This window comes from Sulfurimonas autotrophica DSM 16294 (assembly GCF_000147355.1).
Classification (GTDB): domain Bacteria; phylum Campylobacterota; class Campylobacteria; order Campylobacterales; family Sulfurimonadaceae; genus Sulfurimonas; species Sulfurimonas autotrophica.
This window is the reverse complement of the sequence record NC_014506.1, coordinates 1,438,709-1,554,051: the sequence shown is the minus strand read 5'-3', so window position 1 is coordinate 1,554,051 and position 115,343 is coordinate 1,438,709. Positions and strand designations below refer to the sequence as shown.

Here is a 115,343-nt window from a genome sequence, read left to right as displayed (position 1 = left end):
GGCTGAAATATTTTGTATGCTCATCTGTTTCCCACTATGTTTTTTATAAAAGTTTTGAAGATGAATCGCAACATATTTTTGAGACTGAAAATTTCATCAGGTGAGCGTAAAAAGTCGCCGTCTATACGATATATGACACCGTTTACGCCTCTGAAATCTTTGTTGACTCCATTACCGATTCTAAAAGAGTATTTATAATATTTCATAGTCTCATCAAGCACTTTTTGATTGTACTTTCCAAATGGATACACAAAACTTTCAACTTTCGTACCAAGCTTTTGTTCTATCAACTCTTTTGACTTGAGGAGTTCTTTTTCTAAGTCTACATCATTCTCAAGCAGATTTTTGTGTGAATAAGAGTGTGAAACAACCTGCACAAAGCTGCTTTGACTCATCTCTTGAAGCTCTTTATAGGTGCAGAACGTTGCATTTTTATACTCTTTGAATAAATCATTATGTTCAAATCCAAGTCTTAGAGCATCATCTTTGTCTGTATCATCAAGTATATATTTTGGAGTGACGGCTAAAAGCGCTTTGAGATTGTATTTTTTTAAAAGAGGGTAGATAAATTTGTAAAAATCATAATATCCGTCATCAAAAACGAGACATATTGGCTTTTTAGGAAGTTCGTCAAGCGTAGGAAAGAGAGTAGTGAAATTTTTACTGATGTATGCTAAATGCTGTTCAAAAATTTCCAAATCATTGCTGCATCTATCACTGCCGACATGATGGTACATCATACTAATCAACAACTTCTATTCCTTTGAGTCTTTTTTTCATATTTATTTTTCTTTTTAAAGCATGTGAATATTTGAGTGCTATATTTATACATTTTTGTTTATCTTCATGGATAAGTTCTGCATACTCTTTGACAATGGTTGTCAAGTCTTCATCAAGCAGCCAAAGTTTTGCAAAGTTTTTCAGTCTCTCATCCAAAGAAAGCTCTTTGAATTTCATTCTGTTGATATCTACAATTTTAAAAGTGTAATCAGTTTCATCTCTTTTGATGAGAATATTTCCCGGAGAGTAATCATTATGATAAATTTTATGTTCATGTAACTCATATGTAAATTTTGCAAATTCACGAAAGATATTTTTTCTATCGACTAAGTCTTTGTTGACAATAGGTTCTTTAATTGTAAAATCATAATCAAATTTTTTCGCTACAAAATAACTGTCTGCTAAAAGCCCTTGTGTAAAAAATTCGATATATCCGATAGGCGTAGGCGTAAACTTGCCTATTTTTACGGAGTTGTCATAAGATTTTTTGGCTTTTGTATCTCGAAAGTAAGTATAAAATAATCTTCTTATTATATTAGGAACTTTAAATGATTTAACAACAGTTTCAACATCATTATAAGAGATTATTTTTAATTCATTGCGTGCTTTGTGGATGGAGTTTTGATTTTGATTAAAATATTTTCGTATATTGAGTAAAAAATCTTTGAACGTTTTTTCATAAATAGGATTTATTTTGTATTTCATATATCTCTCATAAATAATCTTGTATAATAAGTCATATATTATACATAAAAAGGCATTAGCTTGAAGTTAAACTTTAGAAGAGGCAGCGCGTTTGCATCTCAAAAAGCACGAGAATATTTAAAAGATAAAAATCCTCAGGATATAACAAATATAACAGTCATCCGCCATGCAGCTATCGGGGACTTTATGAATATACGTCCTTTTTTGATTGAATTACGCGAATTTTTTCCAAATGCCAAAGTGACTTTAAGTGTTTTAAAGCATTATATGTACGGCATACCTTATGATTTAATAGATGAGGTACATGTAATGAGCAGATATAAAGAAGATAATTCCAAGACTGGTTTTTTTACCAGAGTAAAAGAGGCAAAAACACTGCCCCCTCAAGATATAATCTTTGACTTGACGGACAGTACTATAAGTTTATTTTTAGTAGCTCTTTCAAAATCAAAATTAAAAGTCGGATATCCGTATAGAGCATTAAGAAGAACTTTTTTTGATGTAGCGACATTAAGAAGTGATTTTGTCGTTGAAGCTGTCTCTGTTTTGCATATGCTCAATATTTTAGGAGCAAAAACAAGAACAAATTTAGAGTATGGGTTGAATGAAAAATACCCAAAAAGAGAGGAAAAACGCATTATATATTTTGCCGGAGCCTCTACGGAAAATAAATGCTGGGAAAAAGATAAATTTAGACAACTGATAGAAAAAATGTCCCAAGAATATAAAAATTATGAGCATGTTATTTTGCAGGGTATCGGAGAAAATGAAAAGTTCTTAGAAATTTATGAACCGTTGGCTCCTATAAAGAATGTTGCTTTGCAAGAGACAATGAGTATAGAAGATGTCATGCAGTTTTTGTCCGATAGCAGGTGTTTAGTCTCTAATGATACAGGTATCAGGAATATTGGAATTGCCTTGCAAACGCCTACTGTGGGGATATTTTTTCAGATTCCGCCTTTTAGGTACTGGCCAAGAGAAGCAAAACATGATTGCGTTTTCAATATAGAATACAGCTCTCCTACTGTTGATGATGTGTATGCTTCTACAAAAAAATTAGTCGATAATTTATATGAAAAATAAAAATATATTAGAACTCTGTTTGGCACACGGTTTAGGCGGTTTGGAGTTGTTCGTAGCGAGTTGTTATGAAAACTTTTCTTCTAAGGCTACATGTAAAGTAGTTGTCGCACCGGGGACAAAACTTGATAATTACCTTGAAAATATTGATAAGTTTCATATACAAAGAAATAAACTTTTTCCTTTTATACCGGCATTGCAACTGGCAAAATATATAGATGAAAATGATATAGATATAGTTCATTTTCACTGGACAAGAGATATTATAACTGCTGTGTTAGCAAAAGTTTTGAGTAAGAAAAAACCAAAACTGGTGCAAAGCAGACATATGAGAATGACAAGATTTAAAGATGATTTTTATCATAAATGGCTGTACAAAAATATAGATATGATGCATGCTGTGACATTACAGGTAAAAGAGCAGCTTGAAAAGTTTATTCCCTCAGAGATACGACCAAAAATTGGGATGGTGTATCTTGGTGTAAAAGCTTCAAAAATAGATGAAGTAAAAGTGGCTGAGTTGAAAAAACAATACAATTTGAAAGATGAATTTATTGTCGGTATAGTAGGCAGAATAGAAGAAGGAAAAGGGCAATATAAGGTTATAGAAGCTTTATACGCTTTAAAAGATTTAGATATAAAAGTGCTCATTGTAGGTTCAGCAATGGATGAAGAATATCTTAAGACATTACAAGACAAAGTTTCTGATTTGGGCTTAAAAGATAAAGTGATTTTTACCGGTTTTACCAAAGATGTAGATGAATATATGCAATGTTTTGATGTCAACATACTAGCAACAGAAAATGAAACCTTTGGACTTGTTGTAGTTGAAGCGATGGTAAATAGAGTTCCGATGATTGCCACAAATAAAGGAGGTCCTCTTGAAATTATCGAAGATGGTGCTGATGGATTGCTATTTGACGGAAGTATAAATGATTTGGCAGAGAAAATAGAACTGCTTTATAAAAATAAAGATTTGAAAGAGAGTATTTCAAAAGCCGGTTATTTAAAAGCTAGAGAAAAATTTGACTGGGATAAGCAGCTTGATAAACTTTATAAGGCAATGATATGAAAAAATTTACATTGATGCAGAAGTTTAGGAATAAAATAAGAGTGAAAGGTAACGTAGACCTAAACATATCTTCAAGTGCCAAAATTGCTAATTGCGATATATCTATAAATGGAAAAAACAATAAATTAGTTATTCACGATGGAGTTACAATAAGATATACACAAATAGAAATTTTAGGTGATAATTGCTCTATCTATATTGGGAAAAATTGTATTGTAGGTCATGGTTGTTATCTCTCAGCAAAGGAAAGTAAACGTTTACTAATAAAAGATGAATGCATGTTGTCTAGAAATGTTAAAATTATGACATCTGACGGGCATTATATATATCAAAATAATGACATTATTAATCATGGACTTGATATAACTATTGAGCATAATGTATGGTTAGCAGATAATGTCACCATTTTAAAAGGTGTAAATGTTGGCGAAAATTCTGTCATTGCTATTAATTCTACAGTAACTAAAAATGTTCCTGCTGCTGTTATAGTTGCAGGAAACCCTGCAAAAGTTGTTAAAGAAGATATAGCATGGCGATAAAAACTAAGTATAGTTTTTCATAAAAGAAGAAGAGGAGTAATATTATTTTAAAAAAATATACTAAAGATGATATGCAAGATATCAAAAAAATTGCTGTAATTATGTTTGGATTATTTGGAGATGTACTTATAAGGACACCTATACTTAAAGCTTTAAAAGAGATATACCCTGATGCTAAAATAACGGCTATCGTAGACCCTGTGGGAGTTTACCTTTTAGAAGATAATGTCTATGTTGATGATCTCATTATAATTAATAGATCTATTAATAAATTGCAAAAAAAAATAAAGGAAATGCAAGCTACTTTTGAAATTAGAAAGCAACAATTTGATTTGATAGTAAATTTATATAATGGTGGCTCTTCGCCTTGGATGGTTTTATTTTCAAATGCAAAATATAAATTAGGTTTTTGTCAACAAAAAAGAAAATATATTTATAATGTAAATAATGATTGTCTAAAAGATAGATTGAAAGATGAGCAGTCGTTATATTCATATATGATTTCTATTATTGAACCATTGAGTTCAAAAAAACACTCTTTACGACCTGTTTTTTTTACGACAAAAGTTAATGATTTAAAAATGAAAGAATATTTAAAAGAATTCAATGTAGATGTAGAAAATGTATATTTGCTAAATCTTGGAGCCAGCAAAGAAGAAAAATTATTAGATATGAATAAATATCTTGAATTAGTAAAATATATCTATAAAACATATAACTTTATTCCAGCTATTATTTTAAATCCTACTCAGGAATATCTTCAAGAAAAATTTATTGAAGACTTTTTAAAATTGAGTAAATTACCATATATTAAACTAGATTCTTTATCAATAAGTGAAATTGCTTCATTAATAAAATTAACAAAATTTATTATTACTCCAGATACAGGAATAATGCATTTATCAATGGCAATGAATACATATATTTATGCGATATTTACATATACGCATCCAATTTTTGTTGATCCAAATGATGATAAATTTATCTCTGTTTATGACAAATTTAATGATGGTAAGCTGTATCAGCAGCAGAATATTTCAAGTACAATATTAGAAAAAAATATAAAGTTATTATTTTCTAAGCTTTAATCTATACGTTTATTTATATATTTGCACTCTGCATTTTAGAAAGTTTGGTAATTAGTAATATTATGTTTTTTTAAGAATAACAAAAATTTGCGCTAGTGCATTGTTATGACTTTGATCTATAGGAAGTCTGAAAATGTGTGATAAATAGTTAGACATACGGTTTCTAATTCCGAATATTTTAAAAATTGATGAAAATTTTCTTATTATATTTGTACATTTATAAGCATTTTTTCTTGTATAAATACTATGATGTAATAAATTTCTTTGATAGTCATTATCTTGTAGTTCTATTTTTATTAATTGACTATTTGGTAAGGCACTAACTAAGTCTAAAATATTAAAAGACCTATTTGACCAACTTTGATTTTTAGATATTGTAAAAGTAGACTTGTGATCATCATTAAATAAACTCGGGAAATATCCTTGCTCATATAAGTCTTCATCAGGAACTGTAAATATCCGATGTGGAATGTCCCCTATAAACTAGACAGTTATCAACCCAATAAGAAACAAATATAATTAGAAGATGTCTATACTTTTCGACATATCTTAAGGTAATTTCAGCATTGCCGTGCCAAAGAATCGAGAGAAGACTAAAACCGATTAAAAGGGCAATGGTAACGCTTAGAAGATTTTCTTTATATAAGGCAAGTTTCTCTTTCCAGTTCCCTTCTAAAATCCAAAGAATGATTACCAAAATCTCAAAAAAATTCGTTGTGGCTTTTGATATAGGAAAACTAAAAGCATAAGCGATAAGTGCATAGTTTATATATTTTGAGTAATCTGTTTGTTTTATCATACTCTCAGTTGTTTTCTGTAAGTTTACTCAAATAAGATTAAAAACGCTATAATTATATAAAATATTTTAAGATAGTAGGTGGCTTGTGCAAAATAAGAATCCTTTTATTTCCATAGTTGTTCCTTGTTATAATGAAGAAGATGTTATAGATATATTTTTAGAAAAAATATTCATTGTGTTAAAAGAACTTGACAGGTCGTATGAAATTGTTTTTGTCAATGACGGAAGTCGAGATAAAACTTTGGAAATTTTAAAGCAAAAAGCGAAAGAGTATGATGAGGTTCGTGTCATAAGTCTTTCACGCAACTTTGGAAAAGAGGCGGCGCTCAGTGCAGGGCTTGATATGGCAGACGGGGAGGTTGTTGTTCCTATAGACGTTGATTTGCAAGACCCTCCCGAGCTTATTTTAGATTTTGTAAAAAAATATGAAGAGGGGTATGATGTTGTTGTGGGCAAGCGGGTTGACAGAACAACTGACTCTTTTGCAAAACGTATAAGTGCCGAGTTTTTTTACAAGATTCATAATAAAATTTCAGATATAGAAATACCGCACAATGTCGGTGATTACAGGCTGATGTCCAGACGTGTTGTAGATGAGCTGAAACAATTGCCTGAAAGCCAGCGTTTTATGAAAGGGCTTTTTGCATGGCTTGGGTTTAAAACGGCTGTTGTTGAGTATAAAAGAGACTCACGGGCAGCGGGAGAGACAAGTTTTAATGGCTGGAAATTATGGAATTTCGCACTTGATGGAATTACAAGCTTTTCTACTGCTCCGCTGCGTGTGTGGTTCTATATTGGCTTGGTTATCGCATTTATTTCTTTTATTTACGGTTCTTGGATTATTTTAAAAACACTTATTTTCGGTGTGGACTCTCCAGGGTATGCTTCTATGATTACGGTCGTACTTTTTTTAGGCGGTATTCAATTAATGGGCATAGGCATTCTCGGCGAATACATCGGACGTATCTATATAGAATCAAAAAACAGACCTGTTTACATCATTGAAGATGAATATTAAAAGCCATATTCTCCAGCTGGCAAAATATGGTTTTTTTGGAGTGATCGCAACACTTGTGCACCTTTTTAGTGCATGGGCTATTATATACTTTTTTGCTGCTTCTGTTTTTGTATCAAATACATTAGCATTTTTTACGGCTTTTATATTTTCATATATTTTTCAGACGCTTTATGTTTTTAGCACAAGTTTTCATTTTAAAAAGTTTATCAAATTCTTTTTGGTGCAGTATGGGACGTTTCTTTTCTCTTATCTGCTTTCCGATATTTTTCCCATTCAAAACGGTTATTTACATACGCTTCTTATTGTTGCTATAATGCCGCTAATAACTTTTGTCATTCATAAATTTTGGACATTTAAATAGGAGTATTTTTGCATTTAGAAAAAAAATTCATAGTTCTTCAGATTTTGCTTTTGAGTTTGGGGCTTTTACTCTCACTTTTTTATGCACAGCATCAAATCCTCACAGGTGATCAGACGCAGATGCTCTACAAAGGCTATATGGGTGCATACAAACATATATGGATAAATTACGGCAATGCGGCAAGTGCCGTGGGAAATGTTCCGGGTAGTATGATTTCGTATGTTGTGGCACTGCCTGTAATGCTTTATGATTCACCGATGTCGCCAATGCTGTTTTTGATATTTTTGCATCTTGGGTCATATTTTTTTTTAGATAATGTTTTAAAAGATATCTATAAAACAGATGTCCGTCTGATATTTTTGGTACTTTACTGGCTCAACCCCTGGTTTTTATTTGAAAATATTTTGTATAACCCGTCCTATCTTTTTTTCTTCTCGGCCCTGCATATTTGGAGTGCTTACAAACAGCGTGAAAAAAGCTCCTTTGTCTACTCCCTGTTACATGTAACGGCCATAGGTCTGGCGCTGCAGTTTCACTACTCATGGATTATACTCTCACTTATTTCACTCTATCTGCTGTATAGAAAAATGGTAAAAGTGAACTGGTACGGCGTGTTTTTCGGGGCTCTTATTGTGGGGATTTCTTTGATTCCCTATTTGCAGGCTGTCATGCAAAACAGTGCAATAGCACATCATTCAGACGATACGGGTAGATATATCGGCTGGGGCGGAGTACATGTATATCCTGTGCTGAAATCTTTTATTTACTGGCTGCGATACGGCTCTTTTTTCTTTCCCAACAAATTGATTACGAGTGCGCATTTTGATTGGCTGGGTGCTTCTCATGGTGTGCAGATGATATTTGTTTACGTATATAAGGCAATAGTCTTTTCTATTGGTGTTGTGAGTATATATTTTTCCTATAAAGCGAATATGTATTTTTATACTTTAGTCAAAGGAAAACTTTTTACCAGAAATGCACTAATTGAAACAAAACAGGAGTGGCTGCTTTTGTATGTTTTTGGAGCTTTAATCGGGGTATTTATCAGCTCAATTTTATCACCGATAATTTTTAGCTACTGGCACTTAATCATTGTGTTTCCTTTTGCGCTTATGCCTGTGGTTATTTATCTCAAAGATTATGCACAGGCATATATGCCAAAATTATTGATTGGGATAGTGCTTTATTTTGTATTTATAAATATAATGGGAGCGATAGACAGTCGAAAATATTCAATTAACACTGATTATATACAAGATACGAAAACTTATATAAAAAAGGAAGTTATAAGTAATTAGTCTAGGTTACAGAAAAAAATTTAGTTTTTTTCTAAGTCACGCTTTAGCGTTTGAAAACCTAGGTTCCGATAAAGTTAACTTTGACTTGTTATACAATTGATAGTGATTTTTGCCACATCTTGCGGCAAGAGAGTTTCCATATCAACAGTTTTGTTTTGCTCTCCCAAAGCGCCGTAAACTTCCATATTTGTTTTGTTGAAAAGTGCCAAGACTTTGGCACCTGAGGCAGCTGCCAGGTGCATAGGTCCTGTGTCTGCACTGACATATAAATCACAAGTTTTAAAAAATGCTCCAAGAACTCTAAGGTTTTTATTGGAATATTCTAACACCTTTTCATTGAGTTTTTGGGGAATATCTGGTGAAAGTATATCTACTATAATTGTGTTAGGGTTGATTTTTAAAAGTTCGTCTATCCATTGGCTCCACCATACATCACTTATTTTTTTATCAAAACGGGCATTTCTAAAAATGGCTATGACTTTTTTATCAGCAGATATATTGTTTACATGTAACAGAGTTTGCAAATCATTCTTGGCTTCATTTATTTCATCTTGAGTGAGCTTAATATCTAAGTTTGGTTTTTGCTGCGGCACTTCTATATTGAAAAATCGTAAAAATTCCAGCGGTTCCAGCCCCATATGTATATGAGTAGGTCGTCCGCGTTCTTGGATATGTGTGAAATCTGCCCAGAGTTTATCACTTGAAAAACTGGCCTTGTATTTTGCTTTGACAAGTGCCGTGACAATCTGGGCACTGGTAGAACCGCCCGAAATATTTAAGGCAACATCATACTTTTTTGCCCTTGTTTTGTGAATGTATGCAAACATTTCAAGCGGATGTAAAAGCAGTTTTCTTGGAATATCTATGACTTTATCGACATTTGGCATAGGCTCGAGGATTTTACCGGCAAGCTTCATGCCTACAATGATGTCTATTTTGGCATTTGGAATATTTTTTTGCAGTTCATTAATAAGCGGCGTTAAAAAGATCAAGTTTCCTATGCGGTAATTGGGTCTTATGATAAGAATGTTTTTGATTTCATTGACATCTATATATTTTTGATGTGCAGACTTACGTGTAAAAAAAGAAAGTACACCGTTTATGAGACTTGAGAGTTTTTTTCTCACTATTACATGTAAAGGATATTTCATAGGAATCTTTGTTGTTTTTATGAAATTATAGCAAAATAGCCTAAGTCACGCTTGAGTCTTAAGAAACCTTGATAAATTTTTCGGAACCCAGACTTCAGTCTGAGCTGAATTGTTTGTAAGCCTAAAGGCAAGGTTAAAACCTTGCTTGAGAATAAACTTTAAATAAATTAACATATATATAGAATATATAGTGTAAAATGTCACAATAATTTAATGGAGCACATTTGAAAGAGATTGTTAAAAGATTTTGGCCTTACATCAAAGAGTATAAATTATACTATATGCTTGTCATTTTTGGCGGTATTTTGATTCTTATATCAACTGTGGCAACAGCGCAGATTATGAAGCCGATGATGGATGATATGTTCATTGACAAAAAGAAAGAGATGCTCTATATCATTCCTCTTGGTTTAATTGCTATTTATGTGACTAAGGCATTTGGTAAGTACATACAGACTGTTTTTATGGAGTATATCGGGCAGAGTATCGTTACTCGTTTTCGTGAAATTCTTTTAGACAAAATGATAAATCTTGATATGGCATTTTTATATACAAATAGAAGCGGAGAACTGATTTCGCGTGTAACAAATGACATCAGCCGTATACAGTTTTTTGTCTCAAACATGCTGCCTGATATGTTTCGGGATCTACTGACAGTTATTGCGTTGGTCGGATATATTGTTTATTTAAACCCGCTTTTGTCTTTTTATACACTTATCGTCGTCCCTTTGATTATCTATCCTCTGATGCTTATTGCAAAGAAACTAAAAAAATATTCACACCGTTCACAAAGTAAAAATGCCGATTTGGTTTCACGCCTTACAGAGGTTTTTAACAACAGCGAAATTATTAAGGCAAATGCAACGGAAAAATTTGAAATCTCACGCTTCAGCGTAGAAAATTGGAACTTTTTTAAGATTAATATGAAAGCGATTTATGTAGGCGCACTCGTATCGCCGATTATGGAAATTATCGCTGTTATGGGGCTGGCGGCTGTTGTGTATGTCGGCGGTAAAGAGGTGTTTGATGACAAAATGACCGTTGGAGAGTTTACTGCCTTTATAACTGCTGTGGGACTTGTGTTTGAGCCTATACGAAAACTTGGCGGAACCTATTCAAAAATTCAAGATGCTCTTGCGGCAAGTGAGCGTGTTTTTGAAGTGATAGACAGAGAAAATGCTATAAAAGACGGTCCAAAAGAGCTGCAGGAAGACATAAAAAGCATAGAGTATAAAAATGTGGTGCTTAAATATGAAAATACCAATATTTTAGACGGCATAAATCTTGCAATTCATCAAGGCGAGCATATTGCTCTTGTGGGTGACAGCGGCGGCGGAAAATCTACTTTTATGAATATGCTTTTACGTTTTTATGACCCCGACAGCGGAGAGATTTTAATCAACGGCAGCAACATCAAAAAGTTTACGCAAAAATCGCTTAAGCATCATATAGCACTTGTTTCACAGCGTATTTATATTTTTCAAGATACGTTGGCGGCAAATGTTGCTTATGGTGAAGATACTATAGATGAAGATAAAGTCATAGAGGCACTGAAACTGGCTGATGCTTATGATTTTGTTATGAACCTCGAAGATGGAATTCATACCATGATGAGCGAAGCGGGAGCCAATCTTTCAGGCGGGCAGAGACAGCGCATCGCTATAGCCAGAGCCATTTACAAGCATGCTTCACTGCTTCTTTTTGATGAAGCAACATCAGCGCTTGATAATGAGAGTGAAAAACGTATACAAAAAGCACTTGATGCCTACACAAAAGATAAAATCACAATCACAATCGCGCACAGACTCTCTACAATTGAGGATGCCGATAAAATATTGGTACTGCAAAAAGGGGCCATAGTGGCAAGCGGTACACATACAGAGCTTTTAGAGTGTTCGGGAGTTTATCAAAGATTGGCTGGAGAGCTAAAATTATAAAGAAGTAAGATAAAGTTGTCTTGTTTTTCGGAACCTGGGTTTTAACCTAGGCTATACGTCTTTAAAGCCTAAAGGTAAGGTTAAAACCTTGCTTCCGAAGAGAAAGTAAGGTTAAAGAAAAAAATTTAGTTTTTTAAGTCACGCTTTAGCGTTTGAAAACCTAGGTTCCGAAGAGCAGGCAAGATTACAGAAAAAATTTAGGCTTTTTGGCGTTTTTTTATTATAAGTTTATTATTTTATCCATTCTTCAACACTTTTTAGAGATAATCCAAAGAAATATTTAGCATTAGGAACAAATTACATGGCATTAGATTTCGCAAAATTTACAAAATACTCAAAACCGGGACCTCGTTATACGTCTTACCCGACAGCATTGGAGTTTAATGATGCATTCGGATATGATGAATATGTGAAAAAATTAGAAACACAAGACTCTTCACGTCCTTTGAGCCTCTATTTTCACCTGCCATTTTGTAAAAATGCCTGTTATTTTTGCGGATGTAATGTTGTATTTACTTCTAAAGAAGATAAAATGATTCGTTATATGGATTATTTAAAACGTGAGCTTAAAATTCTGTCTAAGCATTTGGATATGAACCGTGAAGTGATTCAAATGCACTTTGGCGGGGGAACACCTACATTTTTTTCCGCTGCCCAGTTAGATGAAATTATAAGTGAAATTAAATCATATTTTCCAAATTTTGTGCCGGATGCCGAAATTTCTTGTGAAATTGACCCGCGTCACATCAATGAAGACCAAATGAAAGTCATGAGCGAGCATGGATTTAACCGTGTAAGTTTCGGTTTGCAGGATTTTAATGAAAAAGTGCAGATTGCTGTGCATCGGGTTCAGCCTTATAACATTACAAAAGATGCTATGGATTTGGCACGAAAATACAATATGCATTCGGTCAATGTTGATTTAATTTACGGGCTGCCTTTTCAAACACTTGATACCTTTAAAGAGACGCTTTCTTTGGCGCTTACTTTAAACCCGGACAGATTTGCGGTATTTAATTATGCCCATGTGCCTTGGTTGAAAAAGACAATGAGAAAGATTGATGAGACAACACTGCCTCGTCCTGATGAAAAGCTCCAAATTATGCAATATACAATTGATTTTTTAACAGAGAATGGTTATAAAATGATCGGTATGGATCACTTTGCAAAATCTGAAGATGAACTTTTTAAAGCCATAGACAAGGGTGAGCTGCACAGAAACTTCCAAGGCTATACAACAAAAGGCGGTGCAGATTTAATAGGTGTGGGACTCACTTCAATCGGTGAAGGCGTTGATTATTATGCACAGAATTTTAAAGATATGCCATCGTATGAAGAAGCGATAGATGCCGGAAAACTTCCATTTGAACGTGGCGTTGCATTAAGTGAAGATGATCAGATACGCCAGCATGTCATTATGGAACTGATGAGTAACTTTAAACTCGACATCAAACGCTTTGAAGCTATATATGGACTGGAATTTAAAAAATATTTTGAAGATGCTATTTTGGACTTAAAACCTTTTGTGGAAGAAGAGTTGATAATCATGAATGATGAGTGCATAGCATGTTCACAAACGGGAACACTGCTGATTAGAAATATAGCGATGCCTTTTGATGCCTATATGAAACGCCATGCAAGCAGCGATAAAACATTTTCAAAGACGGTGTAAGAATGAGTAAAAGAGTAGAAGATATTTTCAGTTTTGATGCAATAGCTGATGATTGTATAAAGTGTGGGAAGTGTATTCCTGTATGTACAATTCATAATGTCAATGCTGATGAGGTTACTTCTCCACGTGGATTTATAGACCTTTTAGGGGCTTATAAACGTGGGAATCTGGAACTTGACAAGACGGCAAAAGGTATTTTTGAGTCATGTTTTTTATGTACTGCCTGTGTGGAAGTGTGCCCAAAATCACTGCCGACAGATATGATAATAGAGCAGGTGCGCAGTGATATAGCACAAAAATTCGGCATCGCCTGGTATAAAAAAGCATTTTTTCTGTTGCTTCGCCACAGATGGCTCAATGATATTGCTTTTAAGCTCGGTTATACCTTCCAAACCTGCGGGTTTAAGATAAAAAGCGATATAGATTCAATGACATCGCGTTTTAATCTGCCAATGATAAAATCAGACAGATTGATGCCGAGTTTGACAAAAACATCCTTTTTAAATTCTCATCCTGAAAATATCAATAACGGTGGGAAGAGAAAAGTAGCTGTATTTATAGGCTGTCTTGGAAATTACAACTATAAAAATGTCGGAGATTCTCTGCTAGAGATACTTAAAGCACTTGAAATTGATGCATTTTTGGCAAAAAGTCAAAAGTGCTGTTCTGCTCCTGCCTATTTTACAGGAGATTTTGATACGGTTGATTACAATGCCAAGTTCAATATCGAATATTTTGAAAAATTTGCTGATGATGTTGAGGCTATTATAGTGCCTGAGGCTACATGCAGCGCAATGCTTAAAATTGATTATGAACACTACTTCCATGACCAGCCGGAATGGAAAGCCCGTGCAAAAGCTGTGATGAGCAAAGTTTTTATGGCAACAGAGTGGCTGCAGCACCATACTCATTTGGAACATCTGCTCGCATCAAAGAAAAAGGCTTCTCCTATTGTTACTTACCATGACCCATGTCATGCAAAAAAAATGCAGGGAATTCATGAAGAACCGAGAAATCTCATTCGTCAAAATTATAAAATTGTTGAGATGAGCGACCCTAATTTATGCTGTGGATTCGGTGGTGTTACTATGCAGACGGAAAAATACCACTTTGCCAAAGCAGCCGGTGTGCCTAAAGCTGCCATGATTAAAGAAACAAAAGCGGAGATTGTCAGTGCAGAGTGTAGTGCCTGCCGTATGCAAATAAACAACTCTATGCACAATGCAGGCGTTGAGACTGTCTTTAAAAATCCGATTGAACTTATAGCAGAAGCACTCAAGAGTTAATATGCATCATTTTGTATGGAATATTGACCCTGTTTTAATTTCATTTGGACCACTTCAGGTACATTGGTACGGGCTTTTATTTGCAGCGGCAATACTTTCAGGCTTAGAGTTTATGAAATGGGTGTATCGTCTGGAAAATAAAGACGAAAGCACAATTGAGCCGCTCTTTTTATATGCCATTATCGGTATTGTTGTCGGTGCAAGACTCGGGCACTGCCTTTTTTACGACCCTGATTATTATTTGGCGCATCCTATGAGAATTTTTGCAGTGTGGGAAGGCGGACTTGCTTCACATGGCGGCGGTTTGGGTGTGCTTCTTGCTCTGTACCTTGGATGTAAAAAATATAAAATAGATTTTTTATGGCTTGTTGACCGTCTTGTTGTTCCCACGGCACTTTTTGGCTTTTTTGTTCGTATGGGAAATTTTATGAACTCTGAAATTATTGGTAAGCCGAGTGATTTGCCTTGGGCTGTTGTCTTTTCGAGAGTGGATTCACTGCCGAGACATCCTGCACAGCTTTATGAAGCATTTTCTTACCTCGCCATTTTTTTTCTTCTGACATATATATATATAAAAAATTACAAACAGCTTCAAAAAGGCTTCTTATTCGGATTTTTTCTTGTTTTAGTATTTAGTGCAAGGTTTTTGATTGAATTTGTAAAAGTAAAGCAGGCAGACTATTCACTTGGTATTGGCCTCAGTACGGGGCAGCTCCTGAGCATTCCGTTTTTACTTGTGGGCATTGTTTTTATGATTTACAGCTATAAAAAAAGCAAAAATTCACTATCTGTCTAAGTGGTGTTTTTTTCTATCTTCGTGTACTGATAATTTCCATAAATAATTAACCAAAAAGTATCCAATCAGAGAACCGAAAATTGAATAGATGGCAGTTCCAAAATAGAGAGGAACAAAAATATTGTCTAAGTTGTTTGAAAACCACTCCATTGTCATTTGTACTGGTTCAGGTTGTATGCCGAGTAAAAATGAACCGGTCAAATACTCCATATAGTACATCGGCGGCATAGTAAAGGGATTACTCAGCCAGCACATAGCAAGTGCTACAGGGACATTAAACTTTACAAAGGGAACAAAAAGTAAAACTGCTGCCATCTGCATAGGCATAGGAATAAAGGCAATAAAGAGCCCTATTAATACACCGCGGGAAATCATTTTACGATTTGTGGAGAGGTATTCTATGGGAATTTTATACTTTTTTATAAAGTCTCTTAATTTTTTATGTTTGGAAGTCTTTTTGAGTGTTTTTCTTATCATTTTTATACTTATATAGTTTATTTTATTTGTATAAAAATTATATCCATATTTTATTTAATTTCTGCTCTAGGTTTGTCAAAATAATAACCTTGTGACTTATTGACACCTAATTCTACAAGTTTATCTTGTATAGCTTTTGTCTCGACGTATTCACCAATGGTTTTGATGTTCATCTCTTTTGCAAAGGCGACAATTACGGACGTGAGAATTTCAGAACGCTTATCTTCAACAATTGTGCGGATGATACTACCGTCTATTTTTATAAAATCAGCTTGAAGTTTCATAAGGTACTCAAAGTTTGAATACCCGGTTCCAAAATCATCTATAGCAATTTTACAGCCATATTTTTTTACTTCATGTATAAACTTTTCGATTTCATCAAAATCTTCTATACTTTCACTCTCTACAATTTCAAAAATGACTCTATTGCCGATATTATATTCTTCTAACATGTTAAAAATAAAAGATTTTATGTCTTTGTCTAAAATATCTTCAATAGTTAGATTCACAGAAAATTCATAAGTATTGTCTTTAAAGGCATCAAAGCTTTTTTTAACAACAATTTTTGTCAGTTTTTTATAGAGTTTTGCTTTTTTGGCGATTTCTAAGAAATGCCATGGGGTAATTATATTGCCTTGTCTGTCCACTAGTCGTATCAGTGATTCATACTTATTTATTGTATTTGTGCTGTTATCCATAATGGGTTGAAAATACATGACTATTCTATCTTCCAAAATAGCATCTTTTATCTCTTGTATCCATTTTAAATTATTTTCATATTCTTCATTTAAGGAAGCTTCATCACTATAAAAGATGATGTTTTTTGACTCTTTTTTGGCAAGTTTAAGTGCCATATTTGCTGTTGGAAGAAGAAGCTCTGTTTCTTCAAAAGAGACCCCGACTGTAATATTTAAATAAATGTCTTGACCATCAATATGTAAGGGATGTTGGTGTATACCATGAATGAGAAGTTCTACATTATGTTTGATCGCATCATGGTTTGTTTCTTTAGAAAGAAGAACGAATTCATCACCGTTGAGTCTAAAGAATTTGCACTCAGGATTCTTTTTAAGGTTTTCTAATAAAAATTTACTAAACTCAACAAGAACTTTATCTCCAAATTTTTCTCCATAGAGGTCATTGATTTGACTAAAGGTATCTATATTTATTAGTAGCAAGGAGAAATGTTTTTCTTCTTTTTTTGCTTCAATAAGGGCACGTCTGTTTGGAAGTCCCGTTAAAGCATCTGTGTAAAACATCTTTGTTAACTCATCTTGTGTGTATTCCATTAATTCGTTATGCTTGTCTTTAAGTTTTTGTTTTGTAGAAATATCTGTTTTGCGTATAAAATATTTAAGTAGAATATATATGCCACTGAGTGCAGCGGTTATATTGAGGAAAAAGAAAATTTCCTGCGCAAAAGGTGGTATGGTATGGTGATATGTCTTTATAAGAATTGGATCCAGAATTACAGATAAGACGACTAAAGCTATAAAAGCATAAAGCCAGTCGAGCGAATTTTCTTTTTTATCATGTACAAGAGAAGCGACAGGCGCAAAAAATGCCCATATCATAACGTAGCTTCCTTGCGCAAAACCGCCTAATGACCACATGAGAAAAAAAGGAAGAAAGAGAACTAAAAACATTTGTACTTTTTGAACTACTAAAAGATTACCATTTCTTTTATAGCACCAAATGTTTAAAAAAGATACAAGTGCATAAAAAAGAGGAATAGCTGCCGGTATATATTGCCCAAAAATGGCATAAATAAGTGCCCATATAAGGCTAACAGGCCCGATTATCATCGGTACAATAAGAATTGAAGCTTCTTTTAACTCATTTGCACTTACTTCATTGGTATTGGAGTTGAGCAGTTTATGTAAGTAATTTTTATAAGCTTGAATCATTGGGCTACTTTTTCTCTAATTATATCACAAAAATATCACAAATATTGCTTAATCAAGTATTAAATTTTATTATCTAATTTATAAAAAAAATGTGATACAAAAATTATAAAATATGCTAAAATTACATATATGAATTAAGGGAAGAAGATGTCATTTGAAAAGCTGGGAATTTTTAAGCCGTTGCTTGATGCTATAAACGATTTGGGCTATAAAGAGCCAACACTTGTTCAAACAAGAGCTATTCCCTTGGTGCTGGGAAAAAAAGATGTTTTTGCTACAGCTCAAACCGGGACAGGTAAGACGGCTGCTTTTGCATTGCCGATACTGCAAAAAATGCGTAAGCATGTTGAAAGCAAAGGTGTACGTGCCATAATACTTTCTCCTACAAGAGAATTGAGTATACAAATCTATGAGGATATTACTGCGTACTCCAAGTATATGGATATAAAAACAACAATTTTAGTTGGTGGTAAAGATTTACAAAAGCAACGCGAGGCCTTGAAAAAAGGGACGGAGATTGTTATAGCCACACCGGGACGATTACTTGAACATATAGAAAATGGATTAAGCCTTAAAGATGTAGAAGTGTTTGTACTTGATGAGGCCGACAGAATGTTAGATATGGGATTTACCAAAGATATTCGAAAAATTCATCCGCTGCTGCCAAAAAGACATCAAACACTTCTTTTTTCCGCTACATTTAGTGATAAGGTACGAAAACTTTCTAAGCTTATTTTAACGAAGCCTGCATTTATCGAAACAGCGAAGAAAAATACAACAGTTGATACTATTAATCAAGTGGCATATCTTGTAGATACTGTAAGAAAAGCCGAGCTTTTGGCTTACTTGATAGGTTCAAGAAATTTTCCTCAGGTTTTGGTTTTTACCAGAACTAAAGTCAGTGCTGATGCACTGAGCGAAGAGTTGAAAAAAGACGGATTAAAATGCGGCGTGATTCACGGCGACAGAACAAAAGCAAACCGTCTTAAAACGCTTAACCAGTTTAAAGAGGGAAAAATTAGGGTTTTAGTGGCAACAGACATTGCTTCACGCGGGCTAGACATAGAAGAACTGCCGTATGTGATCAACTATGAACTACCGTCAATCCCGGAAGATTATGTGCATCGGGTAGGAAGAACAGGGCGTGCAGGACGTGAGGGTGAAGCGATTTCACTTATAGATATTTATGAAAAGTATGACATAAAAGATATAGAAAAGCTTATAGGTCAAAAAATACCGCAAGAAACTGTTGAAGGTTTTGAACCTGATCCCAATATTCGTAGAAAAGATGTGGATGAAGTCAAACTCAAAGCTGAGCATAAAAAACCTGACAATAAAAAAGTGCGTCAATATAATAAAAATACGACAGGTATGGTTTCAAAGAAAAAGAGAAAAACGACCAAACGGGATGCAAAATAATGAGCAAAGCACAAACAAAATATTTAAAAGATTACAAGAAACCTGCGTATGCAATAAAAACGGTAGATTTAACGTTTGAGTTGTTTGAAGAAGAGACTATTGTAACAAATAGCATGCAGATAACAAAAGCAGATACGAATGAAAAAGATTTAAAGCTTGATGCGGTCAGTTTGGAGCTCTTGGAAGTCTCTTTAAACGGCTTGAAACTACAGGAGAGTCGTTATATTATAGAAGAAGAGAATCTCACTATTATAAATGTTCCGACCGAATTTGAAATAAAAATAAAAAACAAAATATACCCGCAAAATAATACAGAACTCGAAGGCTTGTATAAATCAGGTGATATTTTCTGTACACAAAATGAGCCTGAGGGCTTTAGAAGTATAACGCCTTATCTTGACCGTCCTGATATTATGAGTGTTTTTACAACGACGGTTGTCGCAGACAAGAAAAAATATCCGATTTTGCTTAGTAACGGCAATAAAATAAAGTGTCATGAGAGTTTTGATGAACGCCACGGGGTAACATGGCATGATCCGCACCCGAAACCTTCGTATCTTTTTGCTCTTGTTGCAGGTGATTTAGGCAGTATAAGTGATGAGTTTGTCACAATGAGCGGTAATAAAATCGTTTTAAATATTTACTGTGATTTAGGCAATGAAAACAAGTGCCATCATGCAATGCGTTCACTCAAAGAGGCAATGAAGTGGGATGAAAAAAAATACGGCCGCGAATATGATTTGGAAATTTACAATATTGTGGCGGTAGACAGTTTCAACATGGGAGCTATGGAAAACAAAGGGCTTAATATCTTTAACTCAGCCTATGTTTTGGCAGATATGGATACTGCAACGGATGCAAATTTTATGGGGATTGAGAGTGTAATAGCCCATGAATATTTTCATAACTGGACAGGAAACCGTATTACATGTAGAGACTGGTTCCAATTGACACTCAAAGAGGGACTGACAGTATTTCGTGACCAATGCTTTTCAGCAGATATGAATTCAGCTGAGGTGCAGCGCATAGAAGATGTAAAAGCACTCAGAGAGCGGCAGTTTGTAGAAGATGCTTCCCCAACGCGTCATCCGATTCAGCCGGAGTCTTATATATCTATGAATAATTTTTATACGGCGACTGTGTATGAAAAAGGGGCTGAAGTTATACGCATGGTGCATACGTTTTTGGGTGAGAAAAAGTATGCAAAGGCGACTGATTTGTACTTTGAAACTTTTGACGGACAGGCAGTGACGACAGATGATTTTTTATGGGCAATGAGTAAGGGCGGAGATATTAACCTTGAAGCTTTCAAGACTTGGTACCATCAAAGCGGAACGCCTCGTCTTAAAGTCGAAGAGTCTTTTGCTAACGGAACATATAAACTCTCTTTAACGCAAATAATTCCGGATACACTTGAGGATAGAAAACAAAAGCCTTATTACTATCCATTGAAAATGGGACTGCTTGATGAAGAGGGTAAAGAAGTTTTGGTAAAAACACTCATAGTTTCAAAAGAGCATGAAACATTCGTCTTTGAAAATTTTGAGACGAAACCTGTGCTCTCAATCAATCGGGATTTTTCTGCACCGATTATCATAGAGCAAAAAAAGAGTGAATATGACTTTTTGATGCAATACGATACAAACAGTTTTACGCAGTATGAAGCGACGCAAAACTTTGCATTACAGACGATAAACAAGCTGATATCTTCAGATGAAATTGACAAAGCATTTGTACAGGCTTATGGCTATTTACTGGATTTAGACGTTGATTTATCTTACAAGGCACTGCTTTTGGAATTACCTTCGGTTTCTGCAATTATGCAGCTTCAGGAAAAAATTGATTTTGATGTAATATATACGGCACAAGACAAATTACTCAAAATAATAGCCCAAAAATTCAAAAATAAACTTTTGGATATTTACAAGAAAAATCATTTCCCTGCATCAATGAGCTTAGATGCAGAATATATAGCAAAGCGGGCTATTAAAAACAGAGTGTTGAAAATTCTCTTTGCACTTAAAAGTGATGAGGTCGCACAGCTGGCTCAAAAGCAGTATGAAGAGTCTTTGACAATGACAGACAGAATTGTAGCCTTGGATGTATTGGAGAACTTACATGTAAACTATGCGGAAGTTGCATTACAAGATTTTTATAACAAATATAAAGATGAAACACTTGTTATGAATAAGTATTTTGCTATTCTGGCATCTTCAAGCAGATATGATGTGTTAGAACGTGTTGAAAAACTGCAAAGAGATAAAGTATATGATGAAAAAGTTCCAAATCTTGTGCGCTCTTTAGTCGGCTCATTCGCAAGAAACCATAAATATTTTCATGCTAAAGACGGAAGCGGGTATAAATTTTTGGCCGATAAAATCATAGCGATAGATAAAATTAATCCGCAAATGGCTTCAGGTCTCTGCGGAGCGTTTAAAGTTTGTAATAAAATGAATAATCATAATCAAAATTTGATGAAAAAAGAGCTCTCGCGTGTAATTTCTACACAGGGGCTTTCAAAAAATAGTTTTGAAATTATAGATAAAATATTAAAATAAGCTTAATTTTTATAACTAATAAGTTCTAGAAGGCCTGAAAATAGGCAAGTTGTAAGGGTTTATTTTTTTAACTTATTCTGTTTATAATAAAATATAATAACTACTTGTGATAACATTGTGATATCATTTTGATAAAGTTACTAAGAACTTAAATATAGAGGAAAATTATATGGCAAGATTAGTTGTATTAGGTGGTGGTGTTGCTGGTCATACAACGGCAACATTCGCTGCAAAATGGTTAGGCTCGGAGCATGAGGTTGTAGTTGTTACGCCAAATGCAAAATGGAACTGGATTCCATCAAACATATGGGTTGGTGTCGGTGAAATGACAAAAGAAGATGTGACATTTGATTTGGCGCCTGTTTATGCAAAAGCCGGTATTGATTATCATCAGGCAAAAGCAGTCTCTTTAAATCCAGAAGGTTCTGGATCAAGTGACAAGCCTTTTGTTACTATAGAGTATACAAGCGCTGATAAAGCGGGACAAACTGAAAATATAGAGTATGATTATATTGTTAATGCAACAGGACCGAAATTAAATTTCGGAGCAACTCCAGGGTTAGGCGAAGGCTCAAATTTAGGTGAGCATACAGTTTCTGTTTGTACTGCTGACCATGCTGTGCATGCTTCAGAAAAATTAAATGAAGCAATTGAGAAAATGAAAGGCGGAACTCGTCAAAAATTTTTAATAGGTACAGGTCACGGTATGTGTACATGTCAGGGTGCTGCATTTGAGTATATTTTCAATATAGAACATGAGTTAAAAAAAGCCGGTGTTCGTGATATGGCAGATATGAAATGGATTTCAAATGAATCTTTTTTAGGTGATTTTGGTATGGGTGGACTTCATATGAAAGTTGGCGGATATGTAGTATCTTCAAAACTTTTTGCAGAGTCACTTTTTGCTGAGCGTAGTATTGACTGGTTAATAGGTGCGCATGTGAATAAAGTAGAATCTGGCAAAGTTCATTATGAATTACTTGATGGGAGTATGGGTGAAGAAGAATTTGATTTTTCAATGCTTATACCACCATTTGCTGGTGTAGGACTAAAAGCTTATGACAAAGCAGGTGAAGATATAACAGGCACTGTATTCGCTCCAAACGGTTTTATGAAAGTTGATGCTGATTATACTCCTAAACCTTATGCAGAGTGGAAAGCAAGTGACTGGCCAAGAACATACCAAAATCCTACATATAAAAATATGTTTGCTGCAGGTATTGCTTTTGCACCACCGCATTTTATTTCGAAACCGATGAAATCTCCAAATGGAACACCAATTAATCCTACACCTCCAAGAACAGGTATGCCTTCAGGTATCATCGGTAAAGCAGTTGCACATTCCGTATGTGACTTGATGACAAAAGGTGAAAATGCTCATTTACATGAGGCTTCTATGGCTGAAATGGGTGCTGCTTGTGTTGCAAGTGCTGGTAAAGGTGTCTTTGACGGTACGGCTGCTGCTATGACTGTTTATCCTGTTGTTCCAGATTTTGAGAAGTATCCTGGAACAGGTCGTGATACAGATTATACATTTGGTGAAATTGGTCTTGCGGGACATTGGATTAAACATATTTTACATCACTTGTTTATGTACAAAGCAAAACTTAACCCAGGCTGGACATTAATCCCAGAATAAAAAAAGGAGACAATATGAGCGAAAAAAAATTAGTAGAAGAAGAAGTAAATTTTCAAAAAGAGCAGTTTAGTTTAACAATGATACCAGGTAAATTTGCTCGTTCAATGAGAACATGTGTTATTTGGCAATTTATTAGATTTGTCATAATTAATGTAAAAATGATTATTGTAGTTGGTAAAAGTCACTAGATAATTATTTATAGTTGCGAGAGTTTTTCTTTCGCAGCACCTCTATCTCTCATCCAAAAAGGTTTTTCATGGTACGTACTATTATTCAATACCCAACGCCTTTAAGTGTAGAGTATGCCACGGATGTAAGAATTTTTGATGAAACGTTATTTGCCTTGATAGAAGATCTCAAAGATACTATCAATGAAAATAATTTGGATGCTTTAAGTGCTTATCAAATTGGAAGTTACTATAATGTAGTTATTGTAAAAGATGATTCTGGAGAGTTTATCGAGATGATTAATCCGAGATTAATCAGTCACAGTGGTACAATTATAACAGATGAACAAACAGCATATTATCCGGATAAAAGTGCCGAGATTCAGAGATATGATAAAATAAGTGTTGTCTATCAAGACAGAAACGGCAATGACAAATCCATGCAGGCAAGTGGAGAATTTTCCATAAGAATTCAAAGGAAAATAGACTATACATTTGGGGCTACATTTGTTCAAAAAATGTCCAAAGAGGAAAAAGAAAAATTTGAAAAAAATTTGGAAAATGGTATAAACAGTGAAAATGCTGATTATTGCCCTACAATATTTCACAGAGATAAGATTTTAAAACTTATAAATATGGTCATGCTTCTTATGCTTTTGCCTTTGGTGGCATCTTTTTTTATTGAAAATAAGCAGACTTTACAAAGTTTGTGGATGTATCAACTTTATACAGTATATGGAGTGATTTGTTTAAACGTAGTTTACTTTTTTTATGCACAGTATGAAGGAAAACTGCATATTGCATGTGATAGCTGTCAGCTAGGCAATATTGTTGCAACTACCGTCATATCTTTAGTGAAGTTGGCGGTTATTGTAACTGCATCATATTTTTTGTTACATGTAATATAAAGAGAGTCAGTATATGGAAGAGCGTATTGCACATTTAAAGGCTGAAAAAAATGTATTTACTGTTTCAAAAGCAGATATACTAAACCAATGGATATCGTATGCATCTGTTAAAGAAATACTGATTTTACATAAGATAAATGAAAAAGATTTTATAGAAAAATATGCCAGCGGTGTTTTTGATTACTTTATGGGTGTTATAGCAGGCAGCAGAGATATTGGAGACTGCCCTGTTATGCAGGAGTTTTTGGCATATTTGAAGTTTCGTGAAATCAGTGCGGATGAGTTGTTTGAAATATGCAGTAACTTTCGTCGTTCTATGATAGAGTTTACCTATGATGCTAAGGTAAATTCAAAAGAGATATTTGAAGATATCTCTTATATATTTGACAAAAATTTTAAAGGTATTTTGAAATATTATACAGACAGTATTTTTCAAAAGCTTATAGATGCAAGACAAGAAGCTTTACGTGCTGCTCAAGCAAAAGAGTATTTTCTCTCCAATATGTCACATGAAATACGCACACCACTTAATGCTATTTTAGGTTTCGTTAATCTTTTAATGGATGAAGATATTTCTAACAAACATAGAAATTATTTAGATATTATATTAAACAGCGGTGAAAATTTATTGAGCATTATCAATGATATTTTGGATTTTTCAAAACTCAGAAGCGGTGAGTTTAATATTGAGGCAAAAGTTTTTTCTCTACATGAAGAATTAAGTCATACAATGGAGTTATTTGTAGCAAGTGCCAATTCTAAAGATATTACTATCACCTCATTTATAGATCCCAGGATTCCAAAAGAGTTATTTGGTGATGTGCTTAGAATCAAGCAGATAGTCTCTAATTTTTTAAGTAATGCTATTAAATTTACACCTGTTGGCGGTGTCATCAAGGTAGAAGCGAGTTGTCATAATCAGCAGCTTACAATCAGTGTAAACGATAACGGTGTAGGTATAAATAAAGAAGATTTACAAAATATATTTGTTGCTTTTACACAGGCACGCTCAAGTGAACATGACAATAAAGAGGGAAGTGGACTAGGACTTTGTATTTCACATCAGCTTGCAGAATTAATGCACGGAAAAGTACATGTAAACTCAAAAGTGGGAGAGGGGAGTACATTTTGGCTGGACATTCCGGTAGAAGTTCAAAATGATGAATGCCAGATTTTTAATGATATAAGTGATTTTCAAAAATTAAAAATGGTTGTTTATGCAAAAGATAAAGTTTTAGACTTTAGACATGAATCATTTATAAAATATGCCGAAATTTTTACGATGGACATTAGTGTTGTTGACACACTCGATTGTGAATTTGATATATGTATATTTGTGCATGAAAAGTGTAGTGTACAAATGAAAAAAGAGATTATTAATTCAGAAAAGAAATACATAGCATTGATGAGTAGAGAATATGATACATACGAACAATACAATCATATTCATGCAATGTGCTTCCCTCTGTATTGTTCTAAAATCCATAGAATATTTAATGAATTGCTTAACCCGGAATTGTCATTAACACATGATAAAAAAATATCCAATAAATTCAAAGGGCATATTTTAGTAGCCGAAGACAATGAAGCGAATCAGGAACTTATAAAAATTATTCTTAGTAAATATGGGTTAACATTTGATTTGGCTGTTAATGGGCAAGAAGCAGTTGCCCTGTATAAACGTAATACATATGATTTAATACTTATGGATGAACAGATGCCTGTTATGAACGGTACAGATGCCGTAGCAAAAATCATAAAATATGAAGAGGCAGAGGGCTTAAGTCATACACCTATTTCGGCACTGACTGCCAATGTGTTAAAGGGAAATAAAGAAAAAGATCTCCTCAATGGGTTTGACACATTCTTGGGAAAACCTTTGGTCTTAAAAGAGTTGGAACGTGTGTTTATAGCTTACTTGAAATTAGATTCATATAGCGTAACATATGAAGATAAAACTGATGTATCTTTAATAAATAAAAAAGAGATTATCGGTCTGGACTCTAAAAAACTAATGAAAGAGTTGATGTTGAATGAGAATGAACTTATTATGCTTTTGACCTTATTTATAAAAAAAATGAAAAGTACAATGACAGATCTTGCGCAAGCTATTAAAGTAAGGGATTATAAAAAAATAGCTCTTTTATCTCACAATATCAAAGGATCAAGCGGAAATTTTAGAATTGAACTTTTACAAAAAAATGCAAATGAAATTGAGAAGAGGGCAAAACTTGAGAATGTAGATTATCCTTATGAAAAAACATTCCAAGAGATAGAAAAAAAGATTGCCTCAATCAAAGTAAACTAATTTACTCTTCTATATAATAACCAATTCCTGAGGCATTTTTTATAATATCTGTTTCAAGTTTATTTCTAAGGCGCCAGACTAGAGTTCTTACACTGTTTTCAGTAGCACCGTGCTCTTCCCAGACATAATTCATTGCCTGCTCAAACGATACAACTAGTCCAAGTTGGGCAACGAGAAGTCGCAAAAATGCATTTTCTTTTTTTGTAAGTTTTATCTTCTTTCCTTTGTAGAAAGTCTCACATATACTAATATCGAGATGATAATCACCACCGCCAAAAGGTACAATAGGCTTATCAGATGAACGTTTGGAATAGAGCAGTTTTTCTAGATTTAGTTTATCTACTTTGAGTGAATCAATATTCTCTTTTCTTTCATTTTCCTGCTGGTATTTAAACAAAGCCATTTGTATAGTTGCATGTAAAGAACCCGGATCAAAAGGCTTTACTATATACCCATAAGGTTCAGTCAGTTTTGCCTGGGCAATAATGTCGTCATCACTGTATGATGTTAAATAAATAAAAGGAATGTCATACTCTTCTTTTATAGTTTTTGCAAGTTCAATACCATCATTGCTTTCTTGTAAAGAGATGTCAATAATAATAACATCTGGATTATGCGTAGCTATTTTATTTTTTGCTTGGGAAGTGTTATCGCACATTGCTACTACACTATATCCATGCTTTTGTAAAGACATATTTAAATTTAGTGATGTGATTTCATCATCTTCAACAATTATTACTCTGTGTTTTTCCATATGCTTTTCCTGTATTAAAAAAAAGTGACTAATTTGTGATAAATTAAGTCTATATTATAATATAACATTTTATTATTTACAACTAAATCTATGCATTCTTGATAAATTGTTACAAAATGACACTTTAATTATGATATAGTTCTCTCAAAGGATGTAAAAGTGGCATATTATGTGTATATTTTACAATGTAGTGACAACAGCCTATACACGGGGATAACTACAGATTTAGAGCGACGAGTATATGAACATAACAACTCAGACAAAGGCGCAAAATATACTAAAGTTAGAAGACCGGTAATATTAGTATATAATGAAAAATGTGAAAATAGAAGTATCGCATCAAAGCGTGAATATGAAATAAAAAAATTAACACGAGCAAAAAAGTTAAATATTATTGATAATTAATATATGTACTTTTGTGTAAATTTAGCTATTATTCTAAAAAATTAAATAGAGGGGAGAATAAATGAAATTTGAATTAAAAGATGATTACATAGAACTTTTTAAATTATTAAAAGTGCTGGATCTTGTTGACAGTGGCGCACAGGCAAAAATGATTGTAGCTGAAGGCTATGTTTTGAGAAATGGTGAAGTTGAGCTGAGAAAACGGGCTAAAATTATCGCTGGCGATGTTTTGATAGTTGGTGATGATGTTACGATAGAGGTACTTAGTATAAACTTCTAGAGTAAAAAAGAACTTAGCAGTCCGATAAGGCCACCAAAAACTCCACCCCAGACAACCAGCCAGTCAAGATGTTCACGTATCATTTTTTGCACGATTTCTTTGACCATTTGAGGGGTCAGTTCATTGAGTCTTGCATCTATGACTTTTTCGATTGATTTTATCATATCATCATTCAATGATGAACTTTGCAGGTGTTGCTGCAGGGTGTCATTAAATGCATTTGAGCGGACTATTTTAATGACTGCTGATTTGAGTTTACATGTAAAAGGGTCTTTTAAAGCACTTAGAGCACTCTCTCCGCCAAACATACCAAGCATTCCGCCAAAAGAGGACTCCATTACTGTCTTGCTTAAGGCATCAAAGGCAGGTGTAAAATCAGTTTCTTCAATTATAGGTTCCAAATCTATCTTTTTTTCTTCATTGACAAAAAACTTTTCTAACTGCTCTTTTGTGAAAAACTCATTCATAATAAGGTTTTTAATAGCACTTTTAAATGTTTCAAATCTCTCTACAATGACACCAGATCCATATAAAAAAGGTACTTTTTCAAAAAGCATATGAATTGCGAGTTGATTTGTCAAGGCACCTGAGAGTGCAAACAGACCTGTATATAAAAAGAACTCTTTATACACAGGAACCGCAAAAGAAATTCCAACAAGAAGCAGTGCAATCAGGTTTGTAATAAAACTTTTATTTAATTTCATACTCTCTCTCCTTTTTAAATGTGAAATTATATACTAAAAGTGTATGATTAGGAAAAATATTTAATGGATTAAATTATGAAACAAGAAACATATGAACTTTTTAAAAATGAAAGTGTAAATACAATAGTAAATGAAATTGACAAAGAACTCAAAACAAGAAATGAATCTCCCTTCTGGAGTGATAAAATTGTACCTTTTTCGCGTGCTATACTCTCAGTTTTAGTACCTTTGCGCGATAATGATTTACTTTTTACGCCTGAAGGGAAATATATTGACATCCTGACTCCTGAAATTTTTTTACAATGGAGTGATTTTTTAAGTCTCAAAACATTGGCTTTTACACTTGCAGACTCTAATGAGGCAAAAAAATTATTAAGAACCAAACTTGATGATGAAAAATGTGAAAATTATATGCCAATTGATTTAAGTGATTTAGGTACATATTTGAGTAGATATACGGTGAATTTGGAAAATGAAGGTTTGGATTTTCCTATAGCAAATTATAACTTGCATCAAGGGGTAAGTAATGTAATAAAATCTCTTCTTTAGTAGAAGATAAGATACAAAAAACCCCACAGCAAAAAAATTATAAATCCTAACACTCCAAATGTAAGTACAATTCTCAGTGTTAGAAAAAAAAGAAATTTTAAAATCGTCGTCACTCTGTTCATTTTTTGTAAGGAACAGTCTTTACATGTAAGCCTTTTGTAGCATATTCCATGCCGCCTTTTAAGTTAATGACCTTATATCCAAATTCTTTTGCCAGCCATGGAGCAACCATAGAAGTTCTGCTGCCTGTATGGCAGATAAGGGCAAAAGGTTTTGTAGTATCAACCTTTTTATTTAATTCATTTAAAAATTTTCTTGCATCATAATTACCTTTTGCATCCCAAAACATGATTGGAATGGCATCTTTTAAAAGACCGGTTTCTTTCCATTCTCCCGGTGTTCTAATGTCGACGATTGGAATATTTTGTTTGAGTAGCTCTTTTGATATATATTCATCCTGAACCTCGGCGAATAAAGTTACAGCAAGCACCATAAGCATAAAAATTATTTTTTTCATTATTTTCTCCATATATTGTTCGAGTTCTTAGATATAATTATACTAACAAATAAACAATAGGACGAAAATGGCAGCATCTAAAAAGGTAATTGAGAATGCAAGTAGACTTCGTTATATAAGAGCATTACAAAGGTTTCAAAAAAGTATTTTGTCATATTTGTCCAACAGTGACACATTGGATAATGAAAAATACAATAAAAAAATTGACAATGCACTAAAGCTTCTTAACCGTGTTGAAGAAGTACAACTTTACAAGGGAGAACTTCAAGATTTACAACAATTCGTGAAAAAGATGATTGCTTATAAAGACTCTAATGAAGATATTGATAATATTAAAGAAGAGCTGCTTTACAGTGCAAACCAGTTGGAAAAAAGTAAAAATGCCAAACGTTATAAAAAAGACAAGCACTCCTACTCCAAATATGAAGATTGGGAGTGATTCTCTTTGTCTTGTTATTAATGTGTCTCTTTTGACTCAACAAGCATAGTATCTAAAAGCGCAAAAAGTTCTTCAGAAGCATTTTCCATCTCTTCAAAATTGTGAAGAATGCCATCTGCATGCTGCAATACCTCTTCCTCAGGACTTTGTACCTCAAGATAAGCAAGATTATGATTTGCATTTGTGTGTACAATATTATGTGGTTTTGCCACTTTAGAATATGCCGAAGTATTGCTAAATCGCTCTTTGCCTTCGTGATCATACCATTGTCCGAGATTACACTCATGTGAGCTTACTGCTTTTAAGATCTTTTTCAAAGATACCAAAGAGTTGTATGCACGTGATTTGTATAATATATGATCTATTTTTGCCAAGACTACAAATATACTGTTTTCCATAAAGTATGATTGGTCAACGATTTTTGTAGAATTATCGCTAAGTTCTATCAGTGTTGTCTCAAACTCTTCTATTTTACCTGTAGAAGCATCAACGGTCTCTTTCATCACCTCAGAGCTAGTTTGGATCTCACTCATACCTTGCTGAAGTGATTTTATAGAGATTGAAATCTCACTTGTTGCTTTGTGTGTACGCTCTGCAAGTTTTCTTACTTCATCCGCAACAACTGCAAACCCTCTACCATGTTCACCCGCACGAGCTGCTTCTATGGCAGCATTTAGGGCAAGCAGGTTTGTTTGGTCTGCAATATCAGTAATAAGTTCTATAACCGAAGTAATATTGTTTGTTTGAGAAGCAAGTTCATCTATATTTGCATGGTTTGTGCCTACTTGCTCGTTAAGCTCGTGCAGTTCATTGACAACATCATTAATGTTTTCTCTAGAGTCATTTGCCAGTTTTGCAGCAGAATCTGTGGCATTTGTTACTTCTTTAATATTGTCTATATTTGTTTTTAAATCAGCTTGAATAACAGTAAGTGATTCGGATACATTGACACTTTTAACGCTGAGTTGTGAGTTAAATGCATCTCTTTGTGCTTTTTGATACTGTTCTTTCATAAAGTCTATACTTTTGCTGACGTTTTCAATTGCAACCAAAAATTCTCCATGCATGCCTTCAGTATTTATAGGTTTACTGAAGTCACCTTGCGATGCATTTGTTATGGCACTATTTACTTCATGAATCATATTTTCAGTATGTTCTATAAGGGTTTTAAGTGCTTTACCCATAGCATCGAGTTCGGTGTCTCCATGTGTTCTGATTTCATCTTTTTTACTAAAATCGCCATTAGAGGCAGTCTCTATCAAACATCTGAATCTATTGATGCCGGAGACCATAGAAGTTCTGATTTTTGTAGTGAGTAAAAATAAAATAATGATAATTAAAAAACTTGATCCAAGTACGAATAATTTGTAAAATGTAATAGCATTTTTCATATTATCCATATCTTTACCAAATTGCTCTTTTTTGTTTTTTACAAAAGTTTTGAAATATTTTCGTGATTCCATAGCCAGAGGCGAGAGTTTTTGATGATATATGTGATAAATTTTTTCTTTGTTGTTTTTAATATCATCAACTGTTAATGAATCTATATACCTATAAGCTTCGTTAATAAATTTCAGTGTTGAATATTTTGCTTTTTTCAAAAGTTCTTTGTTTGAACCATTTTTTGATGCTGTTTCTAGTTTTTTGAAGTTTTGCGCAATTGCACTAATATTTTCTCTGAGTTCTTTTTTGTCTTTTTTCAAATTACCACCAAGCATAACATCTCTGTCGTTTCTGCTGATATAGTTCATTCTTTTTTCTATATCATAGATAGTAAGGGATGTATCTATTGAGGCTTCTTTTATTTCATTGAACTCTTTTTCGATACTATTGAGGGAATAATATGTAAATCCAGCTGCACCGATGAGTGATACAACTATAACAATTGTTAACAGCCACATCTGCTCTTTTATACTTTTATTTCTAAACATGGAGAGGTTCCTTATAATTAAATCACAATATTGTAACATAATAATATATTATATATTATGAATTTTTTAAAATATCAAATTTTTATCAATTTATGTTACTTTTTTAAATAATATCAGTTTTTTTTCTTGCATGTGGTACAATTCATATATAATATATAAAATAAATAATGAAGGATTTTTTTTGTCAATAGCAGAAACTAAAATTAAAAAATTTGAAAATAGTAATTGTGCAGAGAATAATGTATTTTATCAGGCAATGGAAGAAGTGATTTATTCCATTGCTCCATTGCTTGAGTCAGATGGGAAATACTCAAGATATGCAATTCTTGACAGGCTTGTAGTCCCTGACAGAATTATAAAATTTAAAGTCACCTGGCTAGATGATAATAATCAAATTCAGGTCAATACAGGTTACAGGGTACAGTTTAACAATGCACTTGGACCATATAAAGGGGGATTGCGTTTTCATCCGAGTGTGAATGAGGGTGTGTTGAAGTTTTTAGGCTTTGAACAAATTTTAAAAAATTCACTGACGGGGCTTCCTATCGGTGGAGGGAAGGGAGGCAGTGATTTTGATCCTAAAGGAAAAAGTGATTTTGAAGTTATGAAGTTTTGTACTGCATTTATGACAGAACTGCATAAATATATAGGACCGCGTATTGATGTACCGGCAGGTGATATTGGTGTGGGCTCTCGTGAAATAGGGTATTTGTTTGGAGAATATAAAAAAATCACATCTTCTTATGAAGGAGCCTTAACAGGTAAGCCGTATTTCTTTGGCGGCTCACTCATGCGACCTGAAGCTACGGGTTACGGCGTTGTCTATTTTACACAAAGTATGCTTGAAATAGAAAAAAAAGAACCGCTAGATGGAAAAATTTGTATTGTGAGCGGCGCAGGAAATGTGGCTTTACATGCTATAGAAAAATTACAGCAGATTGGAGCCATAGTGGTTTCGTGCTCTGATTCGCATGGAACTATTTATGATTCAAGGGGAGTAGATTTAGAACTTTTAAAAGAATTAAAATTAAATCGAAGAACCTCATTGGAGGAGTATGTACAAACACATACTGAGGCGAAATATACGCCGGTATTTGAGTATCCTGAAGGAGCACAGGCAGTTTGGAACATCCCATGCTATGCGGCTTTTCCATGTGCTACGCAAAATGAACTGCATGAGGCTGATGCGCAAAATTTGATTGCAAATGGCTGTGTAAGTGTGTCTGAGGGTGCAAATATGCCCTCTACTCCAAATGCCATAGCATTGCTGCAGTCGCACAATATATGTTTTGCTCCTGCAAAAGCTGCCAATGCAGGCGGCGTGGCTGTGAGTGAATTTGAAATGAGTCAAAATGCCTCTATGAGTAAGTGGAGTTATGCCAAAGTCGATGAAAAATTAAAAGAGACCATGCGTATGATATGTAAACGTGTTGCATTGACTGCTAAGGATTATGGAGTAGAAGGCAACTATGTAGACGGTGCAAATATTGCAGGCTTTAAAAAAGTAGCCGATGCCATGATAGCTGAAGGCATATAAAGGAGTTCTCATTAAAAACTTTAAAATAATACTTGTATTTGTCCTATTTGCATTTGGAGTTACGCTTAATGCAAAAGTAAAATATTCAAAATTTATAGATACGCAACTGCAGTTAGTCTATCAAATGAATGATGCCAATCTATCACAAGAACAGATAGAAGATTTGGTGCAAAAACAGGAGTATCTGTATGATCAGGAATTAAATAAAATTATATCCAATAAACAATACTACATTGAAAATGTGCAAGATTACAGTACCGAAATATTTTCACTCAAAAAAATTATTTCTATCAATAAGCGCGCAGGTAATGGATATGCGGTAATTAGAGATGAGGTGCAGCTTAAATCGTACGCAATAGTAAAAAACCAAAATATTCTTATTAAGAATGTGCTCTTATCTTTAGATGTGCCGACAATAAATGACTTTGAAGAGAAGTTAAATATTTACACGGCACAAAATCAGGAAGCGCTGAGTAAAATAACAACAAAAGATTATAAAGATATTTTAGCGCTTCAAGATGATTCTTCCATCCTCAAAGCTACAAAACAAAATATACGTGAATATTATGCCTTGCAAGAAATTAACAGTGACTTTATTGCCTTTTTATATAAGGCTGAAAATAAACTCTACAGACTCAATAAATATTCAAAATATCATATTATCAAGCCTGTGGTTTTTATAGACTCATTTACCTCAGTTAAAACAGTCGATAGGCTTTTGGAACCTTATGGACTGAGTGTTGTAAAACTTATTATTATCTTTTTATTGATTTTGGTTATTTACTTTTTAAGAAAAGTTTTTTATATTGCACTGCAAAAACTTTTTCTCAAAATAGATTTTTTAAGCAGGTACTCTGAACAGATACTTGAAAAACTTCGTAAAAGCATAGAAGTTCTTATATTGATTATCAATGTAAATATGGTGATTTATGTATACAACAACTTCAGCTCCATAGAGGAAGTCTCCCGTATATTTAACATTATTTACGGTTTTTATTTTACGCTTATTATTTACATCATTGTAAATACTGCAGCGGTTATTAAATTGAACACTTTTGAGAAAGAAAAATCAAATATTAAAAGTGAACTGATTAATGTCGGGCTAAAAATTATCAATTTTTTTATTGTAATTATCGGTTTGTTAATTGTTCTTTATTTTGCAGGAGTAGATTTAACGGCAGTGCTTTCTGGTCTTGGTATCGGTGGTTTTGCAGTTGCATTTGCAGCAAAAGACACTATTTCAAACTTTTTTGGAACACTCTCAGTCCTTTTTAGCGATGTTTTTTCTCAAGGTGACTGGATAGAAGTAGATGGTAAAGAAGGTGTTGTTGTCGAGATTGGTCTGCGTGTGACAACACTGAGAACTTTTGATAATGCACTTATTGCTATTCCTAATGGTATTTTTGCATCTAAAGATATAAAAAATTGGAACAAAAGAAAACTTGGCCGCAGAATAAAAATGACATTGGGTATAAAATATGACTCAAAACAAGCAGATATTAAAAATGCAATAAAAGAGATTAAAGAGATGCTGCAAAATCATCCTCAAATAGCGACAAAAGATACAATGTATGAGTATAAAATAGAATATGGGCATATGGCAAAGCTTGTTTCAAAAGATGATCTTGAAGGGATTAAAAAGACACTGCTTGTCTATCTTGACGAGTTTGGAGATTCCAGCATAAATATTTTGATATACTGTTTTTCAAAATCAGTTGACTGGGAAGAGTGGCTTAAAACTAAACAAGATGTTATGGAAAAAATAATGATAATTTTTGAAAATAACTCTTTGGAATTTGCATTCCCGTCGTTGTCTATTTATAACGAAACAGAATCAGGAAAGGAAAAAATATAATGCTTGACGGTAAAAAAAGAGCAGATATAAAGCATGGTGCTTCTGTTGCCATTGTTTTAAAGCAAGATCAGAGTACCGGATATTTAACAGACGGCATTGTAAGAGATATTCTTACAAAGTCTGCGACACATCCCCACGGTATTAAAGTTCGTTTGATGAGTGGTGAAGTAGGGCGCGTAAAAGAGGTCTATTAATGTCAACCCCCTAAAGCTATAAAAAGTAAACTTTTTAAGAGTTATATATGCATTTTATAGCATTTTAGAAAGATAGAACCATCCCTGCCAAAGTGCAGCTGAAGATATTCCGGCTGCAAAACCTGCAACAATATCATCACCCATAACGCCGACACCGCCTTTTGCTTCGCGGTCTATTCTGCCGATAATTGAAGGTTTTGTAATATCGAAATATCTAAAAAGGACGAAAGAAAGCAGCGACTGAATTAAAAATCCGTTTTGCAGATTCATTATCTCACCAATTGCAACACCTGCAGCAGGCGCAACACTGAGCGCGAACCACATACCGGCAAGTTCATCTATGACTATTCTTTGGTCATCATGGTTCCCTGACTCTTCTTCATATTTGTTTATAACCTTAATGGCAATAATAGAAATAAGCAGTGCAGCCAAAAAAAGAGTTGTCGCATCAAAATATATAAGTATTGCCATGCCCAGCGGCAGTGAGACTAATGTTCCCATTGTTCCAGGAGCTTTTGGTGAAAGTCCGCTATACCCTAATGTTAGAAAAAACCAGTTCATTGTATGTCCTTAGGTTAATGATGTTGTTTGATAAAGCTTCATAAGCTCAAGATAAAAATCTTTTTCATTATGCTCTTCGAGCAAGCCTTTTACAGGAAATGTGTCATAGTAGAGCTTTTCCAAATTTTTAAATCTGTTTGGAAAAAGTTTTGAGAGCAAAAATGATGAAATTTCTTTTCTGATTAAAACGGCAGGCGGTAACAGCCCGGCCTCTAAAAGTTCTAAAATTGAATCGGCATGATAAGAGATTTGATGATGTTGCCCATGCGGACAGGTGTTTTTACTTACAAGCGTTTTGCACTCGTCACAGTATACATATTCACTTGCAACTGTTATTTCAATATCTATGCCGGTTACTCTGTCTATAATCGACTTATTTGAGTTACAATCATAAAACATACCAAGACCTGCATGATTACGACCGATAGTAAGCCTGTCACAACCGTAATTTTTTGCAACAATAGCATCGATGATGATTTCATTGTATCCGGCAAAAATATAACTATTCTCAAGTGGAACAATTATCACACGATTTTTTGGCAGAAAATTATTTATAAAGTATTCCAGGGCTTCTTTTCTTATTTCATATTTCAAGTTTGCACTGTCATAAGGTTTGAGTAAAAATATAACAAGCAAGTCGGTATTTTCAAGTGTTTGACGAATGAGTCTTTCATGTGCGCGATGCAGCGGATTTGCACCCATTACTAAAGAGCTGGTGTGTTTTGTACCGATAAGCTCTTTTGCCTGTTGAATTTTGATTTTGTTTTTATCTTTTGTCTTGTGCAATATTGTATAGTTTCCGCTAAGAGCCCAATTACCGATTCTTTTAATGGTTGCCATAACTCCCGGATGCGTTAAATCGTCTGTACCGTAAATGTGCTTGACACGTTCTTTGGGATGAATTTTAAAAGTATCTTCGACTGTGAGTGTCGCAAATTCTTCTCCGTCGCAAATGATGCTGATCTCTTCATTTGGCTCCAATGCTTGGATGGTCTCTTCGTTCTTCTTTCCAGAAGGTGCCAATACGAAAGGAAAAGGAAAGGATTGTCCGTCTATGAGTCCTGTTTTTAAAACCTCTTGAAATTCTTTTTCATTCATGAGTTTTGTAACAGGAGCTAAAAGAGATTCAGAAACAAGTTCGAGTGCAGAGGCCGCTTCTTTATCTATAAAAAGTGTTTTATTTTTTCTTGATGATGTCATACTTTTTTCTCTTTTCCCATAAACTTTTACGGCTGATACCAAGTTTTTTTGAAAGTTCAGTATCCGGGTATTTATCTTGATAATTTAAAACAATAAATTTTACATAGTCTTCAATAGGCAGAATTTCACCCTTGTCAAAAACATTACTTTCACTTTTTATTTCTATGACAGGGTGGGCCACTTCTTCAATTTTATCACTACTGGCAATAATTGCTTTTTTACCTTCGATAAGATCACAGAAGCGTTTTTTATCACTTTTTTTGACTACTTGGTAGTCAATTATATATATGATTGAGTTCTGTGGGAGAGAGCCTATTTCATTTAGTGTTTTGGGATCGCTTAAAGAAAGAAAATGTATAGGCAGATTTTTCTTTTGAGCATATTCAAATGCAAATGCATCTGCATATTTTTGAAAATTTGATGAGACAAAAAGAGGCAGTTCTATGTTGTCCAAATCTTGTTCATGCTTTGTATTTAAAAATGAATGTGCAAGATATTTTTCATAAGCTTCATTGCGCTTTTTGAGTTTTTCATAATCTTGATAGTGGTCGATTTTTCGTACCAGTTCTTCAATCATAAATGGTTTAAGTATATAGTCTTTGGCTCCGGCACTTAGCGGTTTGGAGACTGTGTCATTGCTTATATATGAAACCATTAAAATAACAATAGAGTTTTTAAATGTTTCAATAACAGGATTGAAATCTTGTCCATTAATATTTGTTGAGAGAAGGACAACATCATAATTATTGCTTCCTATCGCATCTCTTGTTGATGTACACATTTCACATGTATGACCTAGCTCGCCTAATTTTGTTGCGATACTCTGGGCTAAATAAACTTCGTTTTCTATAATTAATATCTTCATCTTATCCTATCATCTTCCAGTTAAAATATTTTAAATTTGCATTTGCAATCACACCAACACCTTCTTCTCGACCTATAAAACCAAGTTTTTCTGTTGTTGTTGCTTTTACATTTACTCTGGCTTTGTCAATTTGTAATATCTCAGCAATCGTCTGTCTCATTTTATTTTTATAAGCACCAATTCTTGGCTTTTGTGCAGCTATTGTAATATCTACATTTATAATTTCAAAACCGTAATTATAGATTTTCGCTACGACTCTTTGGAGCAGTTCTTTTGAATCTATGCCTTTATAGGCTACATCATTATCAGGAAAAAGCATACCAATGTCACCCATCCCTGCAGCCCCTAAAAGTGCATCTATTAATGAATGAAGAGCTACATCGCCGTCACTGTGGGCTTTAAATCCGTACTCTGTATCTATTTTAACTCCGCCAAGATACATATCACCTTTATCATCAAAAGCATGAACATCAAAACCGTTTCCGCTTAAAATATCACTTGATGGTCCACTCAAACACGGCAGTTTGTTTAAATCTTGAATAAAGGTTATTTTATAAGCATTCTCATCCCCTTCTACAAATGCACGGGTGGCACCATAGCTTACAATAGCACTACTTTCATCCGTAAATTCTGTAGATGTTTGCAGGGCATTTTTGAGTATTTTAGTGCGGGAGAGTTGAGGAGTTTGGATTCTTTTCACTTTTTGTCTGTCTATTGTAGTGTTTTCGTAAACAATAGTATCTGTTACATGTAAATAAGGAACAATACAATCAGCATTTCCCTTTTTAGCGAGTATTCTTTGTAACAATTCTTCAGATATGCAGGCTCTGGCTATATCACTTACTAGAACATATTCGCTCTTTACATGTAATAAAGCATTTTTCAGAGATGCCTGTCTGCTATTGCCGCCTTGAACAAAGTCATAGTCTGCATAATTTTTCATAAATGCAATATCATCTTGGGATGCGACAAGAATGATTTTGCAAAAAAGTCCACTCTTTTCAAACTTGTCTGCTACAAATTGCCACAAAGGTTTGTGTTGTATACGCAGCCACTGTTTCTTAACAGTGGTATCAAAACGACTAGAACTACCGGCTGACAATAATATAAGTGTTAAATCAGACAAATAGTCTCCTACAATTTCAAAGTGTTACGAAATTATACACTCAAAAAGCTTTTTTTTATCTTGATTGTGTAAATTAGTCACTATTACTTTCAAACCTTACATAAATAATCCTATCAATTACTTTCCTTTATGTTAGATTAACTTTATTTGATTATATTTCCACTATATATAAAAATATAATATTGAGGAGAAGCTTATGAGATCTTCATGGGTAAAAGAGCGTGAGGGTGATTCTGTAAGAACACAGATGCACTACGCAAAAAAAGGCATCATCACGCAAGAGATGGAATATGTCGCAAAAATAGAAGATTTATCTCCTGAACTGGTTCGTAGTGAGATAGCTCGCGGTAGATTAATTATACCGGCGAATGTAAATCATACATCATTAGAGCCAATGGCCATAGGAATTGCAAGTAAATGTAAAATAAATGCAAATATTGGCTCTTCTGCAATAGCTTCTGATGTGCAGGGTGAAGTCCAAAAGATGCAGGTATCTCAACATTATAAAGCAGATACGGCAATGGATCTCTCAACCGGTGGAGATTTGGATGAAATTAGAAAAGCGGTTATTGCTTCTTCAAAGATTCCTATCGGAACGGTGCCTATTTATCAGATTTTACATGATGTCGGGAATAAAATAGAAGATTTAAGTATCGAAGTAATGCTTGAAGTTTTAGAGCGTCAGGCACAGCAGGGTGTTTCTTACTTTACAATTCACGCCGGTTTCTTGTTAGAGACGATGCCTAAAGTTGCAAAGCGTAAAATGGGTATCGTTTCTCGCGGTGGTTCGCTGATGGCTGCATGGATGATGCACTACCATAGAGAAAATCCTTTTTACAGTGCATTTGATGATATTTTAGAAATTTGTGCAAAGTATGATGTTTCTTTGTCTCTTGGAGATTCCCTTCGTCCCGGTTGTCTGGCAGATGCTAGTGATGATGCACAGCTTGGCGAGCTAAAAGTTCTTGGTGAGCTTACACTTAGAGCCTGGGAAAAAGATGTGCAGGTTATGATTGAAGGTCCTGGACATGTGCCTTTGAATCAGATAGAGCGCAATATGAAGATTCAAAGAGAGTTATGCCATGAAGCACCTTTCTATATTTTAGGGCCGCTTGTAACAGATATTGCTGCAGGATATGACCATATTTCTTCTGCTATCGGTGCGGCTGTTGGTGGATGGCACGGGGCAAGTATGCTTTGTTACGTAACACCAAAAGAACACTTAGGTCTTCCAAACGCTGATGATGTACGTGAAGGTATCATTGCTTATAAAATCGCAGCACATGCTGCCGATATTGCCCGTGGACGTAAAGGTGCAAGAGATGTTGATGATGCAATGAGCGATGCCCGTTATGCATTTGACTGGGAAAAACAGTTTGAGTTGGCGCTTGATTCTGAACGTGCTCGTGAGTACCATGATGAGACACTGCCTCAAGATGTATTTAAAGAAGCAGAATTTTGTTCTATGTGCGGACCGAAATTTTGTTCTTACAAAATAACACAAGAGATTATGGACAATCCTGAAGGAATTGAGCGAATCATTCAGGACAATAAAGACAAAGAAGAGGCGGAAGCTAAAGCTGAGGCTGAAGCTTTAGTATAAGCTTAAAAATAAATTGATTTTAAACAAGACAATATTTGTCTTATTTAGATATACTATAGTTTCAAATGAATAAATTAAATTAAAGGAAAGAATAATATGACTGAAGAAATCGTAAAATCAGCACTGTCTAAAGTTATGTATCCCGGTTTTACCAAAGATATCGTAACTTTTGGTTTTGTAAAAGATATAGTTGTTAATGGTAATGATACTAGTTTCACTGTTGAAATTACATCATCAGCACCAGAAGTTGCACAACAAATTAAAGATGAAGCAACAGAAGCTTTAAAATCAGCAGGAGCAGCAAATGTTACTGTAAATGTAAAAGCACCGCAAATGCCGAGAGAGAGTTCATCTCATGGTAAAAATATTGCTCCGCAAGTAAAAAACTTTTTAATGGTAAGTTCTGGTAAGGGTGGGGTTGGAAAATCTACAACATCTGTAAATATTGCTATAGCTTTAGCTGCACAAGGGAAAAAAGTAGGTCTTTTAGACGCTGATATTTATGGACCGAATGTTCCTCGTATGATGGGTGTTTCTGATGTGAAACCGGAAGTAAACGGAAATAAAGTACTTCCAATAAAAGCATATGGTATTGAGATGATGTCTATGGGTTCACTGATGGAAGATGGTCAATCATTAATCTGGCGTGGTGCTATGATTATGAAAGCGATTGAGCAGTTCTTACGTGATATTTTATGGTCAGAATTAGATGTTTTAGTTATTGATATGCCACCGGGAACAGGTGATGCACAGTTAACACTTGCACAAAGTGTTCCTGTAACTGCAGGTCTTACTGTAACAACACCACAGGGTGTATCATTGGATGATTCTCGTCGTTCATTAGATATGTTTAAAAAATTAAATATTCCAATTGCCGGAATTATTGAAAATATGAGCGGTTTTATCGCTCCAGATACTGGTGTTGAGTATGATATATTTGGTAAAGGAACATCTACACCAATGGCAAAAGAATTTGATACTCAAATAATTGCTGAGATTCCAATCGAGCCAAGTATTCGCACAGGCGGAGATGAAGGAAAACCTATTACTTTCGTAGATCCGTCTTCAGAGAGCGCAAAAAGATATATGAAGGCTGCTGAGTCTATCTGGAATACTATTGAAGAGATAAATGCAAACGGCGGAGTAGATAATCAGTCTGTTCAACCGACAACACCTCCTGGTGTAAGCGCATGTTCAACCGGTGGAGCTTCTGCATCAAAAGAGCAAAGTGGCGGCGGGTGCGGCTGCAGTTAGAAAGTTCAATGAACTTTCTAAGCTTTCTTAAATCTTCAGGTTTTGCCTGAAGATTTGAACCTATCTTAAATGTTCATCCTCTAACATTTCTGGCGTATATTCAACAATTTTATTTCTACCTGTAGTTTTTGCCACATATAATGCAGTGTCTGCATACTTAATACATTTCCAAATACTGTCACCGTCTCTAGGGAATTTTGCTATACCAATACTCATAGTTTTTTGTATAGTTTTGCCGTTGCCCACATCAAATGTCAGTTTTGCAAATTCAGAGTGTATTTTTGAAGCTATCTTTTGTGTTCCCTCATCTGTAGCATTGTGTAATAATACAACGAACTCTTCTCCACCATAACGAATAGCCAAATCAGACTCTCTGATACTGTTATGAAGTACTTCGCCTATTTTAGCAATGACTTTATCTCCTATATCATGACCATAGGTGTCATTAACTTTTTTAAAGAAATCAACATCAAGCATCATTACACTGTATGTTGTATTCTCACGTTTTGCTTGACTTGCAAAAGTATCTATAAACTCTTCTAAAAATCTTCTGTTATAAAGTCCTGTCATTGCATCTCTGAGTGAAGTGTCTCGCAGTTTAGACATTAGGATTTTACTCTCTATTACCGGTTTGGCAGCTTCAAGGTAATTTTCTATACTTTTGACAAAGGCATTGATTTTATTCAACTCATTTCTGTCTTTGGCAGTAATAGAAAGAACTAGAGAATTTTCATCATTAATAGTAAAAGGGATACATATATATTCCAGTCCTTCACAATTGCACTCTCGGCATAAATTAACAAATTCACTGGAAATTACCGTTGTATTTGTTCTATGTGCTCTACAAAGTGAAGCATCTGCATCTACTTCATCTTTACAAACACTTTTTCCATGTGAAATATAAATCAGTTTTCTTGTTGCTTTAAGTGTATCTATTTCATAAAATGCAAAATGTGAGAGTTCATATTTATTACACAGTACATCTACAACTCTTTGATATACTACCTCTTTTGTAGGATCATGTTCAATTGTCTTTTTAAATTTGTATATATCTGAGAGCTCGCCGATAATTGTTTTTGCTTCTTGAAGCGGGTCAGTTGAAGAGACACAGCCTTGAGGAATAAAAGTTGCAAGATTGTATTTTATGTCGCCGAATGTTTCTTGCATTTTTCTAAACAGAGTATTGAGCTGGTCTATAATATTTTTTGCATCACCTTTGACGCTTGTTGTAAACTCATGTGAAAAGTCTCCTTTATAGGCTTTTCTTATACCTTTTTGCATATTGGAGAAAAGTTTCATGTACGGTGTAATATAGTAGTTTATAAGAAATAAAACAACGATGATAAATACAAGATTGAGTGCAAGAATTTTCAGTATAGTAAACATTCCGGCGTTGCGCATATTTGTTATATCAAATTCCATACTGACTGCACCGAGCGTATCGCCGCGATTTACATTATGACATGATAAACAGTTGGGACCGTTGTTAACAGTTGCTTTATACGGAATTGTAATTCTCAGCATTGAGTTTTCAGTAGATTCGGTGATTTTTTGAACCGTCTTGCCTGTTTTTAAAACTTCTTTATCTATATCATCCCGTACCGTCTCACTGTTAAAACCATCGCCGTATTGCTCTATAACTTTGTCTGAACGTACAATCCATAAGTTTTTAATTTTGTCATTATTGGAGCTGATTTGGTTGAGAAAATAACCCCTTTTATCCATGATACCGTTCACCATATGCGCCGTTAATCCGTCTTTAACGATTGCTGCGGCCATTGTGGCTTTTTGTGTGGCACTTTTTATACTGTACTCTCTAAAGTTTAAAGAGATGTTTATAATTGTGGCAATGCCAAGACCTAGAAGCATTAGCGCAACAAAGAGTAAGAGTTTCGATTTAGTTTGCATAATATTCACTTATATTAGAAATTTAACTTTAGATTTTAGCAAGAATTAAATTAATTTAAAGTGAAAGAGTTATTTTTTTATCACATTTACTCTACGGTTACACTTTTTGCAAGGTTTCTCGGCATATCAACATCATTTCCAAGACGTATAGAAATTTCTAATGATAATAGTTGTACAACGACCATCATCTCAAAAAATTCAAGCATATAATGTTCATGCTCTTTTGTTTGTATAAAGTCATCTGCTTTGTCAAATTCCAAAGGACTGATGGCACAAATCGTCGAGTCTCTTGCACTGAGCTCTTCGACATTGCTTTTTGACTTTTCATATAGCATATGCTGGGGAAGCAGTGCGATGGTAAAAAGTTCCGGGTCAGCCAAAGCAATTGGACCGTGTTTCATCTCTCCACTTGGGTAACCTTCTGCATGCAGATAAGAAATTTCTTTGAGTTTGAGTGCACCTTCCAGTGCCAGTGGAAAGAAAACATCTCTGCCGATAAAGAAAAAACCATGTCCGTGCAGATAACGCTTTGAGAGTCTTTTAATCCTCTCATGCATTACATCACTGACACTTACACTGGCTGGAATATTACGCAAGAATTTTATCTGTTTTTCTATCTCACTCTCATCGAGTGATTTTCTTATCCGGGCTACATGTAAAGAGAGCATCCAAAAAACGGTAACCTGTGTAGCAAAAGCTTTTGTTGAAGCCACTCCTTTTTCTATGCCCGCACGTGTAAGTATAGAAGTGTCGGCGATGCGAACCATGGATGAGTTGTCTACATTACATATAACAAGCGTTTTAAGCCCTGCTTTTTTAGCCATTTTTAGTGTTTCTAAGGTGTCGGCAGTCTCTCCACTTTGTGAAATAACAATAAAGAGCGTATCTTTACTCATAATAGGAGAGCGATAACGAAATTCTGAAGCAACTTCAACAGAAGTTTTTACTTGCGAGTAACGCTCAAACATATAAGAAGCGGCAAGGGCTGAATGATAAGAAGTACCGCAGGCACAAAGTTTTATTTCATTAATGCCGTCAAAAAAGCCATCTTCAAGTTCATCAAAGAGTACTTCATTTTCACTCAAACGTCCAAGCAGCGTATCAGCAATAACTGCGCTTTGCTCGTATATCTCTTTTTCCATAAAAAATCTGTAGCCGTCTTTTTGTGCTGAGAGTTTATTTGTAGAGAGTTTTGTGAAGTGCGGCTTTTTTGTATGTCCCTCTTTATCATATATAACGATTGCTTCTTTAGTTACATAGCCATAATCACCATCTTCAAAGTAATTGACTTCACTGCATTGTCCAATAAGCGGTGTGTCTGATGAAGCAAAATATTTTTCATTCTCTTCATTGATGCCTACAAGCATAGGTGAACCGTTTTTGGCAAAAAAGATTTTCTCATCTTCGTTTTTTGTTACAAGAAGTATGGCATATGCACCTTTTAGCTCGGAAATTGTTTTTTTAAAGGCTTCAAAAGCGTTGTCTGCATACTGTAGGTTTTTTTCAAATTGATGTACGATGACTTCTGTATCTGTCTGGCTTAAAAAGACTACACCTTCATCAAGTAAAGCTTTTTTTAACTCTGCATAGTTTTCTATAATGCCGTTGTGCACAACATAAGAGTTGTGCCCTACATGTGGGTGAGCATTGAGTTCAGTAGGCTTACCATGTGTTGCCCAGCGTGTATGACCGATACCTACGGCAAATTTATCTGTAACAAAATCTTTGGTCTTTTCTTCAAGGTTAACAAGTTTCCCCACAGATTTAAAACTGGAAAATTCGCCATCACTGAGTATGGCAATTCCGGCAGAATCGTAGCCTCTGTATTCCAGTTCTTTAAGGCCGTCTAATAAAATTTCTTTTGTATTTTTTTTACCTATATATCCAACAATTCCACACATACAGAGCCTTTATTTTGTATTATCTGACAATAATTCATAAATTTTTTCGACATTATTACATATATCGTTTTGTTTTTCCATTAAAAAGCTGTCTCTTACTTTATGTTTGCTTGAGTGAATTTTTGCTGTAATGATATTTATATTTAATTCTTCAAATTTGTGCATTACATAAGCTAAAAGACCTATTTGGTTTGCAGTATGAATGGCAAGCTCGGCGTGGGTGAGAGAGTGTTCACAATCTATTGAAATTTCTTCTCTTTTTATGTTGACATTTTTGAGTTTTACTTCTTTGTCCATATCAAAAGCATTGTCTATAATATCTTGGACTTCAACAAGTACATTAGAGTCTACATTCTGTATAAATTCGATTTTAAAATATTTGATACTGTCAAAAAGTGTAAAAATTTCCATAGAAGCAACATTAAGGTGGGCTAATGTAGCAAGCAGGTAACTGATATTTAATGGGATTCTTCGATATATTTCTATACTTAGAGAGTTGACATTTTTTACTCTAAAGCTGTATTCTTTTGTTTCTTTGGCTATTTTTGCAATGTTAATAATATCTTGAGGTGAATGTTTAAAGAAAAAAAGATTTGACTCTATGGTTAAAATTTTTTTTTGCAATAAACTTGGCAGCTCTTTAAACTCATCAAGATTTTTAACCTTGGCTTCAATGAGGAGCCTTTTTTTTGCATCGGTAATTCTTCCCGTATTTTGGGCAATTTCGAGTGCACTGAGATACAAATCATACAACAGCTTAGAATTAAAAGAGTTGTAAATATCTCCACCTACACCGCTGATGTCTGCATAGGTGAGAATATACAGCAGTTTAAGATTTTTGGCATCACCTACTTTTGACATGAATTTGTACAGTGTCTTTTCATTGTGTATATTTTCTTTAAAAGCGACATTACTCATGAGTATATGTTGTTTTACGAGGACAACAGCTCTTTTTGTCAGCTCTTCATTGAGATTTATATATTTTGCAAATTGAACGACAAGTTTTGCACCAACTTCACTGTGGTCTTGCTTTCTGCCTTTGCCGCTGTCATGAAAAAATACTACAATTTTAAGTATCAGCTTCTCCTCTTCGTCCATTTCGTTATACAGAGCTTGTAAAAAAGGTTCTTTGATATTTTCGAGTGCCTGGACACATTTTATGGAGTGAATGTCTACAGGATAATGATGATACCCGTCAAATTGCGGCAGATGCATTACTTTTTTAAAGTTTTCAAAAAGTTCCGGCAGTATTCCCGCATCATAAAAAAGCTTTAAAAATGAAGCAATATGTGCTTTTTTGAAAAGCTTTTTTAAGAGTGCATAGGTTGTGTCTTCAAGAGGGTGTGAAATTTTGGTAATAGTAAATTGATGTAAAAAACCGGCATCAAAGCGGTAATCTTTGTCTTTTAGTTTTATAAGTAACTGTAGTAAGTCAGAGATTTCCTGTGGCTGGAGTTTAAAAGAAGCATAAAGTCTTGAATTGTACTCATAAAAACCTTTTTGGAGTCTGTTTCTTCGAAAAGCAGCTATATGTTTAGCATCATATATGAAAGGACGTACCATTTTTTTGACAAAAATTTGTGCAAAATTATTGATGCGCCATTGGGCTTCCAAAACTTTACTTGCAAGTTTTTTTTGCTCTTTAAAGCCTAAAAGTTTGCTGACCTGAGGAATATATTCTAAAAGGAGCCTGTCTTCTTGTCTGTTCGTGATAAGATGTAAGGCACTGCGGACTCTGTAAAGCAGCTCAAGCGCTATACGAAATTCTTTGTATTCTTCATCGCTAAAGACTGCGCCACTGAGTTCTTTTGTGCTGTTGATACCGTAGATTGTTTTTGCCACCCAGTAAATAAGCTGTGCATCTCGAAGCCCGCCGACACTCTTTTTTATATTTGGCTGCATAGAAGTCGGATATTTTTTTCTGCGCTCCTGCGCTTCTTTGATTTTAGCAAGAAGAAACTTTTTTTGCTCATGCAGACGAATTTTATTTAGCTCTCTTTGTGTTGCATGCCAGGTAAATGGGGAACCTGTAATGAGTCTTGATTCCATTAAAGAAGTTTTTATGGTGACATCTTCTGTGCTGGCTTTAAAAAGGTCATCTATTTCATGTACTCTGTGACCGAGTTTCATACCGGCATCAAGTGCAAGATAAAAAAGTTTTTCGATGATAAGTTCACAATTGTAACCCTCGACATCTTTATAAACTATAAGCAAGTCAATATCACTGTGCACACAAAGCTGCTCCCGTCCGTAACTGCCAAGGGCAACAATGGCAATAGGAATGGAACTTCGCATAGGCAGATAGTTTCCAAAAGCACGGCGCAGGACAGTTTTGTACATCAATTCTATAATGGAGTCAAGTTTTTTTGTATGACGTACCAAAAAATCTTTACCCTGATTTTTTGTAAACAACTCAGGCAAAGATTCTTTGTACTCTTTTATGTATTGTTTGAAGAGTTTTGAGAGTTCAAAGTCAGAACCTTTTTTTTCTATAACATTTTCTATTTCTAAAAGTAAATTCATATGATATTATATTGAATTTTTGATATAATTTATCTTTAAAATTTAAAATGCCTTTCGGAATCCAGGTTTTCAAAGGCTAAAGCCTGACTTAGAAAAAAACTAAATTTTTTTCTGTAACCTGGGCTGTGCGTCTAGAAAGCTTAAAAGGCAAGGTTTCAACCTTGCTTGGGGATAGTTAAAAAATAAAAAGGGAAAATAAAAAATGACAATTACAAAAAGCGTAACATTTATAGCAAAAGAGGGCTGTGAAGATAAAATGAAAGAACTCTTATCTGCCATGGTTAAGCCAAGTAAAGCAGAAAAAGGGTGCCTGTTTTATGAGATTTTTCAATATGAAAATGATAGAAAAAGATTTATGGCAGTAGAGACCTGGGAAAACGAGGCCGCTTTAGACGGGCATAAAGCCTCAGCACATTACAAAGTATATAAATCTTCATATGAACCGTATTGCGAAGATAAATATACAGATGAATTAGAAGTTTTGGGGGTAAATTATGGATAATTTATGGAATGAAAAAAAAGCAAACGCCTGCAAAAATGATTTGGACTTACGAGTCTACAGCTCAAATCTTTTAGGACAGAATGATGAACTGGTTCTGCACGGCGGAGGAAATACCTCGCTTAAAAATAAAATAGACGGCGAAGATGTGTTACATGTAAAGGGCAGTGGCTGGGACTTGGCAAGCATAAAAGCAGAAGGTTTTGCTCCTGTAAAACTTGATGCACTCCTGGAAATGGCGAAACTGCCAGAACTCAGCGACAGTGAAATGGTGCGCCTGCAACGAGAAGCGATGATAGATAAGTCTGCGCCAAATCCTTCAGTAGAGGCGATACTGCATGCCCTTATTCCTTATAAGTTTGTAGACCACACACATGCGGATGCAATAGTTACTATTTCAAATTCAGTCAATGGAGACGAGCATATCGTAAATCTCTTTCCAAATTTTTTAATCGTTGATTATGTAATGCCGGGCTTTGAGCTGGCGCATAAAATATATGAGATGACAAAAGATTTGGACTGGGAGAGTATTGACGGCATCATTTTACATCATCATGGTATTTTTACCTTCGATAATGATGCGAAAAAATCTTATGACAAAATGATTGAAGCGGTCATAAAAGCAGAAGACTTTTTGGATGAGCATGCACTTGTCCATTTAGAGCACAATTATGTTCATAGCGATTGTGATATCGGCAAAATCACTAAGGTTTTATCACGAGCAAAAGGCTATGATGTTTCTATCAACATCAACCAGTCTCCTTTAGCCTCTTTTTATGCTTCACAAGAGAATCTCAAAGAGTTTGCTTCTCGCGGAGTTTTAACGCCTGAGCATATTATACGAACAAAAAGAGTGCCTTTAATAATGGAAGATACTGATTTAGAAGGCAGTATTGAAAGATACATAAAAGAGTATAGAGCGTATTTTAACAAGTATGCAAAAGATGAGGTGATGTTAAATCCTGCACCAAATTATATGATTATAAAAAATCTTGCAGTCATCTCTTTTGGCAAAACTAGAGAAGAGGCAGCAATCATAAATGATATAGTAAATCACACAATGCTTGCAGTCTTACGTGCCGATAAACTCGGCGGATACCAAAGCATCAGCGAAGAAGAGAGTTTTCAAATGGAATACTGGGAACTGGAACAGGCAAAACTGAAAAAGTAATGAAATGCTCTTCGGAACCCAGGTTTTAACCTGGGCTGAGTTACTTTTAAATTTAAAATATTTCTAAAAAAACAAAAGAAGAAAACATGCAAAAATACCTCATGGCAATAGATGCAGGCACAGGTAGTATCCGTGCCGTAATTTTTGACACAAAAGCCAACCAAATAGCAGTCGGACAAAGAGAATGGACACATTTAGAAGAAGAAAATGTGCCAAATTCCATGACTTTTGATTGTAAGCATAACTGGTTTTTAATCGTTACATGTATACAAGAAGCGATACAAAAAGCCGCTATAAATCCTGATGATATTTTAGGCGTGAGTGCAACAAGTATGCGTGAGGGCATTGTTTTGTATGATGAGGCAGGTAAAGAGCTATGGGCTGTTGCCAATGTGGATGCACGAGCTTCACAAGAAGTGCGTTATTTAAAAGAAAATTTTGCAGACCTTGAAGAAGAATTTTATACAGCTTCAGGGCAAACCTTTGCTTTGGGTGCATTGCCTCGGCTTTTGTGGCTTAAAAATAATCGCCCTGAAATTTATAATAAAGTAGCCCGTATTTCGATGATAGGCGATTGGATTTTGGCACGTTTGAGCGGTGTGATAGCGAGTGATCCGAGCAATGGCGGGACAACAGGTATTTTTAGTTTAAAAGAGAGAAATTGGATGCCGCAGATGGCTGCAAAAGTCGGTATTAAAGAGACTATTTTTCCTAAAGTTTTAGAAGTAGGCTCTGTTATGGGCTTTGTTACAAAAAAGGCTTCTGATGAGACAGGGCTTTCAACATCTACAAAAGTTATTATGGGTGGTGGAGACGTTCAGCTCGGTGCAGCAGGTTTGGGTGTTGTAGAAGCTGGACAAGTGGCAATATTAGGTGGTTCTTTCTGGCAGCAGGTCGTTAACATCAAAAGTGATGTCGCACCGCCAAAAGATATGAGCGTGCGAGTGAATCCACATGTAGTTAGAGGGCTCTCACAAGCTGAGGGCATTACATTTTTCTCAGGACTGGTTATGCGTTGGTTTCGAGATGCTTTTTGTGAGTTGGAAATGAGAGAAGCAGAGGAAAAAGGCTGTGATGTGTATGAAATTTTAGAGCAAAAAGCGCAAAAAATTCCGGCTGGCTCTTATGGGATACTTCCTATATTTTCAGACTCTATGAAGTATAAAAAATGGTACCACGCAGCACCTAGCTTTTTAAATCTCGGGTTGGATGATGAGAAATATAATCGTGCTTCAATGTTTAGAAGTTTACAAGAGAATGCAGCAATAGTCTCAAGTATAAACTTAGAAAAGATAAAAGAGTTCAGCAATGTAGCGTTTGATGAAATCGTTTTTGCAGGCGGTGCGAGCAAAGGTCAACTTTGGGCACAGATAGTAGCAGATGTGACAGGTTACAGAGTAAAAATTCCTCGCATTACGGAGGCAACAGCCTTGGGTGCTGCCATGGCTGCGGGCGTAGGCTGTGGTATTTATAAAGATTTGGCAAGTGCAGCAAAAGAGCTGGTAGTTTGGGAAAAAACTTATGAACCGAATTTGGAAAATAAAAAAATTTATGACAAATTAAAAATCAAATGGCAGCAGGCATATGAAGTACAATTAAAGCTAGTTGATGATAATATCACGACTTCAATGTGGAAAGCCCCCGGATTATAAGGTATAAAATGAATATAAATAATAGAATAAATTTTGATGACGCACTAAAACTGTACGATATGGACTTTTTTGAACTCGGTGAATTTGCCGATAAAAAACGTCAAGAACTTCACGGCAAAAAAACTTACTTTAATATAAATCGTCATATTAACCCGACAAATGTTTGTGCAGATGTGTGTAAATTTTGCGCTTATTCAGCAACCCGAAAAAATCCGAATCAATATACAATGACACATGAAGATATTATGAAAATTGTTGCCGAAGTAGATGCTCACGGTGCAAAAGAGGTGCATATCGTCTCCGCACATAATCCGAATGTCACACTGGACTGGTATTTGGGTATATTTAAAAAGATTAAAACGGCGTATCCGCATCTACATGTAAAAGCACTAACCGCTGCAGAAGTTGACTTTTTATCCCGTCATCATGGGCTTTCTTATGATGAGGTACTGGATTTGATGGTAGAAAACGGTGTCGATTCTATGCCTGGCGGCGGTGCTGAAATTTTTGATGAAAAAGTGCGTGATTATATCTGTAAAGGCAAAGTAACATCAGACCAGTGGTTTGAAATTCACAGAAAATGGCATGAACGCGGTAAAAAATCTAATGTTACCATGCTTTTTGGACATATAGAGAGTCGTGAAAACCGAATAGATCATATGATGCGTATACGTGAACTTCAAGATATTACGGGTGGATTTAATGCCTTTATCCCGCTTGTCTATCAGACGGAAAATAATTACTTGAAAATTGAAAAACCCATCACTGCCAATGAGATATTAAAAACAATGGCAATTGCAAGACTGGTACTTGATAACGTACCGAATTTAAAAGCATATTGGGTGACATCAACGGTAAACTTAGCACTGGTAGCACAAGAGTTCGGTGCAAATGATTTGGACGGAACCATAGAAAAAGAGTCCATAAACTCAGCCGCAGGCGCAAAAAGTGCCAACGGTGTAAATTTGGAAGATTTTACGGCACTTATAAAAAATAGCGGCTTTACACCCGTAGAGCGAGACAGCGTTTATAACGAAATTAAAGTGTGGTAAAATAACTGTTTCGGAACTCAAACTTTTGTCTTGGCTATGCGTTTTTGGCTCTTCGGAAGCAAGGTTTCAACCTGGGCAGACAGGGCTTTAAAATACTTTAGTAGGGGAAATATTGCACACAAAACTACACCACTTAGACCTGCAAGAACATTACCAGTTTGTAACATTTAGAACCCATGACAGCGTCGAGGAATACGTCAAACGTATACAAAACTCCACAGACACAGAAAAAATCAAACAATACAAAATAGACCAATATTTAGATAAGAGTCAAAATGGTGCTTATTTTTTTGAAGACGCTATAGATATTATGGTTGATACGATTTTAGAAGAAGATGAAAATTTATATGATGTAGAAATCATGGCAATAATGCCAAATCATATACATATTTTATTGAAACAAAATACAAATTTAGACAAAATTATGAAATATATAAAAGGTAAAAGTGCTGTAGAATTAAATAAATATTTAAAAAGAGATGGAAAATTTTGGGCAAATGGGTATTTTGACAAAGCAATAAGAGATGAAGAACATTTTGTCAGTGTGTATAATTATATAAAAAATAATGCACTCAAAGCAGGTTTGACGGATGAGAGAGTTTTTAGTAAATATGAGTGATATGACTTTAGATGTATGCTCTTCGGAAGCAAGGTTTTAACCTTGCCTTTTAGGCTTCAAAGCAATTCAGCCTAGGTTAAAACCTAGGTTCCGAAGAATCCAAAAAGGAAAAAATCATAAAAATTTCAGTTATTATTCCTACACATAATCGCTATAAACTTTTAAAAAGAGCCGTGGCATCTGTCTGCTCTCAGACTTTTACAGCCGATGAAGTCATTATAATCGACGATGGTTCAAACGATGAAACACATCAAATAATACAAGATTTTCCAAATATAAAATATTTTTACCAAAAAAATCAAGGTGTTTCATCTGCAAGAAATGCAGGCATTATAAAAGCAAAAAATGAGTGGGTAGCATTTTTGGATTCTGATGATGAATGGCATTTGCAAAAACTTCAAGAACAAGCGACATTTCATAAAGAAAATCCAAATATTTTCATGAGTTATACAGATGAAAAGTGGGTAAGAAATGAGAAAGAGATAAAAGTGCCAAAAAAATTTCAAAAGATAGGCAAAGATGCTTTTGTAGAAAATATATCATATTGCAATATTGCTCCATCTTCCGTGCTTCTGCATAAAAAGTTGTTGGATAAATACGGCTTATTTGATGAGTCTTTGGAAGTATGTGAAGATTATGATTTATGGCTTAGAATTGCCTGTAGTGAAAAAATAGGCTTAATAAATGAAAAACTTATAATAAAGTATGCCGGGCATGAAGATCAACTTAGTTTTAAGCATTGGGGAATGGATAGATTTCGGATAAAATCATTAGAAAAACTCTTAGATACAGAGTATGAGGATTTAGTGTTAGAAACTTTGGCAGAAAAATATACGCTATTATTAAAAGGTGCCATAAAATATGATAAAATGGCAGACATTGAAATTTATAGCAGTAAATTAAAATTTTTAAGACTAAAGGGGCAAGGTTGAAACCTTGCTTCCGAAGAGCTGGATAATGCATCAAAATTTGGTAAAAAATTGCCAATTCTTCGGAACCCAGGTTTCAACCTGGGCAAAAAACTAGATAAGGATTATTTTGTTAACACTTACAACAGAAAATAAGAAAACACTTTTTTATATACTCATTGCATTTGCTTTTTCAGTTGCTATGCGCTTGATTTGGGTCTACCAGTTTGGAGGCTATGCACCTTTTCACTTTAACGGGCAGTTTATGATCAACACAAATGACGGTTATATTTGGGCTGAAGGTGCGCGGGATTTACTCTCAGGAACGAGTACAAATCCAAATGCACAAGAGTATTTTGACAAGTTTCATCAGTTTAACGATCTCTCACCTGTAACATCGGCAGCGTCACAACTAACAGCATTCTTTGTCAAAATTTTACCGTTTTCATTTGAGAGTATTATATTTTATATGCCGGTTTTTCTAAGCTCACTTGTTGTCATCCCTATTATCCTTATAGCCAAAGCACTTAAAAATCTCGAAATGGGCCTTATCGCAGCACTTGTAGCTTCTGTGGCTTGGAGTTATTATAATCGTACAATGGCAGGGTATTACGATACCGATATGCTCAATATTGTTCTACCGATGTTCCTGCTTTGGTCTATCGTTTGGGCTGTACAAACAAACAAAGACATTTATCTGCTTTTTACAGCTTTAGATATTTTGGTGTATAGATGGTGGTATCCGCAAAGCTACTCTTTGGAATTTTCTTTCTTTGGTCTGATTTTAGCATATACTTTAATATTTGATAGAAAAAACTCATATAACTATAAACTGCTTGCCATTATGATGTTTGCTATGATGAATACAGATGGATTTATCCGCCTGGGCTTCGTTTTGGCTGCCTTTTATGCCTTTAAACAAGAAAAATATGACAAATATATTTACTATATTTTAGGGCTTTCCATAATTGGATTTTTTGCCACAGGAGGGTTTGATCCTATTTGGGCACAACTTAAAGGTTATGTATTTAGAAATAGTGTAAGTAGTACAGGCAAAGGACTTGGGTTGCATTTTTTCACAGTAATGCAGACAGTTCGCGAAGCCGGGCACATCCCTTTTGAAACATTTGCAAATCGTATAAGCGGAAATACTATAACATTTTTCATCTCTTTACTTGGTTATATTTACCTTCTTTATAAACAAAGGATTATGATACTGTCACTGCCTCTTGTAGGTCTTGGATTTTTGGCATATGTCGGCGGACTTCGATTTACTATTTATGCTGTTCCTGTTTTGGCATTTGGAATTGCCTTTTTAATAACAGAAATTTCTGAAAAATTTATAAAGCAAATAGCTGTTAAAGATGCTCAAGAAAATCGTATCAAATTTTTACTTATGACTGTTTTGACATTAGGTGTTTTATATCCAAATTATAAACATATAGAAATGTATAAAGTGCCAACAGTTTTTAATGCTAATGAGGTAAAAGTTTTAGATGCTTTAGGCAAAAAAGCAAAGAGAGATGATTATGTGATTTCTTGGTGGGATTACGGTTATCCTATCCGGTATTATGCTGATGTAAAGACTTTGGCAGACGGTGGAAAACATAATGGAGCAGTTAATTTTCCTGTGAGTTATATGTTGACGCACACGCAAAAAGAGGCTGCAAATATGGCAAGATTAGATGTTGAATACACAGAAAAGAAATTCAAATTTCAAAAAGAGTATAAAAAAGAGATAGAAGATAAAAATTTGACAGTTTTTTCCAATATAGAATATATGACAAAGGATTACGGTTTTACAAACGCAAATGATTTTTTAAGTAAGCTTTCATTAGATGTAAAACTACCTAAAAAGACAAGAGATATTTACTTTTATTTGCCATATAGAATGATAAATATCTACCCGACAGTGACACTTTTTTCAAATATAGACCTTATGAATGGAGTAAAAGGCAAGCAGCCTTTTTTCTTTGCAAGCAGAAATTTTAAAGACTTAGGAAATACAATACAGCTTGCACAAAATATATTTTTAGACAAAAAAACTTTGCAGCTTACTTTTGGAAATAAAACTGTGCTCATAAGAAGGTTTGTTAAAACTTATTATGATAAAAGTATGCAACTGCATAAAAAGGTACAGCCTGTAAACCTTTCATCAAATATAAGTGTAATATTTATGAGTAATTATAATACTTTTTTGTTAGTAGATGAAAAAACTTATAATTCACTTTATATTCAGCTTATGGTTTTGCAAAATTATGATAAAAAACTTTTTGAACCTGTCATGTTAACACCAAGTGTAAAAGTATATAAATTAAAAATATAACATATCTAAAAAGTCTTTTCGGAACCCAGGTTTTAACCTGGACAAAAAGCCATTTATTTATAAAAAACAAATCTTTTTAGAGTATAATAAACAAAATAAAATAATCAAGGTATTCAAATTGCAAAGATGTATAAAAAAATGTCTTTTCCCCGCTGCAGGCTATGGTACAAGATTTCTTCCGGCTACTAAGGCCATTCCTAAAGAGATGCTTCCCGTACTAACTAAACCACTGCTACAATATGGTGTAGAAGAGGCAATAGAAGCAGGACTAAGCACGATGGCGATAGTAACAGGGCGTGGAAAACGTGCTATTGAAGACCATTTTGACATCTCTTACGAACTTGAACATCAGATAAAAGACACAGCTAAAGAGAGTTATCTGACTGAAATAAGAAATGTCATCACAAACTGTACATTTTCATACACCAGACAAATAGAGATGAAAGGGCTGGGTCATGCAATACTTACAGGTGAAACGCTCATAGGAGAAGAGCCGTTTGCCGTTATACTTGCAGATGACTTGTGTGATAATGAAGCAGAGGGCGTTCTCTCCCAGATGGTGAAGCTTTATGAAAAGTATAAATGTTCCATTGTGGCAGTAGAAGAAGTGCCCTTAGAAGAGACGAACAAATATGGGGTGGTTGCTGTAGAAGAGATGGATATTTCAGATGAAGTTCAGCCCATGTTAAAACCTGGGTTCCGAGAGCAAGACGGAAACAAAGTTTCTACTGCACAAGAAAGTATAACAAAGTTACAAAATGATATCGGAAGCAAGGTTTTAACCTTGCCTAATATAGGGGTTTTTAAAGTTACAAACATGGTAGAAAAACCAGACCCCAAAGATGCTCCTTCAAACTTGGCAATCATAGGACGCTATATTCTCACACCTGATATTTTTGATATATTAAGAGAGACAAAACCAGGCAAAGGCGGAGAAATCCAAATAACAGACGCACTGTTAGAACAAGCCAAACAAGGAAAAGTTATCGCCTATAAATTTCAAGGCAAAAGATTTGACTGCGGCAGTGTCGATGGTTTTGTTGAAGCTACTAATTATTTTTATCAAAAGAGTGAGAACTAAATTAGTATGCAATACAGCCACAACTTTAATCCGACCATTTCAGATGAAGATATTTTTAATGAAATAGTTAAAGAAAAAGAATACATTGGTTACTATAACCTTCCATTTCAAGACACTACACCTTTTAAAGAGTATGCAAAAACTGTTACACAGTCCAATGTGGTAGTTATCGGTATAGGAGGAAGCACACTTGGAACTTATGCTATATATAAGTACCTCAAACACTCCAAAAACTTAAGTAAAAAACTCTTTTTTCTTGAAACTACAGACCCTATAGACATCAAATCTAAAATAGAAAATATTGACCTTGAAGATACTCTGTTTGTGGTTATCTCAAAATCGGGAACGACTGTAGAGACCGTGGCCATATTTAAATATGTTAATTCTTTGGTTACATGTAATCATACAAATACTGTCATCATCACAGAAAGCGATTCAAAACTTAACACCTATGCACAAGCAAATGCAATGACAACATTTGACATACCTCAAAATGTAGGCGGACGATTTTCTGTTTTTTCAGCAGTTGGATTGTTGCCGCTTGCAATAGTAGGCATAAATATAGATGAACTCCTAAAAGGTGCAAAAGAGACAAATAATGACTTCTTCGGCATCTTTGGAACACAGGTTTCAACCTGGGCAAAAAGCTCATTAGTCAGAACAAGACTCTTAAAAAAAGCAAGATTCTTAGTAGAATACAAAAACAGCTTCAACATTAACGTAGTTTTCTCATACTCTTCTAGGCTTGAAGGCTTTAATAAATGGTACATCCAACTCTGGGGAGAAAGTTTAGGCAAAGTAGATATAAACAATACAAGACAAGGACTCACACCTATCGGCATTATAGGCCCCATAGACCAGCACTCATTTCTCCAACTCATAATAGAAGGCAGACGTGACAAAACAGTAACCGTCATAAAAGTAGAAAATTTTGACAATGACTTAAAGATTCCTGCTATTACATTAGAAGGACTAGAAGATTTAGACTACCTCAATGACTTAGAATTTTCATCACTCATAAAAAGTCAGGCAGATGCAACCATAGAAGCTATTCAAAATCTAAATGACATCCCATGTGATGTCATTACCATAGACGGAGTATGTGAAAGCGCTATTGCATCACTAATGTATGAGTATGAACTACTAACATCATTATGCGGCAAGTTTATGTATATAAATACTTATGACCAACCAGGTGTGGAAAGTGGTAAGATGATATTGAAAAAGAAATTGCAATCATAAAACGTTTTCGGAACCCATGTTTTCAAATGCTAAAGCGTGACTTAGAAAAAAACTAAATTTTTTTCTGTAACCTGGGCTATGCGTCTTTAAAGACTAAAAGGCAAGGTTAAAACCTTGCTTCCGAAGAGCAAGAGCATCTTTACATGTAAAGTACATAAATCTTCTCGGAACCCAGGTTTTAACCTGGGCCATGCGTTTTTCAAACTTGAAATCCATTAAATAAACAAAAAATACGCTACAATTCAAAACTTGAATTTTACAAAGAGAAACTAATTTGCACAACGAAGAATTAACCCTTTCGGTTCTTAGAAATATAGACACACTTAAAAGCCAAAAATCACTAGCAGATGAACTTGGCATAAGTGTAGGAAAAGTAAACTATGTCTTAAAAGCCCTTATAGAAAAAGGGCTTATAAAAGCTGAGAATTTTTTTGAAAACAAAAATAAAAACCAGTACAAATACCTACTCACAGAAAAAGGCTTCAAAGAAAAAGTAGCACTTACGAAAAACTTTATACAAAGAAAAAAAGCTGAATATGAAGAGTTACAGAGAGAGTTGGAAGTTATGAAGGGAATGGCCTAGTTATGACAAATATAATTTTATGCGGAGGTAATGGTACAAGACTTTGGCCGATTAGTCGAACACTTATGCCAAAACAGTTTGTAAAACTTTTTGATGACAAATCATTATTTCAATTAACGGTAGAGAGAAATTCAAAAGTGTGTGACTCCCAGTTTATAGTTTCAAACTCTGAACAGTACTTTTTAGCACTTGACCAGCTTGAAGAATTGCAGAAAATACACAATAGCTATTTACTAGAACCGGTAGGAAGAAATACTGCTCCAGCTATTGCACTTGCATGTATGGCTCTTGAGCCTGATGAGCTAGTCTTAGTTACTCCATCTGATCATCTCATTAAAGATGAAGTAGAATATGAAAAAGTATTGCGAAGAGCAAAAGAGTTAGCAGAAAAAAATAATCTCGTTACATTCGGCATAACTCCCTCGTCTGCAGAGACAGGGTTCGGATATATTGAAGCTGATGATTTGACCGTGAAAGCTTTTCATGAAAAACCGGATCTTAATACTGCTGAAAAATATTTAGAAGCAGGAAACTATTACTGGAATAGTGGTATGTTTATGTTTAAAGCAGGAATATTTTTAGAAGAATTAAAAAAATACTCTCCAAAAATCTACGAAATGTCTAAGCAGGCTCTCGCAAATGAGGCTTTAACTTCGTCTAAGAACACGATTAGAATAAAACACGATGCCATGTTAAACATTCCAGAAGACAGTATTGATTACGCAGTGATGGAAAAAAGTCAAAAAGTAAAAGTAGTTCCATCAGATATAAGATGGTCGGATGTAGGAAGCTTTGATTCTCTTTATGAAGAACTGCCAAAAGATGAAAATAACAATACAACTAATGAAAAATACATTCAAATAGACAGTAAAAATAATCTTATTTATGGAAATGACAGGTATATAGCAACTGTTGATGTAGATGATATGATAGTAGTTGACACAGGTGATGCTCTTTTAATCTCTAAAAAAGGAAGCTCTCAAAAAGTAAAACAAGTTGTTAGTGAAATTAAAAAAACCACAGAACTGCATAATATTCACTTGACAGGACATAGACCATGGGGAACTTATACGATACTTGAAGATTCTGATGGTTATAAGATCAAACGCATAGAAGTAAAACCGGGCAAAAGGCTTTCATTGCAGCGACATAAACACAGAAATGAACACTGGGTAGTAGTAAGTGGAACAGCAACAGTTACGATAAACGATGATATTTTTGTATTAAAACAAAACGAGTCTACTTACATTAAGGCAGGTGATATTCACAGGCTTTCAAATGATACTAATGAGCTATTAGTTATAATAGAAGCACAAGTCGGAAGCTATACAGGTGAAGATGACATAGAAAGACTAGATGATGATTTTAAAAGAGGAACAGATTAAATATGAAAAATAATAAAAAAGTAGCACTTATAACAGGAATAACAGGACAAGATGGTTCATATTTGGCAGAGTTTTTACTAAAAAAAGGCTATATAGTCCATGGTATCAAAAGAAGAACTTCACTTTTTAATACTGACCGTATAGACCACTTATATCAAGATCCGCATGAAGAACATGTGAACTTTTTTCTTCATTTTGGTGATATGACTGATAGTATGAACTTAACTCGAATAATTCAAGAAATACAGCCAGATGAAATATATAACCTTGCTGCTATGAGCCATGTTGCAGTTAGTTTTGAAATGCCTGAATATGTTGCAAATGCAGATGGAACAGGAACACTGAGAATTCTTGAAGCTGTACGACTATTGGGACTGACAGACAAAACTAGAATCTATCAGGCTTCAACTTCTGAACTTTTTGGTAAAGTACAAGAAACTCCTCAAAAAGAAACAACGCCTTTTTACCCAAGAAGCCCATATGCAGTCGCTAAAATGTATGCTTACTGGATTACAGTAAATTACCGTGAAGCTTACGGAATGTTTGCATGTAATGGTATTCTTTTTAATCATGAGTCTCCCGTTCGTGGAGAAACCTTTGTAACAAGAAAAATTACTCGTGCAGCATCCAAGATAGCTTTAGGTTTACAAGATAAACTGTATTTGGGAAATTTGGATGCAAAAAGAGACTGGGGCCATGCAAAAGACTACGTGCGTATGATGTGGATGATTCTTCAAGCAGACAAGCCAGAAGACTGGGTTATAGCAACAGGTGAGACAACAGCAGTAAGAGATTTTGTAAAAATGGCTTTTCAATATGTGGGAATTAATCTTAAATTTGTTGGTGAAGGTGTGGATGAAAAAGGAATCATTGAATCTATTAACGCAAAAAGGCTTCAGGAACTTGGCATTGAAAATTCTAAGCTAAAAGTGGGAGATGGAGTTGTAGCTGTTGACCCGAAATACTTTAGACCAACAGAAGTTGATTTGCTCTTAGGTGATCCAACAAAAGCAGAACAAAAACTAGGCTGGAAACGAGAGTATAAACTGGAAGAACTCGTAAATGATATGATGAAAAATGATTTAAAACTCATGACGAAAGAACAGTATCTTAAAGATGGTGGATATACCATTATGAATTATTTTGAATAAGGGTTATTATTGCTAAAAATGTTAATAACCGGTTCTTCTGGTATGGTTGGTCGTAATATTGCTGAATACAATAAGTCAAAAAAATATAAGATATTGACTCCATCAAGTAACGAATTAAATTTACTCGATAAATTGAGTGTAGATGAATACTTACAAAAGAATAAGCCTGATATTGTCATACATTGTGCCGGCATTGTAGGTGGTATTCAGGCAAATATTGCAAACCCTGTAAAATTTCTTGTTGAGAACACTCAGATGGGATTAAATATTATTATGGGTGCAAAAGAAAGAGGAATTAAAAAATTTATAAATTTGAGTAGTTCTTGTATGTATCCAAGAGAGGCCATAAATCCACTTGGAGAAGAGTTGATTTTAAAAGGTGAATTAGAACCTACAAATGAAGGATATGCCCTAGCAAAGATAACATCTACTCGTCTTTGTGAATATATTAATAGAGAAGATAATTCTTATGCGTATAAAACTGTAATTCCATGTAACCTATATGGTAAATATGATAAATTTGAGCCAAAACATTCACATATGCTACCTGCTGTGATTAAAAAAATACATGATGCTAAAGAATCTTCTCAACAGAGTATTGATATATGGGGAGATGGCGAAGCCAGACGAGAGTTTATGTATGCCGAAGATTTAGCTGACTTTATTTACTATGCTTTAGAGAACTTTGAGAATATGCCTCAAAATATCAATGTTGGTTTGGGGCATGACTATACAATTAATGAATACTATAAAGCTATTGCTGAAGAAATTGGCTATAAGGGTGAGTTTATACATGATTTAACTAAGCCTGTAGGAATGAAACAAAAGCGTATAGATGATACAAAATTAAAAGAGTTTGGTTGGCGCTATAAAACATCATTGAAAGATGGAATAGAAAAAATATATAATTATTACTTACAAGAGGTACTCAATGACAAATAGTTATCAGTTAGCAACATCTACTTGGGATGAAAAAGAGTTAGAAGCTATACAGGATGTTGTAAATAAAGATATTTTTACAATGGGTGACAGTGTAAAGCAATTTGAAGAAGAATTTGCTAAATTTTTAGGTCGAAAATATGCGGTAATGGTTAGCTCCGGTTCAACTGCAAATCTTATAGCTACTGCAGCTCTTTTTTATACAAATAACCCTATGTTAAAACGCGGAGATGAAGTAATAGTACCAGCTGTATCTTGGTCAACAACATATTTTCCTTTGCAACAATACGGGCTAAAACTTAAATTTGTAGATATTGACTTGGAAACATTAAATTATGATTTAAATGCTTTAGAAAAAGCTATATCAGATGATACGAAAATGATTATGGCAGTTAATTTACTTGGTAATCCAAATGACTTTGATGCTATTAATAAACTTATAAAAGATAAAGATATTTTTATCTTGGAAGATAACTGTGAATCTATGGGAGCAGAGTACAAAGGCAAACAAGCAGGAACGTTTGGTGTTATGGGAACATTTTCGACTTTCTTTTCTCATCATATGGCGACAATGGAAGGTGGATTTGTTACGACTGATGATGAAGAGCTTTATCATATACTACTTTCTATGAGGGCACATGGATGGACTCGAAACCTTCCAAAAGAAAACAAAGTTTCAAATAAAAGTGATGACTGGTTTGAGGAGTCTTTCAGGTTTGTGCTACCTGGATATAATGTAAGACCAGTAGAGATGAGTGGAGCCATAGGGGTAGAACAACTAAAAAAATTACCAAGTTTTTTAGAACAAAGAAGAAAAAATGCAAAACTTTTTGTAGAACTTTTTGAAAATCATCCCGATTTTTTGATACAAAAAAATATTGACAATAGCTCATGGTTTGGGTTTTCACTGATTATAAAACCAGAATCAAATCTTAAAAGAAAAGATATTATTAAAAAACTGCAAGAGAATAACATTGATTGCCGGCCAATAGTCACTGGCAATTTTATAAGAAATGACGTAATGAAATTTTTTGATTATGAAATACATGACAAGCTTAGCAATGCAGATTATTTACATGAAAACGGATTTTTTGTTGGAAATTCTCAGGTTGATTTAGAAAATGAAATTAAATATTTAGCAAAGGTTTTGAAATGAAGGTAGTATTATTAGCCGGTGGCTACGGAACAAGAATATCTGAAGAAACAGATTTAAAACCAAAACCGATGGTTGAAATCGGAGGAAAACCGATTTTATGGCATATCATGAAAATATATTCACATTATGGTTTTAATGATTTTGTTATTTTACTCGGATATAAGGGGTACTATATAAAAGAATATTTTGCAAATTATTTTTTACACCAAAGTGATGTTACTATTAATATGCAAACAAACAAAATGGAAGTGCATAATAATACTAGTGAACCTTGGAAAGTAACTTTAGTAGATACTGGATTAGACACCATGACTGGCGGTAGGATAAAAAGAGCTCAACAATATATAGGGAACGAATCTTTTTTACTTACTTATGGAGATGGTGTTTCTGATATTAATATTGCTGATAGTGTAAGATTTCACAAGGAACATCAAAAAGTTGTTACGATGACTGCAATTCAACCTGAAGCTAGGTTTGGTAATTTAGATATTGATGATAATCAAAATATTAAAAAATTCATTGAAAAACCAAAAACAGAGGCAGGATGGATCAATGGTGGTTTTTTTATATGTGAACCAGAAGTTTTTGATTATATTTCTGAAGATGAAAGTTGTGTATTTGAACAAAAACCACTACAAAATTTAGCACTTGATGGAAAAATGGTTGCATACAAACATCATGGTTTTTGGCAACCAATGGATACTCTAAGGGACAATCAAAAACTTAATCAATTATGGAAAGAAAAAATAGCACCTTGGAAAGTATGGTAATGCAAAATCTTTTTTCCAATATATATAAAGATAAAACTGTATTAGTTACAGGACATACTGGATTTAAAGGTTCATGGCTTGTATATTGGCTAGATCAAATGGGCGCAAAAGTAGTTGGTTACTCTTTGGAAGCTCCAACCACTCCAAATCATATAGGGTTTTTAAATCTAGATATTATTTCTATTATTGGTGATATTAGAGATGTAGATAAATTAAATCAAACAATGCAAACTTATAAACCAGATATTGTATTTCATTTAGCTGCTCAACCGCTTGTTAGACTCTCATACGAAAACCCAATTGAGACATATGAAACAAATGTCATTGGTACGCTTAAAGTATTTGAAGCTTGTAGAAATGCCAATGTAAAAGCAATCGTAAATATCACAAGTGATAAAGCTTATGAAAATAAGGAATGGATATGGGGTTATCGTGAAAATGACCCAATGGGTGGTTATGATCCATATAGCTCTTCGAAGGGTTGTGCAGATTTACTAGCTAATTCTTATAGAAACTCTTACTTTAATCCAAATGATTATAAAAAAACTCATAATACTTTACTGGCATCATGTAGAGCTGGAAATGTCATAGGTGGAGGAGATTGGGCAAAAGATAGACTAATGACAGATATCATGCTTTCAGTTTCACAAGGTAAAAAAGTCAGTATACGAAATCCATATGCAACAAGACCGTGGCAACATGTGCTTGAGCCTTTAAGTGGATATCTTCATATCGGACAAAAGCTCCTAGAAGAGCAAGTAGCATTTGGTGAAGCTTGGAATTTTGGACCAAGTGATGAAGGAAGTATAACCGTTGAAGAAGTTGTGAAAAATGTAAAAAAACATTGGGAAACAATAGATTATGAAATAAATAGAGAGCAAAATCAACCTCATGAAGCAAATCTTTTAAAACTTGATTGTTCTAAAGCCCATATTATTTTGAAATGGAAAGATGTTTGGGATAGTGATACTACATTTGAGAAGACTGTAAAGTGGTATAAAGCTTATTATGAAGAAGAGAAGATGTTAACAAAAGAAGATTTGCTAACTTATGTAAATGATGCAAAATTAAAAAGTATAGAGTGGACATTATAATGAATTTAGAACTAATTGCAAAAGAGATTAGAAAATCGATAGTAAAGATGAATGCCAAATCTTATGCTTCACATTCTGGTACAGCACTCTCTGTAGTGGATATATTGACAGTTTTATATTTTAAGATAATGAATATTGACTCTGCAAATCCAAGTTTGAAAAATAGAGATAGATTTATTCTGAGTAAAGGACATGGTAGTTCAGCTTTGTATGCTACTTTAGCTGAGAAAGATTTTTTTGATAAATCTCTATTAGAGGGTTTTTATATAGATGGTGGAGAATTACCAGGACATTTGGATAAAGAAGCTGCACCTGGTGTGGAAGTTTCTTCTGGATCCTTAGGACATGGTCTTTCTTTAGGAATTGGTATGGCCATAGCAAATAAAATTGATAATAACGATTCTAATGTTTATGTTGTTTGTGGTGATGGAGAATTAAATGAAGGTTCTGTGTGGGAAGCAATTATGTTTGCACCACATAAACATTTAGATAACTTAACTTTAATTATTGATTATAATAAACTGCAAGGCTATGGCAGGACAAATGAGGTTATTAATTTAGAACCATTAAAAGACAAATTACTCTCTTTCAATTGGGATGTTATAGAAATTGATGGGCATAACTTTTCTGAAATTGAAAGTGCCTTACTAAAAAATTCGAAACAACCAAAAGCAATTATTGCACATACTATTAAAGGTAAAGGGGTGAGTTATATGGAAAATAAATTTGAATGGCATTACAAATCACCAAATGAAGAACAATTAAATATTGCCTTAAATGAGTTGTTATGAGAAATACATTTGTAAAAACACTAGTTAAATTAGCGGAAACTGACAGTAGAATATTCGTTATCACTCCAGATTTAGGCTTTTCAGTTTTAGAAGAGTTTGAAGAAAAATATCCAGATAGATTTTTAAATGTCGGAATTGCAGAAGCTAATGCAGTTAGTATTGCTGCTGGATTAGCACTAAGTGGTAAGATAGTATATGTGTATAGTATTATTCCGTTTGTTATAATGAGACCATTTGAACAAATAAGAGTTGATGTTGCTTATATGAATACAAATGTGAGATTAGTAGGGGTTGGTGCTGGTGTTACATATGGTCCAGCAGGTGCCACACATCATGCAATAGAAGATATTGCACTTATGAGAGCATTACCAAATATGACAGTTTTTGCACCTTCTGATCCTTATGAAGTTGAAAGAATTACGGAAGAATCTATTAATTATCAAGGACCAATATATTTTAGATTACCTAAAAAAGGTGAACCGATTATTAGCAATAGTAAAAATGAAATTCGACTAGGTAAAGCTAATTACATTAAAAAAAATATTGAGAGTGAAATTGCCATCTTATTTACAAGTAATGCTTCTGATCTTGCTTTAGATGTTGAAGATAAACTTTTGAAAGAAGGTTACTGTTCAGATTTGGTTAGCATGCATACAATTAAACCTTTTGATCATGCTGCCTTAGCTGAGATTCTCAAAACAAAAAAGCATATTTTTACGATAGAAGAACATAATGTAATTGGTGGTCTTGGAAGTGTTGTTTCAGAGTATATTGCAGAATCAATTTATAATCCAGTATTTAAACGATTTGCTCTTCCTGATGAATACTCTCATTACGTTGGAAGCCAAAGCTATATTCGCGATAAATTTGGATTAACTGCACAAAATATAACTACAACAATATTGGAACTATTATGAATATTTTCATAACAGGTGCAAATGGATTTATTGGTTCTCATTTAAAAGAGTACCTACAAAAAGAATACACTGAGTACATTCTTTTTACACCATCGAGTAAAGAGCTGGATTTATCTGATGAAAGTGCTGTAGATACTTATATACTTTTAAATAAAATTGATATCATCATTCACCTTGCAAATCGTGGTGGTGGAAGAGATGTAGCAGATATGAAAAATATTACGGAATATAATCTTCGGATATTTTTCAATATCGCAAAACATGAAAAAAATGTAAAAAAAATCATCTCATTTGGAAGTGGCGCTGAGTATGCTAAACACAAACCTATAGTTAATGCAAAAGAGGAAGATTATTTAACAGAACAACCGCATGATGAATATGGTTTTTATAAATCTATCACTTCAAAATATATAGAAAAGTGTGATGATATAGTTCAACTTCGTGTTTTTGGAGCATATGGTGAGTATGAAAATTATAGATTTAAATTTATATCAAATGCTATTGTGAAAAATTTATTGCATTTACCAATAGTAATCAATAAAAATGTTTATTTTGATTATATCTATATTGATGATTTGGTGAAGATGATAGATTGGTTTATCCATAATGATTCAAAAGAGAAGATATATAATGTAACAACAGGGCAAAAGATTGATTTGGTGACTTTAGCTAATATAGTGAATGAAGTGAGTGATTTTAAGTCTGAGATTAAAGTGTTAAATGATGGATTCAATAATGAATATAGTTCAAATAATGAGAAAGTTTTAAAAGAGATAGATGATTTTAAGTTCACACCTCATAGAGAAGCAATAATAAAAATGCGAGACTATTTTAGTTATAATATTGATACATTGGATACAGAGAAAATTGTGGATGATCCATATCTTAAAAAAATTGATACTATGTGGAAGAAGGATAAGTAAGAAATATGACAAAAAAAGAGCAATTAAAACAAGAAATACTACAAAAAACGAAAGAATATTATGAACTGGTACATAAACCAAAGCAAGAAGCAGAGTTTATTGCTGGTCAAAGTAGGGTAAATTATGCAGGGCGTGTCTTTGATGCAACAGAGATGCAGTATCTTGTAGATAGTTCACTTGATTTTTGGCTTACTTATGGAGAGTACTCTAAAAAATTTGAAAAACAGTTATCAAAGTTTTTAAATGTCAGATGGTCTTTTCTTGTCAATTCTGGAAGTTCTGCAAATTTACTTGCATTTTATGCTCTGACTTCTCCTTTACTTAAAGAGAGACAGGTTAAACGTGGAGATGAAGTTATAACGGTTGCAGCAGGTTTTCCAACAACTATTACTCCTATTGTTCAGTATGGTGCAGTTCCTGTTTTTGTGGATATGGAACTTACTCATTTTAATATTGATGTGTCTCAGCTTGAAGCTGCACTCTCTACGAAGACTAAAGCTGTCATGATTGCACATACTCTTGGTAATCCATTTAATATTAGAGCAGTGAAAGAGTTTTGTGATAAGCACAATCTTTGGTTGATAGAAGATAACTGTGATGCTCTTGGTTCTACTTATGAAGGAAAGCCAACTGGTACATGGGGTGATATAGGAACATCAAGTTTTTATCCTCCACATCACATGACGATGGGAGAGGGTGGAGCAACTTACACAGATAACCCACTACTTCAAAAAATTATGCTAAGTATGAGAGACTGGGGTAGAGATTGTTGGTGTGAGAGTGGAGTTGATAATACTTGCGGTAAAAGATTTTCGATGAGTTTTGGAAATCTTCCAAAAGGGTATGATCATAAGTATGTTTACTCACACTTTGGTTTTAATCTAAAAGTATCAGATATGCAAGCAGCTGTAGGAGTTGCTCAGCTTGAGAAATTTCCATCTTTTGTCAAAAAAAGAAAAGAAAATTTTCAAAAACTATATGATGGTTTAAAAGATTTAGAACTTCTAACTTTAGTTCAAACTCAGCCAAATTCAGATCCAAGTTGGTTTGGATTTCTTATGACAATTAATGATGATGCAACTTTTACAAGAAATGAGATGTCAGAGTGTTTAGAGAGTAACAACATTCAAACAAGAAATCTTTTTGCAGGAAATATATTAAGACATCCTCTTTTTGATACAATGCAAGAAGGAATCGACTATAGAGTTGTCGGAGAACTTACTCATACAGATAAAATTATGAATGACAGTTTATGGATAGGATTATATCCTGGTATGGGCGATGCAGCTATCGAGTATATGATTATGAAAATTCGAGAGTTTGTAAGAAGATAAATGAAAATTTTATATGTAGATTTGCAGTACGACTATGGTATTAAGGCACGTGGAAAAAATATAATTGGGCTTGATGGTTTTAAAAATTCTTTTGAAGAGTTAGGACATGAAGTGGTCATGTTCTGTTATGATGAATTTTTAGATAAAACTAATATAATTCATGATAAATTAATAAACTTCGCAGATGAAGTTAAACCAGATTTGATTTTTTTCTCTCTGTATCAAGATCAATTTGAGATAAAAACTTTAGATTATTTAAAGTCTAAATATAAAACTATAAATTGGTTTGGTGATGATCAGTGGAGATTTGACGACTTTACTTATAAATACGCAACTCATTTTACTTACTGTATTACAACGGATAAATATTCTATACCTAAATATAAAGCTATTGGGCAAAATAATGTAATATACAGTCAATGGGCTGCCATCAATACACACAAAATAGCTAAATTCGATGGTTATAAATATGATGTAACTTTTGTAGGCGGTTTTCATCCATATAGAAAATGGTTTATCGAAACTCTACAAAAAAAAGGTATTAAAGTCGAAGCTTTTGGTAATGGTTGGAGTAATGGACCATTAAGTGCAGAAGAGATGAATCAGTTGTTTATTTCATCCAAAATTAATTTAAATATTGGAAATAGCAATAGTTTTGATGTTAGGTATTTACTGAGTTACTGGAAAGCAATACCGTTATTATTTAGAAGTAAAAAAAATGCTAGACAAATTAAAGCTAGAAATTTTGAGATACCTTATTTTAATGGTTTTCAGCTTAGTGATTATGCTCCATCTATAGAAAATTATTTTGATATAGGCAATGAATTAGTTTGTTATTCCGATGTTGATGAAGCTGCGTTACTTATAAAATATTATTTAGAAAACGATATCGAGAGAGAAGAAATAAAACAAGAGTCACATGAAAAGGCTGTACAAGAGCATGGATATATAAATAGATTAAGAGATATTTTAGGGCAAATAGTATGAAAAAAGCTTCGATAGTTGTAGAAAATTTTTATGGAAAAAATCGACTTTTTGATTTATCTGATAAAATTATAAATAGAGACAACTGTATGTATCCATTCTATCTTTTAAAGATGAAGTTTGAAGAGCTTGGTTATGATTTATCGACACACGATATTAATTCAATAGAAGATTCTGAGATAGTAATTTATAATGAAATGCCAAAAATATTATCTACTCAGAACGATATTGACAAATCATATCTTTTAATATTTGAGAGTGAACTTATTCGACCAGATAACTGGGATAAGCAAAAACATCACTATTTCAATAAGATCTTTACATGGAAAGATGATATAGTGGATAATAAAAAATATTTTAAATTTAATTTCGCTCAAGAAATTGTTAAAAATATAAATAAAGACTTGTCTAAAAAAGAGAAATTATGTACATTGATTGCAGGAAATAAGCAAAGTGTGCATCCTCTGGAGTTATACTCTAAAAGAGTTGAAGCAATCAAGTGGTTTGAGAAAAACCATATAGAAGATTTTGATTTTTATGGTATAGGGTGGGATAAATACACTTCATCAAATAAATATATTAACTTTATATTCAATAAGATAAACATATCACCACATTATATCTCTTATAAGGGAAAAGTTGAATCTAAAAAAGAGACTTTAACAAAATACAAATTTGTAATATGTTACGAAAATGCAAGGGATATACCGGGATATATTACGGAAAAGATATTTGATTGTTTTTTTGCAGGGTGTGTCCCTGTGTACTGGGGCGCAAATAATATAACAGAACATATTCCAGAAGAATGTTTTATTGATAAAAGAAAATATGATACCTATGAAAAACTTTATGATTTTATTTATAATATGAGTGATGAAGAGTATTTAAAATACTTGAATAATATAGAATTCTATTTAAATAGTGAAAAAAGTTATCAGTACAGTAGTGAGTTTTTTGCAGAGACAATTATAGATGCCACTAAAAAAGTATAATGTATTGAATATAGAACTTTTTGTATTAATTATTGGTAGAGTTTTGCAAGTTTTAATTGCTTTTATAGCCATTAAAATTGTAACTTATTATCTAGTTGCTTCAGAACTTGGTAATTATTATTTAATAGTTAGTTTGGCAAGTTTTTATGGATTTTTCTTTGTCGGACCAGTAGGTCAATATATTAATAGGAAGACTCATCAATGGTATATGGAAAAAAATCTCCTTAATGTACTCTATCTATATAATTATTATGTAGTATTTTTATCTTTTTCTTCATTGGTTATGGTTGAGATTTTAAAATATTTCCATGTGATTGGCTCAATTGACACTGTGTTATTAAGTACTGTACTATTTATATATATAATAGCACATACATGGAATCAAACTATTATTCCTCTGTTGAATATGTTAGAGCATAGAATTAGTTTTGTAGTGTTTACTGTTTTATCTCAGATATTATCTTTGATATTTGCATATTTTCTTATTAATTTATTCTCAAAAGAAGGAGTTATTTGGTTTTTTGGTCAAGCAATTTCATTCGGGGTGGTATCATTGATGGCTTTTTGGTATTTTATATGTAAGATAGATAATCATTTTAACATCTTAATTGCTCATAAATTATTGACAAAGAAAAGTATTAAAAAAGTATTGAACTTTTCTATTCCATTATTTATCGGTGCATTGTTTTTTTGGATACAAACACAATCATATCCATTAATCATTAAAAAATATGTAGGTTCAGAATTTTTAGGATATTTTGGAGTCGGTATGTCAATTGCGTTTGCAATTTCTTCAGCTTTTGAGTCAATAATAATGCAATATATTTATCCTCAAATGTATAAAAACATGAATAATGAAGATAAGTTCTCGCAAACAATGTTGAACATAGTGAATTTGATCATACCAATATATCTCCTTTTATCAATATTTGTTTCATTCTTCGCTTTGTATATTATTTCTGTTTTGGTTGATGAGAAATACTTCAGTTCATATATTTATATTATTTTTGGTATTTGGATTGCTTTTTTTAGGATGTCGTCAAATTTGATAGCAAATACCGCTCATTCTAAAATGAAAACAAAAAAGTTAGTTTTTCCTAATTTTATAGGAGCAGTTTTGGCATTTTTTGGTATTTTATTTGCTGTACAAAGTTCAAATTATATGGTATATATTCCAAGTGCAATGTTGCTTTCATCTATAGTTTCTTTTCTTGTTTTATATGATAGTATGAATAAACTTCTTAATATTTATTTTAAGTTTAAAAACTTTTTTCTAGTTTTCTTATACAGTGCTCCATTCTTAATTAGTATGTTTTTTTATAACTATAGTCAGAATATTATATATGCACTTATGATTTTGATTGTATTTGGAATTTACTTTTTATATGTATTATATGAATTAGTCAAAGGAGGAAATAATATTGAATAATCCATTGGTATGTATATGTATTCCTAATTATAATAATGAAGATACTATTGCAAATACATTAGATAGTATCTTACATCAAACTTATGAGAATATAATAATTAAAGTCTTTGATAATGTTTCTATAGATTCAAGTATGAAAATACTAAAACGATATGAAGAAAAATATGTTAATATATCAGTTTATCAGAATAATGAGAATATTGGAGGAGAAGCGAACTTTACTAAATGTATAGAAAATTTGGAGGGTGATTTTGGAGCTATATTTCATGCAGATGATCTATATAGTCCAACTATGGTAGAAAACCAAATCAGATATTTATCTCAAAATGATATTTCAGCTATATTTGTAAGAGCAAATTTAATAGATGATAATTCTAATGTAATAGGTGAACAGTTTTTTCCCGATGAATTGAAAAATAAGAAATATCATCAATTTGATTTTAAACAACTTTTTGCATTGATACTAAAATATGATAATTTTTTAATTACTCCAAGTGTAATGGCAAAAGTTGATATTTATAAAAATCAAATCAAATCATGGAACGGACAAAAATTTAAAACATCAGCAGACTTGGATGTGTGGTTAAGATTTAGTGAAATAAAAAATATTGGACTTATTACTGATAAACTTATTTCATATCGCATATCTACAGCTAGTTTTTCTTATAGAACTAAGTTTTCAAGGGTAAACCCAAGAGATATGTTTTTGGTAATAGAAAAATATCTTAATAAATATAGTAATTTAAATTTTGATCAAGCAGATTATGAATATTTAAAATTTAAAGATAATATTTTAGTCATTAATAATAAGATTTTAAATAGTAAACTAACAAGATCAGATAAAATAGTGTTAATGAACTTTAAAGTGTTAAATAAAATATTTTGCAATAAACAAAAATTTAAAATATACATATATGCAGTATTAATTAAGTTACTTTTATTTTGTGGCTGCAGAACTTTACTTGTTAAATTAATTAAAAAAGTAAATAATCTGGAAGATGAAAAATGAGTAAATATTCTTTGATATTTCTATACAGTATCTTAATTGTTTTATATGTCTATGGTATGATATTATATTCTGAATCGAAATTTTTATACACAATATTTACAGTAATTTATTTTTCTTTATTATTCAGTGCTTTATATAGACCAATATCATATAGTTATGTATTTTTAAGTATTTTTTTATTTCTAGGTATGTGGCTTAAATTGACTTTACATTTAATATTTGACTATAGTTACGTAGAACCTATTGGTTCATTTTATACTTCTAATGCTAATATGGATGATGTGTTGATTATTGCTACAATAGGGGTATTTGGTGTTATTAGCTCAAATATAATCTATAGACTAATCAAGTTGAAGTCAACAATATATATTTATGAAAATTATATATTTGAAAAACCTGCAATATATAATTTTTATGAAACATATAGATTACCCATATATATAATTATATTAATTACTACATTAACACTTGTATATTTAAATATAGCTTATCAAATTCAATTATCAGGAATAGTATCAAAAACTATCCTTTTATATCCATTAAACGCAATTGTTTATTGGATACTTGGAACTGGCTTTTCAGTATTACTATTAGTATTGTTTAGTTTAGATATAAAATTTAAAAATATCTTAAAGATGAAGTATTTAGTTTTTTTTGCTTTTATTGTCGCTATTACTTCCGTTGGTTTATTGAGTCGAGGTCAATATGTTTTTATGCTGGGTTCTGTTATTGTATTTTTATTGTTTAATTATAAAAATTTAAATAATCTAAGTATTAGTAAGTTAGTTATTTATATCTTATTTGTTGCACTACTGTATCTCTTTGTTATACATTATGTAACACTATTAAGAGGATATTATTTTTCAGGTGCTTCTCTTTCAGGTGCTTTAAATAAAGTGTTACATTTGGCAGTAGATAGATGGATTGGTCTTGAAGGTTTAATGGCAGTATGACATTTTTATACTACACAGGTTCTTTATTATTTGTATATTTTGGAATGCTTTTTTTGTCTTTAGTGATGTTATTACTAGAGTATTATTTGTATCTATGGTATAAATCTGCATTATTGGCATCTGTTATCGGAATGTATTTGGCAAATGCAGTAGCTCAATTTGGATTGATGCCTATAAACTTGTTAAAATCAATGTTTTTTACATTTAGTTTTTTATTAATATTCAAATTAATTAAAATTAAGAAAGTTTAAAATGAAAATATTAATAAACGCATTAGGTATTCAAGATTCAGGTGGCATAACTGTACTTGAAAAAGTTTTACTAGAGTGTCTTAAAAATAAAAATAGTAAGTACTATATAGTATGCAATGATAATAAAAATATTAGAATACTGATAGAGAAATATCAAAACACAAATTATTTGATCTTTCAAGTTATTAAAACAAGAGGTTTTTTGTATAGACTTTATTATGAAAATATAATTTTTAAAAAGATAATAGATAGAAATCATATTGATCTAGTTTACAACTTTTCAGGCTCTGCTCAATTTTTTTTAAAAATACCACAACTGATTAAAATTCAAAATTTATTATTTTATTCTAAGAAACTTGATTGTAAGTATAAACAAAAAAAACAATTTATTTTATGGCTGAAACAAATCTTTTTGAAAAGATTAATATTTAAATTAATGATTAATCAAGCTTCTTTGTTTGAAATACAATCAAATCATGTAAAAGATTATTTATCAGATTATATAGATATTACAAATAAAAATTTTTATGTAAAAAGCGATATAAACGTATCGAATGATATGTTTAAGCATCCAAAACAGTATGATTTTACAAAAAAAGTAAATTTTTTATATATAGTTGGACCACATTTTGAATATATACATAAAAATTTTATAGATTTTACAAATGCTATGATTCAATTAGAACAATATGATTTGAACTTTCAAATAACAGTTACACTTACAAAAGAACAACTTAACAACTCTTCAGTTTGGAGTAAAAAACTTGATTCAAAAACAAACTTTTTAGGATATGTCAACACAAAAGAAGAAGCTGAGAATATATTTACAAATAGTACTATCTTAGTATCTACTTCTATTATAGAAACACTAGGATTACATGTAGTAGAAGCAGTCCAAAATGGAGTATTAGCGATAAGTCCTGAAGAAGCTTATGCAAAAAGTGTTTATGGCAGAAATATGCCAACTTATAAATTGTCTGATATTGACTCTTTTCTTGATACTGTGAAGGAGATTGTTTTATTAGATAATAACAATATAAAAGATATAATTCTTAGCAATCAAAGATACTTAATAAAAAATGAAAAAACTAAATATAAGAGTGTTGTAGATATATTTGATGAAATTTTAAAGGAAAAAGATGTTCAAAAATAAAATATTATTAATTACTGGGGGAACAGGTTCATTTGGGAATGCTGTGCTTCGTAATTTTTTAGATACGGATATTAAAGAGATTAGAATTTTTTCTCGTGATGAATTAAAACAAGATGATATGCGTAAAAAATACAACAATGATAAACTAAAATTTTATATAGGTGATGTTCGTGATGTAAACTCTCTTGAAGATGCTATGAGAGGAGTAGATTTTCTTTTTCACGCAGCGGCATTAAAGCAGGTGCCATCTTGTGAGTTTTACCCTATGCAGGCAGTGGCTACAAATGTTGTAGGTACTGAGAATGTTTTAAATACTGCTATAAAACACAATGTGGAAAAAGTTATAGTACTAAGTACCGATAAAGCAGTTTACCCTATAAACGCAATGGGAATTAGTAAAGCGATGATGGAAAAAGTGGCTGTTGCAAAAGCAAGAAACCTTGGAAAAGAAACTACAATTTGCTGTACAAGATATGGCAATGTTATGGCAAGCCGCGGCTCGGTCATACCTCTCTTTATAAAGCAGATAAAAAACAATGAACCTATTACCATTACAGATCCAAATATGACTCGATTTATGATGAGTTTGGATGATGCAGTAGATTTGGTAATGTTTGCCTTTAAAAATGGAGAGAACGGTGACATCTTTGTGCAAAAAGCACCGGCTGCAACTATTGAACTCTTGGCAAATGCTTTGACAAGCCTTCTCGACAAGCCTGAACATGTAGTGAACATAATAGGCACCAGACATGGTGAGAAGCTTTATGAAACACTGCTTACAAGAGAAGAGATGGTCAATGCTGTCGATATGGGCGATTACTACAGAATTCCATCTGACAGTAGAGATTTAAACTATAACAAGTATTTTGTTAAAGGCGAAGTTATTACTGAGGCAGAAGATTACCATTCACATAATACAAAACAATTGAATGAAGAAGAGATGAAAGAGATGCTTATGAATTTAAGAGAGATTCAATCAGATTTAAAATATTTTAAGGTGAAATAGGAGAATAGATTTATGAAAGTTATGACGATTGTAGGAACAAGACCAGAGATAATTAAATTAAGTCAGGTAATGAAAGAGTTAGATAAATTTACAGAGCATATTATTGTTCATACCGGACAAAACTATGATTATGAGCTTAATGAATTATTTTTTGAACAATTAGGTGTGCGAACACCAGATTATTTTTTGGAAGCTGTAAAAGGTACTCCATCTGAAACTATTGGAGATATCATTGCCAAGGCAGATGAATTATTTGCAGATTTACAACCTGATGCTCTTTTAATATATGGAGATACAAATAGTTGTTTAAGTGTTATTCCTGCTAAAAAAAGAAAAATACCTATTTTTCATATGGAAGCTGGAAATAGATGTTTTGATCAGAGAGTTCCTGAAGAGATAAATAGGAAAATCGTAGATCATTTAAGTGATATTAATTTACCGCTTTCGGAACAAGCAAGAGATTATTTAATAGCTGAAGGCATTAAGCCTGAAACGGTGATAAAAACTGGTTCACCTATGATGGAGGTTTTAAATGCAAATATGGAGAAGATTTTATCCAGTGATATTCTACAAAAAGAGAAGCTAAATCCTAAAGAGTATATAGTAATGAGTATTCATAGAGAAGAGAATGTTGATTCTCCCAAAAACTTTAACGATCTTTTAGATTCAATTGCAGAATTAACGAAGAAATATACAATGCCTATTATTATATCTACACATCCAAGAACTCGAAAAAAACTAGAAGAGATTGGATACGAAGATAAGAATCCTTTAATAAGATTTTCGAAGCCTTATGGATTTCATGAGTATAACAATCTTCAAATGAATGCTTTTTGTGTTATTTCAGATAGCGGTACAATAGCCGAAGAAGGTTCAATTTTAAATTTACCAGCTGTTACAATAAGACAAGCTCATGAAAGACCTGAAGGCATGGATGAGACTACCGTAATTATGTCTGGACTTAATAAAATTAGAGTTATAGAAGCTGTAGAAGTTGTAACGAAGCATAACTTAGAAAATCCACGAGCTATACATCCAGTTAAAGATTATGAGGTAGATAATGTATCGAAAAAAATATTAAGAATAATATTGTCATATACTGATTATGTTAATAGGACAGTTTGGCATAAGGAAATTTAGATTTTGAAAAAAAAAGTTTTAGTTTTAGGTTCTACAGGTTTAATAGGCCATCAAATATATAATTATTTAAAGTTAAATAGTGATTATGAATTATTTAATATGTCATATAGAAAAAAATTGCAAGACGATACGATATTAGTAGATGTGAGAGATGAAAATAACTTTCTAAACATTATTAAAAGTTTAAAACCAGACTATATTGTTAACTGTATTGGCATACTTATTAATGGAGCAAATGAAAATCCTGAAAATGCAATTTTTATAAATGCGTATATGCCTCATAGATTAGCTCGATTGGCAGGTGAACTAGACGCAAAACTGATACATATCTCGACTGATTGTGTTTTTTCAGGAAATAAAAAAGAGCCTTATGTTGAGAGTGATGAAAAAGATGGTAAAGATACTTATGCAAAAACAAAAGGTTTAGGTGAAATAATAGATGATAAACATCTTACTCTTCGTACTTCAGTAGTAGGTCCAGAGTTAAAAGAAGATGGAGAAGAACTGTTTCATTGGTTTATGAACCAAAAAGGAACAATAAATGGATTTACAAAAGCTATCTGGTCGGGTGTCACTACACTTGAGCTTGCCAAAGCTGTTAAATGGGCTGTGGAGAATGATATAACAGGCTTATATCACATTACAAATAATGATTCTATCAATAAATATGAGTTACTTAATCTATTTAAAAAGTATACACAAAAAAATATTGAGATTGTAGCTGTTGATGGAAAGCAGGTAGATAAAAATTTTGTTGATACAAGAAAAGAAATCAATTATAAAATTCCTAGTTATGAAATGATGATTAGAGATATGGTTGATTTGATAAGAGAAAATAAAAATTATTATAAACAATATGATATTGGATTGAAAGATTGAAAAATAAAAAAATTCTGATAGTTACCGAGTATTTTCACCCTGAAGAGTTTAAAATCAATGAAATAGTACTAGCTTGGAAAGAAAAAGGTTATGATGTTGATGTATTAACTCAAAATCCTACATATCCTGTTGGAAAAATATTTGATGGCTATGAAAATAGATGGTTTTCTCATGCAGAGTATCATGGTGTGAATGTATACAGGGTGAAGGCAGTTACCGGGTACAGAGAGAGTTTATTTAAAAAGCTTTTGAAGTATTTTACTTTTATGGTTTTGGGCAGTTTTGTAAGTTTGAAAATCGGTAAAAAGTATGATTATGTCTTTGGGTTTGATGTTGGGGCTTTAACGGGAATGGTACCGGCTGTGGTACTTAAAAGGTTTTACGGTAAAAAAGTTACTTTATGGGTACAAGATGTATGGCCGGACAGTGTTTATGCTTATGGATTTAAAAAGAGAAAATTTTTAAAGACTATTTTAGATGCTTTTGTGAGATCTGTTTACAAAAATAGCTCCAGTCTCGCAGTTTCAGGAAAAGGTTTTATTAAAAAAGTCCAGCCTTATGTAGAAGATAGTAAAATCATCGAGTATCTGCCAAACTGGGCAGATGAATTTAATAAAGATTTAGAAAAGTTTGAATTTAGTGAAGATGAAAAGGTGCATTTTACATTTGCTGGAAATATAGGAAAAGTTCAGAACCTAGATAATGTTATAAAGGCTTTTGGAAGTTTAGATGCTCCTTTGTTGGATAAATCTCAACTGAATATAATAGGGGATGGGTCTCATTTAGAAGAGTTAAAAAAGTTAGTTGAGAAAAATAACTTTAAAAATATAGTTTTTTGGGGAAGAAAACCGAGAAATGAAATGTACAGATATTTTTCTGCAAGTGATTTTTTGATTGTCTCTTTAATTGACAAGCCAATATTTTCGTTAACCGTACCTGCAAAAGTACAAACCTACATCGCAGCTAATAAGCCTATATTGGCAATTATAAATGGCGATGCTGCTGACATCATTAAAGAGAATAATTTGGGATTTTGTGCAAAGCCGAATGATTTCAGTGAAATAAAAAATATTTTTACTAAAGCGATTGAGAGTGATAAAAAAAGCATAGAGGCATTTACAAAGAACTGTGAATTGCTCACACAAACAACTTTTAATAAAGCAAAAATCATTGATTCTTTATTTGATTTACTGACTAAGGAGTCTGTGTGAATTTATTAGTTACGGGTTCAAGTGGATTTGTGGGGAAATATTTTATAGAGAAATATGCTGACAAGTATAACATTGAAACATTTTCATTTTTACATGATGATTTTGAAAATTTAGATCTGAATGGCATAGATACTATTGTGCATTTATCCGCCCTTGTGCATCAGATGGGTGGAGCCGAATCCACTGAGTATGAACGTATAAATGTGACTCAAAGTGTGGAACTTGCTAATAAAGCTAAAGCTTCTGGTGTAAAGCAGTTTGTGTTTATGAGCAGTGTAAAAGTGTATGGAGAAGAAACTAATAGTGCTTACCGTGAGAAGACTACATGTAAACCAGAAGATGAATACGGAAAAAGTAAATTAAAAGCAGAACTTGAATTACAAAAGCTTGAAGATGAGAGTTTTAAAGTAAGCATTATAAGAACACCGATAGTATATGGATATGGGGTAAAAGCTAATATTAAAAACTTGATTGGTTTAGTTCAAAAAGTTTCTGTTTTACCTTTTGGAGATATTCAAAACAAAAGAAGTATGGTTTATGTGGGGAATCTTTGTTTTTTTATGGATACTATCATTGAAAAGCAGTTAAGTGGTGTTTTTCTTACGGCTGATGAGAGGGCTTTTTCTACTACGGAGTTGGTAGCGCTTATTGCTAATGCGTTGGGTAAGAAAGTTTATTTGATTCGGGTGCCGTTTTTTGAGAGTTTTTTGAAGGTTGTTAAACCTTCTTTTCATAAAAGATTGTTTGGGAGTTTAGAAGTTGATAATCATGACACTTTGACAAGACTTTTTGGCGAAGCTAAAGCATCGCTTCCTTATAGTATTGAGGATGGAGTTGGGTTTATGATAAGTGGAGAAGATAGATGATATATGTTGCTTTATTTTTGCTCTCTTTTGTTTTAACATACTTTATAAAAAACTATGCTATTAAAAAGTCATTGGTTGCAGAGGTAAATGAGAGAAGTTCTCACTCCGCACCTACGCCTCATGGTGGAGGAATTGCTGTAGCTGTTACTTGGTTTATCGGAATTTCTTATTTGTTTTTTGCCCATTCCATAGATAGCTCTTTTTACTATGCTTTGATGGCTGGTGCACTACTTGCAGTTGTGAGTTATATAGATGACCTGTATGAACTGAGTGCTAAAGTTCGTTTGCTTACGCAGGCTTTGGTCGCAACTTTTGGGCTTTACTTTTTAGGTGGTTTTGAGCGTTTGGATCTTTTTTTCTTTACTATAGAGAGTCCAATAATTACAAATGTTTTTGCTTTTTTTATGATTATTTGGTTTATAAATCTTTATAACTTCCTTGATGGCATTGATGGGTATGCCGGAAGTGAGGCTGTATTTCTAGGGCTTGCCGGGTTTATACTTTTCGGTGGGGCACATTTTCTGGTTTTAGTTTTTGCGGTACTTGGTTTTTTAGTTTGGAACTGGCACAGGGCGAAGATATTTATGGGGGATGTCGGCAGTACTTTACTTGGTTATACTGTTGCAATTTTTACAATATATTATGCAAATCAAGATGCTGCAAATCTATGGATATGGTTAATACTTTTTGGGCTGTTTTGGTTTGATGCGACTTTGACACTTTTTAGGCGTTATAGAAATGATGAAAAATTATCACAGGCTCATAGAAAGCATGCGTATCAACGATTGAATCAAAGTGGATGGGCGCATGATAAGGTTGTCATATCTGCAATGGGTGTGAATGCTGTGTTGTTTGGGTTGGTTTATTTTATTTCGAATGTGTTTGTTGCGTTTGTTTTGTCAGTTGTGCTGCTTTATGGTGTTGTAAGGTATGTTGATGGGAAAAAGGGCTTTTAGGAAAGGTTACAGAAAAAAATTTAGTTTTTTTCTAAGTCACGCTTTAGCGTTTGAAAACATTGCTTCCGAAGAACATTGGATTTTTTCCGGAACCCGGAATTTATTCTGGACTGATTTTTTCGTTAATACTGCTATAATTATAAATACAATTTTATAGGAAGAAAATGAATATAGATAAACGAATACTAAATTTTTTAGTCATAATTGTTTTAAGTTTTATAACGTTCGTGTGGACTTTTTTTATATTTCATATACCATTTGATTTTACGGTTGTTATTAGTGTTATATTTATACGTATGTTGGCATCTGCTTTTATACTTAAAGATTATTCACTTTCTTGGTCGAAGGCATCGCAAAAAACATTTTTAATTAAGAGTATTGTATATGTTATTGCATTTGTAGTGTATATGCCACTGTATTATGGAAAGATTTCTATTTCGTTTTTTGTTTCTGAACTTTTTTTATATATTTTTGCAATCAATTTTTTAATGTACTTTTACTACTATATTATAAACAGAAATGATGTGAAAAAGACGAAGTCTGTTGTGATTTACGGAGCAGGAAAGGCCGGTATAAAACTTGAGAGCGAGTTTGCAAATACGGAATATAAAGTGAACTATTTTGTGGATGACAATAAGATTATTCAGGGGCGCTCCATTGATTCTGTGGCTGTACTTTCTAAACAAAAACTCAAAAAAATCATAGGAAATGAAAAAAAGTTTAATTTGCTGGTAATTGCCATGCCTTCTGCTCCAAAAGAGAGAATAAAAGAGATATATGAAGACCTCTCGGCTTATTTTCAAGAGATAAAAATCCTTCCTTCTATGGATGAGATACTTAAAGATAAAGATTTTTCCACACAGCTTAAAAACATCTCTGTAGAAAATTTACTTGCGCGTAATCCCAAGGATTTGGACAAAAACAAGATTGAAGAGTTCATAAAAGATAAAACTGTTTTAGTAACTGGTGCAGGTGGAAGCATCGGGAGTGAGATATGCAGACAGTGTGAAAAGTATGGAGCAAGAAAACTGATACTTTTGGATCACAGCGAATATAATCTTTACGCTATTTTGGAAGAATTGAAAAATGTGGATGTTGAGCCTGTTATGCAGAGTGTTATAAATGTAGAGCATTTGGATGAGACTTTTGCAAAGTATCAGCCGGATCTTGTCATTCATGCTGCTGCGTACAAGCATGTACCTTTGGTTGAATCGAACATTTATGAAGGTATATTGAACAATGTAGTGGGTACGAAAAATGTCATAGATACATCCATAAAGTATGGTGTGCAAAAATTTGTAATGATTTCAACAGACAAAGCAGTACGCCCTACAAATGTTATGGGAACAACAAAGCGTATTTGTGAGTTGTATGCACAAAATTCTAACGGGCAGGGCACGGACATCGTGGCTGTTCGATTTGGAAATGTGCTAGGAAGTAGTGGAAGTGTAATACCGAAGTTTAAATCTCAAATTCAAAACGGGCAAAATATTACTGTGACACATCCCGACATTACCCGCTACTTTATGCTGATTCCTGAAGCGTGTGAACTGGTGCTTCAAGCCGGAGCTATAGGAACGGGCGGCGAGATATTTATACTTGATATGGGAGAGCCTATCAAAATAGTTGATTTGGCAAAAAAGATGATAGAACTAAGTGGGAGAGAAGACATCAAAATAGAGTTTAGCGGCTTACGTCCCGGTGAAAAACTCTATGAGGAACTGCTAATAGATGACAGCGACGTACAAACGGAATATGAATCTATAACAGTGGCACAACCGACAGCATATAACTTGAAAAAATTAAACCAAGATATAGAAGAACTACTTACATGTAAAGACAAGCTGAAAAAACTTAAAGAGATTGTGCCTGAGTTTAATCACCAGACAAACAAGTAGCTTAGGTTTAGAACATCAGGATTAAAGATATATTGTTTAGAGCAGCTTTAGGTTTCATAAAGTAACATCATTCATCTTAAATTACAAATTTATGACAATTTGCAATGAAAATTATAAAATATTTATTTTTATTGTATACTAATTCCATCTTAAAAAAAGGGGTTAAAATGAAGATTTTAGCTATGTTGGTTATGGGGTTTAGTTTTATGTTTGGTGCTGTTGATATTAACAATGCAAATAAAAGTGAGTTGATGAGTTTAAAAGGGATCGGTACTAAAAAAGCTGATGCTATTTTGGCATATAGAGGGCATGATTGTTTTAAAAGTGTTGTATCACTTACGAATGTAAAAGGGATTGGTCCTAAGTTTATAGAGAAAAATAAGAGTGAATTGACTGTGGGTGCTTGTAAGAAGTAAAGAATTTACTTAGGCTTTAAAGTATATTAGCCCAGACTGAAGTTTTGGTTCCGAGAAAAGTTGTTTTTATTCTTTAGGAAGCAAGGTTTCAACCTTGCCTTTGAGGCTTTGAAGATACACAGTCCAGACTGAAGTCTGGGATAATTTAGACTAATACATGTCCTACAAACTTACTCATGTTATCCAAAATATTCCCGCCTTTTCGAAAACTTAATCCACAGGCTTCATAGGCGAAAAATACACCTGGTTGGTATTTTGCGCCATGGACATCTTTAGGAAACTCTACATACTCTTGGTATACTTTTTTATAATTGTCATATGGCCCTTGTGTTTGTGTTATTACAGTGTCATCTGCATCAATTATTTTTGTGTTTGCACCTTCTCTTCCAAAGACCGGTTTTTCAACTTGTTTTACGCCTTTGAGCGGTTCAAATGATGTTTTTAGCAGATATGGAGAGTCCGGAAAGAGCTCATATAAAACTGCCATCATTCCTTTGGACTGAAAAAGTAACGTATATGCCGGATTTAAAATGATGGCTTTTTGATTTTGAATAATATTTGTGAGTGTAGTTGCGAGTTCGGGTTCATCAACTGCTATATCTTCCCACGGGTAGAGTTTAAACCAGTACTCATAGTTTATATCATCTGTATTGTATATGCCATCTTCATCAAAGCGTACATTTTGCAAAAATTCAAATTTTGTTACAAATCCGGCATCTGTTGCCATTTGTTGCAGCAGTTTGGTTGTCGCTTCCTCTTCATCATTACCCTCAACAGAAGAAAAAAGTATTTTCCAGCCGTCATAAAGCTCTTCAAATTTGTCCGTATCATCAAAAAGAGTGATGAGCTTTTTGAAGTTTTCACTTATAGCTTCATAAACATTGTTAAATTGATGTTCTTCATCCATGTTGTTTGATTTTAAAATTGCCCATTGAAGCAGAGCAGTTTCAAAGAGTGCTGTAGGCGTGTCGGCATTAAATTCTATAAGTTTAATATCTTGTCCATCAACACCACCAGCTAAGTCAAAACGGCTGTAAATATGCCAATGTACATCATTCTCCCAGCTTTTTTTGATTGTTTCTATGAGATTAAATGGGATGCCTAAATCGAAAAAGAGGTTGTTGTTTATGACATATTCGGCAGCCTCTACATACATGTCGTAGATGGCATTTGTCGCTTCATAGTAGGCCTCTGCCTCTTCTTGTGTAACTTCTACAAGTTCATCACTTACATACTTGCTGCCATCAGTATCCGTATGCCAGGTAAAGCCTATTTCTTCTAGGGTTTCATCATCTATCGGGTTTAGTTTTTGTGTGGTTATCATATTTTATCCGCCGAAAAATCCGCCGCTGGATTTACTATAACTTGAGCTTCTTGAACTTCCTCCAAAGAAACTTTTTCTGCTGCTTGAAGAACTTCTTGCTGCTTTGCCTGCTGCTGAACGACTGTACGCACTTCTGTTTACACTACTTGAGTTTCTTGAAAAGTTTTTGTTGTTCATAAGAGCATTACCTATCATATTTCCCAGTAAACTTCCGGCTGCAACGGCTAGAATGGTGCCGGCAAGACCCATACCGGCACTTCCTGAATTGTCTTGGAGCGTTTCACTTGTGCCGTTTTCTACTTTTTGATACTCTTGCTGGGCTAACTTTTTCATCTCTTCTTCATTCATAAAGCGTTCTGTGACTCTGCCATCTGCATCATGCTCTCTGATAATTGCACGAGAAGGACCTTCTGTCGGCATCTCTTCTACAACTTTATATTTTCCATTTGGTTGTTGTTCTATAACCAAAAATTTATTTTGTGCTTCTTGTTGCTTTTGCTCGCACCCTGTAAGTGTACTCATCATTAAAACACCGGCAGTTCCTAACGCAACTCCGCTGGCAATTGAAGAAATATGTTTCATTTAGTATTGACCTTGAATTTTATTTTTATTTAGAATTATAACTTTTTTTAGTTCATTATCGTAAAATGTGATTGTTTTTCTGCCGTCATAGTAAATATTTCCATGATATGAAAATTTATCAGTTTTAAGTGTGACATCTTTTTTCATCAACATCATTTCACCAACTGCTTTTCCAATAGGCGGAATGAGTGTAGAAAAAGAGAGTACAAACAGCGAGCCAACAACAATGAGAGCCGTTTTTGTGTTTGCATATATTATCAAATATCCAATAATGACGGTAAAAAATAGAAATAGAAATAGATTTTGATGGTCTGCAAATAAAATATTATAGTATACATGTATATCATACAATTCAATATAGTTCAGCTTTACGCCCAATATCACGAAAAAATCTAGTATAAATGTAAAAAACATGCCGCTCAGTAGTGCCTGTATTAGCTTACTCATCGTAACCTCTTTATCTTTTTGTTGTTTATTTTGTAAAGTTTTGAAGCTTTGCCTTCAAAGAGTTTGTTTTTATCTTCCACTATTATATCAGCTTTTTCTTCACAAAAAATTCTTGAAAAGTTTTTTCCGCTTTCGTTGGCTGAAGTAGAATATTTCCATTGTATTTCTCTTAAAAAAGATGAGTGTGATGAATCGTTGGCAACTCTAAAAGAAAAGTTTTTTACTATAAATGTTGTTTTTTTTAGTCGTCTGACGAGGTTTTTTTGAGCGTTTGGCACTCTTTTTTTGTCTTGTTTGAGGGCTTTAAAATTTTTATAAACTTTTATAAATGGTTTTGATGGCTGGCGGGATTTAATGTCACATAATTTTAGGGCATCTTGTGACAAAAAACCGACAGTAGTGTCGGTTTGTGTCAGTATAACTTTTGTATCTATATTAGAAAGTCTTGAAGTGCTGTTGAACTTGACCATTTTTCATCTTCCATTTCATCAAGAGCGAGTATTAAGGCTCTTGCTGCGCTGAGTGTGGTAAAGTAAGGAATATTTCTTTTGAGTACCTCTTGACGAATGACAACAGCATCTTTTTTAGATGTATTGTTATCTGATGTATTGATTGCCATAGATATTTCATCATTTTTCATGCTGTCTTCGATGTTTGGACGGCCTTCAGAGATTTTTAGTACAACTTCACAATCTATGCCTGCATCTTCTATAGCTTTTTGTGTTCCTTTTGTAGCAACGAGTTTAAATCCATGCTCTAGTAGGCCCTTAGCTATTTCAGGAGCATATTTTTTGTCTGTATCTACAAAAGAGAGAAAACATGTTCCACTTGTCGGAATTTTATTGCCTGCACTGAGTTGTGCTTTTGCAAAACTGATACCAAAACTTTTGCTGATTCCCATCACTTCGCCTGTTGATTTCATCTCAGGGCTTAAAACTAAATCAGCTCCATAAAGTTTGTGAAAAGGAAAAACCGCCTCTTTAACAGATACATGACCTTTTAGGCGAGGGCGAAGCAGACCGTTATGCTCCTCTACAATATTATATTTATCATAATACTCAAGGGCACTTCTAAGTGTTTCACCCATCATAACACGTGTTGCTACTTTCGCAAGAGGCATACCGGTTGCTTTTGAAACAAAAGGAACAGTACGAGATGCACGAGGATTTACCTCTATAAGATAAATTTCATCTTGATAAATTGCATATTGAACATTCATCAGTCCTCGTACACCAAGACCAAGAGCAATAACTTTTGTCTGCTGTTCTACTTTTTCTATCATCTCTTTGCTTAGATTCATTGGAGGTAATGAACAGGCACTGTCTCCCGAGTGAATACCTGCCTCTTCGATATGTTGCATAACAGAACCAATGTAAACATCAGTGCCGTCACAGATACAATCAACATCAAGTTCAATAGCCTGATCTAAAAATTTGTCAATTAAAACAGGTGCTTCATTTGAAACAGAAATTGCCAAGTCCATGTACTGGCGAAGTTCATCTTCAGAATAAACTATGCGCATACCTCGACCGCCAAGAACGAAAGATGGGCGAACAAGAACAGGGTAGCCTAGTTTATTTGCTATGACATATGATTCTTCTTTTGTACGGGCAAGACCATTTGCAGGTTGTTTGAGATTATGTGCTTTTACAAAATCTGAAAACTGCTCTCTGTCTTCTGCCAAATCAATTACAGACGATGGTGTTCCAGAAATTTTAGCACCGATTTTTGTGAGTGAATCGGCTAGTTTAAGTGGAGTCTGTCCTCCAAAATGAACTATGATTCCATCAGGATTTTCATTTTCTATTACTTCTCTTACATGTTCAAAATCAATAGGCTCAAAATAAAGAACATCAGATGTGTCATAGTCAGTAGATACTGTTTCAGGGTTACAGTTATACATAATAGTCTCTATACCCATCTCTTTAAGTGCAAATGCAGCATGTACACAACAGTAATCAAACTCAATTCCCTGTCCGATTCTATTCGGTCCGCCGCCTAAAATGAGTACTTTTTTCTTGTCACTTTGTCTGTTTGTGACATTTGGCAGTTTTGTAATGTTTGTTGTTGAATAAAGATACGGAGTGAGTGCCTCAAATTCAGCTGCACAAGTGTCAACTTCATTAAATTCCAGGCTTACATGTAAGCTCTTTCTTGCTGCATAAATTTCATCTTCTTTGATTGTTTTATTTGAGTTTTTTGCGATAAGCTGGGCAATTCTTTTGTCTGAAAAACCATCAACTTTAACACGGCGCATAAAATCGGCATCTGTTAAAATATCCGCAGTTATTTTTGATTCGAGTTCTATCATCTCTTGCATTTGGTATAAAAACCATGGATCGATTTGGCATGTGTCAAACATATCTTTAACGCTCATACCGCGTCTAAAACCTTCTGCTACATAAAGGATCCTGTCAGCATTGGGGCGACGGATTTCATGTTTTACAAATTCTGTGTCTGCATCAATATCATCAAAACCGCAAAGCCCTGTTTCAAGTGAACAGAGTGCTTTTTGAACTGATTCTTTAAAAGTACGACCGATTGCCATAACTTCACCGACTGATTTCATAGATGTACTTAATGTGCTTTGTGCTTCAGGGAACTTTTCAAATGTAAAACGAGGTATTTTTGTTACAACATAATCAATAACCGGCTCAAACGCAGCGGGTGTTCCTGTGATGTCATTTTCAATCTCATCAAGCGTAAATCCGACAGCTAAAAGTGTTGCAACTTTGGCAATTGGATACCCAGTAGCTTTTGATGCAAGTGCAGACGAGCGTGAAACACGAGGATTCATCTCAATAACAATCATGCGTCCTGTTTTAGGGTCAATAGAAAATTGTACGTTTGAACCGCCTGTGTCCACACCGACTTCACGTAAAATCGCAAAAGAGGCATCACGCATTCTTTGGTACTCTTTGTCTGTCAATGTAAGGGCCGGAGCAACTGTAATAGAGTCTCCCGTATGAACACCCATAGGGTCAAAGTTTTCAATAGAACATACGATGATGCAGTTGTCTGCTTTGTCGCGGATAACTTCCATCTCATACTCTTTCCAGCCGAGCATAGATTCCATGATTTCAATTTCATTGACTGGTGAAGCAGAGATTCCTTCTTGGGCTAGTTTTTTGAACTCTTCCATGTTATAAGCTACACCTGAACCGCCACCGGCGAGTGTGAATGAAGCTCTGGAAATTACTGGAAAACCAATCTCTTTTACAACTTCTATAGCCTCTTCAACGCTGTAAGCATTTCTACTTTTTGGTAAATCCATACCGATTTTAGTCATTGCTTCATTAAAAAGCTGTCTGTCTTCACCTTTATTGATTGCTTCGGGTTTTGCACCTAAAAACTCTATTCCCTCAAGCATACCCTTTTCATACATACTCATAGCGACATTAAGTGCTGTCTGTCCACCCATAGTTGGTAAAACAGCATCTACATTTTCATCTTTTATGATTTTTGCTATGACATCTTCTTTGATAGGTTCTATGTATGTTCTGTCTGCAAACTCAGGATCTGTCATAATGGTAGCCGGGTTTGAATTTATAAGAATAACACGGTAACCCAATTCTTTTAAAGTTTTAACAGCTTGCGTTCCAGAGTAGTCAAACTCACAAGCCTGACCGATAATAATCGGACCAGAACCTATAAGTAAAATAGTTTTTATGTCGGTGCGTTTTGGCATTTGTTACCTCTTGAAAATTGTATATAAAAATTTAGAGATTATAGCCAAAAGGCACTTAATAGCAGTTTAGCTTAAACGGCTTTAGTATTCAAAAGTATATATTACTGAAGCAAGCCCTGAGTAAATAAATCTGTTGTTTACCAGAGGACTGTTATACGCACTGTTTGGAATTTTGTCTGCTCTTATGTTGAAAAATGCTGATAATTTCTTTGTCAGCGGATATTTTACATATGTTTGAACTCCAAATTCAAAGCCTCCATTTGGAGAGTAAGCAGGACGATTGAGTGTTGCTTCTGAATTTTTGACGCCATAATAGTAATCAACAAATTTTTTAGGCTGATATAAAACAAGAACACTCGGATAAAAAGTAAAATTACCTGCTTTGAACTCATCACCAACTTCAACTCTGCTTACCCAGGAATTATATTTGTTCAATACATCTGCTAAGAGCATAACCTCAATGTAGGTAGAATTTTTATAGCCGGCACTAAAAGCAAGTCCACCCTCCAGCGTTGAATCTTTATCACTCATTCCTTTTAAATAGTCTGAGTCTGATGCTTTATAGCCTAGCGTACGAGGCTGCACAGTTAAGGAAAACCCCCAAGAATAATCCTCTTTTTTATCCCCTAAAAAGTAGACACCAAATCTGCTCCATCTTGCATAAACGATAGAGTTGTCAAAAAAGATTACCGGTGAAGGCAATACCAGAGTTGAAGCACCTTTATAGGGTTCACTTTGAAAATAGGGCCCTGCACCGATTGTCAGTTTTTGTTTGCTTTGGTCTGCTGCAAGATTAAAAAACAGCAACATTAAAATTACGATATATTTCATTTTACACTCCTTATCATGTGAAAATAACTTGGTTCATTCGCCTTGTAATACTGTTCAACTACAGCATTCTGATAGCCTTGAGACTTTGTAACAGAAATTATTTTTCCGACTTTAAGCCCTTTAAAAAAGATGTTGTCCAGTCCTGATGTTAGCACTTCATCCCCTTGTTTAATATTAAACCATGCCGGTATAAAGTTTATGACTATATTTTTTGCATTATTCCCATGTGCAATGCCCGGTGCTTTTTTTTCACCTACATATACAGAATAGGCACTTTTTATATCGGAATTTAGGAGCGCAAGCGGTTTGTTGTTTTTATCTATAACGATTCCGGCTACTAGTTCTTTATAGGTTAAGCCGTAAATTTTAGAGGCATTATAATCAGGTATATCCATCCAAAGCCTGTTTAAATTACCAAATTTTTCATAGGATACAGCACGAACAAGTTCTACGTTAGGATTTGTTTTTAATGAAGAATTATTTTCTTTATATATGTCGTTAAGTTCAGAAGCCAGTTGCTGCATAACAAGATGATTATTTTCATATTTTTGAAGTTGATTTTTTAAATTTTCTATCTCTTGGGCTTGAAATATATGCTTGTCTATTTTATTTTCAAAAAATTCTAGAGTGTTAAGGTAGCTTGATTTGATGGAATTAAGTGCTGAAATAATCGGGGACTGAATAAGGTTGTTGTAGTACAGGGCACCCACAAAGAGTGCCATAATAATGAAAAAATAGCTAAATGACTTTTTATTCATTCTCAAAAAGTTCTTGTAGAAGGTCTATCTCTTCTAAAGCTCTTCCTGTCCCGCGTGCAACCGCTAAAAGTGGTTCATCTGCTACAAAAACAGGTATTCTTACGATGTCTGAGAGATATTTGTCCAGCTGGCGAATTAAAGCACCGCCTCCTGTTAAAATAATACCGTGATTTACGATATCACCGGCTAAATCAGGCGGCATTTGCTCCAAGACGTCCCGAAGTGCTTCTGCAACTTCTTTGAGTGGCTCTTTCATCGCATCTCTTGCATCTTCACTTGTAAGTTCAACAGAGCTTAACAGTCCTTCTACCTGGTCGCGTCCGTTGACAACCATTGTAAGATCCTGGTCAAGTGATACAGCAGTTCCTATATTAATTTTAATCTCTTCGGCAACTCTCTCACCGATTAGCAGATTGTATTTTTTTCTTACATAGTTGACGATGCCTTGATCAATTTTATCTCCGGCTGTACGAATTGACTTTGAGAGTACAAGGCCGCCAAGAGAAACAACACCGATTTCAGTGGTACCACCACCGATGTCTACTACAAGATTACCCTGAGGTTCACGAATGTCAACACCCGCACCGATAGCTGCAGCCATAGGCTCTTCTATTAGGAAGACTTCACGTGCTCCGGCACTTAAAGCAGATTCACGAACCGCTTTTCTCTCAACCTGCGTAAGCCCGTAAGGCACACAAATAATAATACGAGGAGAAATTAAAGAGCTTCTTCCATGTGCTTTTTCAATGAACTTACGTATCATTTTTTCTGTCATATCAAAATCGGCAATAACACCATCACGCATAGGACGGATTGCTTTGATGTTTCCAGGTGTTTTTCCTACCATTTCTTTTGCTTCATGCCCGACTGCCAAGACACGTTGCTGGCCGTACTTTTCAGTTTTTACAGCAACAACTGAGGGCTCGTTGATGATGATTCCACGTCCTTTTGCTATAACGATTGTATTAGCAGTTCCCAAGTCGATTGAGAGGTCATTTGAAAAAAGTCCGACTATTTTATTAAATATCATTTATTGTGCCTTATGCTGTTTTTTGTGTAGTTTTTTTAATGTAAACAGGTTTTTCACCATTCTCGATGACCTCTTTTGTAATCATGACTTCATAACCGCTGTATTCAGGAAGTTCATACATGATATCTATCATACTTTCTTCTAAAATTGCACGAAGACCGCGGGCACCTGTTTTACGCTTAATCGCTTTTTGTGCAATGGCACGAAGTGCATCTTCTTCAAAGTTTAGCTCAACTTCATCAATGGCAAAAAGTTTTTTATACTGCTTTACGAGTGAATTTTTAGGTTCAGTCAATATGCGAACCATGTCATCTTCAGTGATTTCATTGAGTGAAGCGATAATCGGCAGACGTCCGACAAGCTCCGGAATAAGTCCATAATGAACTAAATCATCAGGCTCAACCATATCAAAAGTAGGTTTTTTTTCATCTTTTGTTTTTTTGTCATGCCCGAAACCAAGAACATTTTCACCCTGTTTGCGCTTGAGTATCTCTTCAAGACCATCAAATGCGCCACCGCAGATAAATAAAATATTTGTTGTATCAATGGCAGTAAATTCTTGATTTGGATGTTTTCTTCCACCTTTTGGCGGAATATTTACAGAAGAACCTTCTATGATTTTTAAGAGGGCCTGTTGGACACCTTCACCTGAAACATCACGGGTAATAGAACGGTTTTCACTCATACGTGATACTTTGTCTACTTCATCAAGGAAAATGATACCTTTTTGAGCACGTTCTACATCGCCATCAGCTGCCTGAATAAGTTTTGTTAAAATATTTTCAACATCTTCACCAACATAACCGGCCTCTGTAAGACTTGTTGCATCCGCAATTGCGATTGGTACATTTAAAACTCTCGCAATAGTTTGTGCCATAAGTGTTTTACCACTTCCTGTGGGTCCGATAAGCAAAATATTTGATTTTGCAATCTCTGTATCATCATCAGCGGCATTGTGCATTTTAAATATACGTTTGTAGTGATTGTAAACAGCAACACTTAAAAGTTTTCTTGCACGTTCTTGACCAATAATATATTCACCCAAGAAAGCATCAAGCTCTTTTGGTGTCATTAGTTTGTGTACTGCATTAACAAGTTCGCTATTGTCTTCTTTTGCCAGCTCTTTTTCATCACCAAACATTATTTTATAAGCAGATACAACACAGTTTTTACAAATGTAAACACCGTTGCCTGCTATTAAGGGGTTTTGTTCGCTTTCGCTTGCATCGCAAAAGCTGCAATGTCTGTGTATCATATATTTTTCCTTTCAAACGGAATTCCGCGTTTTGTTTTAATGACAAAGTTACATAAGTCTGTTACATAATGGTTGTCTGAATTTTCAAGCAATTCGCTTGCCGTATCTTTGAGTGGTTTGCCTGATTCAAAAAGCTCTCTATATGCTGATTTGAGTGCATTAATATCATCACGTTCTAAATGTCTTCTCAGCCCTGTTAAGTTCAGCCCTCGAAGTGAAGCACGGTTTCCTTCAGCCATACAAAATGGAGGAACATCCTGTGCTAATGCAGAGGCTCCGCCTACCATAGCATAATCACCCACATGTACAAATTGATGTACCGGTGTCATGCCTCCGATAACGACATAATTACCCAATTCAACATGTCCGGCAAGTGTTGCGGCATTTGCCAAAATACAGTGATTGCCGATGATAACATCATGTCCCAGGTGGACATAACCCATAAAGAGGTTCTCATTACCGATGATAGTTTTACCACCGCCGCCTTTTGTGCCCGGATTAAAAAGAGTAAATTCACGGATAGTATTGTTGTCACCGATTATGAGTTCAACATCTTCGCCGTTGAATTTCAAATCTTGCGGAATTGAACCGATAACTGCATGCGAAAAAATTTTGTTGTTTTTGCCGATTGTAGTTTTTCCGTAAACACAGCTGTTCGCATCTATAGTGGTTCCATCACCAATGCTCGCTTCACTTGATATAAAACAAAATGGTCCAATTGTAACATTTTGACCGATAACTGCGCCGTCTTGGATGACGGCTAATTTAGATATTTGAGACAAAAAATAACCTTTTACTTATCTACTATCATAGCTTTTAATTCTGCTTCGCTTGCCAATTTATCATCAACATATGCTTCACCTTTAAGCATCCAGATAGTACCTTTTTGTTTTATTACAGAAATTTTGTATTCGAGTCTGTCCCCTGGTTTTACAGGGCTTCTGAATTTTGCTTTGTCAATGCTCATAAAATAGACTACTTTGCCGGCTATCTCTTCTTCAGTTAAATCACCCATACTTAAAAATGAGAGTATTCCGCCTGCCTGCGCCATACCTTCTAAAATCATAACACCCGGATAAATCGGATGTCCGGGAAAGTGCCCTTGAAACACAGGCTCTGAAATGGAAACATTTTTGTATGCAGTAATTGATTCGCCTTTTGTCATATCAGTAACTCTATCGACCAATAAAAAAGGGTAACGGTGTGGTAGTATTTTTTGTATTTCTGTAACATCCATAAGCATTAATATAAACCTTGTAACAATAATTTTTTGATATTTTATCTAATTTATTGTTAAGAAAAGATAATAAGTTTTTCTTTGGTGTCTTCGTATGCCTTTGCATCCAAATAAATTGAAAGCTTTGTCTGCGGTATTTCATTTACTACTATAATAGGTGTTAAATCGTAGTCTGAGCCTGATAATGTATTTCTCAGTATGCGTTCTTTGTTAAAATCCAGCGGATTGTAAATAAGCTCTTTGAGTGTTTTATAGTTTGAATTACTTAAATTATTGTAGGTTAGTAATGTAATAAATTTTATCTCTTCACGGTTTAAATAATGAATACCGTTATGAGAAAATTCTATACGTCCCTGTGCTTTTTTTCTCGGAAGTGTTGAGTAACTTAGAGCATAGGCTTCAAGGAGATCTTTTTTTCCTGAAATAAGCTTAAAATTAAACTGTCTGTAATTAAGAAATTTTTGTTTGACTATTTTATACTCTTTATTTTCATCTTCCAGCGCATTTCTTGTTGTATACATTTCAAGGCGTTCTTCAATGGAAGAAGGAAGTGTCTGTCCTGAAATTGGTGAAAACATCTCATCCATCAGTTTGTTTTGCTGCTCTCGCTGCATTGTAAGTCCAAAAATACAGCCGCAGTAGTCCTGACGATAAAGCTGCTCTTCTTTTGTAACACGGCTTTGGTCTTGCGTCCCACCACCGCTTCTGTAATCAACAGCAATAAATTCAACACCGTGAGAGGCATAAAACTCATCGCCGACACGTTTGAGTTGTTCTTGAGATTTTAACGGGCTGACAAGCAGGGTAGTGGTGATTTTTTTCTCGCCGAGTTCGAGTGCTTTTTTAGCACTGGTTGTAAAGCGTTTGTCAAAACATACTTCACAGCGAGCACCTTTTTCAGGCTCACGTTCTAGACCGCGTACGGCTTGCAACCAGCTTTCATAGTCATACTCACCTTCAAGGAGTTCAATACCGAGTTTGTTGCAACTGCGCTGTACATCAAGCAGACGCAGTTGATACTCAGAGTATGGATGAATATTAGGATCGTAAAAAAAGCCGGTAAGTTTTTCATCAGGAAAATCTTTTTGGAGTTTTTCCAAGAAAAAGTGTGAATCAACACTGCAACAGATATGTACTAAAATGGGTTTTTCCTAGTCTCTTTTTTCGTGAATCTCTATAGTTTTGATTTCATCTTGACCTTCTATAGAATCTAAAACTTGGAAACTCTCAGCATCATTTTCTTCTATACCGCCAAAAACAGTGTGCACGCCGTCAAGGTGTGGACATGGAACAAAACAGATAAAGAACTGGCTTCCACCAGTATTTGGTCCGGCATGTGCCATAGAAAGTGTTCCTTTTACATGTTTATGTGTATTTTTGCTTGTTTCACATGCAATAGCCCAATCCGGTCCGCCTGTACCTGTACCTTGAGGACAGCCGCCTTGTGCCATGAAACCTGGGATTACACGGTGAAAACTAAGGTTGTCATAAAAACCTGTTTGTGCCAAATGTGCAAAGTTTGCAACCGTGTTTGGTGTTTCTTCAGAATAAAGTTTAATCCAAATATCACCTTTATTTGTAACGATTTTTGCATATTGTAATTTTGCTAATTCATCTTCGCTTAAATTGTATTCTTTTAGTTGTGTTCTTCCAAACATAATAAAACCTTTCTATTGTAATTTTTGAAATTATAGTAAAGATTTCTTAATATTTGTAAGATATAATTTTTGCAACTAATTTTAATAAAATTGTTTTAAAGAGTAAAACAAATATAAGGATTGCACAATATGTCAGCAATAGAGAAAAAACCGGTTTTTAAGCCAAATAAAGAGTTTGCAAAAACTGCTAGAATTAAAAATATGTGTGAATATCAAGATTTACAGGATGAAGCTACTGAAGACTATGAAGGTTTTTGGGGCAGATTTGCTAAAGAAAAGCTTGACTGGATAGAACCATTTACCAATGTTATGGATGAATCAAAATTTCCTTTTGTAAAATGGTTTGAGGGCGGAAAACTTAATGTGTCAGCACAATGTATTGACCGTCATTTAGATACACGTAAAAATAAAGCTGCGATTATCTTTGAAGGAGATCGTGGAGATAAGCAGATAGTTACATACTTGGAACTTTACTATAATGTAAACCGTTTTGCGAATTTGCTAAAAAATGAATTTGGTGTTAAAAAAGGCGACAGAGTTGTTATTTATATGCCGATGATTCCCGAAGCCGCGTATGCAATGCTTGCATGTGCCAGAATCGGGGCTATTCACTCTATAGTATTTGGCGGATTTTCTGCTGAAGCATTGAAAGACAGAATTGAAGATGCTGATGCAAAAGTGGTAATTACGGCAGACGGTGCTTATAGAAAAGATAAGCCGTATATGCTTAAACCTGTTGTTGATGCTGCTTTAGAAGGCGATACACCGGTTAAAAAAGTTTTAGTTGTTGAGAGAAATAATGAAGATATTACATGGGTTGCAGGACGTGACTACTCATATAATGAGCTTATAAAATCTCAAGAGGTTCATTGTGAGCCGGAGGTTATGGATAGTGAAGATCCTCTGTTTTTACTTTATACTTCAGGTTCAACAGGGAAACCAAAAGGTGTGCAACACAACTCTGCAGGATATATCCTTTGGGCTCAAATGACTATGGAATGGGTATTTGACGTAAAAGAGAATGATACTTACTGGTGTACTGCCGACGTTGGCTGGATTACAGGACATACGTACATAGTTTATGGACCACTTGCAATGGGTGCAACGACTGTAATGTTTGAAGGGGTTCCAACGTATCCTGATGCTGGTCGTCCTTGGAAAATGGTTGAAGAGTATAAAATTAATCAATTTTATACTGCACCTACTGCTATTCGAGTACTGCATAAAATGGGTGAAAATGAGCCGGCTAAATATGACCTTAGCAGCTTAAAAGTACTTGGAACTGTTGGTGAACCGATTGATCCACCGGCATGGAAATGGTACTATGAAGAAGTTGGTAACAGTAAATGTGCTATCGTTGATACATACTGGCAGACTGAAACAGGTGGACATATAGTTTCTCCGCTTCCGGGGGCTACACCTATTAAACCTGCTTGTGCAACATTCCCTGTTCCTGGAATTATGGCAGAGGTTTTAGATCCTGAGACAGGTGAAAAAGTAGGAGCCGGTGAGAGCGGTTACATGTGTGTAACGCGTCCTTGGCCTTCAATGATCCGCGGTGTCTGGGGCGATGAAGAGAGATTTGTGAAATCTTACTTCGGTGATGTAAAAAAAGACGGTAAACCTGTGTATTTTACAGGGGACGGTGCAAATTATGATGAAGACGGATATATTACTATTACAGGTCGAACGGATGATGTTATTAACGTAAGTGGACATAGAATGGGAACTGCTGAAGTTGAAGCGGCTATTAAAAAACATTCAAATGTTGCCGAGGTTGCCGTTGTCGGTAAACCGCATGAACTCAAAGGTGAAGGTATATTCGCTTATGTTGTTCTTAAATCAGACAAAGGTGTTGCCGATGAAGTAGAAGAGGTAAAAGCAATTAATAATATCATTAAAAAAGAGATAGGAAATATTGCTATTTGTGATGATATGGTTTTCGCTCCCGGTCTTCCAAAAACCCGTTCCGGAAAAATAATGCGCCGTATTCTACGCTCAATTGCTAAAGGCGAATCGATTACACAAGATATTTCAACGCTTGAAGATCCAAGTATAGTTGAAAAAATAGAAAATATGGTAAAGTCTAAATAAGGCTGAACCAATACAAAGATGCTATAATTCCATAAATTAACCACAAAGAGTTGTTATGGAATTATGTGTTGCCCTTGATTTATCCACGAAAGAAGAAAATCTCGCTTTAATAAAAAAAATAAAAAACTACAATGTTTGGCTAAAAGTTGGACTTCGTACTTACATTCGTGACGGTGAAGAATTCTTACAAGCCATAAAACAAATCAATCCTGATTTTAAAATATTTTTAGATCTCAAACTGTACGATATACCAAATACGATGGCAGATGCTGCTGAGTCTATCATGGGGTTGGGTGTTGATATGTTCAATGTTCATGCAAGCGCAGGCAAGCGGGCTATGAGCACCGTAATGCAAAGACTAGAGAAGTATGAAAATCGTCCTATTGTCTTGGCGGTAACAGCATTGACATCATTTTCTGAAGATGAGTTTCATGCCGTATATGAAAGTGATATTGCCTCAAAAGCAAATCAGTTTGCTAAAGATGCAATGGATAGCGGTCTTGACGGTGTTGTCTGCTCGGCATATGAGAGCAAGGCTATCAAAGAGTTTACATGTAAAGAGTTTATGACACTCACGCCGGGTATTCGTCCTTTTGGTGAAGATGCCGGAGATCAAAAAAGAGTTGCTGATGTTACTTATGCCAAAGAAGCACTTGTTGATTTTATAGTAGTCGGACGTCCTATTTATCAGGCTGAGAATCCTTCAGCGGTTGTTAAAAAAATATTAGAGTTGATTTAAGCTAATTATTATTAAATTATTACTATAATCACGTTCTTCAAAAGGACGAGTGGGTGAGTGGCTGAAACCACATCCCTGCTAAGGATGCGTATGGGTAACTGTACCGAGAGTTCGAATCTCTCCTCGTCCACCACTTCAATTTATCTTTATAAAACATACTTATGTTATAATCTCATTATTATAAAACATTCAAAAAGAGTTACATGCAATCATCAGATGTCAGTAAAATATTAAACAATAAAGATAAACTTTTAACCCAGATTTACTTTGATTTACAGAGATTTTTCGAGCAGAAGTATGGTAAAGATACTGTTGTTTTTATGGAAATCGGCACTTTTTTTGAAGTGTATGAAGTCAACAATGATGACGAGCAGATTGGGAAGGCTAAAGAAATAGCCGAGCTCTTAAATATACAGCTTACTAAAAAAAATAAAAAAATTATAGAAAACTCTGAAAAAAATCCTCTGCTGGCAGGTGTTCCCGCCGTCTCTTTTGAACGTTACTTAAACCGTTTAATACAAGAACAAAAATATACGGTCATAGTCGTTAAACAAAAGGGCAATCCTCCAAAAATCAGTCGCTATATTTCACAAATTGTCTCACCCGGTACGAATTTTGAACATATTGTCGACAATGATGATAACTACATTGTTTCTATTTTGATTGATAAAATTCGTGGCATTTACACGGTTGGATATTCTGCCATAGATGTAACAACAGGCAAGACATGGTTGTATGAGACACACGGAACGAGTGAAGACCCTGCCTATGCACTTGATGAGGTTTTTAACCTTTTAAATGTTTACAGAACGAGTGAAATTGTTGTGACCTTTTTAGACGGTATTGAGGACCAGCGTCATGTGATGCAGTATTTGGAGATTCCTGAACATTATCACTACTCGGTAAATAACAAACGGGCAAAAATAGAGTTTCAAAATGAGCTTTTCAAAGAGGTTTATCAGATTCAGTCACTCCTCTCACCCATAGAACATTTGGACTTAGAACGTTCTCCTATGATTACGGAGGCTTTGGCAATTCTTATCAATTTTGTCATAGAACATGATTACCATATAGTCCAAAAAATGGCTATGCCTCGCCTTATAGACAACCGCCGTTTTATGTACCTGGGCAACAATGCATTGGAGCAGATGGGCATAATTTCCAAAGACAGAAAAGAGTTTACACTTTTAAAAATGATAGACAAAAGTGCAACAGCTATAGGAAAAAGACTTTTAAAAGAACGCCTGCTTAACCCGATAATGGAAGTTGACGAGCTCGAACGCCGATACAACTTAATAGAACGTGTCTCTTCACATGTAAGATACCTTGATGAAATGATGCGGGGCGTGTATGACCTTGAGAGGCTCTCGCGTCGTTTGAGTCTTGGCAGACTGCATCCATTTGAGATGAATCACATGTATGATTCTATGGTAAGTGTGAAAGAGCTGATGCTCTATGTCAAAAAATATAAAATTCAAAAAACACCTTTTCATGAAAGTGAGGTCGAAGAGTTCTTACGTGACATAACAAAAACTATAGATTTGGATATATCACGGCGTTTTACAAATGCAACTGTGGATGAAAACTTTTTAATGAGCGGCGTGGATGAAGCCATAGATACTCTGGTAAAAGAAAATGCAGTTATGATGGTCGCTTTCGAAGACATCATCACCAAAATCGAAGAGCTGCTTGCAAGCGCAAATGCAGGCAGTTCGACAAAGCTTGTGACTTTGGGGCTTTTGGAAAAAGAAGGCTATTATATCTCTTTGAGTAAAAACCGTTTTTCATTAATTGAAAGCGAATTTAAAAAGAGTGAAGAGTTTGCAGATTTCACTGTCAAAAAACTGACAAATAATGTCAAGATAACATCAGCCTTTACAGACAAGCTTTCTGACAATATTATGAAAAACCGTCGTAAAATTGTTGTACTGGTAAAAGAACGATATATCGGGCTCCAAGCACTTTTTGAGAGACGTTATTCACTGCTTTTTGACAGAGTTATTAACTATGTAGCTGATTTGGATGTTGGTGTCAGTTCATCAAAAGTAGCACAGGATTATAAGCACTCAAGACCTATGATAGTCGAAGCAAAAGAGGATGAAAACTTCATGCAAATCATGCAGCTTCGTCATCCTTTGATAGAAGTACAAGAGCGAGGCGGCTTGTACGTTCCTAATGACATTGTGATGGGAAATCGTGATTATATGGACCTGCCTCATCCTAAAACTGTTATGCTTGATGTACGTGTGCATGACGGACATGACATAAACGGCGTGCTTTTATACGGCATAAATTCAAGCGGAAAATCATCTTTGATGAAGAGTATAGGTATTGCCGTTCTCATGGCGCAATCGGGCTTTTTCGTGAGTGCTTCTGTTATGAAATTCAGTATATATGATTCACTTTTTACACGTATAGTTTCAAAAGACAATTTGGCAAAAGGGCTGTCGACCTTTGCGGTGGAGATGCTTGAACTCAAAAATATATTTAACCGTTCAACTGTAAAGTCTCTTGTGCTCGGTGATGAAATAAGTCACGGTACAGAAACGCTCTCAGGCGTGGCAATTGTAGCTGCAGCCATACAAAAGCTTGCAAAGACAAGATGTCTATTTTTGTTTGCGACACACCTGCACCAGCTCTCGACAATGAATGAGATTACATCACTGGATAATGTTGTGGATCTGCATTTGAGCGTTGAATATGATGAAGAGAGTGATAAGCTGATATTTAACCGTGTACTTCAAGCCGGAAGCGGCAGCAGTATATACGGACTGGAGTTTGCCAAATCGCTGCATATGGACAGTGAGTTTTTAGAGAGTGCGAATGCCATCAGAAAACGGCTTGCCAATGATTATGATGAGCTTGAACTATTAGTAAAGAAGAAAAAATCCAAGTACAACAAAGAGCTTTATGTTACTAAATGTATTATCTGCGGTGCCGTGGCGGAAGATGTGCATCATATATCGCAAAAATCACTGGCTGACAATGCCGGCTTTATAGGGCATTTTCACAAAGACAACAAACATAATCTTGTGCCGTTATGTAAAGAACATCATCACCAAATACATGAGGGTAAGTTACATGTAAACGGGTTTATTATGACGAGTAAAGGGCTTGAACTGCAGTTTGAAGAGCAGATGCGTAAACCTGAAGTCAAAAAAGTTGTTGCACCTGAAATAAATGAGCCTAAAACAAAAGAAGAGGAAGGGTTTATTTTAGATGACTGGTAATAAAAACCATATGAAAATGTAAAATAATTTTTTCAAACTAGTATAATATAAAATAATGTATACTGACATATATTAAAGAGGAACTTACTATGAAAACCGACGTCAAAATATATGCTTTTGTCAAAGAAAATGCAAAGATACTTAAAGTGGTTGAACATAATTATGACTGCACATTGATTAAAGATTATGATGCACTGAAGAAAAAAATAGACAATATCAGTTATCTGGATTCACATCTGCTGCTTATCGATTTGGAATATGTCATGAGTAAAAAAGGGATAATTAACAAAGATATCAGAAAAGATTTGATGCGTTCATGGCTCTCAGTGGTAGGTTATAGTGAAAAACAGCCTTTATTAAATTTAAAAGAGCGTTTGTACCGTTTGGAGTTTAAGGCACTTCTAGACAATAGTAATGAAAACATGCACACAGAAATTTTAGAGCATGTACGAAATTATACAAATACGCATATTGAGACGCTGCAAAATAATTTTATCAGAGCTTTACTGCATTTTAACGACTTAGATACATCTCGGCGTGAATTAAAGTATCTTATTGATTATGTTGGCGATAATTACAAACTTTCCATACAAGATACCGCAGACATATACTTAGTGACTTCGTCTTTGGTTGTTGCTTTACAAACAGGTACACTTGTTAAAACATCAGAGATTCTCTATACAATATTTAAATCACTCGAAGTGAATAAGCTTTATAAAAATTATGACTCGCCAAAGACATTTAAGGAGCAGATTGTAAGTGTTTTACTGCGAACACTTAATGTGAAAAATGCCGACTCGTATTTGACAACTATGGATATGCGTAATGTTGAAGAAAAACTTCTTAATGAAATTGCAAGTTTTTATGAATCAAAAATTATACTGATAAGTTCTTATTGGGAAATAGATAGATTTTGGGAGCAGATATACACAATGCTCTTTGATAAGTATAAAAATGATGACTTCGGTGTTCTTGAACACTATCTTGAAGTCATTTACCATGCTTTGGTTCAATCATTAAACAGAGTCGGCTATATTCGTGCGCATATCAACTCTCAGCATGAAAAAGCAATAGCTGTTTTTATTACTCTTTTTGGTGCAGACGAGACTGTGACAGATGAGTGCCTTGAAATGATAGAGATAAATACAGATACGATGTCAAAAACAATACAAAAAGATAATGCTTCGTACAGTGAGCTGGTCCTCACTCTGAAATTATCTGAAAAAGCAACTAAACAAGCAGCTACAAAAGTAGCTGCACCTATCAGGAAAAGCGGTATTTTAAAACATACAAATATTGAAACAATGCATTATAAAGAACATCAAAAAATCAGTGCACAGGAATTTTTGCAGGATTTTGAAGTAGATAACTATCTGCTTGATGAGTTAAATGAAAATGAAACAGAAATTAAAGATATACTATTTAATGAAGAAGAATTCAATGATGAGATCTTAGAAGCGGTTTGCACAGTTTTAGATAAATATATAAGTGTACTGCATGAAACTATAGAATTTAACGATTTGGCTATTTCTTTGGAATCACTCTATAAAGTATTTCAGCGTTTATCTGTAAATATGCTTGAAAAAGAAAAAAAAGATAAGTTACGCTTTTACATACAGGGGCTTATAGATGATTTGCAGACGTGGAAAAAATATATTTTTATTGAACCCAACACACCGGATATTCATTATCTTGATGCATCCTTACTGGAAAACTGCGCTTCGATCGAGCACTTTATATTTGCAACTCCCGAAGAAGAAGCTGCTACTGAGGAAAGTGATGATGATTTAGAGTTTTTTTAAGCCAAAGCTTTTTTTACAGCATCACTGATGCGTTTTCCATCAGCTTTGCCGGCTAACTCTTTGCTCGCCATTCCCATAACTTTTCCCATATCTTTCATACTTGAAGCGCCTGTTTTTTCTACGATGGCTTTTACTTCAGTTGTAAGCTCTTCGTCGCTCAGTTGTTTTGGCAGGTATGTTTCATAGTAGGTAATTTCATCAAGTTCTATCTGCATCAAATCATCACGACCGGCCTCTTTGTATTGGCTTGCTGCATCATTTCTGCGTTTTACCTGTGTTTGAATTATTTTAATGACATCTTCATCTGTAAGTTCTTTTCGCTCATCAACTTCTATTTGTTTAAAAGCACTTGTAAGCAGACGAAGTGCATCTCTTTTTTTTGTGTCTTTTGCTTTCATAGCATTTTTTACATCTTGGTTAATTGTTTCTCTTAATGACATTTTTAAAATCCTTGTTTATTATTTTATGGAACTAAAATTGCTGGTATTATAACAAAATTAAGATATGTTATGGGAAACTATTTATGAATAAAATTAAATTAACAACTTTTATACTGCTTTTGAGTGTAGTCGTGTTCAGTGGATGTACGGCAAACCTGACAGATCCTGAGATAAACTTTGAACCGCCTGCATATGTTGAGCAGATGCCTGCAAAAGAAGACCAGCAGGATTTTGCATCAACGGGCAGTATTTTTGGACAGGGGGAAAATCCTCTTTTTTCAGACCATAAAGCGATGCATGTCAGTGACATAGTAACGGTGGTGATTTCTGAAGCTGCTAAAAGTTCTAATACAGGCTCAAAACAACTCTCAGAAAATGACACAAGTGCACTCGGCGGGGGACTTTTTTCCAGCACAGGTGTGAACTCTGCAATGAATTCCAAAGTAGCAGATATCAATGGGTTTAGTAATGTAGGTTTCAACAGTAATTCTAGCAGTGCTTACAAAGGCTCAGGCAGTGCCACAAAAGATGCGAGTTTTACGACTACTATTTCTGCTAGAATCGTTAAAATTTTAAAAAATGGAAATTATTATATTTCAGGAAAAAGAGAAATACTTATAGATGACCAAAAACAGATAGTTCAGTTAAGCGGTGTTATTCGTCCGTATGACATAGACCAGTATAATAAAATAAACTCTTCACAAATAAGTGATGCAAAAATATTATATAAAACAGAGGGAGATATGGACCGTGCAACACAACAAGGATGGGGAACTAAAATTGTTCAATCAATTTGGCCTTTTTAGCCTCTTTATAACGCTTACATGTAACTGTCTTTATGCACAGAGTTTTGCAGACTTTAAACGTGTGCAGGTTGAGTCTTTTAGTAAATTTAGAGACAAAAAAGACAGTGAATTTAATAAATATCTACAAGCTCAGTGGAAAGAGTACAATGCGTATATTTCACCGCCGATGTACCAAAAGCCAAAGCCAAAAGTTGTGCCGGCACTGAGCCAAAAAACACCTCAAAATGTAGGTCCAAACTTAGTCATCAATATTAAACCTTCAGTTGTAAAAGCTTTGACTTCTCCTGTGAAAAAACTAAAAGGCTATGATGCTACATTTACTTTTTTTGGGATATTTTTAGGCTTTGATTTTGATAAAGGGATGAAAAATGCAAAATTCTACCCAAGAAGGCAAAAGGGCATTATAAATTTTTTTAGTGTTATGGCAGCTAGTGATTATGACAACTTGCTCTATAATATTAAGGTTACATGTAAACATATGAATCTTAACGACTGGGGTATTTATCTTTTAGTTGATAAACTCTCACACACTCTTTTTAGTACACCTGATGATGCAAAATTGTTTAGCTGGTTTATATTTAACAAGCTTGGCTACAGAGTAAAAGTGGCGTTAGGTGCGGATAAGCATGTAGTTCTGCTCCATGAAATAAAAGGCAAGATGTATTCCACTCCAAATTATACATTTGATGGGAAAAAGTTTTATGTCATATCTGAATATAACAAAAGCAATATAGGGGATATTTATACATATTCACAAGACTATCCCGATGCAACAAAAGCTCTTGATTTTGAGTTGAAGACTCTGCCTATTTTAGAAAAAAATCTTCAAACTAAAACTGTTTCTTTTAGAGAATATGGCAAAGTATACAGTGCTTCTTATCGATATAATCAAAATTTGATTGATTTTATGAACAGTTACCCTCAAGTTGATTATAAAGTTTTTTTCAATGCACCTTTGGAATACGAAACATATAAAGATATCGCCGGTGATATAAAACAGTATACTGACAATAAAAAAGCAAGTGAAGCTTTGAATTTTGTACTTAGGTTTGTGCAAAAAGCTTTTAAGTACGAACGTGATAATGCGCAGTTTGGCAGAGAAAAAGTAATGTTTGCACAAGAAACACTCTGTTATGACAAATCAGATTGTGAGGATAGAGCAGTACTATATGCTCGTCTGGTAAAAGATTTATTCGGCATTAGTGTAGTGGGTGTTAAGTATAAAGATCATATGAGTACTGCTTTACATGTACCGATGAGAGGGGATAGTGTAAAGGTGTCAGGACAAAGATATGTTTTGGCAGACCCTACATATGTAAATGCCTCTTTGGGGCAAAGCATACCAAAATATAAATCTATTATTCCCGATAGCTTTGTGTACGTGAAATAAAAAATTTATATTTCACAATAGAGTGAGCAGCTGTTTTTTCCGTGTTTTTTAGAAACATACATGGCTTTATCAGCATCATTAATAATATCTTCTATATTGTTTTTTTCATCTGGAAATATCTTGATGCCAATGCTTGCTCCAATATAGATTTCATTTCCTTCAATGACAAATGCTTGAGAAAGGGCATCTATGATAGATTGACATTTTTTCTCTGCATACTTTTTTGCTGCTTCTTTTGAATTTGCAATATTGACTAAAATTACCGCAAATTCATCACCGCTCATTCTTGCAAGTATATCTTCTTCTCTGAGGAGTGATTTCATTCTTTGCGATACCTGTATAAGCAGTTCATCCCCGATATGATGACCATAGGTGTCATTGACACTTTTAAAATTATCTAAATCTATAAATAAAAAAGCATGAATAAAATTATGTCTGAGTGCTTTAGAGTTTTCTTCGTGTAATCTTTGAAGCAGAAGTTTTCTATTGAAAAGCCCTGTTAAAAAGTCATGGTTTGCTTGATATACTGCTTCTTCTTGGGCACTTCTTAGGTCAGATATATCATAAAATTGCGCAATAAAATTAATAATATCACCATTTTCATTTTTAATAGCGCTAATAGAGAGCCTCTCTGGATATATTTCACCGTTTTTGCGTTTATTGTATATATCACCGCTCCATTTCCCGGATGTAAGAAGCTGTCCCCACATGTTGGCATAAAATTCTCTGCTGTGCTTATCGGATTTTAGTATTTTAGTTGTATGTCCTATAATCTCATCTGCTTCATATCCGGTAATTCTTGTAAAAGATTTATTGACTTCTAAAACTATGCCATTTTTATCTGTTATAACAATAGCTTCATGAGAATCAAAAGTGTAAGAAGCAATCCGGATTCTTTTTAGTAACTTCTCTTCTTTGTTAATTAATGCATTAAGAATATATACTAAGAATAAAAAAGATAAAATAGACAAAATCCATAAAATAACTGTAAATATAAATACCTTTCTTATATCTTTTTGTGTTCGTACGGCATCTTTTAAAATGGTATTTAGAATTTGGCTTGAGACATTATATATTTGTGTGATATATTGAGAAGTTATTTGAAACCATATTTTTGCGTCTTCTTTGGATGAGAGTTTTTTAAGATAAAATATTTTTCTTAAGTGATTCATTTTTTCAAGCGTCTCTTTGTGAACGATTTGTTTAAATAAATGTCTAGTATTTGTAGAAGCACAAACAGAAAAAATAGTTTTTAATTTTTCTTCTTTTTTTTGCAATAACTGAATATATTTTATATATTTTTCATTTTTGTTTCGGGCTAGTATTTGATTGTAGCTGTAGGCTCTCTCCTGTCCTAAATATTCTTTTAATTTTTGAAGTTCTATTAAGGCTTTTCCGTTATATAATTTTGATTTTAAATTATGCATCAATAAACTTATAGCATTGAGTAAATCTTTGTTTAAACCATTATAATATTTTATTTCATCAGAAAAATTAAGTTTACCGGTGAGAAGCTTTTGTCTTATTATCTTCATTTTCTTAAATTTTTTTATAAATTGCGGGTGTTCATTTGAAAAATTTATTAAATTTTTGTATGAATCATCTGTCAGATTATATTGTTTTTTTAGATTTTTTTTAATGGTCTCATTTTTTGAGACTATATAGCCTGCACTAAGTCCTCTTTCGAGTTGTAAATTATGAATTAATTTACTAAGAATATGAGTGTGTTTTGCAGACGATGCATAAGAAGTACTCTCTTGATATTTGATATAATTGGAATGTACTAAAGAGTATGAAAAGTATATTAATGCAACGGCAGGAAGGGAAAAAATTAGAATAATTTTCATTTGTAAAGATTTTAAGTTCATATTTAGATAATATAAAAATTTTAAGTATATTACTATTTTAATTTATATCTTTAATATTAAATTAAAATTATGTTTCATTATGAAACATAATTTAATAATTAATAGCAACTTTGTAGGTCGGATCGTCCTCTTCATAGGTACAGTGTGGTCCTGCTTTTTTCATAATCTTTTTGCAGTCTTCGCTTAAGTGGCGCAGCAGAAGGTTCTTCCCGGCATCTTCATATTTTTTAACCAAAGAATCAATAGCTTCAACACCGGAAAAATCCAAAACTCTTGCATTTTTGAAGTCTATAACAACTTTTGGCGGATCATTTGGAATGTCGAAATTGTCTGAAAATGTTGTTGCACTTGCAAAAAAGAGCGGACCTTCTAGCTCATACACTTTTGTTCCATCTTCTTCTGTATAGGTTTTAGCCCAGATACGTGCATGTTTCCATGCAAAAACAAGAGCGGAGATAATAACACCTGCTATAACAGCGACAGCCAAATCTTCAACAACCGTTATAATGGTAACAACAACCATCACAAAAACATCTGCTTTAGGCATACGTTTGAGATGAGAAAAACTTGACCATTCAAACGTTCCTATACTCACCATAAACATAATGCCCACAAGTACACCGACAGGAATTGCATTTAAAACATCCGTCATTGATACGACTAAAATTAAAAGACCGAGAGCTGCTGTAAAAGATGAAAGCCGTCCAAGACCGCCTGATGTGTAGTTGATAATACTTTGTCCAATCATAGCACATCCCGCCATTCCTCCAAAAAATCCGGAAGTTATATTGCCACATCCAAGAGCTATACACTCTTGATTGCCGCTTCCTCTTGTACCGCTCATCTCATCTAAAACCGCCAGTGTCAAAAGGGACTCTATAAGCCCTACAAGCGCCATAATAACAGCATAAGGAAGTACCATCATTATTGCATCCATACTAAAAAGCGTGTCAGGAATAATGAGATGGGGGAGCTGACCTTTAAATTGGGTTAAATCTGCCAATGCACCGACTGTGAGAGTATTTATATGTGCGAAGTAAACAATAAGGGTTAAAATCACAATGGCAACAAGCCCCGAGGGAATAGCTTTTGTATATTTTGGTAAAAAGTACATAATGAGCATGGTAATTGCTACAATGATATACATACTCAACCCTTGACCGTCAAAGAACTTGAACTGTGCCATAGCAATAACAATTGCCAAACCATTTACAAAGCCGTACAGGGCAGGCTGCGGTACAAGACGGATAAATTTTCCAAATTTTAACACGCCCACAGCTACTTGAATTAAGCCTGCTATGATAGTCGCGAGTAAAACATAATTGATCATATGAATATATAATTCATCTCCGCTGAGACCCTGGGCAGTAAGTTTTATATTTGCCTCAAGAACAAGTCCAATAATGACAACAGCAACACTTCCGGTTGCACCACTAATCATTCCCGGTTTTCCACCGATAATGGCTGTAATAACGCCTAATATAAAGGCAGTATAGAGCCCTACAATGGGGCTGACACCTGCTATGAAACTAAAAGCTATTGCTTCAGGAACCAGGGCAACGGCAACAACAAGACCTGATAAAATGTCGTTTTTTATATTTGGAGAGGTGTATTTTCTTATGTCAAACAATTGAATATGCCTATTTTTTAAATTTCGGCATTATATCTAAAGTGTAATGAAGAAATACTTGTTTACTCAGTGTCTTGAAACATTTTTCTTACTTTAAAGATTTCTTCGAGATTTTCAAAAAATAAAGCGACTATCTTCGGATCGAAATGTTTACCGCTTTGCTCTTTAAAAAGTGAAAATATATCTTCATCTTCCCAAGCTTTTTTATAGACTCTGTCACTGCCGAGTGCATCAAAAACATCAGCAACGGCAGTGATGCGTGCGTAAATATGGATATCTTCACCGCTGAGTCCATTGGGGTAGCCGCTTCCGTCATATTTTTCATGGTGTCCGCCTGCAACAATGGCGGCGGCTTGGAGAATTTTTTTGTTAGAGTGTTTGAGCATATCATAACCGAGCTGTGCATGCGTTTTCATTATTTCAAACTCTTCGGGTGTGAGTTTTCCCGGTTTATTTAAAATATTGTCGGGAATACCTACTTTTCCTATATCATGCATAGGTGAAGCCTGCTTTAAAAGTTCGGCTTCTTCCCCATCTAGCCCCAGTTTTAATGCAAGAATTTTAGAATATTGTGCAACTCTTTTTACGTGATTTCCTGTCTCTTTACTTCTTGTTTCTGCTATTTCACCCATAGTATAAATTATTTCTCTTTGGGTGTTAATAATCTCTTGATTAAGTTGTGCTATTTTTTTAGCATGGTCATCTATGTAATTTGCCATCTCTTTTATAGCATACGAGATTTCACCAAGCTCATCAGGACGGTTAATGGTCTGAATTTGGCAGTACTTTCCCTTTTTTACTTTTTGTATATCATCTTTAATTATTTTTGTATCGTTTTTAAGTGATTTTTTAAAGGTGAATGCTAAAACAATAGAGGCAAAGACCATAGCAAGTCCCATATAAATTATCTCTTTTGCTATATGGATGTCCAAAACACCTTCATAAGTGTATCTGCTGATAATGAGTAACAGCGTTGCTACAGGTGCTATAGTAAAAATAAGGAAAGTTTCAAGTATTCGTTGGGAAATTTTTTCTTTGAATGTTGTATATGCTTCATTGGCAGCAATTTTTTTATAACTCATCTCGAAAATTACATATTCTATTTGTGCGAGTATTCCGGCACCCAAAATTGCAAAGGAGCCAAAAAGTTTTATATGACTGGTAATCGGAAAATTCGGATACAAAACAAAATGCAGTACAAAAGCACTGATTCCTGCAAGCAGCCAGGCAATAACAGATAAAAAATATGTCTGACGAGGCAGATAGAAATTTTTCCACGGTTTTTTAAAAACGTGGTAAAGCACCTCTCTATAAATAATAAGCAGTATAAGAATAAAACCTAGATTTCTATACACTTGAGAAGGTCTGAGACCATCTATAAAAGGGCAGATAGTTGTTGAGTAAGTTTCTAAAAAGAGGAGAGACAACAAAGACAGAGCATAAATAACTGCTCTTACTTTTGTTGTAAGTATATCTGTGACATTAATAGTCATAAAAAAGTCCTAAAATAATTTTAAATAAAAAATTATTATATCTTAAAACTTGGTAACCCTTATGCTTTTAGTGAATTTAACTGTTCTAAAACTTTTTCTCGTTTGGTTTGTGCATCTGTTAGCAATGCTCTGTTTTTTTCTAAAACATCTTCGGGTGCATTGGCTACAAAGCGTTCGTTATTTAGCATGCCACCCAGTTTGCCTATCTCTTTTTGCAGTTTTTCATCCTGTTTTGTCAATTTGTTGATAATAGGTGTCAAGTCGATAGAGTCCGTCGGAATGAATGTTTCACATTTGTCTGCAATGTCACTTACTGCATTTGGAATTTTTTCCTCAGTAAAGAGAATCTCTTCAACTTTTGCAAGTCTAGCGATGAATGGCAACATCATCTCTCTGTCTTTGTCACTAAGAGAGTCTATTTTTACGTAAGCTTTGGCAATTTTTTGATTTGCCAGATCAACTAAAACTTTTGCACGGCGAATAGAAACAATAGCATCCATAATAATTTCAAACTTCGCTTCTTCTTTGCGTTGTTTTGTTTTATGCGGGAATTTTTTAATCATTATAGAATCAGCATTTTCTAAAGAAGTGCCGCTGAGTTCATGGTAAAGATGTTCTGTGATAAACGGCATAAACGGGTGCAGGAGTTTCATAGCCTCTTTGAAAATTGCTCCAAGTTCTACAATTGACGCTTTGTCGGCTTTTGAGAGTTCAATTCCCCAGTCACAAAATTCATTCCATAAAAAGCGGTACATTGTAAGGGCGGCATCATTGAACTTGTACTCATCAAGGTATGCGCGTACCTCTTTTGTCGCAAAATTCAGACGGCTCATCATATAGCGGCCAAGGTCAGTTTCGACACAAAAACCGTTCATATCCGGGAAAGTTTCTACATTCATTTGCAGAAATTTACTTGCATTGTAAAGTTTGTTCGTAAAGTTACGGTTGAGCTCAAGTTTGTCCTGGCTCATTCTGATATCACGTCCCTGTGCAGCAGAGATAGCAAGTGTAAAACGCAGTACATCGGCAGAATACTTGTTTACCATGTCAAGCGGGTCTATAACGTTACCCTTTGATTTACTCATTTTTTGACCGTGTTCATCACGCACAAGGGCATGAAGATAGATGTGTTTAAAAGGAAGCTCTCCGTTAAAATGCTCACCCATCATCATCATTCTGGCAACCCAGAAGAAAAGGATGTCAAAACCGGTAATAAGCAGAGAATTCGGATAAA

General features: G+C 34.1%; 101 protein-coding genes, 1 tRNA gene and 2 pseudogenes (2 of these 104 running past the window's edge). 67 read left to right on the top strand and 37 right to left on the bottom strand.

The window, feature by feature from the left end; genetic code table 11:
* The 3 genes in view from SAUT_RS07900 to SAUT_RS07890 are tightly spaced (each overlapping or abutting the next) and all read right to left on the bottom strand, a layout consistent with a single transcriptional unit that may run on beyond the window.
* On the bottom strand, positions 1-24 hold the 5' end (the start) of the coding sequence (locus SAUT_RS07900; RefSeq protein ID WP_013327363.1) for a glycosyltransferase family 2 protein. The gene continues 735 nt to the left of window position 1, outside the view; 24 of the gene's 759 nt are visible here — the first part of the coding sequence; its start codon is at positions 22-24; its stop codon lies off the left edge, out of view.
* A complete protein-coding gene (locus SAUT_RS07895) occupies positions 21-752 on the bottom strand; it encodes a polysaccharide deacetylase family protein (protein WP_245534096.1) in 732 nt (243 codons plus the stop codon). The genes SAUT_RS07900 and SAUT_RS07895 overlap by 4 nt, the downstream gene beginning before the upstream one ends.
* Positions 742-1,485, bottom strand: a complete 744-nt coding sequence (locus SAUT_RS07890) for a hypothetical protein (RefSeq protein ID WP_013327361.1) — start codon at positions 1,483-1,485, stop codon at positions 742-744. Before SAUT_RS07890 ends, SAUT_RS07895 begins: the two co-directional genes overlap by 11 nt.
* Positions 1,486-1,545: 60 nt before the next feature.
* On the opposite strand from SAUT_RS07890, the gene SAUT_RS07885 reads away from it, so the two are divergent.
* From SAUT_RS07885 to SAUT_RS07870, 4 genes are all read left to right on the top strand, one after another.
* On the top strand, positions 1,546-2,568 hold the full coding sequence (locus SAUT_RS07885; protein ID WP_013327360.1) for a glycosyltransferase family 9 protein: 1,023 nt from the start codon (positions 1,546-1,548) through the stop codon (positions 2,566-2,568).
* Positions 2,558-3,637 carry a glycosyltransferase family 4 protein gene (locus tag SAUT_RS07880; RefSeq protein ID WP_013327359.1) on the top strand — a complete coding sequence of 360 codons (1,080 nt, stop codon included), beginning with the start codon at positions 2,558-2,560 and terminating at the stop codon, positions 3,635-3,637. Before SAUT_RS07885 ends, SAUT_RS07880 begins: the two co-directional genes overlap by 11 nt.
* The gene (locus SAUT_RS07875; RefSeq protein WP_013327358.1) at positions 3,634-4,176 is read left to right on the top strand and encodes an acyltransferase; all 543 of its coding nucleotides are present in this window, start codon (positions 3,634-3,636) and stop codon (positions 4,174-4,176) included. Before SAUT_RS07880 ends, SAUT_RS07875 begins: the two co-directional genes overlap by 4 nt.
* 71 nt (positions 4,177-4,247) lie before the next feature.
* Entirely contained in the window at positions 4,248-5,264 is a 1,017-nt protein-coding gene (locus tag SAUT_RS07870) for a glycosyltransferase family 9 protein (protein ID WP_013327357.1), read from the top strand.
* Between the two features lie 442 nt (positions 5,265-5,706).
* Here SAUT_RS07870 and SAUT_RS11380 read toward each other — a convergent pair whose 3' ends face one another.
* On the bottom strand, positions 5,707-6,063 hold the full coding sequence (locus tag SAUT_RS11380; RefSeq protein WP_013327356.1) for a hypothetical protein: 357 nt from the start codon (positions 6,061-6,063) through the stop codon (positions 5,707-5,709).
* 85 nt (positions 6,064-6,148) lie between these two features.
* Here SAUT_RS11380 and SAUT_RS07860 point away from each other — a divergent pair, with 85 nt between their 5' ends.
* The 3 genes from SAUT_RS07860 to SAUT_RS07850 are packed head-to-tail and all read left to right on the top strand — an operon-like array spanning position 6,149 to position 8,740.
* Positions 6,149-7,081 carry a glycosyltransferase family 2 protein gene (locus SAUT_RS07860; RefSeq protein ID WP_013327355.1) on the top strand — a complete coding sequence of 311 codons (933 nt, stop codon included), beginning with the start codon at positions 6,149-6,151 and terminating at the stop codon, positions 7,079-7,081.
* Positions 7,071-7,442 (top strand): GtrA family protein, encoded by a 372-nt coding sequence (locus SAUT_RS07855; RefSeq protein ID WP_013327354.1) that lies wholly within the window; start codon positions 7,071-7,073, stop codon positions 7,440-7,442. Before SAUT_RS07860 ends, SAUT_RS07855 begins: the two co-directional genes overlap by 11 nt.
* 8 nt (positions 7,443-7,450) lie before the next feature.
* Complete coding sequence (locus SAUT_RS07850) at positions 7,451-8,740, top strand: hypothetical protein (RefSeq protein ID WP_013327353.1); 1,290 nt, start codon at positions 7,451-7,453, stop codon at positions 8,738-8,740.
* A 74-nt stretch (positions 8,741-8,814) separates the two neighbouring features.
* On the opposite strand, the gene SAUT_RS07845 is transcribed toward SAUT_RS07850, so the two are convergent.
* Entirely contained in the window at positions 8,815-9,891 is a 1,077-nt protein-coding gene (locus SAUT_RS07845; protein WP_013327352.1) for a glycosyltransferase family 9 protein, read from the bottom strand.
* A gap of 224 nt (positions 9,892-10,115) precedes the next feature.
* Between SAUT_RS07845 and SAUT_RS07840 the strand changes: the two genes are divergently transcribed.
* The 4 genes from SAUT_RS07840 to lgt all read left to right on the top strand — a co-directional run bounded on the left by SAUT_RS07840 (position 10,116) and on the right by lgt (position 15,582).
* On the top strand, positions 10,116-11,828 hold the full coding sequence (locus SAUT_RS07840; protein ID WP_013327351.1) for an ABC transporter ATP-binding protein: 1,713 nt from the start codon (positions 10,116-10,118) through the stop codon (positions 11,826-11,828).
* Positions 11,829-12,129: 301 nt separating this feature from the next.
* Complete coding sequence (gene hemN, locus SAUT_RS07835) at positions 12,130-13,500, top strand: oxygen-independent coproporphyrinogen III oxidase (protein WP_013327350.1); 1,371 nt, start codon at positions 12,130-12,132, stop codon at positions 13,498-13,500.
* 2 nt (positions 13,501-13,502) lie between these two features.
* On the top strand, positions 13,503-14,786 hold the full coding sequence (locus SAUT_RS07830; protein ID WP_013327349.1) for a (Fe-S)-binding protein: 1,284 nt from the start codon (positions 13,503-13,505) through the stop codon (positions 14,784-14,786).
* Between the two features lies 1 nt (position 14,787).
* Positions 14,788-15,582 (top strand): prolipoprotein diacylglyceryl transferase, encoded by a 795-nt coding sequence (gene lgt / locus SAUT_RS07825; protein ID WP_013327348.1) that lies wholly within the window; start codon positions 14,788-14,790, stop codon positions 15,580-15,582.
* On the opposite strand, the gene SAUT_RS07820 is transcribed toward lgt, so the two are convergent.
* Both SAUT_RS07820 and SAUT_RS07815 read right to left on the bottom strand, forming a co-directional pair.
* Complete coding sequence (locus SAUT_RS07820) at positions 15,571-16,059, bottom strand: DUF2062 domain-containing protein (RefSeq protein ID WP_013327347.1); 489 nt, start codon at positions 16,057-16,059, stop codon at positions 15,571-15,573. The two genes, lgt and SAUT_RS07820, sit on opposite strands and share 12 nt — an antisense overlap.
* Before the next feature lie 50 nt (positions 16,060-16,109).
* Positions 16,110-17,966, bottom strand: a complete 1,857-nt coding sequence (locus tag SAUT_RS07815; RefSeq protein ID WP_013327346.1) for a bifunctional diguanylate cyclase/phosphodiesterase — start codon at positions 17,964-17,966, stop codon at positions 16,110-16,112.
* 147 nt (positions 17,967-18,113) lie between these two features.
* On the opposite strand from SAUT_RS07815, the gene SAUT_RS07810 reads away from it, so the two are divergent.
* From SAUT_RS07810 to SAUT_RS07790, 6 genes are all read left to right on the top strand, one after another.
* On the top strand, positions 18,114-19,385 hold the full coding sequence (locus SAUT_RS07810; RefSeq protein ID WP_013327345.1) for a DEAD/DEAH box helicase: 1,272 nt from the start codon (positions 18,114-18,116) through the stop codon (positions 19,383-19,385).
* On the top strand, positions 19,385-21,943 hold the full coding sequence (pepN, locus tag SAUT_RS07805; protein WP_013327344.1) for an aminopeptidase N: 2,559 nt from the start codon (positions 19,385-19,387) through the stop codon (positions 21,941-21,943). The genes SAUT_RS07810 and pepN overlap by 1 nt, the downstream gene beginning before the upstream one ends.
* A 169-nt stretch (positions 21,944-22,112) precedes the next feature.
* Positions 22,113-23,582, top strand: coding sequence for an NAD(P)/FAD-dependent oxidoreductase (locus SAUT_RS07800; protein WP_013327343.1), 1,470 nt, complete (start codon positions 22,113-22,115; stop codon positions 23,580-23,582).
* A 14-nt stretch (positions 23,583-23,596) separates the two neighbouring features.
* A complete protein-coding gene (locus SAUT_RS11375; RefSeq protein ID WP_013327342.1) occupies positions 23,597-23,770 on the top strand; it encodes a hypothetical protein in 174 nt (57 codons plus the stop codon).
* 68 nt (positions 23,771-23,838) lie between these two features.
* Entirely contained in the window at positions 23,839-24,657 is an 819-nt protein-coding gene (locus tag SAUT_RS07795; protein ID WP_013327341.1) for a peptide deformylase, read from the top strand.
* Positions 24,658-24,670: 13 nt separating this feature from the next.
* The gene (locus tag SAUT_RS07790) at positions 24,671-26,965 is read left to right on the top strand and encodes a hybrid sensor histidine kinase/response regulator (protein ID WP_013327340.1); all 2,295 of its coding nucleotides are present in this window, start codon (positions 24,671-24,673) and stop codon (positions 26,963-26,965) included.
* Position 26,966: 1 nt separating this feature from the next.
* Here the strand turns inward: SAUT_RS07790 and SAUT_RS07785 are convergent, their stop codons facing one another.
* The gene (locus SAUT_RS07785) at positions 26,967-27,719 is read right to left on the bottom strand and encodes a response regulator transcription factor (RefSeq protein WP_013327339.1); all 753 of its coding nucleotides are present in this window, start codon (positions 27,717-27,719) and stop codon (positions 26,967-26,969) included.
* A 159-nt stretch (positions 27,720-27,878) separates the two neighbouring features.
* Between SAUT_RS07785 and SAUT_RS07780 the strand changes: the two genes are divergently transcribed.
* Complete coding sequence (locus SAUT_RS07780; RefSeq protein ID WP_013327338.1) at positions 27,879-28,124, top strand: GIY-YIG nuclease family protein; 246 nt, start codon at positions 27,879-27,881, stop codon at positions 28,122-28,124.
* 61 nt (positions 28,125-28,185) lie between these two features.
* Complete coding sequence (locus SAUT_RS07775) at positions 28,186-28,404, top strand: RNA-binding S4 domain-containing protein (RefSeq protein ID WP_013327337.1); 219 nt, start codon at positions 28,186-28,188, stop codon at positions 28,402-28,404.
* Here the strand turns inward: SAUT_RS07775 and SAUT_RS07770 are convergent.
* The gene (locus SAUT_RS07770; protein WP_013327336.1) at positions 28,401-29,108 is read right to left on the bottom strand and encodes a DUF445 domain-containing protein; all 708 of its coding nucleotides are present in this window, start codon (positions 29,106-29,108) and stop codon (positions 28,401-28,403) included. The two genes, SAUT_RS07775 and SAUT_RS07770, sit on opposite strands and share 4 nt — an antisense overlap.
* 75 nt (positions 29,109-29,183) lie before the next feature.
* Between SAUT_RS07770 and SAUT_RS07765 the strand changes: the two genes are divergently transcribed.
* Entirely contained in the window at positions 29,184-29,657 is a 474-nt protein-coding gene (locus tag SAUT_RS07765) for a hypothetical protein (RefSeq protein ID WP_013327335.1), read from the top strand.
* 118 nt (positions 29,658-29,775) lie between these two features.
* On the opposite strand, the gene SAUT_RS07760 is transcribed toward SAUT_RS07765, so the two are convergent.
* Positions 29,776-30,174, bottom strand: coding sequence for a rhodanese-like domain-containing protein (locus tag SAUT_RS07760; protein ID WP_013327334.1), 399 nt, complete (start codon positions 30,172-30,174; stop codon positions 29,776-29,778).
* Between the two features lie 67 nt (positions 30,175-30,241).
* On the opposite strand from SAUT_RS07760, the gene SAUT_RS07755 reads away from it, so the two are divergent.
* A complete protein-coding gene (locus SAUT_RS07755) occupies positions 30,242-30,613 on the top strand; it encodes a hypothetical protein (RefSeq protein ID WP_013327333.1) in 372 nt (123 codons plus the stop codon).
* 17 nt (positions 30,614-30,630) lie between these two features.
* Here the strand turns inward: SAUT_RS07755 and SAUT_RS07750 are convergent, their stop codons facing one another.
* Entirely contained in the window at positions 30,631-32,544 is a 1,914-nt protein-coding gene (locus SAUT_RS07750; protein WP_013327332.1) for a methyl-accepting chemotaxis protein, read from the bottom strand.
* Between the two features lie 181 nt (positions 32,545-32,725).
* On the opposite strand from SAUT_RS07750, the gene gdhA reads away from it, so the two are divergent.
* The 3 genes from gdhA to SAUT_RS07735 all read left to right on the top strand — a co-directional run bounded on the left by gdhA (position 32,726) and on the right by SAUT_RS07735 (position 36,130).
* A complete protein-coding gene (gene gdhA / locus SAUT_RS07745; RefSeq protein WP_013327331.1) occupies positions 32,726-34,081 on the top strand; it encodes an NADP-specific glutamate dehydrogenase in 1,356 nt (451 codons plus the stop codon).
* 124 nt (positions 34,082-34,205) lie between these two features.
* A complete protein-coding gene (locus SAUT_RS07740) occupies positions 34,206-35,936 on the top strand; it encodes a mechanosensitive ion channel family protein (RefSeq protein WP_041675208.1) in 1,731 nt (576 codons plus the stop codon).
* Positions 35,936-36,130 carry a YwbE family protein gene (locus SAUT_RS07735; protein ID WP_013327329.1) on the top strand — a complete coding sequence of 65 codons (195 nt, stop codon included), beginning with the start codon at positions 35,936-35,938 and terminating at the stop codon, positions 36,128-36,130. The genes SAUT_RS07740 and SAUT_RS07735 overlap by 1 nt, the downstream gene beginning before the upstream one ends.
* Before the next feature lie 54 nt (positions 36,131-36,184).
* On the opposite strand, the gene SAUT_RS07730 is transcribed toward SAUT_RS07735, so the two are convergent.
* From SAUT_RS07730 to SAUT_RS07715, 4 genes are read right to left on the bottom strand one after another with little or no spacing between them, the layout of a single operon-like run.
* The gene (locus SAUT_RS07730; RefSeq protein WP_013327328.1) at positions 36,185-36,691 is read right to left on the bottom strand and encodes a phosphatidylglycerophosphatase A family protein; all 507 of its coding nucleotides are present in this window, start codon (positions 36,689-36,691) and stop codon (positions 36,185-36,187) included.
* Between the two features lie 9 nt (positions 36,692-36,700).
* Positions 36,701-37,891 (bottom strand): hypothetical protein, encoded by a 1,191-nt coding sequence (locus tag SAUT_RS07725; RefSeq protein WP_013327327.1) that lies wholly within the window; start codon positions 37,889-37,891, stop codon positions 36,701-36,703.
* The gene (locus SAUT_RS07720; RefSeq protein ID WP_013327326.1) at positions 37,869-38,756 is read right to left on the bottom strand and encodes a response regulator; all 888 of its coding nucleotides are present in this window, start codon (positions 38,754-38,756) and stop codon (positions 37,869-37,871) included. The genes SAUT_RS07725 and SAUT_RS07720 overlap by 23 nt, the downstream gene beginning before the upstream one ends.
* A gap of 1 nt (position 38,757) precedes the next feature.
* Complete coding sequence (locus SAUT_RS07715; RefSeq protein WP_013327325.1) at positions 38,758-39,882, bottom strand: bifunctional 2-C-methyl-D-erythritol 4-phosphate cytidylyltransferase/2-C-methyl-D-erythritol 2,4-cyclodiphosphate synthase; 1,125 nt, start codon at positions 39,880-39,882, stop codon at positions 38,758-38,760.
* 196 nt (positions 39,883-40,078) lie between these two features.
* Here SAUT_RS07715 and thiC point away from each other — a divergent pair, with 196 nt between their 5' ends.
* Both thiC and SAUT_RS07705 read left to right on the top strand, forming a co-directional pair.
* Positions 40,079-41,485: a phosphomethylpyrimidine synthase ThiC gene (gene thiC, locus SAUT_RS07710; RefSeq protein ID WP_013327324.1), complete on the top strand. Its 1,407-nt coding sequence runs from the start codon at positions 40,079-40,081 to the stop codon at positions 41,483-41,485.
* Between the two features lie 96 nt (positions 41,486-41,581).
* On the top strand, positions 41,582-42,739 hold the full coding sequence (locus SAUT_RS07705; protein ID WP_013327323.1) for an Mrp/NBP35 family ATP-binding protein: 1,158 nt from the start codon (positions 41,582-41,584) through the stop codon (positions 42,737-42,739).
* A 60-nt stretch (positions 42,740-42,799) separates the two neighbouring features.
* Here SAUT_RS07705 and SAUT_RS07700 read toward each other — a convergent pair whose 3' ends face one another.
* The 3 genes from SAUT_RS07700 to SAUT_RS07690 form a co-directional block, all read right to left on the bottom strand.
* The gene (locus SAUT_RS07700; RefSeq protein WP_013327322.1) at positions 42,800-44,647 is read right to left on the bottom strand and encodes a GGDEF domain-containing protein; all 1,848 of its coding nucleotides are present in this window, start codon (positions 44,645-44,647) and stop codon (positions 42,800-42,802) included.
* Positions 44,648-44,733: 86 nt separating this feature from the next.
* Positions 44,734-46,548 (bottom strand): glutamine--fructose-6-phosphate transaminase (isomerizing), encoded by a 1,815-nt coding sequence (gene glmS / locus SAUT_RS07695; RefSeq protein WP_013327321.1) that lies wholly within the window; start codon positions 46,546-46,548, stop codon positions 44,734-44,736.
* Between the two features lie 9 nt (positions 46,549-46,557).
* Positions 46,558-49,071, bottom strand: coding sequence for a [protein-PII] uridylyltransferase family protein (locus SAUT_RS07690; protein ID WP_013327320.1), 2,514 nt, complete (start codon positions 49,069-49,071; stop codon positions 46,558-46,560).
* Positions 49,072-49,273: 202 nt separating this feature from the next.
* Between SAUT_RS07690 and SAUT_RS07685 the strand changes: the two genes are divergently transcribed.
* From SAUT_RS07685 to SAUT_RS07510, 34 genes are all read left to right on the top strand, one after another.
* The gene (locus tag SAUT_RS07685) at positions 49,274-49,573 is read left to right on the top strand and encodes a putative quinol monooxygenase (RefSeq protein WP_013327319.1); all 300 of its coding nucleotides are present in this window, start codon (positions 49,274-49,276) and stop codon (positions 49,571-49,573) included.
* A complete protein-coding gene (locus SAUT_RS07680) occupies positions 49,566-50,741 on the top strand; it encodes a class II aldolase/adducin family protein (protein ID WP_013327318.1) in 1,176 nt (391 codons plus the stop codon). The genes SAUT_RS07685 and SAUT_RS07680 overlap by 8 nt, the downstream gene beginning before the upstream one ends.
* Before the next feature lie 86 nt (positions 50,742-50,827).
* Positions 50,828-52,393 carry an autoinducer-2 kinase gene (gene lsrK / locus SAUT_RS07675; protein WP_013327317.1) on the top strand — a complete coding sequence of 522 codons (1,566 nt, stop codon included), beginning with the start codon at positions 50,828-50,830 and terminating at the stop codon, positions 52,391-52,393.
* A gap of 8 nt (positions 52,394-52,401) precedes the next feature.
* Positions 52,402-53,445 (top strand): aminofutalosine synthase MqnE, encoded by a 1,044-nt coding sequence (mqnE, locus tag SAUT_RS07670; RefSeq protein WP_013327316.1) that lies wholly within the window; start codon positions 52,402-52,404, stop codon positions 53,443-53,445.
* Positions 53,446-53,557: 112 nt separating this feature from the next.
* Entirely contained in the window at positions 53,558-54,064 is a 507-nt protein-coding gene (locus SAUT_RS07665) for a transposase (RefSeq protein WP_013327315.1), read from the top strand.
* 113 nt (positions 54,065-54,177) lie between these two features.
* Positions 54,178-54,996 (top strand): glycosyltransferase family 2 protein, encoded by an 819-nt coding sequence (locus SAUT_RS07660; protein ID WP_013327314.1) that lies wholly within the window; start codon positions 54,178-54,180, stop codon positions 54,994-54,996.
* A gap of 106 nt (positions 54,997-55,102) precedes the next feature.
* The gene (locus SAUT_RS07655; protein ID WP_013327313.1) at positions 55,103-57,298 is read left to right on the top strand and encodes an STT3 domain-containing protein; all 2,196 of its coding nucleotides are present in this window, start codon (positions 55,103-55,105) and stop codon (positions 57,296-57,298) included.
* Between the two features lie 118 nt (positions 57,299-57,416).
* Complete coding sequence (locus SAUT_RS07650) at positions 57,417-58,379, top strand: UTP--glucose-1-phosphate uridylyltransferase (RefSeq protein WP_013327312.1); 963 nt, start codon at positions 57,417-57,419, stop codon at positions 58,377-58,379.
* A 6-nt stretch (positions 58,380-58,385) separates the two neighbouring features.
* Positions 58,386-59,621 (top strand): glucose-6-phosphate isomerase, encoded by a 1,236-nt coding sequence (locus SAUT_RS07645; RefSeq protein ID WP_013327311.1) that lies wholly within the window; start codon positions 58,386-58,388, stop codon positions 59,619-59,621.
* Positions 59,622-59,895: 274 nt separating this feature from the next.
* The gene (locus SAUT_RS07635) at positions 59,896-60,204 is read left to right on the top strand and encodes a MarR family EPS-associated transcriptional regulator (RefSeq protein ID WP_013327310.1); all 309 of its coding nucleotides are present in this window, start codon (positions 59,896-59,898) and stop codon (positions 60,202-60,204) included.
* Positions 60,205-60,206: 2 nt separating this feature from the next.
* A complete protein-coding gene (locus tag SAUT_RS07630) occupies positions 60,207-61,589 on the top strand; it encodes a mannose-1-phosphate guanylyltransferase/mannose-6-phosphate isomerase (RefSeq protein WP_013327309.1) in 1,383 nt (460 codons plus the stop codon).
* Between the two features lie 2 nt (positions 61,590-61,591).
* Positions 61,592-62,740: a GDP-mannose 4,6-dehydratase gene (gene gmd / locus SAUT_RS07625; protein ID WP_013327308.1), complete on the top strand. Its 1,149-nt coding sequence runs from the start codon at positions 61,592-61,594 to the stop codon at positions 62,738-62,740.
* 18 nt (positions 62,741-62,758) lie between these two features.
* Complete coding sequence (locus SAUT_RS07620; protein ID WP_041675486.1) at positions 62,759-63,682, top strand: GDP-L-fucose synthase family protein; 924 nt, start codon at positions 62,759-62,761, stop codon at positions 63,680-63,682.
* Positions 63,672-64,835 (top strand): DegT/DnrJ/EryC1/StrS family aminotransferase, encoded by a 1,164-nt coding sequence (locus SAUT_RS07615; protein ID WP_013327306.1) that lies wholly within the window; start codon positions 63,672-63,674, stop codon positions 64,833-64,835. The genes SAUT_RS07620 and SAUT_RS07615 overlap by 11 nt, the downstream gene beginning before the upstream one ends.
* Positions 64,832-65,605: a glucose-1-phosphate cytidylyltransferase gene (rfbF, locus tag SAUT_RS07610; RefSeq protein WP_013327305.1), complete on the top strand. Its 774-nt coding sequence runs from the start codon at positions 64,832-64,834 to the stop codon at positions 65,603-65,605. Before SAUT_RS07615 ends, rfbF begins: the two co-directional genes overlap by 4 nt.
* Positions 65,599-66,699 (top strand): CDP-glucose 4,6-dehydratase, encoded by a 1,101-nt coding sequence (gene rfbG / locus SAUT_RS07605; protein ID WP_245534134.1) that lies wholly within the window; start codon positions 65,599-65,601, stop codon positions 66,697-66,699. Before rfbF ends, rfbG begins: the two co-directional genes overlap by 7 nt.
* Positions 66,699-67,490 carry a transketolase gene (locus SAUT_RS07600; RefSeq protein ID WP_013327303.1) on the top strand — a complete coding sequence of 264 codons (792 nt, stop codon included), beginning with the start codon at positions 66,699-66,701 and terminating at the stop codon, positions 67,488-67,490. Before rfbG ends, SAUT_RS07600 begins: the two co-directional genes overlap by 1 nt.
* The gene (locus SAUT_RS07595) at positions 67,487-68,407 is read left to right on the top strand and encodes a transketolase family protein (protein WP_013327302.1); all 921 of its coding nucleotides are present in this window, start codon (positions 67,487-67,489) and stop codon (positions 68,405-68,407) included. Before SAUT_RS07600 ends, SAUT_RS07595 begins: the two co-directional genes overlap by 4 nt.
* A complete protein-coding gene (locus SAUT_RS07590; RefSeq protein WP_013327301.1) occupies positions 68,404-69,330 on the top strand; it encodes an SDR family oxidoreductase in 927 nt (308 codons plus the stop codon). The genes SAUT_RS07595 and SAUT_RS07590 overlap by 4 nt, the downstream gene beginning before the upstream one ends.
* A gap of 5 nt (positions 69,331-69,335) precedes the next feature.
* Positions 69,336-70,664 (top strand): lipopolysaccharide biosynthesis protein RfbH, encoded by a 1,329-nt coding sequence (rfbH, locus tag SAUT_RS07585; RefSeq protein WP_013327300.1) that lies wholly within the window; start codon positions 69,336-69,338, stop codon positions 70,662-70,664.
* Positions 70,665-71,651, top strand: coding sequence for a CgeB family protein (locus tag SAUT_RS07580; protein WP_013327299.1), 987 nt, complete (start codon positions 70,665-70,667; stop codon positions 71,649-71,651). It abuts the gene before it with no gap.
* Positions 71,648-72,640: a glycosyltransferase family 10 domain-containing protein gene (locus tag SAUT_RS07575; RefSeq protein ID WP_013327298.1), complete on the top strand. Its 993-nt coding sequence runs from the start codon at positions 71,648-71,650 to the stop codon at positions 72,638-72,640. The genes SAUT_RS07580 and SAUT_RS07575 overlap by 4 nt, the downstream gene beginning before the upstream one ends.
* Positions 72,641-72,644: 4 nt before the next feature.
* Positions 72,645-74,069, top strand: coding sequence for an oligosaccharide flippase family protein (locus SAUT_RS07570; protein ID WP_169302257.1), 1,425 nt, complete (start codon positions 72,645-72,647; stop codon positions 74,067-74,069).
* Positions 74,062-75,078 carry a glycosyltransferase family 2 protein gene (locus SAUT_RS11085; RefSeq protein WP_013327296.1) on the top strand — a complete coding sequence of 339 codons (1,017 nt, stop codon included), beginning with the start codon at positions 74,062-74,064 and terminating at the stop codon, positions 75,076-75,078. The genes SAUT_RS07570 and SAUT_RS11085 overlap by 8 nt, the downstream gene beginning before the upstream one ends.
* A 272-nt stretch (positions 75,079-75,350) precedes the next feature.
* Complete coding sequence (locus tag SAUT_RS07560; protein WP_169302256.1) at positions 75,351-76,031, top strand: hypothetical protein; 681 nt, start codon at positions 75,351-75,353, stop codon at positions 76,029-76,031.
* 252 nt (positions 76,032-76,283) lie between these two features.
* Positions 76,284-77,435, top strand: coding sequence for a glycosyltransferase (locus SAUT_RS07550; protein WP_013327293.1), 1,152 nt, complete (start codon positions 76,284-76,286; stop codon positions 77,433-77,435).
* Positions 77,422-78,441 (top strand): polysaccharide biosynthesis protein, encoded by a 1,020-nt coding sequence (locus tag SAUT_RS07545; protein WP_013327292.1) that lies wholly within the window; start codon positions 77,422-77,424, stop codon positions 78,439-78,441. The genes SAUT_RS07550 and SAUT_RS07545 overlap by 14 nt, the downstream gene beginning before the upstream one ends.
* A gap of 12 nt (positions 78,442-78,453) precedes the next feature.
* Positions 78,454-79,581 (top strand): non-hydrolyzing UDP-N-acetylglucosamine 2-epimerase, encoded by a 1,128-nt coding sequence (gene wecB / locus SAUT_RS07540; RefSeq protein WP_013327291.1) that lies wholly within the window; start codon positions 78,454-78,456, stop codon positions 79,579-79,581.
* 3 nt (positions 79,582-79,584) lie between these two features.
* Complete coding sequence (locus SAUT_RS07535; RefSeq protein WP_013327290.1) at positions 79,585-80,460, top strand: dTDP-4-dehydrorhamnose reductase family protein; 876 nt, start codon at positions 79,585-79,587, stop codon at positions 80,458-80,460.
* The gene (locus SAUT_RS07530; protein ID WP_013327289.1) at positions 80,457-81,671 is read left to right on the top strand and encodes a glycosyltransferase family 4 protein; all 1,215 of its coding nucleotides are present in this window, start codon (positions 80,457-80,459) and stop codon (positions 81,669-81,671) included. The genes SAUT_RS07535 and SAUT_RS07530 overlap by 4 nt, the downstream gene beginning before the upstream one ends.
* A complete protein-coding gene (locus tag SAUT_RS07525) occupies positions 81,668-82,537 on the top strand; it encodes an NAD-dependent epimerase/dehydratase family protein (protein ID WP_013327288.1) in 870 nt (289 codons plus the stop codon). Before SAUT_RS07530 ends, SAUT_RS07525 begins: the two co-directional genes overlap by 4 nt.
* Positions 82,534-83,493 carry an MraY family glycosyltransferase gene (locus SAUT_RS07520; RefSeq protein ID WP_013327287.1) on the top strand — a complete coding sequence of 320 codons (960 nt, stop codon included), beginning with the start codon at positions 82,534-82,536 and terminating at the stop codon, positions 83,491-83,493. Before SAUT_RS07525 ends, SAUT_RS07520 begins: the two co-directional genes overlap by 4 nt.
* 164 nt (positions 83,494-83,657) lie before the next feature.
* The gene (locus SAUT_RS07515; protein WP_013327286.1) at positions 83,658-85,391 is read left to right on the top strand and encodes a polysaccharide biosynthesis protein; all 1,734 of its coding nucleotides are present in this window, start codon (positions 83,658-83,660) and stop codon (positions 85,389-85,391) included.
* 167 nt (positions 85,392-85,558) lie between these two features.
* Positions 85,559-85,807: a ComEA family DNA-binding protein gene (locus tag SAUT_RS07510; RefSeq protein WP_013327285.1), complete on the top strand. Its 249-nt coding sequence runs from the start codon at positions 85,559-85,561 to the stop codon at positions 85,805-85,807.
* A gap of 145 nt (positions 85,808-85,952) precedes the next feature.
* On the opposite strand, the gene SAUT_RS07505 is transcribed toward SAUT_RS07510, so the two are convergent.
* The 13 genes from SAUT_RS07505 to SAUT_RS07445 form a co-directional block, all read right to left on the bottom strand.
* On the bottom strand, positions 85,953-87,131 hold the full coding sequence (locus SAUT_RS07505) for a glutathionylspermidine synthase family protein (protein ID WP_013327284.1): 1,179 nt from the start codon (positions 87,129-87,131) through the stop codon (positions 85,953-85,955).
* 3 nt (positions 87,132-87,134) lie between these two features.
* Complete coding sequence (locus tag SAUT_RS07500) at positions 87,135-87,713, bottom strand: Cj0371 family chemotaxis-regulating polar lipoprotein (protein WP_013327283.1); 579 nt, start codon at positions 87,711-87,713, stop codon at positions 87,135-87,137.
* Complete coding sequence (locus SAUT_RS07495) at positions 87,714-88,160, bottom strand: hypothetical protein (RefSeq protein ID WP_013327282.1); 447 nt, start codon at positions 88,158-88,160, stop codon at positions 87,714-87,716.
* Complete coding sequence (locus tag SAUT_RS07490; RefSeq protein ID WP_013327281.1) at positions 88,157-88,630, bottom strand: Sua5/YciO/YrdC/YwlC family protein; 474 nt, start codon at positions 88,628-88,630, stop codon at positions 88,157-88,159. Before SAUT_RS07490 ends, SAUT_RS07495 begins: the two co-directional genes overlap by 4 nt.
* Positions 88,591-91,848: a carbamoyl-phosphate synthase large subunit gene (gene carB, locus SAUT_RS07485; protein WP_013327280.1), complete on the bottom strand. Its 3,258-nt coding sequence runs from the start codon at positions 91,846-91,848 to the stop codon at positions 88,591-88,593. Before carB ends, SAUT_RS07490 begins: the two co-directional genes overlap by 40 nt.
* 81 nt (positions 91,849-91,929) lie before the next feature.
* The gene (locus tag SAUT_RS07480) at positions 91,930-92,679 is read right to left on the bottom strand and encodes a MipA/OmpV family protein (protein ID WP_013327279.1); all 750 of its coding nucleotides are present in this window, start codon (positions 92,677-92,679) and stop codon (positions 91,930-91,932) included.
* On the bottom strand, positions 92,676-93,437 hold the full coding sequence (mreC, locus tag SAUT_RS07475; RefSeq protein WP_013327278.1) for a rod shape-determining protein MreC: 762 nt from the start codon (positions 93,435-93,437) through the stop codon (positions 92,676-92,678). The genes SAUT_RS07480 and mreC overlap by 4 nt, the downstream gene beginning before the upstream one ends.
* Complete coding sequence (locus SAUT_RS07470) at positions 93,430-94,467, bottom strand: rod shape-determining protein (RefSeq protein ID WP_013327277.1); 1,038 nt, start codon at positions 94,465-94,467, stop codon at positions 93,430-93,432. Before SAUT_RS07470 ends, mreC begins: the two co-directional genes overlap by 8 nt.
* A gap of 10 nt (positions 94,468-94,477) precedes the next feature.
* On the bottom strand, positions 94,478-95,722 hold the full coding sequence (clpX, locus tag SAUT_RS07465) for an ATP-dependent Clp protease ATP-binding subunit ClpX (protein WP_013327276.1): 1,245 nt from the start codon (positions 95,720-95,722) through the stop codon (positions 94,478-94,480).
* Complete coding sequence (gene lpxA / locus SAUT_RS07460) at positions 95,719-96,504, bottom strand: acyl-ACP--UDP-N-acetylglucosamine O-acyltransferase (RefSeq protein WP_013327275.1); 786 nt, start codon at positions 96,502-96,504, stop codon at positions 95,719-95,721. Before lpxA ends, clpX begins: the two co-directional genes overlap by 4 nt.
* 11 nt (positions 96,505-96,515) lie before the next feature.
* Positions 96,516-96,965 (bottom strand): 3-hydroxyacyl-ACP dehydratase FabZ, encoded by a 450-nt coding sequence (fabZ, locus tag SAUT_RS07455; protein WP_013327274.1) that lies wholly within the window; start codon positions 96,963-96,965, stop codon positions 96,516-96,518.
* Positions 96,966-97,015: 50 nt separating this feature from the next.
* Positions 97,016-98,101 (bottom strand): epoxyqueuosine reductase QueH, encoded by a 1,086-nt coding sequence (locus tag SAUT_RS07450; protein ID WP_013327273.1) that lies wholly within the window; start codon positions 98,099-98,101, stop codon positions 97,016-97,018.
* A 9-nt stretch (positions 98,102-98,110) separates the two neighbouring features.
* Positions 98,111-98,617, bottom strand: coding sequence for a peptidylprolyl isomerase (locus tag SAUT_RS07445; RefSeq protein ID WP_013327272.1), 507 nt, complete (start codon positions 98,615-98,617; stop codon positions 98,111-98,113).
* A gap of 129 nt (positions 98,618-98,746) precedes the next feature.
* On the opposite strand from SAUT_RS07445, the gene acs reads away from it, so the two are divergent.
* The 5 genes from acs (at position 98,747) to SAUT_RS07420 (ending at position 106,482) form a co-directional block, all read left to right on the top strand.
* Positions 98,747-100,711: an acetate--CoA ligase gene (gene acs / locus SAUT_RS07440; RefSeq protein WP_013327271.1), complete on the top strand. Its 1,965-nt coding sequence runs from the start codon at positions 98,747-98,749 to the stop codon at positions 100,709-100,711.
* Between the two features lie 55 nt (positions 100,712-100,766).
* Positions 100,767-101,450, top strand: coding sequence for an orotidine-5'-phosphate decarboxylase (gene pyrF, locus SAUT_RS07435; protein WP_013327270.1), 684 nt, complete (start codon positions 100,767-100,769; stop codon positions 101,448-101,450).
* A gap of 43 nt (positions 101,451-101,493) precedes the next feature.
* Positions 101,494-101,583, top strand: a tRNA-Ser gene (locus SAUT_RS07430).
* A gap of 70 nt (positions 101,584-101,653) precedes the next feature.
* Positions 101,654-104,680, top strand: coding sequence for a MutS-related protein (locus SAUT_RS07425; protein ID WP_013327269.1), 3,027 nt, complete (start codon positions 101,654-101,656; stop codon positions 104,678-104,680).
* An 89-nt stretch (positions 104,681-104,769) separates the two neighbouring features.
* A complete protein-coding gene (locus SAUT_RS07420; RefSeq protein ID WP_013327268.1) occupies positions 104,770-106,482 on the top strand; it encodes a lipase chaperone in 1,713 nt (570 codons plus the stop codon).
* On the opposite strand, the gene SAUT_RS07415 is transcribed toward SAUT_RS07420, so the two are convergent.
* Complete coding sequence (locus SAUT_RS07415; protein WP_013327267.1) at positions 106,479-106,922, bottom strand: GatB/YqeY domain-containing protein; 444 nt, start codon at positions 106,920-106,922, stop codon at positions 106,479-106,481. The genes SAUT_RS07420 and SAUT_RS07415 overlap by 4 nt on opposite strands.
* Before the next feature lie 83 nt (positions 106,923-107,005).
* Between SAUT_RS07415 and flgH the strand changes: the two genes are divergently transcribed.
* Both flgH and SAUT_RS07405 read left to right on the top strand, forming a co-directional pair.
* Positions 107,006-107,728, top strand: coding sequence for a flagellar basal body L-ring protein FlgH (flgH, locus tag SAUT_RS07410; protein WP_013327266.1), 723 nt, complete (start codon positions 107,006-107,008; stop codon positions 107,726-107,728).
* A complete protein-coding gene (locus SAUT_RS07405; RefSeq protein WP_245534094.1) occupies positions 107,703-109,118 on the top strand; it encodes a hypothetical protein in 1,416 nt (471 codons plus the stop codon). Before flgH ends, SAUT_RS07405 begins: the two co-directional genes overlap by 26 nt.
* A gap of 5 nt (positions 109,119-109,123) precedes the next feature.
* On the opposite strand, the gene SAUT_RS07400 is transcribed toward SAUT_RS07405, so the two are convergent.
* The 5 genes and pseudogenes from SAUT_RS07400 to SAUT_RS07385 all read right to left on the bottom strand — a co-directional run.
* Complete coding sequence (locus tag SAUT_RS07400) at positions 109,124-110,965, bottom strand: diguanylate cyclase domain-containing protein (RefSeq protein WP_169302255.1); 1,842 nt, start codon at positions 110,963-110,965, stop codon at positions 109,124-109,126.
* 112 nt (positions 110,966-111,077) lie between these two features.
* Positions 111,078-112,616: a SulP family inorganic anion transporter gene (locus SAUT_RS07395; RefSeq protein WP_013327263.1), complete on the bottom strand. Its 1,539-nt coding sequence runs from the start codon at positions 112,614-112,616 to the stop codon at positions 111,078-111,080.
* Positions 112,617-112,678: 62 nt separating this feature from the next.
* A pseudogene (locus tag SAUT_RS11515) lies at positions 112,679-113,302 on the bottom strand (HD-GYP domain-containing protein); the annotation flags it as partial.
* A gap of 282 nt (positions 113,303-113,584) precedes the next feature.
* Positions 113,585-114,109: pseudogene (locus SAUT_RS11620) on the bottom strand (hypothetical protein); the annotation flags it as partial.
* Positions 114,110-114,168: 59 nt separating this feature from the next.
* Positions 114,169-115,343, bottom strand: the end of a protein-coding gene (locus SAUT_RS07385; protein WP_013327261.1) for a valine--tRNA ligase. 1,453 nt of this gene lie beyond the right edge of the window; 1,175 of the gene's 2,628 nt are visible here — the last part of the coding sequence; the start codon falls outside the window, past its right edge — the gene reads right to left on this strand; the stop codon is at positions 114,169-114,171.

Coding starts and splice junctions, on each gene's coding strand:
- SAUT_RS07890 (WP_013327361.1), bottom strand. CDS start 1,485: ATGAAATACAAAATAAATCCTATTTATGAAAAAACGTTCAAAGATTTT.
- SAUT_RS07880 (WP_013327359.1), top strand. CDS start 2,558: ATGAAAAATAAAAATATATTAGAACTCTGTTTGGCACACGGTTTAGGC.
- SAUT_RS07875 (WP_013327358.1), top strand. CDS start 3,634: ATGAAAAAATTTACATTGATGCAGAAGTTTAGGAATAAAATAAGAGTG.
- SAUT_RS07870 (WP_013327357.1), top strand. CDS start 4,248: ATGCAAGATATCAAAAAAATTGCTGTAATTATGTTTGGATTATTTGGA.
- SAUT_RS11380 (WP_013327356.1), bottom strand. CDS start 6,063: ATGATAAAACAAACAGATTACTCAAAATATATAAACTATGCACTTATC.
- SAUT_RS07855 (WP_013327354.1), top strand. CDS start 7,071: ATGAATATTAAAAGCCATATTCTCCAGCTGGCAAAATATGGTTTTTTT.
- SAUT_RS07845 (WP_013327352.1), bottom strand. CDS start 9,891: ATGAAATATCCTTTACATGTAATAGTGAGAAAAAAACTCTCAAGTCTC.
- hemN (WP_013327350.1), top strand. CDS start 12,130: ATGGCATTAGATTTCGCAAAATTTACAAAATACTCAAAACCGGGACCT.
- SAUT_RS07830 (WP_013327349.1), top strand. CDS start 13,503: ATGAGTAAAAGAGTAGAAGATATTTTCAGTTTTGATGCAATAGCTGAT.
- lgt (WP_013327348.1), top strand. CDS start 14,788: ATGCATCATTTTGTATGGAATATTGACCCTGTTTTAATTTCATTTGGA.
- SAUT_RS07820 (WP_013327347.1), bottom strand. CDS start 16,059: ATGATAAGAAAAACACTCAAAAAGACTTCCAAACATAAAAAATTAAGA.
- SAUT_RS07815 (WP_013327346.1), bottom strand. CDS start 17,966: ATGATTCAAGCTTATAAAAATTACTTACATAAACTGCTCAACTCCAAT.
- SAUT_RS07810 (WP_013327345.1), top strand. CDS start 18,114: ATGTCATTTGAAAAGCTGGGAATTTTTAAGCCGTTGCTTGATGCTATA.
- pepN (WP_013327344.1), top strand. CDS start 19,385: ATGAGCAAAGCACAAACAAAATATTTAAAAGATTACAAGAAACCTGCG.
- SAUT_RS07800 (WP_013327343.1), top strand. CDS start 22,113: ATGGCAAGATTAGTTGTATTAGGTGGTGGTGTTGCTGGTCATACAACG.
- SAUT_RS11375 (WP_013327342.1), top strand. CDS start 23,597: ATGAGCGAAAAAAAATTAGTAGAAGAAGAAGTAAATTTTCAAAAAGAG.
- SAUT_RS07795 (WP_013327341.1), top strand. CDS start 23,839: ATGGTACGTACTATTATTCAATACCCAACGCCTTTAAGTGTAGAGTAT.
- SAUT_RS07790 (WP_013327340.1), top strand. CDS start 24,671: ATGGAAGAGCGTATTGCACATTTAAAGGCTGAAAAAAATGTATTTACT.
- SAUT_RS07785 (WP_013327339.1), bottom strand. CDS start 27,719: ATGGAAAAACACAGAGTAATAATTGTTGAAGATGATGAAATCACATCA.
- SAUT_RS07775 (WP_013327337.1), top strand. CDS start 28,186: ATGAAATTTGAATTAAAAGATGATTACATAGAACTTTTTAAATTATTA.
- SAUT_RS07770 (WP_013327336.1), bottom strand. CDS start 29,108: ATGAAATTAAATAAAAGTTTTATTACAAACCTGATTGCACTGCTTCTT.
- SAUT_RS07765 (WP_013327335.1), top strand. CDS start 29,184: ATGAAACAAGAAACATATGAACTTTTTAAAAATGAAAGTGTAAATACA.
- SAUT_RS07760 (WP_013327334.1), bottom strand. CDS start 30,174: ATGAAAAAAATAATTTTTATGCTTATGGTGCTTGCTGTAACTTTATTC.
- SAUT_RS07755 (WP_013327333.1), top strand. CDS start 30,242: ATGGCAGCATCTAAAAAGGTAATTGAGAATGCAAGTAGACTTCGTTAT.
- SAUT_RS07750 (WP_013327332.1), bottom strand. CDS start 32,544: ATGTTTAGAAATAAAAGTATAAAAGAGCAGATGTGGCTGTTAACAATT.
- SAUT_RS07740 (WP_041675208.1), top strand. CDS start 34,206: ATGAATGATGCCAATCTATCACAAGAACAGATAGAAGATTTGGTGCAA.
- SAUT_RS07735 (WP_013327329.1), top strand. CDS start 35,936: ATGCTTGACGGTAAAAAAAGAGCAGATATAAAGCATGGTGCTTCTGTT.
- SAUT_RS07730 (WP_013327328.1), bottom strand. CDS start 36,691: ATGAACTGGTTTTTTCTAACATTAGGGTATAGCGGACTTTCACCAAAA.
- SAUT_RS07725 (WP_013327327.1), bottom strand. CDS start 37,891: ATGACATCATCAAGAAAAAATAAAACACTTTTTATAGATAAAGAAGCG.
- SAUT_RS07720 (WP_013327326.1), bottom strand. CDS start 38,756: ATGAAGATATTAATTATAGAAAACGAAGTTTATTTAGCCCAGAGTATC.
- thiC (WP_013327324.1), top strand. CDS start 40,079: ATGAGATCTTCATGGGTAAAAGAGCGTGAGGGTGATTCTGTAAGAACA.
- SAUT_RS07705 (WP_013327323.1), top strand. CDS start 41,582: ATGACTGAAGAAATCGTAAAATCAGCACTGTCTAAAGTTATGTATCCC.
- SAUT_RS07700 (WP_013327322.1), bottom strand. CDS start 44,647: ATGCAAACTAAATCGAAACTCTTACTCTTTGTTGCGCTAATGCTTCTA.
- glmS (WP_013327321.1), bottom strand. CDS start 46,548: ATGTGTGGAATTGTTGGATATATAGGTAAAAAAAATACAAAAGAAATT.
- SAUT_RS07690 (WP_013327320.1), bottom strand. CDS start 49,071: ATGAATTTACTTTTAGAAATAGAAAATGTTATAGAAAAAAAAGGTTCT.
- SAUT_RS07685 (WP_013327319.1), top strand. CDS start 49,274: ATGACAATTACAAAAAGCGTAACATTTATAGCAAAAGAGGGCTGTGAA.
- SAUT_RS07680 (WP_013327318.1), top strand. CDS start 49,566: ATGGATAATTTATGGAATGAAAAAAAAGCAAACGCCTGCAAAAATGAT.
- lsrK (WP_013327317.1), top strand. CDS start 50,828: ATGCAAAAATACCTCATGGCAATAGATGCAGGCACAGGTAGTATCCGT.
- mqnE (WP_013327316.1), top strand. CDS start 52,402: ATGAATATAAATAATAGAATAAATTTTGATGACGCACTAAAACTGTAC.
- SAUT_RS07645 (WP_013327311.1), top strand. CDS start 58,386: ATGCAATACAGCCACAACTTTAATCCGACCATTTCAGATGAAGATATT.
- SAUT_RS07630 (WP_013327309.1), top strand. CDS start 60,207: ATGACAAATATAATTTTATGCGGAGGTAATGGTACAAGACTTTGGCCG.
- gmd (WP_013327308.1), top strand. CDS start 61,592: ATGAAAAATAATAAAAAAGTAGCACTTATAACAGGAATAACAGGACAA.
- SAUT_RS07620 (WP_041675486.1), top strand. CDS start 62,759: ATGTTAATAACCGGTTCTTCTGGTATGGTTGGTCGTAATATTGCTGAA.
- SAUT_RS07615 (WP_013327306.1), top strand. CDS start 63,672: ATGACAAATAGTTATCAGTTAGCAACATCTACTTGGGATGAAAAAGAG.
- rfbF (WP_013327305.1), top strand. CDS start 64,832: ATGAAGGTAGTATTATTAGCCGGTGGCTACGGAACAAGAATATCTGAA.
- rfbG (WP_245534134.1), top strand. CDS start 65,599: ATGGTAATGCAAAATCTTTTTTCCAATATATATAAAGATAAAACTGTA.
- SAUT_RS07600 (WP_013327303.1), top strand. CDS start 66,699: ATGAATTTAGAACTAATTGCAAAAGAGATTAGAAAATCGATAGTAAAG.
- SAUT_RS07595 (WP_013327302.1), top strand. CDS start 67,487: ATGAGAAATACATTTGTAAAAACACTAGTTAAATTAGCGGAAACTGAC.
- SAUT_RS07590 (WP_013327301.1), top strand. CDS start 68,404: ATGAATATTTTCATAACAGGTGCAAATGGATTTATTGGTTCTCATTTA.
- rfbH (WP_013327300.1), top strand. CDS start 69,336: ATGACAAAAAAAGAGCAATTAAAACAAGAAATACTACAAAAAACGAAA.
- SAUT_RS07580 (WP_013327299.1), top strand. CDS start 70,665: ATGAAAATTTTATATGTAGATTTGCAGTACGACTATGGTATTAAGGCA.
- SAUT_RS07575 (WP_013327298.1), top strand. CDS start 71,648: ATGAAAAAAGCTTCGATAGTTGTAGAAAATTTTTATGGAAAAAATCGA.
- SAUT_RS07560 (WP_169302256.1), top strand. CDS start 75,351: ATGGATGATGTGTTGATTATTGCTACAATAGGGGTATTTGGTGTTATT.
- SAUT_RS07550 (WP_013327293.1), top strand. CDS start 76,284: ATGAAAATATTAATAAACGCATTAGGTATTCAAGATTCAGGTGGCATA.
- SAUT_RS07545 (WP_013327292.1), top strand. CDS start 77,422: ATGTTCAAAAATAAAATATTATTAATTACTGGGGGAACAGGTTCATTT.
- wecB (WP_013327291.1), top strand. CDS start 78,454: ATGAAAGTTATGACGATTGTAGGAACAAGACCAGAGATAATTAAATTA.
- SAUT_RS07520 (WP_013327287.1), top strand. CDS start 82,534: ATGATATATGTTGCTTTATTTTTGCTCTCTTTTGTTTTAACATACTTT.
- SAUT_RS07515 (WP_013327286.1), top strand. CDS start 83,658: ATGAATATAGATAAACGAATACTAAATTTTTTAGTCATAATTGTTTTA.
- SAUT_RS07510 (WP_013327285.1), top strand. CDS start 85,559: ATGAAGATTTTAGCTATGTTGGTTATGGGGTTTAGTTTTATGTTTGGT.
- SAUT_RS07505 (WP_013327284.1), bottom strand. CDS start 87,131: ATGATAACCACACAAAAACTAAACCCGATAGATGATGAAACCCTAGAA.
- SAUT_RS07500 (WP_013327283.1), bottom strand. CDS start 87,713: ATGAAACATATTTCTTCAATTGCCAGCGGAGTTGCGTTAGGAACTGCC.
- SAUT_RS07495 (WP_013327282.1), bottom strand. CDS start 88,160: ATGAGTAAGCTAATACAGGCACTACTGAGCGGCATGTTTTTTACATTT.
- SAUT_RS07490 (WP_013327281.1), bottom strand. CDS start 88,630: ATGGTCAAGTTCAACAGCACTTCAAGACTTTCTAATATAGATACAAAA.
- carB (WP_013327280.1), bottom strand. CDS start 91,848: ATGCCAAAACGCACCGACATAAAAACTATTTTACTTATAGGTTCTGGT.
- SAUT_RS07480 (WP_013327279.1), bottom strand. CDS start 92,679: ATGAAATATATCGTAATTTTAATGTTGCTGTTTTTTAATCTTGCAGCA.
- mreC (WP_013327278.1), bottom strand. CDS start 93,437: ATGAATAAAAAGTCATTTAGCTATTTTTTCATTATTATGGCACTCTTT.
- SAUT_RS07470 (WP_013327277.1), bottom strand. CDS start 94,467: ATGATATTTAATAAAATAGTCGGACTTTTTTCAAATGACCTCTCAATC.
- clpX (WP_013327276.1), bottom strand. CDS start 95,722: ATGATACACAGACATTGCAGCTTTTGCGATGCAAGCGAAAGCGAACAA.
- fabZ (WP_013327274.1), bottom strand. CDS start 96,965: ATGCTTATGGATGTTACAGAAATACAAAAAATACTACCACACCGTTAC.
- SAUT_RS07445 (WP_013327272.1), bottom strand. CDS start 98,617: ATGTTTGGAAGAACACAACTAAAAGAATACAATTTAAGCGAAGATGAA.
- acs (WP_013327271.1), top strand. CDS start 98,747: ATGTCAGCAATAGAGAAAAAACCGGTTTTTAAGCCAAATAAAGAGTTT.
- pyrF (WP_013327270.1), top strand. CDS start 100,767: ATGGAATTATGTGTTGCCCTTGATTTATCCACGAAAGAAGAAAATCTC.
- SAUT_RS07425 (WP_013327269.1), top strand. CDS start 101,654: ATGCAATCATCAGATGTCAGTAAAATATTAAACAATAAAGATAAACTT.
- SAUT_RS07420 (WP_013327268.1), top strand. CDS start 104,770: ATGAAAACCGACGTCAAAATATATGCTTTTGTCAAAGAAAATGCAAAG.
- SAUT_RS07415 (WP_013327267.1), bottom strand. CDS start 106,922: ATGTCATTAAGAGAAACAATTAACCAAGATGTAAAAAATGCTATGAAA.
- flgH (WP_013327266.1), top strand. CDS start 107,006: ATGAATAAAATTAAATTAACAACTTTTATACTGCTTTTGAGTGTAGTC.
- SAUT_RS07400 (WP_169302255.1), bottom strand. CDS start 110,965: ATGAAAATTATTCTAATTTTTTCCCTTCCTGCCGTTGCATTAATATAC.